A 106,548-nucleotide genomic window follows, 5' to 3' on the forward strand; every position below is an offset into this window, starting at 1 on the left:
CCGGATGTAGCGCATGTACACGCCCATCATCAGCGCGATCGGCATCGTGGCGATGACGGTGAACATGCCCCACGGGCTTTCGGCCAGCGCCTTGACCACCACCATCGCCAGTACCGCCAGGATGATGATCATGATCAGGAAGGCGCCGAACAGGGCGATGGTGCCGGGCACCTGGCCCATTTCCTCGCGCACCAGATCGCCCAGCGAGCGGCCGTTGCGGCGGCTGGACAGGAACAGCACCACGAAGTCCTGCACCGCGCCGGCAAACACCACGCCGACCACCAGCCACAGCAGGCCGGGCAGGTAGCCCATCTGTGCGGCGAGCACCGGGCCGACCAGGGGCCCGGCGCCGGCGATCGCGGCGAAATGGTGGCCGAACAGCACGTGCTTGTTGGTGGGCACGTAGTCCAGGCCGTCGTTGTTGGCCACCGCCGGCGTGGCGCGGGTCACGTCCAGCTGCATCACCTTGTCGGCGATGAACCGGCTGTAGAAGCGGTAGGCGATCAGATAGATCGACACCGCCGCCACCACGATCCATAGCGCATTGATGTGCTCGCCACGCCGCAGCGCCACGGTACCCAGACAGAACGCGGCCAGCAGCGCCAGCGCGCCCCAGGCCAGCTTCGAGAACCCTTTCATGCATGCCCCTCAGGAACGATTCGCCCAAGGGTCCCCCCGTGCCAGGCTGCGGTCAATGGCAGCGTTCCGCGGCAGGGTAAAACTTTGGTCGTAGAGTATTCGGGTACACGATGCGCTAGCGCCCGCCATAGGAGGCCGACGATTGGAACGATCGGTTGCAGCGGCCGTGGTTGGGCGTTGCAGCAGGCGCACCCATCATTGGTGCACCGACCCACTGCACAGGGACAACGCAATGAGCACCACCACCACGACAGCGGCGCATGTGCTGCGCACCATCCGCGGCATGCCGACCTCCGACGGCGCCGGGGTCAAGCTGACCCGCGTCATCGGCACCCAGCAGCTGCCGGATCTGGACCCGTTCCTGATGCTCGACGAGTTCGGCACCGAGAAGGCCGAGGACTACATCGGCGGTTTCCCAAGCCACCCGCACCGCGGCTTCGAGACGGTGACCTACATGCTGGACGGGCGCATGCGCCACAAGGACAACCACGGCAACGAAGGCCTGCTGACCCCGGGCAGCGTGCAGTGGATGACCGCCGGCCGCGGGCTGATCCATTCGGAAATGCCGGAGCAGGAATCCGGGCGCATGCGCGGCTTCCAGCTGTGGGTGAACCTGCCGGCGCGCGACAAGATGACCGACCCCAGGTATCAGGAGTACGCACCGGACAGCATCCCGGTCGCGCAGCCGGCGCCCGGTGTCACGGTCAAGGTGATCGCCGGAGCCGTGGGCCAGGTGCGCGGCCCGATCGTGCAACCGGCCACCGAGCCGGTGTACCTGGATATCGCACTGGCACCGGAGGCGTCCTGGGACTATGTGCTGCCCAGCGGCCACAACACGTTTGCCTACGCCTTTGAAGGTGCGGTGACGGTGGGCGAGGGCGATGCCGCGCGTGCGCTGCCTGCGCAGGAACTGGCGGTGCTGGGCGGCGGCGAGCGCCTGACGCTGCGGGCCGGTGCCGACGGCGCGCAGCTGATCCTGGTGGCGGGCCGCCCGCTCAACGAGCCGGTGATGCGACACGGCCCGTTCGTGATGAATACCAAGCAGGAATTGATGCAGGCCTTCGTCGACTTCCAGGAAGGCCGGTTTTAGCCGGTCGCTCGCGCCACGCGTAGGAGAGCGGCGTGAGTGCCCCCCTGCTGGAGGTGGCCGACATCTGCCCGCTCCATCGGCTGCGCACCGACGAGGTGCGCGCCGATACGGCAACTGCGGGGTGACGGCGACGCGTCGGGGGTTGCAGCAGGCATGTGCAAGCGCAGGCGCGCCCGCCGGGCCGCGCCAGGTCGGCATGACCTGGCGCTTCACTACCGGTTGCGTCAGCGCTGCAAGGCCAGGCTGGCGGGCTGCAGATCCATGTTCTGCACCAGCGATTGCATCGAGGCCAGCTCCTCGGTGCTGGCGCCGTCGATCCAGAGCTGTGCATAGCGTTTCTTGCCCAGCTCGACCACGGTGACGCGGCGCGATTCCATGCCCGGCAGCTCGCGGCCGCCCAGGTCGAGCTTGTACCAGTAAAAGTCTTCCTGCTGGATCTGGCCCTTCTCCGCGCGGCGGTCACGCGCCAGCGTCATCGCCGGGTCGCGCGTGGTCAGCATGACGCCCATCACCTGGCGACCGTCTGCAGTCAAGGCCTTGCAGAACAGATAGTCCGCACCTGAAAGCTCGCTCCACTGCAGCCCGGAGGCTGGCGGCAACGGTGGGCAGACCGGTGAGGTTTGGGCGTGAACGGTGGCGGCGGCCAACAGAAGGCTCAGGCCGACAAGGCAGGATGCGGACTTCATTCAAGTGTTCCCCGGCGTTGGATGTCTGCGCAGGGACAGCGTTGTTGACCGTGTCGCGGCATCAGCCCGTGCGCTCCCCGCCCGGCTGTGCCCGCACGCAACCTGTCCCCAACCTATGTCGACATGACTACCACAGGTTGGGCTGCAAGCTCAAGCGCAATTCGCAGGTTGGGCTGCAATCGGTCGTGCGCGCTGGCACTCCCGTTGCGAGACCTGGGTGGGCTGCGCGGCACTGCCGGGCTGCCGGCTGCGGTCAGGGGTAGTTGACCGGCTTGGGCGCCGGGGTTTCCGGCAGTGGAATGAATTCCTTGTCGTCGCCGGGAATGCGGCCGAAGCGGCCGGCCTGCCAATCGTCCTTGGCCTGCTCGATGCGCTCCTTTGAACTGGAGACGAAGTTCCACCACAGGTGGCGCGGCCCATCCAGCGGTTCGCCGCCGAGCAGCATCGCCTTGAGCGGCGTCCTGGCGCGCAGGCGCCCGCGGCTGCCGGGCGAGGGTACGATCAGGTGGCGCGCGGGCACGTCGGTGCCGTCCAGCTGCGCCTCGCCTTCCAGGATGTAGAGCGCACGTTCGGCGTGGCCGGTGTCCAGGTCGATCTCCGCCTCCGGCTGCAGATCCAGCGCGACGTTGAGCGTGCCGCTGAACACCTGCACCGGCGATTCCTCGCCGTACGCGCGGCCGGCGATCACGCGTAGCCAGACACCAGCGCGGCGTTGCTGCGGCAGGCTGGCGGCGGCGTGGTGATGGAAGGCCGGCGCGGTTTCTTCGGCCGAGCGCGGCAGTGCGATCCAGGTCTGCATGCCGTGCAGCGCATGCGTGCGGGCGCGCTCGGGGCCGGGCGTGCGCTCGGAGTGGGCGATACCGCGGCCGGCGGTCATCCAGTTGACGTCGCCGGGGCGGATCACCTGGTCCGAGCCCAAGGTGTCGCGGTGGCCGATCTCGCCGGACCACAGGAAGGTGACCGTGGCCAGGCCGATATGCGGATGCGGACGCACGTCGATGCCGTGTTCCGGCTCCAGCACCGCCGGGCCCATATGGTCGACGAACACGAACGGGCCGACGCTGCGCGCCTGCAGCGTGGGCACGGCGCGGCGCACTTCCAGCCCGCCGATGTCATGCACGCGGGGAGCGATCAAGGTGGTCATGGCGGCGGCTCTGATCAAGTCGAATGGACACCAGCTTTGCATGTGCGCGCGCGGCCTGCGAGCGCTTCACCAAGACGGATCGTCCCGGAGACAGTCGCTGCGCGGCGTGCTGGCGGCCAGAACGAACGTGCCGAGATGGGCGGTTGCAGACGACAGAGGCAGGCACGCGCACGGTTGATCGCGATTGACCGCCGCGCGCTAGAACAGCTGTCCGGAGGCGGCGCTGTGCAGGGCGATTTCGCCGCGCCGCGAGGCCAGCCGATCGGCCAGGCGCGTGGGCTCGGGCAGGCGATAGGCGCGCAACGTACGCAGCGTCCAGTCGAGCGCGCCCTGCATCGAGACGCGGTGGCCAGGCGAGACGATCAGCGGATTGCAGCGTGGCTTGCTGCGCAGCGCCCAGCCGATCTGCGTGCCCCCCAGCAGGATCGGGCTGTGGTCGCCGCGCTCGGGGCCCGGCGCGACGAAGCTGCCCGCCAGGCGTTGCTTGGCCACGCCGATGCTGGGCAGGCCGGTCACCACGCCAAAGTGCGCAGCGATGCCGAGCTTGCGCGGATGCGCGATGCCCTGGCCGTCGATGAAGACCAGATCCGGGGGGCGCGACAACAGTGCCAGCGCCTGCAGCAAGGCCGGCAGCTCACGAAAGCTGAGCAGGCCCGGCACGTACGGCATCGACGTGGGCACCCGCGCGACGTGCGTTTCCAGCGGCATCAGCGTGTCTGCATCCAGCAGCACCGCGGCCGCGCGCGTGGTCTGGCCGTCGTCTTCGAAGCCGACGTCGAAGCCGGCGAGCAGTTGCGGTGTTGCGCCGAGCTGGTCCTGCAGCACCACGCGGTGTGCCAGTTGCTGTTGCAACTGTCGCGCCTGGGTGACGCTGCCATCCCAACCGGCAAAGACGGGATCGATCGTTTGCATGGTCGCAGCATCGCGCGCTGGCCGTGGCGGTCTCGTGCACGCCTGCGATGCGCTGGCTGCCGTTACAATCGCAGGCTGATCGGCCCCAATCGGAGAACCGTAGTGACCCGCAAACTCGTACTGCTGCGCCATGGCCAGAGCCAATGGAACCTGGACAACCGTTTCACCGGCTGGGTGGATGTGGAACTCACCGAACAAGGCCGCCAGGAAGCCGCTGCGGCCGGCAAGCTGATGAAGGACGAAGGGCTGCAGTTCGATGTGGCGCACACCTCGGTGCTCAAGCGCGCCATCCATACGCTGCAGGGTGCGTTGAAGGAACTGGACCAGGACTGGTTGCCGGTTTCCAAGAGCTGGCGCCTCAACGAGCGCCACTACGGTGGCCTGCAGGGGCTGGACAAGGCCGAAACCGCGGCCAAGCACGGCGAAGAGCAGGTCAAGATCTGGCGCCGCTCCTACGACATCCCGCCGCCGGCGATGGACGTCAACGATCCGGGGCATCCGTGTCACGACCGTCGCTACGCCACGCTGGATCGCAATGCATTGCCGGGTACCGAGTCGCTGGCGACCACGCTGGTGCGCGTGCTGCCGTACTGGCACGACGCGATCGCACCGCAGTTGAAGGCTGGGCAGACCGTGCTGGTGACCGCGCACGGCAACTCGCTGCGTGCGCTGTACAAATACCTCAACGATGTCTCCAACGAGCAGATCCTGGAGCTCAACATCCCGACCGGCATCCCGTTGCTGTTCGAGCTGGACGACACCCTGCAGGTGCAAAGCTTCCGCTATCTGGGCGACCCGGAAGCGGCCAAGCGTGCCGCCGACGCGGTGGCCAATCAGGGCAAGGCGAAGTAATCGCCGCATCCGCTGGCCACGCTGCGTGCATGGCGCGCAGCGTGGCGTGGAGTTTGCGGGCGCGCGCTCGACTGACGCGTGCGGATTTGACACGCATGCGCGCCTGTTGGTGGATCGGGCAGGTGCGCATGCGCGGGTTCTTGCAGGGGAGACATGATGTCCAGCAAGCGGAAAAGGCAACAGATGAGTGCCACCTACTGCCGCGCGTATCTGGTGACGTTGGGGCTGCTGTTGGGCGGTGGCGGCGCTGCGTTCGCGTTGCTGGCCCGGGGCAGTGTGTCCGGTTCGGCGCTGGGCCTGGCGCTGCTGGTCGGCATCGTGGGTGTGGCGCTGCTGGCGTTCGGTTTCTGGGGGCCGTCGCGACGGATGGAGTCCTGGGCGGAGGCGGCGTCCGGGCATGAGGTCGCGCTGGTGCTGATGGTGCTGGCGTATCCGGTGTACCTGTTGATGGCACCGCTGTACGCGCGCAAATGACCGCAGTCGATGGCGCTGCTGCTGCGCCGGATTGCCGGGGCGGTTTCTGCGGCGGCAACAGCGGTGGCATGTGCCCAGGCCACACGTAGCGCGTTGTGGGACGTGTGCTCTTCGATAGGGCGCGGCAGCGGACGTCAGGACGTTGCGGTGCCGTTGCAATGATGACGTGGTTGGTGCGTCTGCGCTGATTGCCTACTTTTTTTGACTGCGCATGGCGCGGTCGCATGCCCTGGAGAATGGAAAGATGTTGAGCAAATTTGCGCCACTGTCGCTTGCAGTGGCCATCGCGGTGACGCTCTCGGCGTGTGGCCGCTCCGAGGACACCGCCAGGCCGGCACCGGCCGCACCGCCGGCCGCGCCGACCAGGGTCGATGTGTCCAAGCTCGATGCGCCGATCGTGGCCTTCGGCGTCAACGACCTGGATCCGGCCATCAACGCGTGCCAGGACCTCAACGGCTTCGTCAACGCCAAGTGGCTCAAGGCCAACCCGGTGCCGTCGGACCGCACCAGCTGGGGCAGTTTCGAGGTGCTGGCCGAGCGTTCGCTGACCATCCAGCACGCGTTGGTGGAGCAACTGGCGCGCGGCAACCTGTCGGCCGGCTCGGTGGACGCCAAGATCGCCGACCTGTGGCGCACCGGCTCGGACGAAGCGGCGATCGACAAGGCCGGCATCACGCCGCTGCAGCCGCAGCTCAAGGCGATCGATGCGCTGACCGATGCGCCGTCCATCGCCGCGTGGTTGCGCGACAGCTATGCCAAGGGCCAGGGCTTCCTGTTCTCGTTCGGCGCCAATGCCGACTACAAGCATTCCGAACAGATGATCGCCTACGCAGGCCAGGGCGGTCTGGGCTTGCCCGAAAAGGGTTATTACACCGATCCGGCGCAGGCCAGGATCCGTGAGCAGTACGTGGCCTACATCGCGCGCGTGCTGGAGTTGTCCGGCGTTCCCGCCGCGCAGGCGGCCACGCAGGCCAAGGCGGTGATGGCGTTCGAAACCCGCCTGGCCGCCGCCTCGCTGTCGCGCATCGAACTGCGCGACCCGGCCAAGCGCTACAACCCGGTCGATGTGGCCGGTGCCAACGCGGTGACACCGCATTTCGACTGGCAGGCGTTCTTCAGCGCACTCAAGGTGCCGGCAGGGACGTTCTCGCTGAGCCAGCCGGGTTACTTCACCGAACTCGATGCGATGCTGGCCGATACGCCGGTGGAAACCTGGAAGGCCTACCTGCGTTTCCACAGTGTGGACGAGGCGGCACCGTATCTGGCCAAGCCGTTCGAGCAGGCCAACTTCGATTTCTATGCCAAGACGCTGCGTGGCCAGCAGGACATGCTGCCGCGGTGGAAGCGCACCTTGAATGCGGTCAACGAGGCGATGGGCGAGGCACTGGGCCAGCTGTACGTGCAGTCCGCATTCCCGGCCGAGTCCAAGCAGCAGATGCAGCAGCTGGTGCAGAACCTCTCGGTGGCGCTCAAGGCACGGCTGGAACAGCTCGACTGGATGAGCGCGGAAACCAAGCAGCGCGCGCTGGAGAAGTGGGCCAGTTTCACGCCCAAGATCGGCTACCCGGATCAGTGGCGCGACTGGTCGGGCCTGGAGACCCGCGGTGACGGATTCCTGGCCAACATGCAGGCCGCGCAGGCATTCAACTATCGTTACATGCTGGACAAGATCGGCAAGCCGGTCGACAAGCGCGAGTGGCATATGACCCCGCAGACGGTCAATGCGTACTACAACGCCACCCGCAACGAGATCGTGTTCCCGGCGGCAATCCTGCAGCCGCCGTTCTTCGACCCCAAGGCCGACCCGGCATTGAATTACGGCGGGATCGGCGCGGTCATCGGGCACGAGATGATGCATGGCTACGACGACTCGGGCAGCCAGTTCGATGCCAAGGGCAACTTCGATACCTGGTGGACCGATGCGGACCGCAAGCTGTTCACCCAGCGCACCGACCAGCTGGTGGCGCAGTTCGACGGCTATGAGGCGATTCCTGGCGTCAACGTCAAAGGCAAGCTGACCCTGGGCGAGAACATCGGCGATCTCGGTGGCCTGACCGTGGCCTATGACGCGCTGCAGATGGCATTGAAGGAACAGCCCGGCGCCAACAAGGACATCGACGGTTATACGCAGGACCAGCGCTTCTTCATGAACTGGGCCACGGTGTGGCGCCGCAACTTCACCGACGGCGAATTGCGCGTGCGCCTGAACACCGACCCGCATGCGCCGGCCAATTTCCGCGCCAATGGTGCGCCGTCGAACATGCCGGCATTTGCGCAGGCGTTCCAGTGCAAGCCAGGCGATGCGATGGTGCGTGGCGACAAGGATCGCGTTGCGATCTGGTAAGCGGCATCGCATCCGGCGCGGACTGTTGCGACAGTCCGCGCCGGGAAACCCGCTGTTTTTGCGCGTTTGTCGAGCTCGCTTGTGCGCTTGCGTCTGCACATCGACATGCAGGTGCAGCATCTAGACTGCCGCGCTCTGCAACACGGGGGCGGCAGTGGCGAGGCGAAAAATCATCAAATGGGTGGGCATCGGTGCACTGGCGCTCCTGCTGGGCAGCGTGCTGTCGCTGTACGGCTACGGACGCTTTGCCGATCGTCAGCGTGGTGCGGTGAGCCACGCGCTGCCTGCCACGGCGATCGCCACGTCGATCGATCGGGTGGTCGCGCCGCTGCAGCAGGCACATGCCGGTCAGACCGGCATGGTGATCCTGCCCGACAATGTCGATGCGTTCGCGGTGCGTGCGCTCACCGCGCGTGCGGCCGGGCGCAGCCTGGATCTGCAGTACTACATCTGGCATGCCGACTTCACCGGCAACCTGCTGCACAACGAACTGCTGCATGCGGCCGATCGCGGCGTGCGCGTGCGCCTGCTGCTGGACGACATGAACATCCATGGCAGCGATTCGGTGCTGGCGGCGCTGGACAGCCACCCGATGATCGAGATCCGTTTGTTCAATCCCACCCGTGCGCGCGAAGGCACGCTGATGCGCGGGGTGGAGATGGTGCTGCGCATGTTCAGCATCAACCGGCGCATGCACAACAAGGCCTGGATTGCCGATGGTCGGATGGCGGTGGTGGGTGGCCGCAATGTGGGCGATGAATACTTCGATGCGGCGCGCGACACCAATTTCATGGACATGGACGCGGCACTGATGGGGCCAGCCGTGGGCCAGGCCGAGCAGGTCTTCGATGCGTACTGGAACAGCCCCAATGCCCTGCCGCTGGCTGCGCTGGTGACCGCCAAGCCGCAGGCGCTGGATGCCTTGCGCGGCAGCCTGGATGCGGGCCTGGAGTCGGCACGCGCGCATCCGTATGTGCAGCGGCTGCGCCAGTCGCCCAGCGTGCAGGCGTTGACGCAGGGCCAGCGCCAGGTGCAGTGGCTGGAGCAGGCGCGCATCGTTTCCGACCCGCCGGAAAAGGCCGAGGGCGCACCGCCGCAGGCAGACTGGATGACGCCGGTGTTGATCGGCGAGATGGCGCATGCGCAGCGCGAACTGAAGGTGATCTCGCCGTACTTCGTGCCGGGCGAGGACGGCATGCGCTGGATCGGCGCATTGCGTCGGCGCAACGTGCGCGTGAGCGTGTTGACCAACTCGCTGGCGGCAAACGATGTGGTTGCCGTGCACAGCGGCTATGCCGATTACCGGGTGCCCCTGCTCACGCAAGGCGTGCGCCTGCACGAGCTCAAGCCGATGGGCAAGCCGGACGGCAGCCTGTTCGGCTCCAGCGGGGCCAGCCTGCACACCAAGGCGTTCGTGGTGGACGACAGCAGCGGCTTCATCGGCTCGTTCAATCTGGATCCACGCTCGATGAACCTCAATACCGAGATGGGCCTGCTGTTCAACGACCGCGCAGTGGCCGCGCAGCTGGAGCAGGTCTACAACCGCAAGATCGGCGCGCCGGTGAGTTACCGCGTGACCCTGGAGCAGGGCGCGCTGCGCTGGCACGACGATGCGGCGCAACCGCCCGAGGTATGGTCGCAAGAGCCGGCCGCGAGCGTGTGGCGGCGTGGCGCGGCGGCGGTGATGGGCTGGTTGCCGTTGGAGTCGCAGTTGTAATTGCACCGTTTGCGCGTGCGGCGCGCTACTGCAGCTGCGTCACGATCTCGCGCGCCATCGCGCCCAGCGGCAGGATGCGGTCGGCGCCGCCGCGTTTGATCGCTTCCTTGGGCATGCCGAACACGATGCTGGTGTGTTCGTCCTGCGCCACCGTGCGCGCGCCGGCCTGGCGCATTTCCAGCAGCCCGGCGGCGCCGTCGTCGCCCATGCCGGTCATGATGATGCCCAGCGCATTGCTGCCGGCCGCGCGCGCGGCCGAGCGGAACAGCACATCCACCGACGGACGGTGCCGGTTGACCGGCGGGCCTTCCATCACTTCGACAAAATATTGCGCGCCACTGCGGCGCAGCAGCAGATGCTTGCCGCCGGGCGCGATCAGCGCGCGCCCCGGCATCACCCGGTCGTTGTTGGCGGCCTCTTTCACTGCGATCTGGCACAAGCCATTCAGGCGCGCGGCGAAGGCGGCGGTGAATTTCTCCGGCATGTGCTGCACGATCACGATGCCGGGGCAGACGCGCGGCAACGCGGTCAATACTTCTTCCAGCGCCTGGGTGCCCCCGGTGGAGGTGCCGATGGCGACGATGCGCTCGGTGGTCTGCGCCAGCGCGCGCCCGCTTTGCGCCGGCAGGATCACATCGGCGGTGTGCTTGACCTCCGCTTCCAGCGGCGCTGCGGCAACCCGCGCGGCCAGCCGTTTGACGTTGGCGCGTGCGGCGCTGCGCACGGTATTGACCAGTTCGTCGGCCGAGTCGGTGAGGAACTGCTTCAGCCCCAGGCGCGGTTTGGTCACCACGGCCACCGCACCGGCGGCCAGGGCATCCATGGTGACGCGTGCGCCTTTTTCGGTGAGCGTGGAACAGATCACCACCGGGGTGGGGCGTTCGCTCATGATCTTGCGCAGGAAGGTGATGCCGTCCATGCGCGGCATTTCCACATCCAGCACGATCACGTCCGGCCATTGCTTGCGCATCTTCTCGATCGCCAGCAGCGGGTCGGCCGCGGTGGCGATGACCTCAATGTCGGGCGCGTCGTTGAGCACGCCCACCAGCACCTGGCGCACCACCGCCGAGTCGTCGACGACCATGGCCTTGATGGCATCGGTGCGGGCAATGGGGCTGGCGGCAGGGCGGTTGAAGGCGGTCGACACGGCGGATCCTTGGCTCAGGCCTTGCGGAAGATCGAGGGTGCCACCTGGACCAGATCGATGTCGAGTTCGCTCAGGCTCTCCGAATGACCGATGCAGAAATAGCCGCCCGATTTGAGGTTGGACAGCACACGCAGGATGACCTCGCGCTTGGTCTGGCCATTGAAATAGATCATCACATTGCGCAGGAAGATCGCATCGAAGCTGCCCAGCATCGGCAAGGCCGTATTGAGGTTGGCATGCACGAACCTGACCCGGTCGCGCAGGCGGCGTTCCACCAGCAAGGTGCCCTCGTATTCGCCCTGGCCACGCAGGCAATAGCGCTTGAGATAGGGCTGCGGAATGCCGTCGATGCGCTGCAGTGCGTAATGCCCGTTGCGCGCCTTGGCCAGCACGCGGGTGCTGATGTCGCTGCCGACTACTTCGAACGGCCGTCCCTGCAAGGCGTCGTCCAGCACCATCGCCATGCTGTAGGCCTCTTCGCCGCTGGAGCTGGCCGCGCTCCAGCAGCGGAACGGCAGGCCGCCGCGATGTTCGCCGGCCAGCTTGCGCAGCAGCTCGAAGTGCTTGGGCTCGCGGAAGAAGTAGGTTTCGTTGGTGGTCAGCAGGTCGATCGCGGTCTGGATCTCGGCGCGGTCCTGGCGGCTTTCCAGCAACTGCAGGTACTGCGTGTAGGTGCTGAACTGGTGTTCGCGCAGGCGCTTGCCCAGCCTGCCGCACAACATGGCTTTCTTGCCGGTGGAAATGCTGATGCCCGCCGCTTCGAAGATGAAGCGCTGGAAGCGGCCGAACTCCTGTTCGGTGATGGCGGTGGCTGTGCTCATGGTCAGGCGACATCCGCATCGCTGGGCAGTGCGTTGCCGCACAGGCGTGCGATGCGCACGGCGTGCTCGCGCCACCATTCCGACAGCATCGGCCCGGGCATCGGCGAGCCCATCAGGTAGCCCTGTGCCAGATCGCAGCCCAGCTCGCGCAGCAGACGCCAGTCCTCCGGCGTTTCCACCCCTTCGGCCACGGCGGTGAGTTCGAGCCGGTGGGCCAGTTCCAGCGTGGATTCGAGCACGGTGCGCTGACTGCGGCTGCGATGTGCGGCATGCACGAAGCTGCGATCCAATTTGAGTTCGGTGAAGGGAATGCTGGCCAGGCGCTGCAGCGAGGAAAACCCCGTGCCGTAGTCGTCGATCGACAGGCCGAAGCCGTGCAGGCGCAGGCGCGCCAGCATGCTCAAGGCATTGGCCGGCTCCACGATGGCGCTTTCGGTGAGTTCCAGCACCAGATCGGCAGGGCTCAGGCCGTTGTCGCCCAGCTTGCCGCACAGCTGTTCGAGAAAGCCCTGCTCGCCGAGCAGGTTGGGCGACAGGTTCAGCGCCAGGCTCAGCTCCAGGCCTTCTGCGCGCCAGTCCACCAGTTGCGCGACCGCCATGTCGATCACCTGCTGGGTCAGGGCATGGATCAGGCCCTCGCGTTCGGCCAGCGGAATGAAGCGGTCCGGCCCGATCATGTCGCCTTGCGGGCGGCGCCAGCGGGCGAGCGCTTCCACGCCGCGCAGGCGACCGTCCTTGAGATCGAGCTTGGGCTGGTAGGCCACGCGGATTTCGCCGCGGCGCATGGCCCGGTCCAGCCGCGAGGCAGCCGCGCCACCGCTGGACATCAGCGGTGAGATCGCCGCCTGGGCAAACGCGGGCGCGTTCGTGGCCAGTCCCGGTTCGCACTCCAGCACGTTGGCCAGGTCCTGCAGATGCATCGGCTTTTCGATGCCGCCGAGCACGCGCACGCCGGCGCTGCGGCTGAGCTGCATCACCGCATCGATCAGGGCGCCGCCGCGCTGCGAGACCACCACCACCGGTACGCTGTACTTGCCGCGTGCCAGCGCATCCAGCAGCTGCACGCCATCCATGCCCGGCATTTCCAGGTCGATCAGCAGCAGCGATGGGGCCACTGCACTGCTCAGCCAGGCCAGCGCGGCGTGGCCATCGACTGCGCCGTCGACTGCGACGGCGCCGAGCTGGCGGCACAGCGCCATCGCGTGTTCGCGCTGGACCACGCTGTCGTCGACGACCAGTACCGGGCCGTCCAGCGCGCAGCTGCAGGAGAGAAGGGTGGGGCGCATGGGAGTCCTTGCGTGCAGGCTGGACATGTCAGGCTGCCAGGTCGGCGACAGGCAGCTGGGCGAGTGCGTCGTTGCCCAGCACCGCATCGGCGTCGAGCAGGATCACGAAGCGCTCGCCGATCCTGGCCATCGCATGGATGCATTCGCGTGCGATGCCGGCGCCAAAACTGGGCGCGTCGGCAATCGCGTCGGGCGCGATCTCCAGCACCTCGCTCACCGCATCCACCAACAGGCCGAGCACCTGATGCGTGTGGCCATGGGCGATCTCCACGATCACGATGCAGCTGCGCTTGGTGATCGTGCTGGCGTTGCGGCCGAAGCGCTGTTGCAGATCCACCACCGGCACCACCGCGCCGCGCAGGTTGATCACCCCGCGCAGGGCCGGCGGCATCATCGGCACGTCGGTCGGCATGCGGTATTCGATGATTTCCTTGATGCCGAGGATGCCCAGGCCGAACATCTCCGTGCCCAGCACAAAGGTCAGGTATTGCTGCGGCGCCGTCGATGGCGGCGCGACGGCGGTTGGCATGGTGCTGGCTGCGCTGTGCGGTTGCATCGTCGTGTCCTCAGAAGCTGGCGAACTGCGATTCGTCGATCGCATCGGCGGTGGCTGCCACCGCGCTGAACTGGCGCACGTTGCTGCGACGCGGCGGCGCGCTGATTGCGGTGCTGCTGCCGTGCGGTGCGATCCGGCGCGGGCCCGGCTTGTTGCTGGGCGATGCCGCCGCGCGCGCGCCATTGCCGAGCCGGAAGAAGCCCATCAACTGCTGCAGTTGTTCGGCCTGCGCGCTCATTTCTTCCGAGGTGGCGGCCAGTTCTTCGGCATTGGCGGCGGCCGACTGCGTGGTCTGGTTCAACTGGCCGACGGCGGTGTTGATCTGGCTGACGCCGGCGGTCTGTTCTTCGGAGGCGGCGGCGATTTCCTGCACCAGGTCGGAGGTGCGGCGGATCGAGGGCACCATCTCGCCGAGCACGCGGCCGGCGCTTTCGGCCAGGTCCACGCTGGAGCCGGCCACCTCGCCGATCTCCTGCGCGGCGATCTGGCTGCGCTCGGCCAGCTTGCGCACTTCCGCCGCCACCACCGCAAAGCCCTTGCCATGTTCGCCGGCACGCGCGGCCTCGATGGCGGCATTGAGCGCCAGCAGGTTGGTCTGGTAGGCGATGTCGTCGATGATGCCGATCTTCCTGGCGATGTCCTTCATCGCCACCACGGTGGCGCGCACGGTGTCGCCGCCATCGGCCGCCTCGCTGGCCGCCTTGGCGGCCATGCTGTCGGTGACGCGCGCGTTCTCGGTGTTCTGCGCGATGGAGGCGGTCATCTGTTCCAGCGAGGCGCTGGTCTCTTCCACCCCGGCCGCCTGTTCGCTGGCGGCCTGCGCCAGCGCCTGTGCGGTGGCGCTGACCTGTTCGGAGGCGCTGGCCAGGTTCTCGGCGTTGCGGTTGACCTCATCGACGATCTCGGTCAGCCGGCTCATGGTGGTGTTGACGTAGCGCTGCATGTCGGCGAAGGCGCCTTCGTAGCGGCCTTCCACGGTGTGGGTGAGGTCACCGTCGGCCATCGCGCCCATCACCTGGATCACCTCGGAAATGCTGCGCAGGTTGCCGCGCGCACGCTCCACGGTGTCGTTGATGAAGGCCTTCTTGCCCGGCAGCTGCGCCAGCGGTGCCTCGAAGTTGCCGCGGCCGAATTCGGCCACCACGCCCATTGCCAGCTTCTTGACCGCGATATGCGCGCCCACCATCTGGTTGATGCCGGTGGCCATGCTGCGGAAATCGCCGTCGAAACCGCTGCTGTCGATGACCACGTCGATATCGCCGGCTTCGTGTTCGGCCGACATGTGGTTGATCTCGCGGATCAGGCCGGTGAGGTTGCCGCGCACCTGTTCCAGGGTCTCGTTGATGAAGCGCTTCTTGCCCGGCAGCAACGGCAGCTGCGCGGTGAAGTTGCCGCGGCCGAACTCGGCCACGCAGGCGATGGCCTGTTTCTTGACCGTGATGTGGCTGGCCACCATTGCATTGATGCCTTCGGCCATGCGGCGGAAATCGCCGGCGAAGCGTTGCGTGTCGATGACCACGTCGATATCGCCGGCGTCGTGCTCGGCCGCCATGTGGTTGACCTCGGCGACCATGCCGGTGAGGTTGCCGCGGATCTGCTCGACGATCTCGTTGATGAGGGCCTTCTTGCCCGGCAGGCGTTCCAGCTCGGCGGAGAAGTTGCCGCGGCCGAACTCGGCCACGCAGGCCATGAGCTGCTTCTCGACCGCGATATGGTTGGTGACCAGGCGGTTGATGCCTTCGCCGGTGGTGCGGAAATCGCCATCGAAGCGTGCCACGTCGATGCGCGCGTCGATCTCGCCGGCGTCGTGTTCCTGCCAGACGCGGTTGATCTCCTGGTTGACCTGGGCGATGGTGCTCTGCACCTTGCGCAGCGCACGCAGCACCTCGCAGGCCTGCTCGTCGCGCAGCTGCGGCAGGGCGACGGCGAAGTTGCCACGCGCGAATGCATCCAGCGTGGTGGTGGCAAGCTCCAGCGAGCCGGTCGCGATGCGGATCGCATGGAGCAGCAACGCACCGCTGACGAGTGCGGCCAAGACGCTGGCGGCGAGCAGGGTGCCGTGCGACAGCGTCAGCGCAAAGCCGGCGACCACCACCACGACAGGCAAGGCAAGGGCGAGGGCGGCGGTGAACCACAACTGCGTGGCGATCGGGAGACGGTGTGACATGGCGGCAGCTTCCTGGGGTCAGGGAACAACGAACGAGGCGGTGATGTGGGGAGTGCTTGTGTGGTGACTCAGGCCGCCAGGGCGTCCTGGTTTGGATGCAATTGCTGCAGCAGGCTGGGCACGTCGAGAATCAGCGCGACATCGCCGCTGCCCAGGATGCTCGAACCGCTGATGCCCTTGACCTGTGCGAAGACCCTGGACAACGGCTTGATCACGGTCTGCCATTCGCCCAGCAAGGTGTCCACGACCAGGCCGAAGCGCTGGGTACCCTGGCGGATCACCACGATGCTCTCGCGCGCAGGCGTCTTGCCGCCGAGCGCGAACAGTGCGCGCAGGCGTACATACGGCAGCACGCTGCCACGCAGGTCGATGTAGTCGCTGCTGTAGTCGGGCGTGAATTCCACGCATTCCTCCACTACGTCCAGCGGCACCACGAACACCGATTTACCGACGCCGACCTGGAAGCCGTTGATGATGGCCAGCGTCAGCGGCAGCCGCACCGAAATGGTGGTGCCCAGGCCTGCGGTGCTGTCGATCTCCACGGTGCCGCGCAGCGCGGTGATGTTGCGCTTGACCACGTCCATGCCCACGCCGCGGCCGGACAGGTTGGTGACCTTTTCGGCGGTGGAAAACCCCGGCTCGAAGATCATCGCGAATACCTCGCGGTCGCTGAGCTGGCGGCCCGGCTCGATCAGGCCGCGTTCCAGCGCCTTGGCCAGGATGCGGTCGCGATTCAGGCCGCCACCGTCGTCGGTGATCTGGATGACGATGCTGCCGGAGTCGTGATAGGCATTCAGGCCCACGGTGCCGCGTGCGGGCTTGCCGCGTGCCACGCGCACCTCCGCCGGTTCGATGCCGTGATCCATGGCGTTGCGCACCAGATGGGTGAGCGGGTCGCCGATCTTTTCCACCACCGACTTGTCCAGTTCGGTGTCTTCGCCGGCCACGACCAGCGCGATGTCCTTGCCGAGTTCGCGCGCCACGTCGTGCACCACGCGCTGGAAGCGGCTGAAGGTGCCGCCGATCTTGACCATGCGCAGTTGCAGGGCGCTTTCGCGCACCTCTTCCACCAAGCCGGCCAGGATCGAGGCCGATTCCAGCAACTGTGCATCGCCGGTGCGCTGCGCGTTGGCATTGGTGCCGGCCACCGCGATGATGAGTTCGCCGACCAGGTCGATCATGCGATCGAGCTTGTCGGCGTCCACGCGGATCGAGCGCGCGTCGGCGTTGCGTGCGCCGGTGTCCTGCTGCGGGCGTGCCGGCGCTGTGGCCGGCACGCCCGCCAGCACGCCGCTAACCGGCGCGGCCGCAGCCATGACCGGCTCGTCTGCAAGCACGGCGCTGGCGTCCATCGGTGCCGGTACCGAGATGATCTCCAGGTCGCAGTCCTCGCGTACGAACTCGAACACGTCCTCGATCGCGGCACGGTCGGCATCGCTGCGCAGCAGGATCCGGAAGCCCAGGTAATTGGCTTCCGGATCCAGCGCTTCGAAGCTCGGCAGCCCGCTGACATCGGTATTGATCGACTCGACCGAGCCCAGCCCGCGCAGGTTGCGAATCAGCTTGAGTGGCGAGTTGCCGTAGCGCAGCGCATCGGCGAACAATTTCAGCGTGATGCGCCAGTAACCACTCTGTTTCTCCGGGGTGTTGTGCTGGACGGCCGTGGCAGTGACACCGCAGGCGCTGGCCTGCAGGTAGGTCTGCAGTTGCGCCAGCAGGGGCTCGGCCTCTGCAGTCAGGGCGTCGGCATCGGCGTGTGCCGGATCGGCCGCGGTTTCCACCAGGGCGTGGATGTGGTCGCAGCACACCAGCAGCAGCGCGATCAGTTCCGAGCTCAGCGTCAGCGCATCGTCGCGCACCAGGTCCAGCACGCTTTCCACGACGTGGGTGAAACCGACCAGCTGCGGCAGATCGAACAATCCACCCGAGCCCTTGATGGTGTGCGCCGCACGGAAGATCGCATTGACCGCATCCGGCGAGGATTCGCCACGCTCGGCTTCGAGCAGGTGACGTTCCATGTCTTCGAGCAGGTCCCGGCTTTCCGCCAGGAAGGTCTGCATCAGCTGGTTCATGTCCATGCGTGTCGCCGGTCCCTTAGTGAATGCGTTCGCCGAGACCCGCAACCGCATGCGGGTACAGCGCTTCGAGCAGGCCGAGCAGTTCGATCACATCGACCACCGCGCGGCTGGAATCGGTCAGCGAGAACGGCCGGCCATCGGCCTGGATCGCCTGCTTGGTCGCCAGCAGCAACTGCAGGCCGGTGGTGTCGATCTCGCTGACCGCCCCCAGGTCCAGATGCAGCCCGCCCGGATGCAGCAAGGCCGGCTGCAGCAGCGGCTTGAGTTCGGCAGCGCGACGGATGGTCATCTCGCCTTCCAGGGCAAGCGTCAGCGGCGCGGGTAGATCGGACAGTGGCGTGTTCATTGATGCCTCAAGCGATGCGATGGCGCACGGATGCGTGCCATGACGCGGAAGAAGGTCGCTCCGGCGTGGGCTTGCGTGGGCAGTGCTGCACACGGAGATCACGCCGGTCCATGCAGGTATCGGCGCGTGACAGGAATATTTAGGCCAAATTCAGTGCAGTGACGAATTTGAGAAAGCCATCACTGCCTGGGCATTAATTGCTCAGCTTTGTCGCAAGCAGGCTCAGGACACCAATGTCCTGGACAGTCCCGCAGGACAGATAGCCGCATTCCCGCCGACTTCTTGAGTGCCTGCGGCGTGAGCGGGTGCACGGCGGCTGCAGCAAAGACGCCCCAGACAGGTCGCCTGCCTCCTGCACCGGCAGCGCAAGGAGCATGGGCTTTAGCGGAACTGCAGCATTGGATCGGCGCCACTGTGCGCAGTGCCTGCAACGCGGTCGGCGCGTCCTGGCGTCTTCCAGGCCGGGCGCGGCGCCCATGGCAGGCGCAGCCGACCGCAGCGCGGTCTCATCTTGGCGCCAGCATCGTCAGCAGGCCGCGCGCGGCGTTGAAGCGGTCCGCGCCTTCCGGCAGCGGCAGCTTGATGCGCAGCTTGTCCGGGCCGTCCATCGTGTAGATCTTCGGCTGCTTCTGGATCATCTGGATCACCGCCATCGGGTCGATCGCCGGTTTTGCCTCGAAGACCAGCCGGCCACCGTTCTCGCCCAGGTCCAGCTTGCGCACGCCCAGCGCATTGGCCTGCAGCTTGAGCTCGGCAATGGCGAACAGGTGCTTGACCGGGTCCGGCAGCAGGCCGAAGCGGTCGATCATCTCCACCTGCAATTCGCGCAATGCATCGGCATCGCGTGCGCTGGAGATGCGCTTGTACAGCGTCAGCCGCGTATGCACGTCCGGCAGGTAATCCTCGGGAATCAGCGAGGCCACATGCAGCTCCACTTCGGCGCCGCGGACTTCCTCGCCGGCATCCAGATCCGGCAGCTTGCCCTGGCGGATGCTGCGTACCGCGCGTTCCAGCAGCTCGGTGTACAGGCTGAAGCCGACCTCGGCCATCTGCCCGCTCTGGTCCTCGCCCAGCAGCTCGCCGGCGCCGCGGATTTCCAGATCGTGCGTGGCCAGGGTGAAGCCGGCGCCGAGCTCGTCCATGGAGGCGATCGCTTCCAGGCGTTTGGCCGCATCGGAGGTCATCGAGCGCCGATCCGGCACCACCAGATACGCGTAGGCGCGGTGATGCGAGCGGCCGACGCGGCCGCGCAGCTGGTGCAGCTGGGCCAGGCCGAAGCGGTCGGCGCGGTTGATGATGATGGTGTTGGCGTTGGGAATGTCGATGCCCGACTCGATGATCGTGGTCGACAGCAACACGTTGAAGCGCTGCTTCTGGAAATCCAGCATCACCCGCTCCAGCTCGCGCTCGGGCATCTGCCCGTGGGCGATGCCGATGCGCGCTTCCGGCACCAGTTCGGACAGCTCGCGCTGCATGCGCACGATGCTTTCCACATCGTTGTGCAGGAAGTACAGCTGCCCGCCGCGACTGAGCTCGCGCTGGAAGGCCTCGCGCAGCAGCGCGTTGTCCCAGGCAGTGATGAAGGTCTGCACCGCCAGCCGGTTCGGCGGCGGGGTGGCGATGATCGACAGGTCGCGCAGCCCGGCCATGGCCATGTTGAGCGTGCGCGGGATGGGGGTTGCGGTGAGCGTGAGCAGATGCACGTTGGCGCGCATCGCCTTGAGTGCTTCCTTCTGCCGCACGCCGAAGCGTTGCTCTTCGTCGACCACGACCAGGCCCAGGTCCTTGAACTTGACGTCCGGCTGCAGCAGCCGGTGCGTGCCGATGATCACGTCGATCTCGCCGCTGGCCACCTTCTCCAGCTCGGCCTTGATTTCCTTGGTGCTCTTGAAGCGCGACAGCACTTCCACCTTCATCGGGTAGTCGGCGAAGCGGTCGCGGAAATTGCGGTAATGCTGCTCGGCCAGCAGCGTTGTCGGCACCAGCACGGCAACCTGCTTGCCGGCGCTGGCGGCGGCGAAGGCGGCGCGCACCGCGACCTCGGTCTTGCCGAAGCCGACATCGCCGCAGACCACGCGGTCCATCGGCTGGCTGCTGCCCAGGTCGCGCAGGGTCGCATCGATGGCGGCCAACTGGTCGCCGGTTTCCTCGAACGGAAAGCCGGCCGCGAACGGCTCGTACATCGCCCGGTCCACCTGCAAGGCCAGCCCGGCGCGGGCACGCCGGCGCGCCTGGATCTCCAGCAATTCGGCGGCCACGTCGCGGACCTTTTCGGCCGCCTTGCGCTTGGCCTTGGTCCATTGCTCGCCGCCCAGCGAATGCAGCGGCGCGGTCTCGGCCGAGGCGCCGGAATAGCGGCTGATCAGATGCAGCTGCGCCACCGGCACGTACAGGCGGTCGCCCTTGGCGTATTCGATCTCCAGGAACTCGCCGGGCATGCCACCGGCATCGAGCACGATCAGCCCGCGGTAGCGGCCTACACCGTGGTCTTCGTGCACGATCGGCGCGCCTTCGGACAGCTCGCCCAGGTCGCGGATGATCGCTTCCGGTTCGCGCCCGACCCTGCGGCTGCGCCGCGGCTGGTTGGCGCGCTCGGGAAACAGCTGGCGCTCGGTCAGGACCGCAATCTGCGGGGTGTCCAGCGCAAAGCCGTCTTCCAGCGGCGCCACGGTGATACCGAAGCGCAGCTTGGTGGCAGCCAGGAAGGCGGGCAGGTCGGCGACGACCTCCGGCTTCAGCTGCGCGGCGGCCAGCACTTCCATCAAGGCTTCGCGACGGCCGGCGGTATCGGCGGCCACCAGCACGCGGCCGGGATAATGGCCCAGGAACGAGGACAGCGCCTGGCCGGCCGGCGCGTCCTTTGCCGCCACCGGCAGCGGCGGCAAGGGCTGGTCGCCCAGCGCGGCGGCCTCGTCGATGCGCGGATGATCGCTGGCCCAGACTTCGATGCGCGCCAGCTTGTTGAGCCGCTCGCGCAAGGCGTCCGGCGATTGATACAGCTCGTCCGGCGTCAGCAGCGGGCGTTCCACGTCGTGGCGGCGCTGTTCGTAGCGGTCCTGTGCCTGCGCCCAGAACGTGTCGGCCGCATTGGAGACACCGGTGGCGACCAGCGGCAACACGCGCTTGTCCAGATAATCGAACAAGGTAGCGGTCTTGCTGAAGAACATCGGCAGGTAATACTCGACGCCCGAAGGCGCCAGACCCGATTTCAGGTCCTGGTACAGCGCGCTGCGCCGGGTGTCCACGTCGAAACGCTCGCGCAGGCAGGCCAGCACGCGCTCCACGCTGGCATCGTCCATCGGCACTTCGCGGCCGGGCAGCAGCTTGACGGCCTCGACCTTGTCCAGCGAGCGCTGCGATTCCGGGTCGAAGGCGCGGATGGAGTCGATATCCTCGTCCAGCAGCTCGATCCGCAATGGCGTGGCTTCGCCCATCGGAAACACGTCGAGCAAGCCGCCGCGCACCGCGAAATCGCCCGGGTCCATCACTTGCGGCACGTTACGGTAGCCGGCGCTTTCCAGCCGGCGTTTTTCCGCATCCAGATCCAGCCGCTGGCCGACCTTCAGATCGAAACTGCCGCCGACGATATAGCTCAGCGGTGCCAGCTGCTGCATCAGCGTCTGCACCGGCACGATCACCACCCCACGGGTCAGCGCGGGCAGCCGATGCAGCGCCGCCAGGCGCTGGCTGATGATTTCCGGGTGCGGGCTGAACTGGTCGTAGGGCAGGGTCTCCCAATCGGGAAACGGCACCACCGGCAACGCGGCGTGCTCGCCGAGCAAGGCATGCAGATCCGCCTCGATCTGATGCGCGCTCTGGTTGTCGCGTGCGATCACCAGCAGCGGGCCGGCATGCGCCTCGGCGGCGCGTGCGATCGACCAGGCCAGCGCAGTCGGCGAAGACGGAGCGCGCCAATAGGCGCGGAGCTGGCCGGACTTGGGCAGCGGCGGAGAGGGGAAGGTGGTTGGCGACGGCATCAGCCGGCAATTTTATCAGGTCACCCACCGCGCCCGGTCCATCCGGCGTGAAAGCCGGCCTCGGCCCGCCTGCGCAGAAGCGCGCTGCACGGTCCTGCCTTAGCTATCGACTTGCTCGTACCGGGCACCGCCTGGGCCAGCACGCCGGTGGACCAGTTGCAGTCGTAAGCGCAGTCAAAAGCCCAATCAAAAACCCAGTCGGTCGAGGGTGCGGTGCCCTCACCGCTTGCGGGACACGCCGTGAACCCATCCCTGGGGGCTCGGTGGCGGCATCCATGCCGCCACACGGTCCCGCAATCGGTGAGGGCACCGCACCAGACAGTTGGTCGGTTGTTTGAAAAGCTGGTCCGCTGCCCTGGCTTTCTTGCGGAACGAGCGGACACGTCCTTGCCCGAGCAGGGCACCGTGCCTGCTCGCAATGGGCACACCGACCATCCCGACAGGTCCTTGCCCGCTCACCGTCGCGGGACCTTACGCGGCATGGATGCCGCGTAAGAGCCTACAAGGACGTACTTGCGGCGTGTCCCGCGAGGGTGGGCGGGCAAGGGCCCTGCAACCAAGTGACAGATCAACAATCAAAGCCAGGTGAGTCGAGGGTGCGGCGTCCTCACCGCTTGCGGGACACGCCGTGAATCCGTCCATGGAGGCTCGGTGGCGGCATCCATGCCGCCACACGGTCCCGCAACCGGCGAGGGCACCGCACCAGACAGTTGGCTGGTTGGTTGCTTAAAAGGCGTATCCGTTGATCGGTCAGCGTTAGGGGGTCGCTTCCTTGTCGGAACAGCAGACCACGGTGCCTGCTCTTACCAAACACACCGGCCATCTCGACTGGTCCTTGCCCGCTCACCGTCGCGGGACCTTACGCGGCATGGATGCCGCGTAAGAGCTTACAAGGACGTACTTGCAGCGTGTCCCGCGATGGTGGGCGGGCAAGGGCCCTGCAACCAAGTCGCAGACCAACCGCCCAAGCCGCTTCACGAATCCCCAATCCCGAATCCCGAATCCCGAATCCCAGCCCCTCAGGCATCCAGCTCCAGCACCATGCGCACCAACTCCGGCGAATCCGGATGCGGCTGCGGCTTGAAGCCCAGCGATTCGGCCAACTGCAGCATCGGCACATTGCTTTGCAGCACGTCGCCGAACAGGCAATCCAGGTATTTGCGCCGCGCCCACTTGACCAGCTTGCGCATCAGCTGCCGTCCCAGTCCCTGGCCGGCGACGAAGCTGCTGACCAGGATGGTGTACTCGGCCTGGCGGGTGCCCGGCACCAGCGCCGCACGCGCCACCGCGCCCACCAGGGCTTCACCCGGCGGCAGCTGCTCGGCGGCCACCAGCACGATTTCGCTCTTGGGGTTGGGATGGGTCAGGCGCTGCACCATCTCCGGGGTGATTTCGGCGGAGGAACGCACGAACCGTGCGCGGATTTCCTCCGGTCCCAACAGGCTGAAAGCGCCCTGCAGCGGCGGGCCGTCCTCTGGACGGATCGGGCGGAGCAGAAGCGTGCGGCCATTGGGCAGACTGAAGTTTTCATGCCAGGGAGGCATGCGATTGCGAATGGCCATGACCGGTGTTCCTTAAAGATCGGAAGATTCTGGCACCCGCCCAGCGCACAACCGTGAATGAATCCGGTGCGCCGCTGGGGGCCGTCAGGGGGTGGCAGTGCTTCCCTCATCACTGTACCGAGCGATACCGTGATCCAGTCGTGAGTATGCAGCCGCGTTTGCCAGCGCCAGCAGGCGTCCGGGATCGGTGACTCAGGCGTCCTGGCGCAGCCACTCCAGCCGGGTCGAAGCACCGGCCTCGCCGAGATGCTGCTTCAGCACCGGCAGCGCGGGCGCCAGCATCTGGTCGAACTGCCACGGCGCATTGACGATCAACAGCCCGCTGCCGGTCAGGCGCAGCGGCGAGTCGTCCGGGCGCACCTGCAGCTCGGCTACCAGCACCGACTTGGCCGGCAGCGTGGCAGCCTTGCGCATGAAGGGCTGCAGGCTGCGGCGCAGCTTGATCGGGTACCACACCATGCAGATCGCCTGCGGCCAGCGCGCCAGGGTCTCGCGCACGCTGTGGATGACCTGCGGGTACTCGGCGTCCTGCGATTCGTACGGCGGGTCGATCAGCACCAGCCCGCGGCCGATCCTGGTCTCGCCCGCGCGTGGCGGCACGAAGGCGCGAATCGCCTCGTAGCCATCGCCGGCATGCACGCGCACGCGGCTGTCCCTGGCGAACAGGCGCTTGAGCGCCTCGGCCTCTTCCGGCTGCAATTCGCAGAACGCCATGCGGTCCTGCTCGCGCAGTGCCTGCGCCGCCAGCAGCGGCGAGCCGGGGTAGTGGTTGATCTGGATGCCGGCGGTGGCGCGCGCCGGCTTCTGGCCGGGCGTGGCCGGGCGGGCGATGGTCTGGTTGTCGGCCTGCACCGCGCGCAGATAGCGTTCCACCACCTCGGGCAGGGTCGACTCGGCCATCAGCCGCATCACCCCGGCATCGGCCTCGTTGGTCTTGCGGCTCTCTTCGCCGCCGAGCTGGTAGCGCCCGCGTCCGGCATGGGTATCGAGCACGAAGAACGGGGTGTCCTTGCGCTTGAGGGTGTCGATCAGCGCCAGCAAGGCGATGTGCTTGAGCACGTCGGCATGGTTGCCGGCATGGAAGGCGTGGCGATAGTTCATCGCGGCAGTGTACGGGCCGCGCCAGCATGCGGCTATGCTGCGCGCCATGTCCGAGTCCCCCGCCCGCGTGCTCGTCGTCGAAGACGAAGCCGCCATTGCCGATACCGTGCTGTACGCGCTGCGCAGCGAAGGCTATGCGCCCGAGCATTGCCTGCTGGGCCGCGACGCGTTGGCGCGGCTGCGTGCCGACCCGGCCGATGTGGTGGTGCTGGACGTGGGCCTGCCGGACATCAACGGCTTCGAGGTGTGCCGCACGCTGCGCGGTTTCAGCGATGTGCCGGTGATCTTCCTGACCGCGCGCAATGACGAGATCGACCGCGTGCTCGGCCTGGAACTGGGCGCCGACGACTACATGGCCAAGCCGTTCTCCCCGCGCGAGCTGGTGGCGCGGGTGCGCGCACGGCTGCGTCGTCGCAACCAGGCCGCCGTGGCGGAGCCGGGCTGGCAGCCGCATGGCGCGTTTGCGATCGATCGCGAGGGCAGCCGCATCCGCTACGGCGATGCGCTGCTGCCGCTGACCCGCTACGAGTACGCGCTGCTGTCGGCGCTGTTGCAGCGCCCCGGCGCGATCCTGAGCCGCGCGCAGCTGATGGATCGCGGCTGGGACGCCAGCGCCGACAGCGCCGACCGCACCGTCGATACCCACATCAAGACGCTGCGCGGCAAGCTGCGCCAGGCCGGCGTGCCGGCCGACCCGATCCGCACCCATCGTGGCCTCGGCTACGCGCTGGAGCTGTAGCCATGGGCGAGTGCAGGCGTGCTGTTATGCAGGCCGGGGCCTGAGATGCGGCTTGGTCTCAAGCTGTTCCTGGGCTTCTTTCTGATCGTCGGGCTGGCCGCGTTCTTCGTGATGCGGGTGTTCGTCAACGAGGTCAAGCCGGGCGTGCGCCAGGCGATGGAATCCACGCTGGTGGACGCGGCCAACGTACTGGCGGAAATGGCCAGCGGCGAGCTGGCTGCCGGCAGCATCGCCAGCGGCAGCTTTGCGCGCAACGTGGCGCAGGCGCAGCGGCGCGACCCCAAGGCCTGGGTGTGGCGGTTCCGCAAGAACGATGTGGCCTACCGCGTCACCGTGACCGACGCGCGCGGGGTGGTGGTATTCGACTCGCTGGGCCGTGACGTGGGCCGCGACAACTCGCGCTGGAACGATGTCTATCGCACCTTGCGCGGCGAGTACGGCGCGCGTTCCAGCCCCGAGGTCGATGGCGACCCGACCGCCACGGTGATGCATGTGGCCGCACCGATCTATGCGCCGAATGACCCGGGCACGTTGATCGGCGTGCTGACGCTGGCGCAGCCCAATCGCAGCATCGACCCGTTCATCGAGGCCAGCCAGCGCAACATCCTGCAGCGCGGGGCCTGGCTGATCGGCATTTCTGCGCTGATCGGCATCGGGATGACCTGGTGGCTGATGCGCGGGATCGGCCGGCTCAATCGCTACGCACAGGCGGTGAGCGCGGGCCTTCCGGTGCCGCCGCCAAAACCGCGCGGCGATGAAATCGGCGACCTGGGCCAGGCGCTGGAACGCATGCGGCGCAAGCTCGAAGGCAAGGCCTACGTGGAGCAGTACGTGCAGTCGCTGACACACGAGATGAAGAGCCCGCTGGCGGCGATCCGCGGTGCGTCCGAACTGTTGAGCGAGCCACTGCCGGAAGCCGATCGCCAGCACTTCGTCGCCAGCATCCGCGCCCAGGAGCTGCGCCTGACCGAAACCATCGACAAGCTGCTGGCGCTGGCCGAGGTGGAGCAGCACGGCTGGTTGCAGACGCGCGAGCGCGTCGCGGTGGCCGGCCTGCTGCAGGCGGCAATGGACGCCGTGCTGCCGCGCGCGGCAGCGGCCGGCGTGCGGCTGGACAGCGATGCCGGCTCCGACACGGCGCACGGGCAGTATGTGCTGGGCGATGGGTTCCTGCTGCGCCAGGCGCTGATCAACCTGCTGGAAAACGCCATCGCGTTTTCACCGCAGGGCAGCATCATCCAGTTGCGTGCGCAGGTGCTGAAGGGGCAGGTGCAGCTGGTGGTGCAGGACCGCGGCAGCGGCGTGCCGGACTACGCACTGGAACGGGTGTTCGAGCGGTTCTATTCGCTGGCCCGCCCGCAGACCGGACAACGCAGCTCCGGCCTCGGCCTGCCGTTCGTGCGCGAAGTCGCGCGCCTGCACGGCGGCGAGGCGACACTGGACAATCGGGACGGTGGCGGTGCGATCGCGACGCTGCGCCTGCCCATCGGCTAGGCGCGGCTGACAAACCGTAGCGAGCAGTCGTCAGGTGGGTGCGGACGGCGCGGAGCAACCGGAGTGGACCAGTGGTACGCGAAGATTCCGCGCGCCGTCCGCGCCCGCCTGGCGGCTGCGCAGTAGGCAGCTCTGGACCGCATTGCATGCCAGATGTGCACAGGCCGGAGCCGATGGCGCCCGCATCGCGATGCACTGAAGCGCGGCATGCGCCAGCGCACATGCCGCCTCCGTGTCGGCCGCGCATCACGGTGCGCAGCCGCTGTGTGCTAGTGCACCACGTCGGCCACCATGACGTCCTTGGCGACCACCGACCAGGACAGCTTGCCAAAGCCCTTGTTGCCCCATTCGGTGCCCCAGCTGTTTTCGACGATCAGCCCGTCGCTGTCGTACCCCAGCGCGACCACCGCGTGCCCGCCCAGGACCGGCGTCTTGATGTCGTAGTCGACCTGGTTCTTCGGCGTGAGGTCTTCAAACCCCTGGCGGACATAGAAGCCGATGACCACCGGCGTGGACGAGGCCAGCGCGAGTTTGATCTGTTCGATCAGGGCCCGCCCGCCATTGCCGTCGCCCGAGTACAGCACGGTGTACTTGCGGTACGGCGTGGGGTTCTTGGCAGCGTTGGCGCGGTCGGCTGCGGTGGGCGGATTCTTCCAGTTGTAGTTGCCCCACGAGTAATGCTGCTCGGTATCGATGCCCTGCGCCAGCGCGACGTCCAGCGGCGCTTCCAGCGTGGAGCCCTCATCGACGCCGTTGTTGACCTGGCTGTAGAGATACATCGGGGCGAAGCGGGTTTGCGCCTGCTTGCTGGCGTTGGCGTACCAACCGGTCAGGGTGTGGGCGGTTGCCCATGACGCACATGATCCCACCTGGCCCTGGTCGCCTGGCGCGATGGCCCAGGCAGTCAGGTCCACCGTGGCGGGCAGGGGTCTGGCGGCGCTGGCAATGCCGAACAAGGGCGTGACCGGCTGCATCAATGACGAGGGTTTCAGACCCATCCCGTGCATTGCCGCCTGTGCGGCGGCGGAGGACAGGCTCAGGGCAGCAAGCAGGCAGAGGCTGAGTGAACGTTGCTTGTTCATGGAAGGCAAACTCCAGGCGAAAGAGGAATGCAGTGGTGCGCACTTCTGGAACCACGGCCGGCAGGCGGGCATACGCGTGCGACACCGCCGATACGGCGTGCAAGTTGAAGGAGGACGCGACGAAACGACGGCACTGGAACGCCGTGATCAATACAGACTCGAAAAAAGCGATGGCCCCGTGATGCGCAACTGCACGCGCATCGTTGCGCCTGGCGGCCAGGCGCGCGCCGGTGATGCGAAACCTTGGCGATGCAACGGAAGCACGTCCTGGGCCTTGGTTGCAGTTTTGCAGGGCGAACACTGCATTTCCTAACTGGGTCACAGTGCCGGTCGCCGATCCTGCCGATCGCCCACTTCACATTCGCTTCAAATTCGCCTCAAACCCCCGACACCGGCGCATCGCACCCTGGCCACCTCCCCGAATGAGGATGGTCGATGAAATCCCTGAAACTGTTGTTGCGCTTCGCCACCATTGGCGGATTGATCCTGTTGCTGCTGATTCCGTTGCTGTTGATCCGCGGCACCGTGCAGGACCGTGCGCGTTACCGCGACGAGGCGGTGGAGCGGGTGGCGCAGAGCAAGGCCGGCGAGCAGCAGTTCATCGCGCCGGTGCGGGTGCTGCCGTTTACCGAGGATGTGCAGGTCACCGAGCCCGACGAGCAGGGCAATCCGCGCAAGGTCTGGCGCAAGCGCGACGGCCAGTTGCTGCAGACCCCGCGCACGCTCAGCCTGAGCGGCGAGTTGACCCCGTCCGAGCGGAGGATCGGCCTGTTCCGCGTGCAGGTGTATGCGTGGAAGGCCAGGCTCAAGGCCGAGTTCGAGCCTTTCGCCTATCCGGCCGTGGACGGTCGTCGCTATGGCCAGCCGCATCTGGCGGTGGGTATTTCCGATGTGCGTGGCCTGGTCGGCACGCCGAGCCTGCGCGTGGACGGGCGCACACTGCCGCTGGAGAGCGGGGCAGGCGGCCTGGCGGCGCGCTCGGCCGGTATCCACGCCGATCTGCAGCCGCTGGGCGATGCGCTGGCCGGCACACTGGGCGAGGGCAATCTGGTGGAGATGTCCTTCGTGCTGGACGGCACCCGCAGCCTGGCGATCGCGCCGATTGCCGACAACAACGACATCGCGCTGCGCTCGGCCTGGCCGCATCCGCTGTTCGGCGGGCGCTTCCTGCCCAATGCGCCGACCATCGGCGCGCGTGGTTTCGATGCGAGCTGGTCGTTGTCCTCGCTGGCCACCGGTGCGCAGACCCAGCTGCAGTCCAGCCAGTCGTCGCTGGATACGCTGCAAGTGCAGCTGGTCGACCCGGTGGACGTGTACACCCAGGCCGACCGGGCCAGCAAGTACGGCATCCTGTTCGTGGTGCTGACCTTCGTGGCGTTCGTGTTGTTCGAGCTGATCAAGCGTCTGCCGATCCATCCCCTGCAGTACCTGCTGGTGGGGCTGGCGCTGGCGATCTTCTTCCTGCTGCTGCTGAGCCTTTCCGAGCACATCGCGTTCTGGCAGGCGTACCTGGTGTCGGCCGCGGCATGTATCGGCCTGCAGTTCTTCTACCTGTCCGGGGTGTTGCGCAGCTGGGCGCGCGCAGCCGGGTTCTCGGTGATGCTCACTGCGTTGTACGGGGTGCTCTACAGCCTGTTGATCTCCGAAGACAACGCGCTGCTGATGGGATCGCTGCTGCTGTTCGGCATCCTGGCCAGCATCATGTGGGTGACGCGCAAGCTCGATTGGTACGAGCTTGGCAACAGCCTGCGCTGAGGCCGGCATGTTCGCTCACGCACGGCTGTACCGGCGGGCGCAGCGCTTGCTGCCCGCCGGGATCGACACGGTGGCGCTGCTTCCCGCAGCGCTGCCGCAGGCCTGGGAAGCTTCGCCGTTGTCGGCCTTGCCCTTGCACCGCGACGGACGCCGCGGGGTGATCGGCCTGCGCCTGCATCCAGGCACCGCGCAGGCACTGCGCCTGGATGGCAGCCGATTCCTGCAGGCGGCACAGCGGCAGGACGTGCCGGCAGACAGCGCGCTTCAGCGTTGCTACGGGCCATGGCAGCGGTTGAACAACGGCAGCTACTGGGCGCGCAGCACCGATGCACTGCGCGGCGTGCTGCTGGCCAGCGAGGAGGCGGCGGTGTGGTTGTTGTGGCAGCAGTCGGTGGCTCCGGCCGCGGTCAACGGCCGCTGGCTGCGCTGACCCACGGCAGCGCCGCGGCGCCAGGCTGGCTTACCATGGCCGGCATGAGCGGCTCCTCCCTGATCGTCGAAACGGTGCGCGGCACGCAGGTGCTGCCGCATTTGGCTGCGGTGGCGCAACTGCGCATCGCGGTGTTCCGCGCCTGGCCGTACCTGTATGACGGCGATGCCGATTACGAGCGCGGCTACCTGGCCGCGTATGCGGCCTCGCCGGACAGCGTGTTCGTGCTGGCACGCGATGGCGATGCGGTGATCGGCGCCTCCACCGGGCTGCCGCTGCTCGACGACAGCGACGCCTTCCATGCGCCGTTCCGCGCGGCCGGCATCGATCCGGCCAGCGTGTTCTATTTCGGCGAATCGGTGCTGCTGCCGGCGTATCGCGGCCAGGGGATCGGCCACGCCTTCTTCGACCGGCGCGAGGCGCATGCGCGTGCACTGGGGCGCTTCGCGCTCACTGCGTTCTGCTCGGTGGAACGTGCGCAAGACGATCCGCGCAAGCCTGCCGACTACCGACCCAACGATGTGTTCTGGCGCAAACGTGGCTATGCACCGCAAGCGGACATGCGCGTGCAGCTGGCGTGGGCGGAGTTGCAACACGGCGAGATCGACCACAGTCTGCGGGTGTGGACGCGGGCATTGCCGCCGTGACCGATTCGCTTCCTACGTCATCGATCCATCGCAACCAGGCCGCCAGATGAAAATTGCCGTCGCCAAATATCCGATCGGCAAACCCGCCGACTTCGCCGCCTTTGCCGCACGCCAGTCCGCGCTGGTGGGCGAGGCGGCCGCCGCCGGCGCGCGCCTGCTGGTGCTGCCGGAATACCTGTCGCTGGAGCTGGGCGCGACCTTCGATACGCAGATTTCTGCCGGCTTGCCCGAGTCGCTGGCGGCGATCCAGGCGCTGCGTGCGCCGTGGCTGGAGCTGTTTGCCGGCCTGGCGCGCCGGCATCAGCTGCATCTGGTTGCCGGCAGCTTCCTGCTGGATCTGGGCCAGGGCCGTTACCGCAACCGCAGCGACTGGTTCACGCCCGACGGCCGGCACGGCTGGCAGGACAAGCTGCAGCTGACCGGCTTCGAAAAGGCCACCGGGCTGATCGAGCCGGGCGATACGGTGAAGGTGTTCGAGCTGGATGGCGTGCGTGCAGCGATCGCGATCTGCTACGACAGCGAGTTCCCGCTGCCGGTGCGCGCGCAGTACGAGGCTGGCGCGCGACTGCTGATCGTGCCCAGCTGCACCGACACCGCCGCCGGCGCGATGCGGGTGCGCGTCGGCTGCCTGGCGCGCGCGCTGGAAAACCGCATATTCGTCGCGCAATCGGTCACGGCCGGGCAAGCGCCGTGGAGCCCGGCGCTAGACGTCAATACCGGCGAAGCGGCGGTGTTCGCCCCGATGGATGTCGGCTTCCCGGCCGATGGCGTGCTGGCGCAGACCCAGGGCAGTACCGTGTGGGCGTATGCGGAGCTGGATTTCGCCGCCTTCGAGGCCAGCCGCGCGCAGGCCCAGGTCGCCAACGACCGCGATTGGGTCGGTCAATCGGGCGCTCACCTCGCGCGTGCCACGCTGGCCTCCTTCGACTGACGCGCGCGGCCATCCAGCCACTGCGGCGTGCATCGCCGCGCGAGCGCCGCCGTTGCCCGTGACCGGCACGCGTACGCTTCGAGCGTTCTGCGCTGTTCCCTGATTCGTCACCCGCACCGCCCACCAGGTTCCCATGGCCAAGAAAACCCTGATTCCACACAGCGTCCGTCTCGAGTTCGCGCCCGGCGCGCTGGTGCACAGCAATCTGTCCGGCGCGGCGTTTACCGACGACTGGCTGTGGGTGGCCGGCGACGAAGCTTGCGCGGTGGATCGCCTGCGCAGGCTCGAGCCGGTGCAGCGCGAGACGCTGCGCTTCGGCCAGGGGCAGAGTTTTGCGCTGGCCGAGCTGCTGGACCTGCCGGGCGAGGCGGCCGAGGAGGCGGACCTGGAAGGCATGGCGCTGTCGGACGGCTACCTGTGGGTGGTCGGCTCGCATGGGCTCAAGCGCAAGAACGCCAAGCGCAGTCGCGACGATGCCGACAACGCCAAACGCCTGACCAAGCTCAAGCTCGACGCCAACCGCCGCCTGCTGGCCTGCCTGCCGATCGAGCGCGATGCCGACGGCACCCCGCGCCTGGTGCGCCAAGCCGCCGACGGTCGCCGCGCGCTGCGGCTCAAGGGCGATGCCAAACACAACCAACTCACCGAGCTGCTCGCCGACGATCCGCATTTTGGCCCGTTCATGAAGATTCCCGGCAAGGACAACGGCTTCGACATCGAAGGCATCGTGGTGGACGGCGAGCGCCTGCTGCTGGGCCTGCGCGGGCCGGTGCTGCGCGGCTGGTCGGCGCTGCTGGAGATCCGCGTCCAGGCGCATGGCGACCACCTGCGGCTGGCGCCGCTGGACGAGGACGGCACGCTGCTGCGCAAGCACTTCCTGCAATTGGGCGGGCTGGGCATCCGCGACCTGCACTATTCCGGCGACGACCTGTACCTGCTGGCCGGCCCGACCATGGTGTTGAATGGCGAAATCCGCCTGTTCAAATGGCCGGACGCACGTACCGTGCTGGCCGCCAACCAGGCACCGGTGCGCTTTCAGCACGAGTTGCTGGAATCGGCGGTGTTGCCGCACGGCACCGACAGCGACCGCGCCGAGGCGATCTGCAATCTTCCCGGGCACCTGGCCGGCGACACGCCCAGCTGGCTGGTGCTGTACGACGCGCCCGGCCCGGCGCGCAGCGGCGGCGATGACGTGGTCTACGGCGATCTGTTGCGCAACCGCTGAGCCGCGCGCGGGCAGGTCCGTGCTGGTCAAGGTAAAATCGGCCGATCCCCGTTTCGCCGAGCGCTCCATGACCTGCCGCACCCGCTTTGCCCCCAGCCCCACCGGTTACCTGCACATCGGCGGCGCCCGCACCGCGCTGTATTGCTGGCTGGAGGCGCGCCGTCGCGGCGGGCAGTTCGTGCTGCGCATCGAGGACACCGACCGTGAGCGCAGCACCCAGGCCGCGATCGACGCCATCCTGGAGGCGATGGACTGGCTGGGCCTGGACTATGACGAAGGCCCGATCTACCAGACCCAGCGCGTGGCCCGCTACCAGGAGGTGGCCGAGCAACTGCTGGCGCAGGGCAAGGCCTATTACGCCTACGAAACCCGCGAAGAACTCGACGCCATGCGCGAGGCCGCCATGGCCCGGCAGGAAAAGCCGCGCTACAACGGCGCCGCCCGCGAGCAGAACCTGCCGTACCGCGACGACCCCAACCGGGTCATCCGCTTCAAGAACCCGGTCGGCGGCACGGTGGTGTTCGACGACCTGATCAAGGGCGTCATCGAGATCGCCAACAGCGAGCTCGACGACATGGTGATCTTCCGCCCGGACGGCTTCCCCACCTACAACTTCGCGGTGGTGGTGGACGATTGGGACATGGGCATCACCGAGGTGATCCGCGGCGATGACCACATCAACAACACCCCGCGCCAGATCAACATCTATGAGGCGCTGGGTGCACCGGTGCCGAAGTTCGCGCACATGCCGATGATCCTGGACGAGCAGGGCGCCAAGCTGTCCAAGCGCACCGGCGCGGCCGACGTGATGCAGTACAAGGACGCCGGCTACCTGCCGCATGCGCTGATCAACTACCTGGCACGTCTGGGCTGGTCGCACGGCGACCAGGAGTTGTTCAGCCGGCAGGAATTGCTCGACCTGTTCGACGTCAAGGACGTCAATTCCAAGGCCGCGCGCCTGGACATGGCCAAGCTGGGCTGGGTCAACCAGCATTACCTCAAGACCGACGACCCGGCCAGCATCGCCCCGCAGCTGGAATACCAGCTCGCCCGGCTCGGCATCGATGTGGCCGCCGGCCCGGCCGCCGCCGACGTGGTGGTGGCACTGCGCGAGCGCGTGCAGACCTTGAAGGACATGGCCGAAAAAGCCGTGGTCTGGTACCAGCCGCTGGAAACCTACGACGAGGCGGCGGTGATGAAGCACCTCAAGCTGGGCGCAGAAGTGCCGCTGGGCAAGGCGCGCGAACTGCTGGCGGCACAGAGCGAATGGAGCGTGGAGACCGTCTCGGCCGCGCTGCACGACGCGGCCGCCGCGCTGGAGCTGGGCATGGGCAAGGTGGCCCAGCCGCTGCGCGTGGCCATCACCGGCACCCAGGTCAGCCCGGACATTTCGCAGACCGTGTACCTGGCCGGACGCGAGGGCGCCTTGAAACGCATCGATGCCGCACTCATCAAGATAGGGGCGGGCTGACCGCCGGAGCCTGTATGACCAAGCATACGCACACCCAAACGCACGATCAGGAACATGCCTGCACAGCCCCGCATCACCATGTGGACGATGCCAATGGCTTCGTGCGCGCGGTGGAGCGTGCCTGCAGCGAGCGCGGCCTGCGGCTGACGCCGATCCGCGCCAATGTGCTGCGGCTGATTGCCGACGCCGGCAAGCCGGTCAAGGCCTACGAACTGTTGGACTGGGTGCGCGAAGGCAAGGGCGTCGGCGCCGACGCCCCGCCCACGGTGTACCGCGCGCTGGACTTCCTGATGGCCAACGGCTTCGTGCACAAGCTCGAATCGGTCAATGCCTTCGTCGCCTGCCACCACCCCAACAGCGCCCAGCACTCGGTGCCGTTCCTGATCTGCGACCGCTGCCACAGCGCGGTGGAGCTGGAAGACCGCGAGGTGGTGGCGCAACTGGAGGCGCGCGCCAAGGCGCTGGGTTTCCAGCCGCAGGCGCAGACCCTGGAAGTGCACGGCCTGTGCGCCAAGTGCGCGGTGGCCGAGTAAGGATCGCCAGCCAAAACGCAGGGCGGTTCACTTAGAGCGGCTGACAAAACCCAACGTGCGAGTGCCATGCACGCGCATCAGTGAGGTCGCTAGCGACGCATCGCTTAACTCAGGTATCAGACACCACCGCGCATCACGCCGCGGCGTCGGTCTTGCCGCCATAGCCCGCCAGAAACAGGGCGACCGCGCGCTGCGTCGCCTCGCGCAGATACGCGGGCGAGGGGTTCTTGAGTGCGCCGAACAGGCAGGGCATCAGGGTTTCCGCCTCCAGTAGCCCACCGAACTGCCTGGCCGCGATCAGGACATCGGCGCAGCGGATCACGCCGCGATCCATCTGCGTCTGCAGATAGTCGGCCATGCGCTGCACACCTTCTTCCGGGCCGGAATTGAAGAACAACGCGCCCACGTCCGACCGCCCCGACACGCCGATGATGGTCTGCCAGATGGTGATCGAGCTGGGCGCGCACAGGAAGCTGAGGATGTCCTCGCCGAAGCGCTGCAGGGTCTCGGCGACCGGGCCGTTGCTCTGCGAAAGCGCGTCCAGCAGCGGGTCGATGTAGCGGTCGGACATGTCCTTGGCAAACGCCACAAACAGCTCATCCTTGGACGGGAAATAGCCGTAGAGCGTGCGCTTGGAGCCGCCGACGCGGGCGGCGATCTGCGACATCGAGGCGCCTTCGAAGCCCAGTTCGAGGAACACCTCGCTGGCCGCCTGCACGATGGCGTCGCGTTTTCCTTCGGTTCTGACCCGCATCAACTGACTCCCTTGGGCAGTTAAGTATACCGACTGGGCAGTAATGCTTGACGTCCACGGATGCGCTCATTAGGATACCGAACCGTACCGTTTAGATTTAACCATCCTGCGTTCCGTCGGAGACCTCCCGTGCGTCCTCATGCTGCGTTTCGCCTGCCCCTGCTTGCTGCTGCCGTTGCAGCCACCCTCCTGCTCAGTGCCTGCGGCAGCCCGCCGGGTGGACCGCCGCCGGCGGAGGGCATGCCCGAAATGGGCGTGCTGACCGTCAGGCCGCAGCCGGTGACCCTGACCACCGAGCTCCCCGGGCGCACGGTTCCCTACCTGATCGCCGAAGTTCGCCCGCAGGTGGGCGGCATCGTGCAGTCGCGCCAGTTCACCGAGGGCGGCGACGTCAAGGCCGGGCAGACGCTGTACCAGATCGATCCGGCGACCTACCGTGCCAGCTATGCCAGCGCCCAGGCCACCCTGGCCAAGGCGCAGGCCAACCTGCGCACCGCCAGGCTCAAGGCCGAGCGCTACACCGAACTGGTGCAGATCAAGGCGATCAGCCAACAGGACGGCGACGACACCGCCGCTGCACTGGGCCAGGCCGAGGCCGACGTGGCGGCCGGCAAGGCCAGCGTGGAAACCGCGCGCATCAACCTGGCCTTCGCGCGCCTGGACGCGCCGATCTCCGGCCGCATCGGCCGCTCCAGCGTCACCCCGGGTGCCTTGGTGACCGCCAACCAGGCCACCGCGCTGACCACCATCCAGCAGCTGGACCCGATCTACATCGACGTCACCCAGCCCAGCGCGGCCTTGCTACGCCTGAAGCAGGCGATGGCGCGCGGCGAGCTGGAGAAGGCCGGCGACGATGCGGCCAAGGTGTCGCTGTTGCTGGAAGACGGCAGCACCTATCCGCTGCAGGGCCACCTGGCGTTTTCCGATGTCACCGTCGACCAGAACACCGGCTCGATCACCCTGCGCGCGGTGTTCCCGAACCCGAAGGCGGAGTTGTTGCCGGGCATGTATGTGCGCGCGGTGCTGCAGGAGGGCATCAAGGAGCAGGGCGTGCTGGTGCCGCAGCAGGCGGTCTCGCGCAATGGCGCCGGCAAGCCGACCGCGTTCGTGGTCGGTGCCGATCACAAGCTGCAACTGCGCGTACTGGAAACCGACCGCGAAGTCGGCGACCAGTGGCTGGTGCGCAGCGGCCTGAAGGCCGGCGAGCAACTGGTGGTCGAGGGCGTCTCGCGCGCCCGCGACGGCATCGAGGTCAAGACCGTGCCGTGGCAGCCCAAGGGCAAGCCTGCCGCCGGTGCTGGCAATGCTGTCGGCACGCCTTCCGCCCCGACCGCACCGCGTGCGGCCAACTGAGGCGGGATCACACGTCATGGCACGCTTCTTCATCGATCGTCCGATCTTCGCCTGGGTGCTGGCCATCATCGTGATGCTGGCCGGCATCCTGTCCATCGCCACCTTGCCGATTGCGCAATACCCCAGCATCGCGCCGCCCGCCGTCGCCATCACCGCCAACTATCCGGGCGCCTCGGCGCAGACCCTGGAAGACACCGTCACCCAGGTCATCGAGCAGAAGATGAAGGGGCTGGACCACCTCAGCTACATGGCCTCCACCAGCGAATCCAGCGGTGCGGTGACCATCACGCTGACCTTCGACAACGGCACCGACCCGGACACCGCGCAGGTGCAGGTGCAGAACAAGTTGTCGCTGGCCACGCCGTTGTTGCCGCAGGAAGTGCAGCAGCAGGGCGTGACGGTGACCAAGTCGGCCACCAACTTCCTCAACGTGCTGGCCTTCACTTCCGAAGACGGCAGCATGAGCGATTCGGACCTGTCCGATTACGTGGCTGCCAACGTGCAGGAAACCATCAGCCGCGTCGAAGGCGTGGGCGACACCACCTTGTTCGGCTCGCAGTACGCGATGCGGGTATGGATGGACCCGAACAAGTTGAACAACTTCAGCCTGACCCCGGTGGATGTGCGCACCGCGATCCAGGCGCAGAACGCGCAGGTGTCGGCCGGCCAGCTGGGCGCGTTGCCGGCGGTGCCCAACCAGCAGCTCAATGCCACCATCACCGCGCAGACCCGGCTGAAGACCGCCGGGGAGTTCGAGAACATCCTGCTGCGCACGCAGTCCGATGGCTCGCAGGTGCGCCTGCGCGATGTGGCGCGCATCGAACTGGGCAGCGAGAGCTACAACACGGTGGGCCGCTACAACGGCAAGCCGGCCGCCGGTCTGGCGATCAAGCTGGCCACCGGCGCCAATGCGCTGGATACGGTGCGCGCGATCGACAAGAGCCTGGAGGAGCAGGAGAAATTCTTCCCGCCCGGCATGAAGGTGCAAAAGCCGTACGACACCACGCCGTTCGTGCGCATCTCCATCGAGCAGGTGGTGCATACGCTGATCGAAGCGGTGGTGCTGGTGTTTCTGGTGATGTACCTGTTCCTGCAGAATTTCCGCGCGACCCTGATACCGACCATCGCGGTGCCGGTGGTGTTGCTCGGCACCTTCGGCGTGCTGGCGGCGTTCGGTTTCACCATCAACACGCTGACCATGTTCGCGATGGTGCTGGCGATCGGCCTGCTGGTGGACGATGCCATCGTGGTGGTGGAAAACGTCGAACGCGTGATGGGCGAGGAGCAGTTGTCGCCCAGGGACGCCACGCGCAAGTCGATGGACCAGATCTCCGGCGCGCTGGTCGGCGTGGCTCTGGTACTGGCTGCGGTGTTCGTGCCGATGGCGTTCTTCGGCGGTTCCACCGGTGTGATCTACCGGCAGTTCTCGATCACGATTGTTTCTGCCATGACCTTGTCGGTGCTGGTGGCGATGATCCTGACCCCGGCCCTGTGCGCCACCTTGCTCAAGCCGGTGGAGAAGGGCCATGGTCTGGCGACCACCGGGTTCTTCGGCTGGTTCAACCGCCTGTTCGATCGCGGCAACACCGGCTACCAGGGCGTGGTGCGGCACATGCTGGGCAAGGGCTGGCGCTACATGCTGGCCTATGCGGTGTTGCTGGCGCTGGTGGTGTTCGGCTTCATGAAGCTGCCGGTGGGCTTCCTGCCGGACGAGGACCAGGGCACGCTGTTCGTGCTGGTGCAGTTGCCGCCCGGTGCCACCGATGCGCGCACCGGCGAGGTGCTCAAGCAGGTGGAGCATCACTTCCTGGTCGATCAGAAGGACTCGGTCGCCGGCATCTTTGCGGTCTCCGGTTTCAGCTTTGCCGGTACCGGCCAGAACGTGGGCTTTGCCTTCGTCAAGTTGCGGCCGTGGGACGAGCGCACCGGCAAGGGCCAGAGCGTCACCGACGTGGCGGGCAAGGCAGGTGCGTTCTTCAGCACCATTCGCGATGCCAAGGTGTTTGCGTTCGCACCGCCGGCGGTGTCGGAGCTGGGCAATGCGACCGGCTTCGACCTGATGCTGCAGGACCGCGCCAACCTCGGCCACGCCGCCTTGATGCAGGCACGCGATCAACTGCTGGCCGAGCTGTCGCAGGACAAGCGGCTGGTGGCGGTGCGCCCGAACGGGCAGGAAGACACGCCCGAGTTCAAGCTGGAGATCGATTCGCACAAGGCGCAGGCCATGGGCGTGTCGATCGCCGATATCAACAACACCTTCTCCAGCGCATGGGGCAGTACCTACGTCAACGACTTCATCGACAAGGGCCGCGTCAAGAAGGTGATGCTGCAGGCCGATGCGGCGTACCGCATGAATCCGCAGGACATCGACCGCTGGTTCGTGCGCAACAGCGCCGGCACGATGGTGCCGTTCAACGCCTTCGCCACCGCCAGCTGGCAATCGGGCTCGCCGCGGTTGGAGCGTTACAACAGCGTGCCGTCGGTGGAGATCCTGGGCATGGCGATGCCCGGTACGGCCTCCAGCGGCGAGGCGATGCAGATCGTGGAAGCGGCGGCGGCCAAGTTGCCGCCGGGCATCGGCTACGAGTGGACCGGGTTGTCGCGGCAGGAAAAATCCTCGACCGGCCAGACCGGGCTGTTGTACGGGCTGTCCATCCTGATCGTGTTCCTGTGTCTGGCCGCGTTGTACGAAAGCTGGGCAATTCCGTTCTCGGTGATCCTGGTGGTGCCGCTGGGCGTATTCGGCACGCTGCTGGGCGCACTGCTGACCTGGAAAATGAACGATGTGTACTTCCAGGTAGGCCTGCTCACCACGATTGGCCTGGCATCGAAAAACGCGATCCTGATCGTGGAATTTGCCAAGGAACTGCACGAAAGCGGCAAGAGCCTGGTCGCAGCGGCACTGGAAGCGGCGCGCATGCGCCTGCGGCCGATCCTGATGACATCGCTGGCCTTCATCCTGGGCGTGGTGCCGCTGGTGCTCGGCAGTGGTGCCGGTGCAGGCGCACAGCACGCCTTGGGCACCGCCGTGATCGGCGGCATGTTGTCCGGCACGATCCTGGCGATCTTCTTCGTGCCGCTGTTCTTCGTGCTGATCAGCGGCTTGTTCAAGCGCCGCGCACAGCCCACTTCGCCCGCACCGCAACCGGCAGGACACTGAGATGACACCGATCCGCATGACATTGACCGCGATCGCGGTGGCCGGCGTGCTGTCCGGATGCACCCTGATGCCGCGCTATGCACGGCCCGACGTACCGGTGCCCGCGCGTTTTGCCGGCACCGAGCTCTCGACGGCATCCAATACCACCGCTGCCGCCAGCCCCGAGCCGGCGGTCGATATCGCCAGCATCGGCTGGCGGCAGGTGTTCACCGACCCGGCGCTACAGCAGGTGATCGCGCTGGCATTGGAGAACAATCGCGACCTGCGCGTGGCCGCGCTCAACATCGAGGTGGCACGTGCGCAGTACCGGGTGGAGCGCGCTGCGCTGCTGCCCGCCGTGCAGGGCACCGGCACCGCCAATAACGCGCGCACGCCGGCGGAGCTGGCCATTCCAGGCCAGCCGCAGGTGTTCCGGACCTACAGCGCCAACATCGGCGTCAGTGCGTACGAGCTGGATCTGTTCGGGCGTGTGCGCAGCCTCAAGGAACAGGCGCTGCAACAGTTCCTGTCCACCGCCGAGGCACGCCGCAGCGCCCATATCAGCCTGGTGGCCGAAGTGGCCACCGCCTATCTGACGCTGGCGGCCGATCAGCAGTTGCTGCAGCTGGCGCAGTCCACCTTGAGCAGCCAGGGCGACAGTTATCGCCTGCAGCAACGCAGTTTCGAGCTGGGTGTGGCTTCGCAGCTCACCTTGCGCCAGGCGCAGACCACGGTGGAAACCGCACGCGTGGACGTGGAGCGCTACACCGCGCAGGTGGCGCAGGACCGCAACGCCCTGGTGCTGCTGGTCGGCACGCAGCTGCCGGCGGAGCTGTTGCCGCGGGCCTTGCCCGATGGCGCCAGCGTGGACGGCAACGTGCTGGCCAGCGTGCCGGCCGGCTTGCCGTCGCAGTTGCTGCAGCGTCGCCCGGATATCCTCGAGGCCGAGCGCAACCTGCGTGCGGCCAATGCCAACATCGGTGCGGCGCGCGCGGCGTTCTTCCCCAGCATCAGCCTGACCGCATCGACCGGCTCGTCCAGCAGTAGCCTGTCCAACCTGTTCGATTCCGGCACCCGCGCCTGGAGCTTCGTGCCCACGCTGACGCTGCCGATCTTCAACGCCGGGCGTAACCGCGCCAACCTGGACATGGCCAAGGCCAACCGCGACATCGAGGTGGCGCAATACGAAAAGGCGATCCAGAGCGCATTCCGCGAGGTTTCCGATGCGCTCGCGCAACGCGAGACCCTGGGCCGGCAATTGCAGGCGCAACAGGCCCTGGTCGACGCCACCGCTGACAGCTACCGGCTGTCGCAGGCGCGCTTCGAACGCGGCGTGGACAGCTACCTGCAGGCGCTGGATGCGCAGCGCTCGCTGTACAGCGCGCAGCAGAGCTTGATCACCACGCAGCTGTCGCGCTTCACCAATCTGGCGACGTTCTACAAGGCGATGGGCGGTGGTTGGCTGCAATCGGCCGAGCCGGCGGTGGCAACGACTGCGACGGGGCAGCCACGTGGATGACGCCGCTGCCGAACCGCCAGCACCCAGGCATGCACCGCACGACAAACGTGGTGCGATTCTGCGCGCGGCAGGCGAGCTGTTTCCACGCCAGGGCTTCGACAGGACCAGCATGGACAGCATCGCCGAGCGCGCGATGGTGTCCAAGGCCACGGTGTATGCGCATTTCGCCTCCAAGGAGGTGCTGTTCCGCACCACCCTGGAGGCGCTGGCGCACCAATCGCCCAATCCCTGGGAGGCGCTGTTGAACATGCGCGGGCCATTGCCCGTGCGTCTGCTCGCCATCGCCGATGCGGTGGTGCGCATGGCGGCCAGCAATGCACTGGGCGATGCCGCGTATGGACTGGTGCGGCCGCCGGCACTGCCCGGCCAGATGCGCGAGGAGATGTGGACGCTGGGCTTCGAACGCTACGACACCACGATGCGTGCGGTGCTGGCGCGCGAAGTGGAGCAGGGCAGCCTGGTCATCGACAATCTGCCGGATGCCTCGGTGCATTTCTTCGGATTGATGACCGGGATGCCGGCCAATGCGGCGCTGCGTGGCGACCCATTGCAGGCACCGGCCGCCACGCCGCACGCGTATGTCGCCAGTGCGGTGGCGCTGTTCCTGCGCGCGTATCGGCCGCAATCGCCAGCGGTGACGACGGCAGGCAAGCGCGAGGTGCCGAGCGGGTTCTAGCGGCGGCAGGCAGCGTGATGGATGGGAGGGCGGTGGTGTCCGCGCTGGGCCTGGGCTGCATGGGCCTGAGCTATGGTTAGGGCCGGCGACCGCGCGCAAGGTGTTCGCTCTGCACTTTCCCGGCACCACCAAGCGGCATCGCCTGGAAGAAAATCTGGGCGGCGCCGCATTGACCTTGAACAGCGAGGATCTTGCGCGCATCCAGCAGGCACTGGATGCGGTGGCGATTGTCGGCGAGCGTTACCGCCCGGAGCGGCAGAAGCTGGTCGGTAAATAACCCCGGCGATCCTGACCGCCAACCGACGTAGTTGTAGCAGCGTGCCCGCGCGCGATGGGGCTTTATCGAGAAAGCCCCCGTCGCGCGCAGGCACGCTCCTACACACGCATGTCAGCGCACCAGAGCTTGCCGCAGTACGTCGGTCACCAGCCTCAAACCTGCCGCCAACCGACGCTGTTGTAGGAGCGTGCCCGCGCGCGACGGGGCCTTACCGATAAAGCCCCGTCGCGCGCAGGCACGCTCCTACACAGACGCGTCAGCGCGCCGGATCGTGCCGCAATGCGTCGATCACGACCTTGAGTGCGCTGGAGGATTGGCGGCGGCTGGGGTAATAGGCGTAATAGCCGTCGAATGGGGCGCACCAGTCCTCCAGCACGCGGCGTAGCCGGCCGGCGGCGAGGTGCTCCAGCACCATGGTTTCCGGCAAGAACGCGAGTCCGCCGCCGGCCAGTGCGGCACGCAGCACCGCGCTGCTGCCGTTGAAGGTCCATTGCCCGTCCACGCGGACCTTGACCTCGTGCCCGTCCTTTTCGAAGTCCCAGACCAGCAAGCCGCCGTGGGTGGGCAGGCGCAGGCCGATGCAGTTGTGCCTGGCCAGGTCGGCCGGGGCAGCAGGGATGGTGTGGTGCACGAAGTAGCCCGGCACCGCCACCACCGCCATGCGCTGCATCGGGCTGATCGGCACCGCGATCATGTCCTTGGCGACCTGATCGCCCAGCCGGATGCCGATGTCGTAGCGCTGGGCAACGATATCGGCCAGCCCGTAATCGACGGTGATCTCGATCCTGAGGTCAGGATAGTCGGGCAGCACCTGCGACAACGCTGGCCAGATGTAGGCGTCGGCGGCGTGGCCGGTAGTGGTGATACGGATGGTGCCGGCCGGCGTGTCGCGGAATTCGGTGAGCGCGGACAGTTCGTGGTCGATCTCCTGCAGCCGCGGAGCCAGGGTGTCGAACAGGCGTGCGCCGGCTTCGGTCATCGACACGCTGCGCGTGGTGCGGGTCAACAGGCGGATGCCCAGACGTGCTTCCAGTGCGCGCACGGTATGGCTCAGCGCCGATTGCGAGACGCCAAGCTGCGCGGCGGCGCGGGTGAAGCTGCCTTCGCGCGCCACGGCGACGAAGGCCTGCAGATCGTTGAGGTTTTCCCGCGCCATTGGTTGCGAATGCCGACTCCACCGCATGCCATTCATGCGGCTGCATCATGCGCGATGGTGCGTGATGGCTCCACACCCGGCGGGTCATGGCCGCATTAATGCACTGTGTTTCTAGGTGCATGCGCTGCTGCCTGGGTAATGCCGGTGCGCCTGCACGCTACAGTGCAAGGCTATTGGATCGAGGAGCACGGCCATGAATCTGTTTGCAACTGCGATGTCGCTGTCGATGATGGCTGCCGTCACGCCCGCAGGTGAAGAGCGACACGCGATCAGGGTGAGCAAGGCCGGCGGCGCCGCATCTGCAGCCGGCCAGGCCGACTATTTCACCGGCACCGTGCGCATCGATGCGCCTTTCCAGGCCGATGCGCCGGCGCGGGTGGGCGGTGCCACCGTCACCTTCGAGCCGGGCGCGCGCACCGCCTGGCACACCCATCCGTTGGGGCAGACGCTGATCGTCACCGCCGGCGCCGGGCGTGTGCAGGAATGGGGCAAGCCGGCGCAGCAGATCCGCCCGGGCGACATCGTGTGGATTCCGCCGGGCGTCAAGCACTGGCACGGCGCTAACGCGACCGTGGCGATGTCGCACATCGCCATCGCCGAAGCGCAGGATGGCTCGCCGGTGACCTGGCTGGAGCAGGTCAGCGAGGCGCAGTACGCGGCCGAGTGAACGGTGCTCCACGATGACCTGGTGCGGTCTGCCGCGTCATCGTCGATGATACATGTCGCTTAGTGCGGGCGCGTGACTGCGCTCCACTACGCGCGGACAGGCTTACGCCGCTTGTATCGCAGCCTGTGCCCCTGCACGCAACCGTTGTGCGTCACGTGCGGGCGGCGCGCCGAGAATGCGCGCGTAGTCGCGACTGAATTGCGAGGCGCTCTCGTAGCCGACGCGGAAGCCGGCATCAGCGGCATTCAGCGCTTCGGCCAGCATCAGCCGGCGCGCTTCGTGCACGCGCAGATGCGAGCGATATTCCAGCGGCGTCATCGAGGTGACCGCCTTGAAATGCGCATGAAAGGTGGAGCGGCTCATTGCCGACAGATCGGCAATCTGCTCGATGCGGAAGCGCTGTGCGTAATGCTCGCGCAGCCAGACAATGGCTTTGGAAATCTGGTTGAGTCGGCTGTCGGCGATGGCCATCTGGCGCACCACCGCATTGGCCGGATCGGCCATCAGGCGATAGAGCACTTCGCGCAGCACCAGCGGTGCCAGCGCGGCGATCTCCTGGGGTTGATCGAGCAGACGCGCCAGCCGCACCGCAGCGTCCTGCAATGGCGGCGTGCTGTGGTTGAGCAACAAGCCGGCCTGCGCCGCATCGCGCTGCGGCTCGACCAGCTCCGGGTGGCTGACGGCCAGGTCGCTCAGCACGGCAGTGTCCAGATCCAGGCAGAAACACAGATACGGCTGCGCGGCGCTGGCCTCGATCACTGAACCGACGATCGGCAGATCCACCGACGCCACCAGATACATCTGCGGGTGATAGAGATACGCCGCCGCACCCAGCATCGCCTGCTTGCGGCCTTGCGCCACCAGGCACAGCATCGGCGTATAGACCGTGGGCACCGACACCGTCGGCGAGGCGCTGCGCATGATCTGCAGCCCGGCAATCCGGGTGGCGTGCATGCCATCGCCAGGGGCGTGGCGCAGCAGGATGTCGGTCATCTCGGTCAAGGCGGACATGCAGGACTCGGCAGTGGCACCAGGCGGCCTGGCCGCGATGCCGTCGATCGTACAAGACCGGATGTCATGGAGCCGGCAGGTCCGCAGCAGCGGCAGGCCACGACAGCGCCGGTTGGCGCCGACACGTGCGTTCAGGCGCTTGCGCGCCCAGCGCCTCAACACGACAGGCCTGCCATGATCTGATAGGGCGCTCACGCGCGCGCCGTATCATGGGCGTCTGTTTCCGTGATCGCCTCGCCCATGCCCGCAGACCGTTCGACCATCCCCACGCCGACGAGCCCCGCCGACTGGAAGGCGCTCGAGGTCGCCGCCACGGCCGAACTTGCGCGTCGCACAGCGCAAGCGCATCAGCAGATCCTGGGATTGTTGAACACGCATGGGCATCTGCTCAGCGAGGCGCAGCGGCGCGGCTTGCACAAGCGCTTGGTGCGTGCGGGGGGCTAGGAGCGGCGACAAAACTCTATATCGGCAGCGGCGACGTGTTGGTCACGCGCGCCTTGTTGAGCGGTGAGTCGAATGCGCGGTGCCCTCGCCACCTGCGGGACACGCCGTGAATCCGTCCCTGGAGGCTCCTCGGCGGCATCCATGCCGCCGAGGGTCCCGCAAGCGGCGAGGGCACCGCACCAGAAAGTTGGTCGGTTATCGCATCAAAGGCCGCTTGTCGTCGGATGTGCAGCAAATGTTGCGATGCTGAGCCGGCGCATCAGTATCGGACAACCTGATTTTCGAACAACGCGCATCGTGCATTGCTTGCACATGCACACCGACCATCCCGACAGGTCCTTGCCCGCCTACCGTCGCGGGACCTTGAGCGGCATGGATGCCGCGCCAGAACCTATACGGACGTACTTGCGGCGTGTCCTGCGATGGTGGGCGGGCGAGGGGCATGCAGTAAAGCCGCAGATCACCCGCTCTACAGCTGATCCATCCGCAAAGCCGTAGATTGGCTGCTCTCCAAGACGTCACGTCGCAGCCACGCATCGCTCCGCGTCCAGCCAGCACTGGCCGACGCAAGCACCAAACTTGCGTTCAACCGACACGCTCCCAGGGCGGCACTTCGCCCAGGCGTTCCAGCAGAAACTCCACGAATGCGCGCACGCGCGGTGGCTGCAGCTGGCGCGCCGGCATCACCGCGTTGATCTGCGTGGTCGGTGGCGGGTAGTCGGGGAGGACCTCGACCAACCGGCCGTCGCGCAGTTCCTCGGCAATGTGCCAGTACGAATGCAACGCGATGCCCTGGCCGGCGACGGCCGCGTCGCGGATCAACTCACCGAAATTGCTTTCGAAGCGGCTTTGCATGCGCACGCGTACCAGGCCGCCCTCCGGCGTTTGCAACCGCCACACGTCCTGGCGGCCGTCGCGGCCCATCAGCAGCACGCCGGCGTGCCCGGCCAGATCGTCCGGCGTGCGTGGGGTGCCGTGGCGCTGCAGATACTCGGGCGAGGCGGCGAGGGTGCGGCGGTTGTCGGCGATGCGCCGCGCCACCAGCCCGGAGTCGTCCAGCGGGCCGATGCGGATCGCCAGATCGAAGCCTTGCCTGACCAGGTCCACCAGGTCGTCGCTCAGATGCGCGCTGATGTGCACGCGCGGATGCCGGGCTTGGAATTCCGGCAGCAGCGGCGACACGTATTGCCGCCCGAACGAGGCCGACAGGGTCATGCGCAGGATGCCGCCGACCGCGTGTGCGCTCTCGCGCAGGTCGTCGGCCAGCGCGTCCAGATCCTGCACCAGCACGCGGCCGCGCTCGGCCAGGCGCTGGCCCTCGGGTGTGGGGTGCAGCCGGCGCGTGGTCCGGTGCAGCAGGCGCACGCCCAGGTCGCGTTCCAGCCGCTTCAGGCGCTGGCTGGCGACCGCCAGCGACAGGTCCAGGCTGCGCGCACCGGCGGTGATCGAGCCGGAATCGAGCACGCGCAGGAACAGCGCGATGTCGCCGAGGCGGTCCATGTGATTCTCAATGATTGGTTGATAGTGAATCAGGATAGCAGGGGTTTTTGCTTAGGACGCCGGAGCGCAGGCTGTGGGTCGTCTTCCCTGGTCCCTGCCCATGTCCGCTTCCACGCGTTCTTCCCGCTTTCCGCCAGCGCTGCTGGCGCTGACCATCGGTGCCTTCGGCATCGGCACCACCGAGTTCGTGATCATGGGCCTGCTGCAGCAGGTGGCCACCGACCTGGGCGTGTCGCTCAGCGCCGCCGGCCTGCTGATCAGCGGCTATGCGCTGGGTGTGTTCGTCGGGGCGCCGGTGCTGACGCTGGCCAGTGCGCGCTTGCCGCGCAAGGCGGTGCTGGTCGGGTTGATGGCGATCTTCACCCTGGGCAACGTGGCCTGCGCGCTGGCGCCGGACTACACCAGCCTGATGGTTGCGCGCGTGCTGACCTCGCTGGCGCACGGCACCTTCTTCGGCGTGGGCGCGGTGGTGGCGACCTCGCTGGTCCCGGCCGAGCGCCGCGCCTCGGCAATCTCGCTGATGTTTGCCGGGCTGACCGTGGCCACCCTGCTGGGGGTGCCGGCGGGCGCCTGGCTGGGCCTGCAGCTGGGCTGGCGGGCGACGTTCTGGGCGGTTGCGAGCGTCGGCGTGCTGGCCACGGCCGCGGTGGCGCTGTGGGTACCGGCGAACGCAGGCGCGGCCGCAGCGGTGTCATGGCGGCAGGAAGTGGCCGTGCTGGGGCGCGGGCAGGTGGTGCTGGCGCTGGCGATGACGGTGGTGGGCTATGCCGGCGTGTTCGCGGTGTTCACCTATATCCAGCCGTTGCTGGTGGAGGTGACCGGTTTTGCGCAGACCGCGGTGTCGCCGGTGTTGCTGGTCTTCGGCGTCGGCATGATCGTGGGCAATCTGCTCGGCGGGCGTCTGGCCGACCGGCGTCCCACCGCCGCCTTGCTGGGCAGCCTGGGGGCATTGGTGGTGGTGCTCGCTGCGATGGGCCTGGTCCTGCACAACAAGACCGCGATGGTGGTGTTCGTCGGGCTGCTGGGCGTGGCCGCCTTCGCCACCGTGGCGCCGCTGCAACTGCGCGTGCTCGAGCATGCGCGTGGTGCCGGCCAGAACCTGGCCTCCAGTCTCAATATCGCCGCGTTCAATCTGGGCAATGCCGTGGGCGCCTGGCTGGGCGGTGTGGTGATCGCCACCCATGCCGGCCTGGTTGCCACGCCGTGGGTCGCCGCGTTGTTGAGCGCGATGGGCCTGGGGATCGCGTTGTGGAGCGTGCAGCTGCAACGCCGGCGTGCCGCTGCGCCGGGCGTCTGCGTGCAGGCGGGTTGATTCGGTCCTGCGGGCGCAGCGCGCAGTACTTGCGCAACCGGCAGACCTGCGATCGGCGCCATCGGCGTAGGTCGCCGGCGAGCGGACCGTCGCGGCTGGCGTCGCGCAGTGGCCGATCCTCCGGCACTGCGCGTGGATTTTCTTTCGATTTCAGGGAGTAGTGCGATGGACACACGTTTTCTCGGCCGGTCCGGTTTCAAGGTGCCGGTGCTCGGCCTGGGTGCCGGTACCTTTGGCGGCAAGGGGCCGCTGTTTTCTGCCTGGGGCGATACCGATGTGGCGCAGGCGCAGCGCATGATCGATCTGTGCCTGGAGGCGGGCCTGAACTTGTTCGACACCGCCGATGTGTATTCGGACGGTGCCTCCGAAGAGATTCTCGGCCAGGCGCTGCAGGGGCGCCGCGATCAGGTGATCCTGTCGACCAAGACCGGCCTGCGCCTGGGCGATGGGCCCAACGATGCTGGTGCCTCGCGCTTCCGCCTGTTGCGTGCGGTGGATGCCTCGTTGCGGCGCCTGCGCACCGACCATATCGATCTGCTGCAGCTGCATGCCTTCGATGCGATGACGCCGATGGAGGAAACCCTGTCCACGCTGGATGAGCTGGTGCGTGCAGGAAAGGTGCGCTATCTGGGCGCGTCGAACTACGCCGGCTGGCAGTTGATGAAGTCGTTATCTGTGGCGGACGCGCATGGCTGGAGCCGCTTCGTGGCCAACCAGACCTACTATTCGCTGGCCGGGCGCGACTACGAATGGGAGCTGATGCCGCTGGGCATCGACCAGGGCGTGGGCGCAGTGGTGTGGAGTCCGCTGGGGTGGGGCCGCCTGACCGGCAAGCTGCGCCGCGGCCAACCGCTGCCGGACACCAGCCGCCTGCATACGACGGCCGCTGCGGGCCCTGCGATCAGCGATGAGCGCCTGTTCGACATTGTCGATGTGCTGGACGCCATTGCCGAGGAGACCGGGCGCAGCGTGCCGCAGATCGCCATCAACTGGCTGCTGCAGCGGCCCACCGTCAGCACGGTGCTGATCGGCGCGCGCGACGAAACCCAGCTGCGCCAGAACCTGGGTGCGGTGGGCTGGTCGCTGACGGCCGAGCAGCGCACGCGCCTGGAGGCGGTGAGCGCAGTGGAGCCGCCGTATCCGTACTACCCGTATTGGCGCGGGCATTTTGCAGAGCGCAGCCCGCTGCCGGTATAGGCATGGTGGCCGCCCGCGTGCCACCGGCAGACGCCAGCACCACGCGCGGGCTGGTGGGCGCACGCTGCGGCGTGGGCAGCGACAGGTGCATGCCTTCTGCGCGGATCACCAGCGATACGCCACCGACATCTGGTATTGCCGCCCGGCGATCGGCCGGCCCATGAACACGCCGCCGGTGGCCGCACCGGGCACGCGCACATTGCCTTCGGTCAGCCCCAGCGTATCGGTGACGTTGCTGCCGCTGGCGGTCACTTCCCAATGCTCGCCCACATGCAGGTTGGCGCCGATATCCACCATGTCGTAGGACGGCAGGCGCTGGCTGTTGGCCAGGTCGGCGAAGCGATCGCCGATGTAGGAGTAGGTGGCGAACAGCTTGAGGTCGCCGAACGGCAGCATCCAGTAGTAGCTGGGCGTCACGCGGAACTGCCGCTTGGGCTGGCGCATCACCTGGTTGCCGGTGAACTCGCGGTAGTTGCGGTATTTCGCATCCAGCCACACGCCGGTGCCGGCCAGCTCGAAGCCGCCGAACGGGCGGATGGCGCCTTCCACCTCCAGGCCGCGCGCGCGCGAATCCCCAACGGTGGTGAAGTTCTCGCCATTGGCCAGAAACGCCTGGAATGGCGAGTTCTTGAAGGTGTTGTAGAACGCAGTGAGATACAGGTCGTAGCTGCTGGCGCCGGATTTGAGCCCGAGTTCGTACTGATCCACGTCCTGCACGCGATTCTGGCCATCGCGCAGATTGTCGAAGCCGGGAAACTTCACCCCCGAGTTGACGCGGGCGAACAGGCTGTTGCTGTCGTTGAGCTTGAAGTTCAGGCCCGCCGTCCACGAGAACGCCTCGTCGTCCTGGTCGATGCGGCGCGTGCTGGCCAGCGCCAGCGAGGTGGCGTTGTCGTACAGCGTGGCCGGGTTGCCGTCCAGGTCCACCGTGGCGGTGTCGTGCACGTCACCGGTGACGCTCTGGCGCTCGTAGCGTGCGCCCAGGTCCAGACGCAGCTGGTCGTTGATTTCCCATTCGTCGGCGACGAAGGCGGCGATGTTCTCGCCGTCGTAGTTGGCGCGCAGGTTGAAGAACGCAGTGCTGGTGAAGCCCTGCCGCGTGGCCTGGCGCCCGTCAGCCAGATCCACGTCGATGCGGCGCGCGTTGTTCTGCGCTGTGAGCAACATGGTGTTGCCCAGGTACCAGGTATCTGCGGAGGAATACCTGGCGTAGTACGTGCCTACGGTGAGCGTATTGCCGGCAAACAGTTCGCGGCTCAGGCGCAGGTCGTTGGTGACCGAGTTCAGGCGCTTGTCCACCGACCACCAGCCGGCTTCCAGCACCTGCTGGTTCGGATCCACCGCGCCGCCGCCGTTGGTGAAGCGGCCGCTGCCAGCGCTGCCATAGCCGGCGATGAAGTCGCCCAGCCGCTGCGGTGCATCCCCGGTGAACAGGGCATAGGTCGGCGCGCTGCCGCTCATCACGTTGAAGCGGTCGGCGATGGTCCAGTCGCCGCGCTCCCAGTTCAATTCGCCGCCGAACACATCGATGTTGACGCCGCGCCCATCGGCCAGATCGCGCTGGATGGTCTGCCCGTTCGGCCCGACCAGCAGATCGACATTGCGGAAATCGCGGCCGAGCAGGGTGCCGGTCTGCGCATTCAAGCCGGGGAAACTGGACAGGTCGTTGCCGTTGTTGCGCGACAGCAGCGGAATGGCGGTGTAGAAGGCGTTGTTGTCGTCGGTATGCCGCGCGTAGAACGACACCTCGCCGCTGTCCCAGCGCTTGCTCAGCGTGGCGCTGAACTGGCCGCCCTTGTCGGCGGCGAACTGCGGGTCGCGCACCCCATCGGTTTCGCGGAAGAACCCTCCCACGCTGTAGTACCAGCCATTGCCCATCGGCCCGCTGTTGAACACATCGATGCGGCGCAGGGCGTTGTTGCCGCCGGTCAGGCGCACGCTGCCTTCCGGTTCGTCCTGGCCTTTTTTCTGGATGAAATTGACCGTCAGCCCCGGCTGCCCGTTGGAGAAGATCGGGCTGGAACCGCCACGCAACACCTCCATGCGCTCGACCGTGTCGTCGACACGGAACAGCGTGGAATTTTCCAGAAACGACAGGCTTGGCGGCGGAAACAGCGGCGAGCCGTCCAGTTGCATGGTCACGAACGGCGCATCGCCTTCGGACGGCATGCCGCGCACGAAGATGTTGGCACCGGTGCCGCCACCGCTGGGCTCGGCCCATACGCCCGGCACGATCTTCAACAGGTCCGCGGTGCTCTGCGGGACGGCCTGCTGAATCTGCTCCGGGCTGGCGGTGGTGATCGAAAAGCTGGCATCGCGCTTGGCCAGGCCCTTGAAGCGCGCGGTGCCGCTGACGATCACCGCATCCAGCGTGGTGGCGTCCTGTTGCGGCGGTGCCGCAGGGGCGGTTTGCGCGTAGGCGACAGGGCTGAGCAGGGCGATGATGGTCAATGACAGGGCGTGGCGGGACAGGGACGAGGTCATGCGTGCTCTCCTTCAATCGCAGCGATCGACGCAAGCCCCGCAAAACACGGGCGGGCGCCGGAAAGGTGATGTGCCGCACAGGAGCGCGCCGGAACGGCAACGCGCGCATGCAGTGCGTGTTGCCGTTCTAATGGAAGCCGTGGCAAAAGCTGTTGTGCGCCGCATCAGCGGCAGACCGCGATGGCGGGCTGGTCGGCAGCCAGGCAACGCAGGTGCCGGCCCTCCGCAGCGGTGCACGGACCAGGAACGAAGGCGTCCTGCCCGATCGCAACCGGTGCCAAGCGCATCACGTACCGTCTGCACATGCAGCTGTTTTCTGCCGTGCGACCACCAGCCGGCTGCGCAAGCTGACACATGACGAGGCCGCCCGAAGGCGGCCTCGCTTATGACGGCGGGAGAGAGGTACCGTCAGAAGAACATGCGCACGCCGAACGAGGCGCTGCGGCCGGGAAGCATCACATCGTCCTTGAGGAAGGAGGTGTGCACGCGTGCGTCCTGGTTGGTCAGGTTGTTGCCGTCCAGGAACACTTCCCACGCATTGCTGCCGCGGTCCACGTGGTAGGCCAGATGCGCATCGACGAACGTGTAGCCGTCGGTCGGGGTTTCGTTCACTGCCACCTTGTCCTGCTTCATGGTGCGGGTGGCACCGAGCGAGGCGCGCCATGCATCGGCATTCCAGCGCATCTGCGCGCCGACACGGCCCGGGGCGATGCGCGGCAGGTTGCCGCCATCCTTCAGGCGCGCACGCACGGTGTCGCCGAACACGCGCAGGTCCCACGCGCCAGTGTCGTTGTCGGCCAGATGGAAGGTGGCCTCGCCCTCGAAACCGTGGAAGACCGCATCGTTCTGCGTCCACTGGCGGATCGGCAGGAAGTCGTTGTCCTCTTCGTTGAACCACTGGCCGCCGGTATCGACGATGTAGACGAAGTCGTTGTAGCGGTTGTAGTACGCAGCGATCTTGGCATCGACCCAGGTGTTCTGGAAGTTCAGCCCCAGCTCGGCCTGGTTGGCCTTCTCGGTCTTCAGGTCCGCATCGCCGATCTCGTAGGCGAGGGTGGCGATATGCGGGCCGTTGGCGAACAGCTCCTCCTCGGCCGGCGCGCGCTCGGCATGGTCGAGGTTGGCGGTCAGGCGCCACTGTTCGTTGAAGCGGAAACCGCCGCTAGCCGAGAAGCTGGTCGGGGTGAAGTCGCGGTCCACGCCGATGTCGGTGGTGTACTTGACCTTGTCCACGCGCGCGCCGATTTCGGCGGTGACGCGGTCCCAGCTGTTGCGCGCAACGCCGAACACGCCCAGCGAGCGGGTGTCGGTCTTGGGGACGAAGGATTCTTCGCCCACTGCCTGGAAGGTGGTGTCGCTGCCCTGCAGGCCGAATGCGGTCTGCCAGCCGCCGCCGAAGGTGAAGGAGGCCTCCACGCGGCCTTCGTTGGCGCGCTTGGTGAACACGGTGCCCACTTCTTCGCCTTCGAATTCGGTATGCGCGTAATCGGTGTGGCCGAAGCTGTAGCGCAATGCACTGCCTTCGCCCCAGGGATCGGTCAGCCCGCCCTTGAGGTCGTAGCGGTCCTGCTGCAGCTTCAACGACACCCCGCGCTCGCCGATCGACAGATCGCCCGGCTCGCCGGGGTTGCCGTAGTTGTCGCGGAAGCGCGAGGCCGACAGGCCGACGAAGCCCCAGTCGCCGGACAGCGAGGCGCCGACCGAGCCGACCTTGGAGTCGATCCAGGAATTGGCCTGGCGTCCTTGCGGGGTGTCGTAATCGTTCTGGTTGCGGTACACGCCGTCGGCATGGATCGACAGGCCGCTGCCGTTGCCGGCATCGACGCGGAACATGTCGGTGTTGCCGTCCTTGTCGCCGCCGTCGAAGCGCACTTCGGCGCGGCCGCTGAAGCCGTCCACCGGGGTTTCGGCAATGCGTCCGTCGACCACGTTGACCACGCCGCCGATCGCGCCGGAGCCGTACAGCAGCGTGGACGGACCCTTGAGCACTTCGATCTGGTTGGCCAGGAACGGCTCGATCGCCGGCGAGTGATCCTGGCTGACCGTGGACACGTCCTGGGTGGACAGGCCGTCGCGCAGCACCGCCACGCGCGGGCCGTCCAGGCCACGGATGATCGGCCGGCCGACGCCGGGGCCGAAGTTGGAACTCTGCACGCCGGGCAGGCTGGCCACGGTTTCGCCCAGGCTGGAACTGCGCACTTCGTCCAGGCGTTCGCCGGCCAGCACTTCGACCGGGCGGCTCAGCTCGCCGGCCGCATCGCGCAGCGGGCTGGCGGTGACGACGACCTTGTCCAGGTCCTTGATGTGGCGGCCACTGGAAGCGGTGGCGTCGTGGCGCGTGTCCGAGCTGGGCGGGGTCTGCGGGTCAGCAACCGCCGGTGCGTCCGCGGCCATGGCCAGGGCGGGCGTCAGCAGGCTGGTCAGGGCCAGCGAAAGGGTGGAGCGACGAAACGAGAAAACGGGGCGAGGGTGCATGGCGGGCCGGACTCTGTGGTTGTTACTTTATATCAACGATAAGGCGCAGCTTGGCCACTGCGCCGACGGCGGGACCCGCTCAGCTGCGCGATGCAGTGATGCGGGCCTGGAACAAGGAAGATGTTATATTATTCCACATCGCCGCGAGCCCCTGCTGGAAGTCATGCCTCTACCGTCTCTTCGCCATGTGCTCGACCGCTTCGGTGCGACCGGTTCGCTGCTGTGCGCCGTGCATTGCGCGGTGCTGCCGCTGGTGCTGGCCCTGGCCCCGTCCCTGGGCCTGTCGTTCTGGCTGGGCGACGGGGTCGAACGGGTCATCGTGGTGTTCGTGACGCTGCTGGGCCTGTTCAGCCTGGTGCTGGGCTATCGCCGGCACAAGGCGCTGCATGCGCTGGCGCTGCTGCTGCCGGGCCTGTTGTTGCTGTGGGCCGGCCTGCTGTACGACCCGCTGCATCACGCGGTGCTGCCGCATGCCGTGGTGATGACGCTCGGCGGCGCGCTGGTCGGCATCGCCCACCTGGTCAACCTGCGTCTGAATCACGGGCACGCCCACGTCCACGACGCCAGCTGCGTCCACTAGCCCGGGCTGCGCGGGCAGGGGCCTACGTGGTAGGCTTGCCGGCCTTGCGCGAGGGCGCCGCCGGCGTAAACCTCGCCAGACCCGTGTTCAGCGCGGGGATTTTGTATTCAGTATTCACATTCAGGAGTCGACGAACATGGGTAAGGGTGACCGCAAGACCGCCAAGGGCAAGCGCTACAATTCCAGCTACGGCAATTCGCGTTCGCACGCGGTGAGCAAGGTCGTCGTGGGTGCAGCTGCCCCGGTTGCCAAGAAGGGCGTGGTCAAGGCTCCGGCCAAGAAGGCTGTCGCCAAGAAGACCGTTGCCAAGGCCGGCTGATCCCTAGCCCGCTTCGCGACACCAGAACGCGGCGCTTGCGCCGCGTTTTTTATGTCCCGCATCGACGCCGCTGGTTTAGTGCGGCGCTGCCGCAGCCTGCGGTGGGCGTGTCGGCGTCGGTGCCAGCAGCTGTTCGGCCAGGCCGCGATAGATCGGCGTCCTGCACACCAGCGCGGACATGGCACGCGCAATCAGCACGGTGGCCAGGATCGGCAGCAGCATCTGGCTGGTGTCGGTCAGTTCCAGCGAGATCACCGCCGAGGTCAGTGGCGCCTGGGTCACGCCGGTCAGATACGCGCACATGCCCAGCAGCACGAAGGTGCGCGGGTCCACGCCCGGCATCAGCACCGACAGGTTGTGGCCGATGCCGGCACCCACCGCCAGCGCCGGCGAGAACAGCCCGCCCGGAATGCCGGCCAGGTACGAGACCAGGTTGGCCAGCAGCTTCATCAGCCCGAATTCGTGGCCGACCACTGCGTGGCCCTGCACCAGGCTGCGCGCCTGCTCGTAGCCGGTGCCGAACGCGCCCTGCCCGAACACCAGCGCCAGGCCAACCAGGGCCACGCCGCACAGCGCGGCCAGCAGCACCGGATGGCGCTGACGCAGCGTTGCCAGCCAGCGTGGCTTGCCGCCGACGCTGGCCAGCACCAGGCGCGCGAAGATGCCGCCGAGCAGGCCGGCCACGCAGCCGCAGAGCGCGATCGCCAGCCAGGCCTGGCCCAGCGGCAAGGCCACCGCCACCTTGCCGAAATAGGTGTAGTTGCCCAACAGGCCCAGCGACACCACGCCGCCGACGATCACCGCGGTCAGCAGGGTGCCTGAGAAGCGGTGTTCGAAGCGCCCGCTCAATTCCTCGATCGCAAACACCACCCCGGCCAGCGGCGTGTTGAACGCCGCGGCGATACCGGCAGCGCCGCCCGCCAGCAGGAAATGCGAGAGCTCGCGCGGATCATGGAACCCGAACCAGCGCCCGAACACATGCATCAGGCTGGCGCCGACATGCACGGTGGGGCCTTCGCGGCCGACCGAGGCGCCACCGAGCAGCGACAAGGTGGTCAGGGCAAGCTTGCCGATCGACACGCGCAGCGACAGATTGCTCTGGCGGAATGCCGCGTCGTCATGTTCCAGCGCCGCGATGACCTGCGGAATGCCGCTGCCACGCGTGGGCCGCATCGCGCCGGAGGTGAGCCAGGCCAGCAGGGCGAAGATGCCCGGCGTCAGCAGCAGCGCCCACCAGATCGAATGCGCGGTGATGCGCTGGAACACCTGGAAGGCGGCGTCGCTGGCCTTGGCGAACACGATCGCCACCAGTGCTACTGCAATTGCGCCACCCCACAGTGCAGCGCGGCGACGCCAGCCTTGGCTGGACAACAACGGCCGCAGCCGAAGCCGGCGCGGCGAGGGATCAGGAGCAGACATGGCGCCATTGTCGCATCCGCGCAGCGCGGCCGCGACGCGTCACTCAGCGCGTATCGGCCGGCGGCACGCGCAAGGCCGGCAGCAGCGTGGCGGGATTGCCATCGTTGGGCGCGGCAGGAATGCCCAGCAATCGTGTCATCAGCGCATACACATCGACGTTGTCGAAGCCCGGCAAGGTCTTGCCCTGCGCCAGATCCGGGCCCTGCGCCAGGAACACCGCGCGCATCGACGGCAGCGCCGGATCGAAGCCGTGCGAACCGCGCATCTGATCGCGCGGGCGCCTGGCCAGCTTGTCCGGGAACAGTGCATCCCAGCCTTCGTGCATCTGGCACACGATCGGCGGAATGCGCGGATGGGTGCCGTAGTGCCAGCGTGCGGGCAGCGCCGTCTTGCGCCAGCAGTCGTACTGCGCATGCGCGCCGAGCAGGCCGGCTTCGGCGCGGGCCTGCTGTCCCGGCAATGGCGCAAAGCCGATCACCTGCCCCTCGGTCACGGCGGTGGCGATATCTGGCCGCACCATGTCCTGCACGCTGATCGCCTGCCCGGGCGGCACCTCGGCCATGCCGTGGTCGGACACCACGACGATGTTGGTGCGCTCGCGCGTGCCGTCGCGCTGCATGCCGGCCAGCAGCCGGCCGATCGCGCCATCCACCGCACGCACGCTGTCGGCGTATTGGCGTGATTCCGGGCCGTGGTCGTGGCCGGCTTCGTCCACGTGTTCGAAGTACAGCGTGACCAGGCGGTTGCGGTCGGCGCCGGACGCGGCCAGCCACCCCAGCACCTCGTCCACGCGCGCGTCCAGGCTGGTGCCTTCTTCGTAGTGGCGCCACCGCGTGGGGCGCACACCGCCAATCGCCGCCTCGCTGCCGGGCCACGACCAGGTCGCGGCATGCAGGCCGTGCGTTTCGGCGCCGACCCACAGCGGCTCGCCGCCCCACCAGCGCGCATCGCCGACCGCGTCCTGCTTGCTCAACCAGAAGCCCCCCAGCGTCGCATCGCGCATGCTGTTGTGCACGATGCCGTGGTGGTCCGGTCGCAGGCCGGTGACCAGCGTGTAGTGATTGGGAAAGGTCAGCGACGGGTACGACGGCGTCATCCAGCGCGCACGCACGCCGTCGTGCGCCAGCTGCGACAGATGCGGTGTGATGCCGCGATCGAGCATGTCCGCGCGCAGGCCGTCGATGGAGATCAGCAGCACGCTGTGCGGCGCATCGTTGCGCGGTGCGTGCGCCGGGGCGGGCACCGCCGCGACGGGCGCTGGCGCGTGACGCGAAGGGGAGAGGGAGGTACAGGCCGCGAGCAGCGCAAGCGCGGCAAACACAGGACGTCGATCGATCATCGCCCCAGTTTACGGCGTCGCAATGACGTCGCGAAGTCAGCGCGTGCCAGCGATGGAGGTTGCGGCGAACAGATCGTCGGCCGCCGCGCCCTGGCGCGGTGACCAGCCCTCCAGCTGCAACAGCGCCTGCTTGGTCGGCAGGCCGCCGCCGAAGCCGGTCAGCGCACCATTGGCGCCGATCACGCGATGGCAGGGCAGCACGATCGGGAGTGGATTGCGTCCATTGGCGGCGCCGACCGCGCGGCTGGCGGCCGGGCGTCCCACCGCGTGCGCGAGTTGCGCATAGCTCCAGGTCTGCCCGAACGGAATCTGCGCCAGCGTGTGCCAGACCTGCAGCTGAAACGGCGTGCCGGTCGGTGCCAATGGCAGGTCGAAGCTGCGCCGCCCGCCATGCAGGTAATCGAGCAATTGTTCGCGCGCCTCGCGCACCAGCGGCGCATCCGGGGCATGCTGCCAGCGCGCGCGGCCGATCGCGTCGTAGCGGTTCTGCGCGAACAGGATGTGGTGCACGCCGGCAGCATCGGCGGCCACGCTGAGTGCCCCGATCGGCGAGGGAAAGGTGTCGTACTGCAGTGTGCTCATGAACGGGTGTCCTTGCGATCGACAGCGAGATGCCAAAGGTGCAACACGGCGTAGGCGCGCCAGGGTCGCCAGGCCTGCGAGCGCGCTTCGGTGGCACGCTCGCTCAGGCGCTCGGGGGTGCCGAGCACCTGCTGCAGGATCAGGTCGCCGGCCGGAAACGCATCCGGATGCGAGAGCGCACGCATGGCGATGTAGTGCGCAGTCCACGGCCCGATGCCGGGCAAGGCCGTGCAGGCGGCGACGAATTCGGGCAGGCGCTGGCCGGCGCCGAAATGCAGCCGCCCTTGCGCACACGCCGAGGCCAGCGCACGCAACGTGGCGGCGCGTGCACGCGGCAGGCCGAGCTGTTCCAGCGGCGCTTCGGCCAGCTGTGCCGGAGTCGGAAAGATGCGGTCCAGGCCGGGCGGCATCTCCACATGATGGCCGCCATGCCGATCGACCAGCCGCGCCGCCAGCGTCGCCGCGCCGGCCACGCTGATCTGCTGGCCCAGCACGGCGCGCACGGCCACTTCGAAGCCGTCCCAGCCACCCGGTACGCGCAGGCCGGGGCGGCGCGCGATCGCCTCGGCCAGCAGCGGCTCGGCCGCCAGCGTGGCGTGCACCGCCTGCAGGTCTGCATCCAGATCGAACAGCCGGCGCACCCGCCGTACGATCTGCGGGATCTGGCGTGGGTCGGTCGCGCCGATCCGCAGCAGCAACTCCGCACGCTGCGGCGCCGCGCTGACCTCGATCAGCGTCGCGTTGCCCGGGGTGCCGATCACGCGCCGGTAGCCGCTGGCGTCGACCTGCTCGATACCGGGAATCGCGCGGCGCTGCAGAAACGCCAGCATCGCCGGCAGGTCCAGCGGCGGGCGATAGCCCAGGCGCAGGGTCAACGCGCCACCCGGAACCTCGGCACGCTGCTTGCGCAGCGCCGATGGCGGCATCCCGCAGCCTTCCAGGAAGGCTGCATTGAAGCGACGCAGGCTGTTGAAGCCGGCCGCCAGTGCGACCTCGGTCACCGGCAATGCGGTCTCGGTCAGCAGCTGCTTGGCCAGCAGCAGCCGGCGCGTGCCGTGCACCTGGATCGGGGTGGCACCGAGCTGCTGCACGAACTGCCGCTGCAGCTGGCGCGCGCTCAGGCCCACCGCATCGGCCAGGGTCTGCACCGGCTGCTCCTGCAGGGCGCCGTCGGCAATCATCGCCAATGCGCGTTGCACACTCTCTTCGCCCAGGTGCTGCTGCGCCTGCGGCGACAGCTCGGGGCGGCAGCGCAGGCACGGCCGGTAGCCGGCGGCACTGGCTGCCGCCGCGCTGGGGTAATAGCTGATGTTGCCCGGCTTGGGCGGCGGTGCCGGGCACACCGGGCGGCAGTAGATGCCGGTGCTGCGCACCGCGGTGAAGAACAGCCCGTCGAAGCGCGCATCGCGCGCCAGGCGGGCGCGGTCGCATTGGAGTCGGTCGGGCGTGGCGGTCTGCATGGCGCCAGTCTATGCGCTCACTCCAGTTGCGGCTGGCCGTTTTCGGACAGGGTTGCACCGCGCCTGTGTGTTCATGGCAGGGTCAAACGGTGGGCTCGTTCAGCCATAGACTGAGGGTGATCTCCGTCGCGGTCCGTTGCCTGACATCATGCTGAAACTGCTCTGCCTGTCCCTTTCCTGCGTGCTGGCGCTGGTGGCCTGCGACCGCACCGGTACCTCGGCCGATGCCGCCGCCACGCAACAGGGCGGCGCGGGGCAGGGCGATGGCGACCACATGGTGTCGGTGGACACGCCCGAGCCGGCAGCGCCGCCGCCGCGGCCACGCGCGCAGGCGGGCGAGGCCGGCTGGCCGCAGGCGGAGCTGGACGCGGGCAAGGCCTGGATCAGTTGCGCCACCGATTACAGCAGCGACGCCGGCGACGGCACGCTGCTGCCGGCGCTGGACCGCGCCAGCGTGGAGGCGGCGCTGGCGCCATGTCGCGATACCGGCCTGCTGCGGGTGCGCTATGCCGGCAAGATCAACGCCGGCTTCGCAGCCTTGGTGTGGCGGCTGGCCACGGTGGCCGGGCAATTGCAGTTGCCGCATCGCATCCTGGACCTGGATTCCAGCGGCGGGCAGGTGGAAGCGGCGATCCGCGCCGGCGATGTGATCGGCGAATCCAACTGGACCATCTGGGTGCGCGAAGGCTCGATCTGCCACAGCGCCTGCGTGTTCGTGCTGGCCGCCGGCGACAACCGGCTGGTGGCCGGCAAGGTCGGCATCCACCGCATGATGCGGATCAGTTCCAAGGCCACCTCGCGCGCGGAACTCAATCGCGAGTTGCGCGAGGTCTACGGCAACGTCAAGGATTATCTGGAGCGCAACGGCGTGGCGGTGGCGGTGGCCGACCTGATGATGACCGTGCCCAATCGCAGCCTGCGCCTGCTGACGATGGACGAGCTGCGCGAGTACGGGCTGGATGGCACCAACGCGGTGCAGGACGACCTGGAGCGCATCCGCCAGATGCGCAAGTGCGGCGACGCCTTCGTGCGCCGCAAGGACGCGTTCCTGGTTGCCTTCGATCACAAGTGCAAGGGCGAGGGCGCCGATCTGGAGGCGGTCAACGCCTGCGGCCTGGCCTTGAAGCAGCGCTTCGGGTTTCCCGATGCGGCCTGCCCGGAAGAAAGCCCGCTGGCCGAAACCGATGCCGCCGCGCTGCCGGCAACCGCCGCACCGGAGGCCGCGGCGGCGGCCGACACAGCGCCGGCCGCGCCAACCGCCGCGCCAACCGAGGTACCGGACGCGGCGGCCGCCGCCGAGCCTGCGCCGGGCCCGGCCCAGGGCGACGGCTGAGCTTCACGCGCACCGCACTGCCGGCTGCCTATGGTCGCGGCATATCACGGAGCCGGGGGCGCCATGCTCGGAAAGACAAAAGGTGTTGCGCTGGCGTATCTGCCATCGGCGTTGCTGGTGCTGGCCGGATTCGGCGTGGCCGAGCTCCTGCAGGTGATTGCTGCGGCCAGCCGGGTGCAGTGGCCGGCCACGCTGGCAGTGTGGCTGAGCCTGGTGGCGCTGATCGCGGCCATCGCCCGCGCGCTGTGGATCAGCTGGCGGCTATGGCGGCCGCGCGGCGTCGCGGCGGTTCCGCCCGGCGGCGAAGTCTGATGTTGCCAGGGCTGGCGCGGATTGCCCGCACCCGGCTCCTGCGATCGTCGCGCACTCACCGCGGCAGGCAGCGCAGGTCTTAAACTGCCGCACCCGCCACGCACCCGTGTTGGCTCCCATTCGTTCGCTCCGTACAAGGTCAATCTGCCCCATGTTCCATCCTCGTCTGCTTGCCGCACTGCTGTTGGCTCCCTCGCTGGTCCTGGCCCAACAGCCGCAGACTGCTGCACGTCCGGCCGCCGCTCCCCAGGCGGCGCCCGCGGTCAACCCGGCGCAGCAGGCGCAGCTGGTCAAACAGAACACCGAGATGACCCAGGCGGCATTGCGGGTGGCGCAGATGGTCGATGCCAACCAGGTGGCCTCGCTGTGGGATGGCGCCTCCAGCGTCGCCAAGACCGCGGTCAAGCGCGATGCCTTCGTGAGCCAGATCGGTGCCGAACGTGCGCGCCTGGGGGCGGTGGTCGGACGCGGGCAGGGCTCGGTGACGCGGGTCAAATACGCCGCCGGCGCGCAGGTGCCCGAAGGCCTGTACGTCAACGTCAGCTTCCCGACCCGCTTTGCCAAGGCCCAGCAGCCGGTGCGCGAGCTGGTGTCGTTCCGCCTGGACGAGGACAAGACCTGGCGGCTCGCCGGTTACAGCCTGCGCGCGTCGATCAAGTGATCTTGCAGCGCATCGGGAGACCCGCGTGGAACTGACTATCGAACTACAGATGCTGGGCTGGGCCATGGTGCTAGGCCTGGTGCAACTGCTGGCCGCCTCGGCCAGCATGACCGCCCAGCGCGGGACCAAGTGGAATGCCAGCGCACGCGATGGCGACGCCAAGCCGTTGACCGGCATTGCGGCGCGGCTGGATCGTGCATTCCGCAACTATCTGGAGACCTTCCCGATCTTCGCGGCCGCCGTCCTGGCGGTGAGCGTTGCCGGCCGTACCAGTGCAGACACCGCGCTGGGCGTGCAGCTGTACCTGTGGGCGCGCGTGGCGTACGTGCCGGCGTATGCGGCGGGGATTCCCTACCTGCGCAGCGCAATCTGGGTGGTGTCGTTCTGGGGCATCGTCAAACTGGTGCGGGCGTTGCTGGGCTGGTGACGCAGGCCAGGTGGTGTGCGCGCAGCCGGTGGCACAGTGACCGAGAAAACGCAGCAATAAGTCGCGCGCCCGCGACTGTTCGGTTGCTGCTTGATCCTGATCAAGTCCGGCCAGCACCACTACCGTAAACTGAGAGCCGCTACCAAGACGGCTGCGCCCACCGCCAGGCGTGCGTGCTCAATGCTGCATGTGCCGCGCGTACATGCCGATTGCGCTGCACTGACCGCATCCACCTGACCACGGCACGCAAGGTTTTGTTAGCTCCTCTGGGTCTCGGTGGTAAAGGAGCGCGGCATGCAATCGGTGGATATCGCAGTCATTGGTGCCGGGCCGGTTGGCCTGAGTTTTGCGCGGTCGTTGGCCGGCAGTGGCCTGTCGGTGCTGGTAGTCGATCAGCAGCCACGCGCGCAGCTGGCCGAGCCGGCCTTCGACGGACGCGAGATCGCGCTGACCCATGCCTCGCGTGCACTGCTGGAGCAACTGGGCATCTGGCAGCAATTTCCCGCCGATGCGATCTCGCCGCTGCGCGACGCCCGCGTCATGGATGGACATTCGCACTTCGCACTGAGCTTCGCCGCCTCCGCGCTGGGTGCCGGCGATCTGGGCTGGCTGGTGCCCAATCATCTGATCCGTCGCGCGGCCTGGCAGGCGGTGCAGGCGCAAGCCGCGTTGGAGATGCGCTGCGCCTGCACGCTGCAGGCCGTGCAGCAGGAGCGCGACCGCGTGGTGCTGCAGTTGTCCGATGGGGAAACGGTGTCGGCGCGCCTGCTGGTGGCGGCCGACAGCCGATTTTCCAGTACCCGGCGCCTGCTCGGCATCGGCGCGCAGCTGCGTGATTTCGGCAAGACCATGCTGGTGTGCCGGATGCGCCATGCGCTGCCGCACCGGCATGCCGCCTGGGAGTGGTTTGGCTACGGCAAGACGCTGGCGTTGCTGCCGCTGCAGGGCAACCGCGCTGGCGCGGTGCTGACCCTGCCGCCGCGACAGGTGGAGGCCTTGCTGGCGATGGAGGCGGCGGACTTCAGTGCGGCAGTGACCGAGGCGTTCGAGCATCGGCTCGGGCCGATGCAGCAAGACGGCAGCCGGCATGCCTATCCACTGGTGGCCGCCTATGCACAACGCTTTATCGCCGAGCGTGCCGCGTTGATCGGCGACGCGGCGGTGGGCATGCACCCGGTCACCGCGCACGGCTTCAATTTTGGATTGCAGAGCCAGGCGCGCCTGGCCGAGCGTGTGCGTGCCGCTGCTGCAGCCGGGCGCGACATCGGGGCTGCGGCCTTGCTGCAGGGGTACGAGCGGGCGCACCGGCTGGCGACGCGGCCGCTGTATGAAGCGACCAATGCGCTGGCCGCGCTGTACACCGACGACCGTGCGCCGGCCCGCCTGCTGCGACGTGGTGCCTTGCGTGCGGCGCATGCGGTGGCGCCGTTCAAGCAGGCGATTGCGGCGCATCTGACCCAGCGCAGCGTCTGAGGTATCGACGTGGGAGCAGGCAGGCGCAGTGCGTGCAGCGCTGCGCTGTGGTCCTCATGCGCAGTGGCTTGTAATGGTGTTCGACATGCGGCGGGCAATGCGGTCAGCGGCCCGTTCGCGGATGCTGGTGCGGCAATCGTGCGGGCTCGGTCAGCTCGGCTGTCATCAGGGCTGTCATCAGGCGCGCCGCAGTCAGGACGCGGCCATCAGGACGCAGCCATCAGGCCGGCGCATGACCCGCGCAAGAATCGCATCGATCGCGGTGCGCGCATCGCCGCTGCGCAAGGCCTGTTCCAGCAGTGGAATCACCCAGGCGCAGCCGGCCTTGGTCACGTCTGCGCGCCAGCCGCCGGGCCAGGCTTCAAGCTCGTGCAAGGCCAGCATGCTGCAACCGCCGCGCTCGGCGTGACCGCCGCGGATCGACTGCTCGAACCAGAACGGCGTGGGTGAATCGACGTCGATCGAGAAAATATAGACATCGTGGTCCGGATCGTCCGCCGAGGGCGCGTTGTTGCGCCAGCTGACCTGCACCACGCTCATTCTGCAGGCTCCGCATCGGGGTCCAGCGCCAGCACGCGGATCTCCACATCGTCCAGTTGCACGCACTGGCCGGGGCGGATCTTGGCGGTCTTGCGCAGTTCCTGCACGCCATCGACGCTGACCGCGCCGCTGGCGACGATCGCCTTGCCCTGCCCACCGCTGTCGGCAATACCGGCCAGCTTGAGCAACTGGTTGAGTTCGATGTACTCGCCGTCCAGGTCGAATTCCAGAAATTGCATGGTGCGCTCGGTGACAGGAAGACGGCGATTATCCGCCTGTCGCAGCCGGCAACACCACCGTGCCGAATGCAGCGCCGGCAGGTGGAGTCGTGATGGCAGCGCGACGCCGGCACGCCAGCGGCGTGCACGGTGCAGCGTCGCGGTGCGGCGTCGGCAAGCTTATTCGCGTCGAAAGCGTGCAATCTCGTCCAGCATGCTTTCGGCGCGCACGATGCCGGGCCCGGCATGCGCGTTGTCGATGCGCTCCAGCCACGGATGGCGTTTGCGCTGCAGCCGTCGATAGCCGAGCCAGGTGCCGATGCCGCCGAGCATGCCCACCAGCAGATTGAGCAGCAGCCAGTCGTGCGGCAGGGTCAGGCCGGTCAGTGCGCGCCAGCCGGCGTCCGCCACGGCCACCCACAGCACCCAGAACGCCGCGCCCAGCCACGGGGCCACCCGCGTGCGCCAGCGCCGCAACTGCGCGAGCGCGCGCTGCGTCGGCAGCAGCGGTCCGGCAAAGTCCAGTTGCGCCAGCAGCTGCAGCTGCCGTAGTGCGGAGATCGCCAGTGCAATGCTCCACAGCTGCAGCAGCACGCCGCCGATGATCGCCGCAACCTGATCGGTATGGGCAAGCCAGCTGCGCGCGATCACGATGTGCAGCGCCACGGCGCACAGCAATTGCGCCGATTGGCTCAGCCACAGCGGGCGCAGGCTGGTGCGCGCCGCATGGCCACGCACCTGGCCGAGGATGTGGCTGATCTGCGTGCCGTGCTGGCCCAGGCGGTGTTCCATTGCGTGCCAGGCGCGTTGCATGTCGTCGAGTTCCATCGAATGTTCCTTGGGCGAAGTGGGTGGTCAGAGTTCGGCGCGGATGCGCGCCTTGAGGCGGCTGAGTTTCGTGGCGACATTGGTCTCGCTGATGCCGAGCACCTCGCCGATCTCGCGGTAGCTGTGCGCGTCCAGGTACAGCAGCATCAAGGCGCGTTCCAGCGGCGGCAGGTGGGCGATGAAGCCGTGGAGCGCGGCGACCTGCTGCGCGTGTGCCGGGTCGCGCGCCAGCGGGTCGGCGATGCTGTCGGCCACCGCCTCCAGCGGGAGCGGGTCCTGCGGCGCGCGGCTGCGACCGCGCAGATCGCTGATCGCCACGTTTAAGGCAATGCGGTACATCCAGGTGGAAAAGCGCCTGCCGGCGTCATAGCCGGGGAACGCGCGCCATAACTGCACGGTGATGTCTTGCGCCAGCTCGGCGCGGTCGTCCGGGTTCCAGCAATAGCTGGCCGCGACCTTCAGGACGATGCCGCGGTGCTGCTGCAGCAAGGCGTTGAAGCGGGTGTGCAGGTCTGTTTCCAGGGACATGGCTCCGGCCGGGTGGGGGAATGACAAGGGTCGAGGAGATGATTCGCCGCAGCGGGCAAATCCTCACAAGCTGAACGGACTGTCACGGAAATTTCGACAGCGGGGGGCCTGAGGGCGCACACTATGCTGCTTTGCGCCTGCCGGCTCCGTGCGGCGCCTCCGGAGTTACCCAATGACCCAAGAATCTCCCGCGCCGCTGCTGTTTGCAGACCTCGGCCTCTCAGACGCTGTGATGAAGGCGGTTGCCGCCGTCGGCTACGAGTCGCCGTCGCCGATCCAGGCCGCCACCATTCCCGCGCTGCTGGCCGGCCGCGACGTGCTTGGCCAGGCGCAGACCGGCACCGGCAAGACCGCCGCGTTCGCGCTGCCGGTGCTGTCCAACGCCGACCTCAACCAGCTCAAGCCGCAGGCGCTGGTGCTGGCCCCGACCCGCGAGCTTGCCATCCAGGTCGCCGAGGCGTTCCAGAAATATGCCGAAGCCATTCCCGGCTTCCGCGTGCTGCCGGTCTACGGTGGCCAGCCCTATGCGCAGCAGCTGAGCGCGCTCAAGCGCGGCGTGCATGTGGTGGTCGGCACTCCAGGCCGGGTGATCGATCACCTGGATCGCGGCACGCTGGACCTGTCCCAGCTCAAGACGCTGGTGCTGGACGAAGCCGACGAAATGCTGCGCATGGGCTTCATCGACGACGTCGAAGCGGTGCTGAAGAAGTTGCCGGAGAAGCGCCAGGTGGCGCTGTTCTCGGCGACCATGCCGCCGGCGATCCGCCGCATCGCGCAGACCTATCTGAAGGACCCGGCCGAAGTCACCATCGCGGCCAAGACCACCACCTCGGCCAATATCCGCCAGCGCTACTGGTGGGTGAGCGGCCTGCACAAGCTGGACGCGCTGACCCGCATCCTGGAGGTCGAGCCGTTCGACGGCATGATCATCTTCGCCCGCACCAAGGCCGCCACCGAAGAGCTGGCGCAGAAGCTGCAGGCACGTGGCATGGCCGCGGCGGCCATCAACGGCGACATGCAGCAGGCCGCCCGCGAGAAGACCATCGCCCAGCTCAAGGACGGCAAGCTCGACATCCTGGTCGCCACCGACGTGGCCGCGCGCGGCCTGGACGTGGAGCGCGTCAGCCATGTGCTGAACTACGACATCCCGTACGACACCGAAAGCTACGTGCACCGCATCGGCCGTACCGGCCGTGCCGGCCGCAACGGCGACGCGATCCTGTTCGTCACCCCGCGCGAGAAGGGCATGCTGCGTTCGATCGAGCGCGCCACCCGTCAGCCGATCGAAGAGATGCAGCTGCCGAGCGTGGATGCGGTCAACGACACCCGCGTGGCACGGTTCATGACCCGCATCACCGAGACCCTGGCCGGCGGCCAGATCGAGATGTATCGCGATCTGCTGCAGCGCTACGAGAGCGAGAACAACGTGCCGGCGATCGATATCGCCGCGGCGATGGCCAAGCTGCTGCAGGGCGATGCGCCGTTCCTGCTGACCCCGCCGGTGCGTGGCGCACGCGAGGAGTTCGCCCCGCGCGAGCGCAATGATCGCGGTGATCGCGGCGAGCGTCCGCGCTTCGAGCCGAAGTTCGAGCGTGGCCCGCGTGCCGATGGTGAGCGCGCGGCACGCCCGCCGCGTGCGGAACGTCCGGCCTTCGCCGATGATGGCGCCGGTGCCGAGCGTCCGCGTCGCGACCCGGTTGCCCCGCGTGGCGAGCCGGAGTTCGGCATGGAGAGCTACCGCATCGAAGTGGGCCACACCCACGGCGTGAAGCCGGCCAATATCGTCGGCGCGATCGCCAACGAAGCCGGCCTGGAAAGCCGCTACATCGGCCGTATCGACATCCAGGACGACTATTCGATCCTGGACCTGCCGGCCGACATGCCGCGCGAGCTGCTGACGCACCTGAAGAAGGTCTGGGTGTCCGGCCAGCAGCTCAACATGCGCAAGCTGGAAGACGGCGAGGCTGCTGCAGCGCCGTCCAGGCCGCGCTTCCCGCGCGGGGGCAAGCCGTCCGGCCGCCCGAATGGCCCGAACCGTCCGATGGACCGTGCCGGCGCGCCGCATCGCAAGGGCCCGCCCAAGCCCCGCGGCGAGTAAGCGCCGCTGAGGACCCGGCAGCGTGCGGCGGTCCTGCCGTCGCTGCGGGGCGCCGTGGTCGTTATGTTGGTTGATGCATATCGGACTGCAGGCGTCACGCGCTGACGTCTCGGGGATTGCCGGCAGCGTCCTGCCGGCCAGGCGAAGTGCCTGCGTCGACCGTGGTCAAGCAGGCGCTGCCATACAGACTGCGCCATTGCGGCCGCTACTGCCTTCAGGCGCCCACTGGGCGCCTGAATCGCATGGGGCGGCGGCAGGGTTCGAGGGTGACAATGGCGCAGATGGCGGGCGGTACCGGCGGTAGGCAGACCATGCATCTGATGCGCGGCTGGCTGACGCTTCCCTTGGCCTTGTTGATCGGCATGGCCATCAGCATGGCGGTGCTCTCTGCGCTGATGATCGAGATCCAGTCCGGAGCGACGGCCTGGATCGTCGGCCAGAGCCACTGGTCCAATGCCCAGCAGGAGTCGGTGTACTGGCTGGAGCGCTACCTGGGGAGCGGCGATCCGGCCGACCTGCAGGCCGCCTGCCGCGCGCTGGAAGTGCCGCTCGGCGACCGCGCGGCCCGCGAGGCAGTCGAGCAACCGGTGATCGACTGGAGCGCGGTCCATGCCGGGCTGGCGGCCGGCCGCAATGCCCCTGAGGACATGCCGCAAATGGTGCGGCTGTATCGCTACGGCCATGTCTTTCCGTATCTGGGCGACGCCATCGCGATGTGGAAACACACCGATGCCGACCTGTTGCAGCTGAGCGCGCTGGCCGACCGGGCCGCCTCGGTGCAGGCCGCCAGCCGCCCGGATCCGCGCGCGCTGCAGGCCCTGCGCGATGAGCTGCATCTGCTCGATGGCCGCATGCGCAGCGATACGGCGCAGTTCCAGGCGCTGCTGATCCGCTGCGCGCGGCTGCTGCACGACATGATGGTGATCTGCAGCTTGGCGACCTTGCTGCTGGTGCTGACCACCTGCGTGCTGGCGATGCGCCGCATCGGCGATTACCTGCTCTCGCACGAAGGCCGCTTTCGCACCGCGTTCCAACAGGCGGCGCTGGGCATGGTCAAGTTCGACCTGCGTGGCCGCGTGCTCGATGCCAATGCCTCGATGGCCAACATCCTGCGCTACCGGCCCGAAGAGCTGCAGGCCTGCACGCTGGCCGAGGTGATGCATCCGGACGACATCGCGCTGGACAGCCGCGGCATGGTCGACTGGCCGACCCTGCTGCAGTCCGGCGAGCGACGCTTCCTGCGCGCCGATGGCGGGGTGATGTGGGGGCGCTGGAGTGCCTCGCTGGTGGAACCCGGCCCGGAAGAGCCGACCCTGGTGCTGGCGGTGATCGAGGATGTCTCGCACGCGCACGAGCTTGCCGACGAAGTCGCCTTCCATGCGCGCCACGATGCCCTGACCGGCCTGATCAACCGCCGCGAGATCGAACGCCGGCTGCTGCGCCTGATCGAGCCGCCGCAATCGCCGCAGCTCCGCCATGCGCTGTGCTTCGTCGACCTGGATCACTTCAAGCTGGTCAACGACACCTTCGGGCATGCGGTGGGCGACAAGTTCCTGTGCCACTTCGCCGATGTGATCACCATGCAGCTGCGCCCCGGCGACTGGCTGGGGCGGCTGGGTGGCGACGAGTTCGCGATCCTGCTGGCCAATACCGACCTGGCGCAGGCGCAAACCGTGCTCGAGCGCATGCACGCGGTGCTGGGTCAGCCATGGAGCCACCAGGGCGGGCGGCCGCTGACGCCCGGTTGCAGCTTCGGTGTGGTGGAAATCCGCCAGGGCGCCAGCGACGTCAATGCCTTGATGACCGCCGCCGACCTGGCCTGTTACGCAGCCAAGGAAGAGGGGCGCAACCGGATTCGCTGTTTCGGCGAAAACGATCTGGCGCTGGCGCGGCGCCGCCACGACGGCGGCTGGATCAGCGCGGTGCAGCAGGCCATCGCCGAGGACCGCCTGCTGCTGTATGCGCAGAAGATCCAGGTGTTGCGCGATCCGGGACGCCTGCAGTACGAAGTGCTGGTGCGCATGCGCGCGGGTGACGGGCGGGTGCTGAGTCCGGGCGAATTCCTGCCTGCGGTGGAACGCTACGGCCTGGGGCGCATGGTCGACGTGCATGTGCTGGAAACGCTGTGCGCGCAGCTGGCGGCCAATCCGCTGCACCTGGCTAATCTGGATCTGTGCCACGTCAACCTATCTGCGCAGTCGATCGCGCAAGCGGATTTTCTCGATTTCGTGTGCGCCCTGTTCGAGCGCTATCCGAGCCTGGTGCCCAAGCTGTGCATGGAGATCACCGAGACCGCCGTCATTGGCGATCTGGAGCACGCGCGGCGCTTCGTGCAGAGCGTGCGTGCGCGCGGCTGCCATGTGGCGCTGGACGATTTCGGCAGCGGCCTGGCCTCGTTCGGCTATCTCAAGCAGTTCACCGTGGATGTCCTCAAGATCGATTGCGGCTTCGTACGCAACTACGCACACGACGCGGTGGACCGTGCGGCGGTGCATTCGATCGCGCAGGTGGGCCTGGCGCTGGGCATCGAAGTGGTGGCCGAGGGCGTGGAGTCGGAGGCGGACATTCCCGGCCTGCACGAGGCCGGAGTGGGCCAGGTGCAGGGTTTCAGCCTGCATCGTCCATGCCCGCTCGACGAGTTGCTGCACGCCGGGCAGCCGCTGCTGGCGTTGTCCTGATCGCACATGGGTGCACGCGTGGCGCTGCAAATCGCCGATAATCGGCCGATGACGACCCGACTCAACAAATACATCGCCGAAACCGGCTTCTGCTCCCGCCGCGAGGCCGATCGCCTGATCGGCGAACGCCGGGTCACCGTCAATGGCGTGGCCGCCGGCACCGGTGCGGTGGTGGGCGAGGACGACACCGTGCTGGTGGACGGCCAGCCACTGCGCACGCGCGCCGCCAGCAAGCCCGGTGGGCGCAAGCATGTCTACATCGCGCTCAACAAGCCGGTGGGCATCACCTGCACCACCGAAAGTTCGGTCAAGGGCAACATCGTCGAATTCGTCGGCCACGAGCAGCGCATCTTTCCGGTCGGCCGGCTCGACAAGGAGTCCGAGGGGCTGATCCTGATGACCAGCAACGGCAACATCGTCAACGAGATCCTGCGCGCGGAAAATCGCCACCAGAAGGAATATCTGGTGGCGGTCAACAAGCCGGTCACCGACGAATTCCTGCGTGGCATGGCGCGCGGCGTGCGCATCCACAACGAGACCACGTTGCCGTGCCGCACCGCGCGCATCGCCAAGTTCGGCTTCCGCATCGTGCTGGAGCAGGGCTTGAACCGGCAGATCCGCCTGATGTCTGCCGAATTCGGCTACCGCGTGACCCAGCTGCGCCGTGTGCGCATCGACAACATCAAGCTGGCCGCGCTCAAGCCCGGGCAGTGGCGCAACCTCAGTGATGCGGAATTGCGCGGATTGCTGCCGCAACGCACCGATTGGTGATGGGGCCCGGCGCGATCGGCCGCACATAGCGGCACGGTGCGCCGGCTGCGCATGTGCAGCCCGATGGCCGCGCATGACCGGCTCGGTCATACTTGCGCCGCTGACAGCCAGCTGGGGGAGCAGGCAGCGTGATCAAACCGACATTGCCGGACAACGAAGCCGAACGACTGGCCGCGCTGCGTCAGTACGAGGTGCTGGATTCGCCGCCCGAGCGTGCCTTCGACGACCTCACCATGATCGCGTCCACGTTGTGCCAGACGCAGATGGCGGCGGTGGTGCTGGTGGACGAGCAGCGGCAATGGTTCAAGTCCGCACATGGTGCGCCGCGTAGCGAAGCGTCGCGCGATATCTCGTTCTGCGCGCATGCGATCCTGCGCCCGGACGAAGTGATGATGGTCGACGACACCTTGCTCGACCCGCGCTTCCACGACAATCCGATGGTGACCGGCAGCTCTGCGGTGCGCTTCTATGCCGGCGCGCCGTTGGTGACCAGCGGCGGCATGGCGCTGGGCTCGCTGTGCGTGTTCGACCAGACCCCGGCGCATCTGCGCGAAGAGCAGCGGCAGGCGCTGCAGGCATTGTCGCGGCAGGCCGCGCATCTGCTGGAACTGCGCCTGGCCGGCAAGCGCCTGCGCCAGCAACTGCATGAGCGCCAATGGTACGAACAGCAGCTGGCCGGTTACTACGCGCAAATGGATGCCTTGAATGCCGATCTGGTCGAGCAGACCCGCACCGATCCGCTGACCGGCCTGCCCAATCGACGTGCGTTTGCGGCGGCCCTGGGCGTGGCCATGGAACAGACGCGTGCGGCGGGCCAGCCGTTATCGGTGGCGTTGCTGGACGTGGACCACTTCAAGACCGTCAACGACGTGCACGGGCACGATCAGGGCGATGTGGTGCTGCGCGAGCTGTCGGCGTTGCTGCGCGCGCATGTGGCCGGTGCCGGCACCATTGCGCGTTACGGCGGCGAGGAATTCGTGCTGCTGCTGCCCGATGTGGATCTGCGGCAGGCACGCGTGCAGTGCGAATACCTGCGCCAGAGCGTGGCGGTGATGACGATCGCGCTGCCGGTGACGGTGAGTATCGGCGTGGCCACGCTGCATCCGCAGGAAAGCGCGGACGCGGTGATCAAGCGCGCCGACCAGGCCCTGTATGCGGCCAAGCGGGGCGGGCGCGACCAGGTGGTAGCGTTGGGGTAGGTGTGGTTGTGATCGTGGTGATGTGCGGGCGTTGCTGCGTTATCGACAAGGCCGGTCGCGGCCTGGGCCGCTCCTACGACGACGGTTGTTGCTTGTGCGGTGCAGTCAGTCGACGATGTTCTTCGCTTCGGCGGTGCCGAGCAGTTCCGGATGCACGATCGTGCGTCGGCGTTCCAGCACCGGATGCAGGAACACCGCGCCGAGAATGATCGCCACGCCGAGATAGAACTGCACGGTCAACTCGCGTTGCTCGCCGAGCAGGGCGATCGCCAGCACGATGGCGTAGACCGGTTCGAGATTGGTCACCAGCTGCACCGAGTAGGCGCTGAGATGGCGCAGCGCCACCAGCGCCAGCGCAAACGGCAGCAGGGTGCAGGCCAGCGACAGCACCAGCAGCAGGATGCCGTCGTGCAGGCCGGGAACGATCAGCAGATCGCCATGCAGCGACGGCAGCACCAACGGCATGGCCGGTGCCAGCACGGTCAAGGTCAGCGTGCCGGCACCGAGTTCCAGTGCGGTGACGGTGAGCGGGTCGGCATGCGCGACCATGCGCTTGTTGAGCGAGCCGAACAGGCCCACGAACACCGCAGAAATCGCGCCGACCACCACCCCGGCACGCATGCCATCGGGTACCCCGCCGACCACCAGGGCCACCCCGGGCAGTACCGCCAGGCCGAACAGCAATTCGCGCGGGCGGAAGGGGCGCTGCGTCACCCATGGCTCGATCACTGCAGTGAACACCGGCGCCAGCGCGATGCAGGTCGCCGCCACCGAGGCATTGGCCAGCTTGATCGCGCCGTAGAAGGTCAGCCAGTGCAGGGCCACCAACGCGCCGATGCCGCAGTAGCCCAGCACCACGCGCGCGGACAGGCCGCGCAGCCCGCGCCATACCCGCGGCAACAGCGCCAGTGCCACCACCACGAGCAACATGCGCCACCACACCAACGGCAACGCCGGCAGCGTGATCAGCTTGCCCAGGATCGCGGTGATGCCCCAGAGCAGGACGCAGAAATGGATTTGCAGTTGCGCCTTGCGCAGGTCGGTCATGGCCATGCGCCATTGTCGCGCAAGACGCGCCGCAACGCCGCTGCCTAGCGCGTCCCCAACGCCTGCAGCAATGCCATTGCCGCCGCCGGATTGCGCTCCTTGGCGGCGCTGATGAAAAACACGAACACCTCGCGCGGGGCGGCGTCGACCTGCGTCGCCGCCGCGACATGCGGCAGGTCCTCCGGATCGTCGCCGCGCCGCCAGGCCTGGATGCGCTCGGCCCAGCGCGCCAGTGCCGGCGCCGGGTAGCCCGCATGCAGGCGCGCCTGGCTGCGCATCAGCCGCGCATAGACAAAGTCGGTGGACAGATCGGCAAAGGACGGATGCGCGTCCGAATCGGTGAACACCGTGGCCACCCCATGCCGGCGCACCAATGCCAGCAGCGCGGCATCCACTGCGTCGTGGTCGCGGATTTCCAGCACATGGCGCAGCACGCGCTTGCCGGCACGTTTGGGCAGCAACGACAGGAAGGCGTCCAGGTCGTCGGCCTGCAGCCGGTGCCCCTGTTCAAACTGCCACACCAGCGGACCCAGCGTGTCGCCGAGCTCGACAATGCCGCCGATGAAGTCGTCCACCTGCGCCTGGGTGCCGGCCAGTTTGCGCGACTGGGTGATGCGGCGCGGTGCCTTGGCCGAGAACACGAACCCGGGCGGCACCTGCTCGCGCCACTTCGCGTAGGTCGCCGGCTTCTGTGCCCCGTAGTAGGTGCCGTTGATCTCGATGGCGGTGAGGTGGCGGCTTGCGTATTCCAGCTCGCGGCGTTGTACCAGCCCTTCTGGATAGAACATCCCCGCCCGCCACGGCGCATACACCCAGCCGCCGATACCGACGTGGATGCCATCGAGCGCGGGCGGGGTGGCGGCGAACAGATCGGTCATGAGGGATTCCACGTTGGCGTGAGCGCGTGCCTGGCATGTCGGGTGCACGCACCTGTTGCAGGCCGCTCCGATGATAGCCCCGCTGGCTTCGCCGTGACGCCCCGCGGTTACCGCAGCGTCCGCGCGCACGCCCAGGCAGGCGCGGCCGTTGCCCGGGACCATCTGCAGGCAAGGGATGTACAGCGATCCAGGCGCAGCCCGGCCAAGCGGCGCGGCGATCGGCGGCCTCCTCGGCGGCTTACGCGGACGCGGCCATGCCGCTACCATCGCAGCTCGCCACTTCCGGACCGCAGCGATGACCTGGACCACGCCGGATCTGTGTGACCGCTTTCCCGAGGTGAGCATCGCCGAACCGGTGTTCCGCTCCTATGGCGCACGTGCGGCATTCTCCGGGCCGATCGTCACCGTGCGCTGTTTCGAGGACAACTCGCGCGTGCGCGAACTGGCCGCCACGCCCGGCGACGGACGGGTGCTGGTGGTGGACGGACAGGGCTCGTTGAAGCACGCACTGCTGGGCGACCAGATCGCCGCACAGGCGCTCGCCAATAGCTGGGCCGGCGTGTTGATCCACGGCTGCGTGCGCGATGTGGAGATCCTGGCCACGCTGCCGCTGGGCGTGCTGGCGCTGGGCGCCTGCCCGCGCCGCACCGAGCGGCGCGATCTGGGCGATGTGGATGTGCCGGTGAATTTTGCCGGCGTGGCCTTCGTGCCCGGCCATTGGCTGTATGCCGATGGCAACGGCGTGTTGGTGGCACCGCTGCCGCTGTCGCTGGACAGTGCGGGCGGATCGATCTGAGCGACATGCGAGGACCTGGGATAGTGACCGTGAACCGATGGCTGAGTGGAGGCGTGCTGATGCTGGCAAGCGTGGTGGCGACGACGCAGGCGGCCGAGCTTCCCGCCGGCATGCAGCAGTTCGACGCGCAGATGGAGCGCGTGCGCGAGCAGTTCGATGTGCCCGGCATTGCGGTGGCCATCGTCAAGGATGGGCAGGTGGTGCTGGAGCGCGGCTACGGCGTGCGCGAGATCGGCAAGCCTGCGCCGGTGCAGGCCGATACGCTGTTCGCAATCGCCTCCAACACCAAGGCCTTCACTGCCGCGTCGCTGTCGATCCTGGCCGACGAGGGCAAGCTCTCGCTCGATGACAAGGTCATCGATCACCTGCCGTGGTTCCGCATGTCCGACCCGTACGTCAGCGGCGAGATGCGCCTGCGCGATCTGCTCGCGCACCGCAGCGGCTTGAGCCTGGGCGCGGGCGACCTGCTGTTCTGGCCGACCACCAGCTACAGCACCGACGAGGTGGTGCAGCGCCTGGCCAAGGTGCCGTTGAAGGGCGGTTTCCGCGATCGCTACGCCTACGACAACATCTTGTACGCGGTGGCGCAGAAGGTGATCGAGCAGGTCTCCGGGCAGAGCTATGCGGCGTTCCTGCAGCAAGGCATCTTCGCCCCGGTCGGCATGCGCGGCACGCGCTTCAATGCCGACCATCTGCAGCCGGGCGACAATGCGGCGGTGGGCCATGCCAAGTACGACTTCACCGAGCTGCGCACCGTCGCGCCGCTGACCTGGTCCAACAATTCCGGTGCCGGCGGCATCTATGCCAGCGCGCACGACATGGCGCTGTGGATGAAGGTGCAACTGGCCGGCGGCGTGCTGCCGGATGGCAGCCGGCTGTTCAGTGCCAGGCGGCAGCAGGAGATGTGGTCGATGATCACGCCGATTGCGATTGCCGAACCGGCCGTGCCGGAGCTGGCGGCAGCACGGCCCAATTTTTCCGGCTACGGCGAAGGCTGGAGCCTGAGCGATTACCGCGGCCATCGGCTGGTCTGGCACACCGGCGGCTGGCCGGGCATGGTGTCGCGGCTGACGCTGGTGCCCGACCAGCAACTGGGTGTGGTGGTGTTGACCAACCAGGAAGTCGGCGCGGCCTTCAATGCGGTGACCCTGCAGGTGCTGGATGCGTTCCTGCAGGTGCCGGCCACCGATTGGACCGCCGCCTATGCCAAGGCCGTGGCCAAGGCCGATGGCGATGCGGACACCAGCTGGAAGAAGCATCTGGACGCACGTGCAGCGCGCTCCACGCCGTCGCTGCCGTTGCGCAGCTATGCGGCGACCTATCGCGACCCGTGGTACGGCGATGTGGTGATCCGTCAGGACGGCAAGCGCCTGCGTCTGCAGTTTTCCAAGACCGCGCAATTGATCGGCACGCTGGAGCATTGGCAGCACGACAGCTTCATCGTGCGCTGGGACGACCGCTCATTGAATGCCGATGCCTTCGTCAATTTCGCGCTGACCCCGGATGGCGCGGTGCGCGAGATGCGGATGGAGGCGGTGTCGCCGCTGACCGATTTCAGCTTCGATTTCCAGGATCTGCTGTTGACGCCGGTGGCGGCAGCGCAGCCGACGCAGAAGTGATGCCTCGCTGATCCTTGCGGCGGCCATCGCCACTGCCCCGTGCGTGCGGCGGCCGGCCGCCTGTGCTGCAGCGTCGGCGCCGTGCGCACCGATGGCCTGGCGGTGTGGGGCGCCATCGGCGCCGCAGCCGCCCACACCGCGCATGGGCCGATCAGTGCGGACTTGCGCAACCGGGCTCGGCGCGTCGGCCACGTCGTCCGGGCCAACCGTGACGATGACTCCAGCCTCGCTCCGCCAAGGCCTGCGTGCCAGCTGCACGATGGCTATCGCCCACCGACACGGCTCGTTATGATCCGCGCACTTCTCAGGGATGTCGCCGAACGCATGACCACTCCGCAGATGTCGGTGTACTTCTTCCTGCAGGCCGCCGCGATCCTGCTGGCCTGTCGTCTGGTGGGGCTGCTGGCCAGGCGGATCGGCCAGCCGCAGGTGGTGGGCGAGATGATCGCCGGGGTGATGCTGGGGCCGTCGCTGTTCGGCGTGCTGGCACCTGCGACGCAGGCAGCCCTGTTTCCCAGGCAGACCATGGATGTGCTGTACGTGTTCGCGCAGTTCGGCGTGGGTCTGTACATGTTCCTGGTCGGTACCGACTTCCGCGGGGACCATTTCCGCGCGCGCTATCGCAGTGCGATGAGCGTGTCGATGGCCGGCATCGCGGTGCCGTTCGCGTTGGCCTTTGCCCTGTGCCCGTGGTTGATCAACGTCGGCGGCCTGTTTTCGGAAAAGGCCAAGTTGATGGAGGCCTCGCTGTTCCTGGGGGCGGCCATCGCGATCACCGCGTTCCCGATGCTGGCGCGCATCATCCACGAGCGCGGTCTGACCAATAGCCCGTTGGGCACGCTGGCACTGACTGCAGGTGCGTTCGACGATGCGGCGGCGTGGTGCATTCTTGCCGTGGTCCTGGCCAGCTTCGGCGGCAGTTGGGGTAGTGCCTATCTGGCCATCGGCGGCGGGGTGGCCTATGCATTGTTCATGATCTTTGTCGGCCGGCATCTGCTGCGCCGCCTGGACGCCTACGTGGTGCCGAACCAGCCGCTCGGCAACGGTGTGCTCGCGGTGGTGTTGATGCTGTTCTGCCTCAGCGCGTGGGCAATGGATGCGATCGGCATCCACGCCGTGTTTGGCGGCTTCCTGCTGGGCGTCTGCCTGCCCAGGGGGGCGTTGACCGAAAAACTGCGCGAGATGTTGCAGCCGTTCGTGGTGGTATTGCTGCTGCCGCTGTTCTTCACCTATTCCGGCCTCAAGACCCAGCTCAGCGTGCTGCTGCAGCCGCAGATCATGCTGGCAGGCGTGGCGATCCTGGCCGCATCGTTCATCGGCAAGGGCGTGGCCTGCTGGGCCGCGGCGCGTGCCACCGGCGAGAACAACCGCGATGCGATGGCGATCGGCTCGCTGATGAATGCACGTGGCCTGATGGAGCTGATCATCATCAATATCGGCCTGCAGGCCGGGGTGATCGAACAGGGCCTGTTCTCGGTGCTGGTGCTGATGGCGATCCTCTCGACCCTGATGGCCACGCCGCTGTTCAACTGGATCATGCGGCGCCATCGCAACGTGACCGATGCGGTGCCGAGCCTGCAGCAGCGCTGAGGCGCTGCCATCGATTCCACCGATGCGGGCACGCGCTGCTGTCGCCTGACGCCTGCGCTTCGATGGTGGTCGCATCCAGGCGCCCCGATGCCTGCTGCGATACACGGCGCCCCGCGCGCTGGCGTCGCGCGGCTTGCGGGCATCCGTGCAGCATCCCGGCACCGTGCGGCGGCGGAGTCACCATCCCGGCGTATGTGGCCGGTCCGTTGCAGGTGCGTGCGCGCGCCTGCAGGACCGATAGCGGCAGGGTGCAGCTTGCGGCACCAGCGGCGCAGCGATGCAGCCAGTGGCGTGGCGCTGCATACTTGCAGCGCAAACAGGTAGCCAAGACACGATGAGCAAGGCCAAGAAGAAAGCTGCACAGCAGGCGGTGCCCGCACCTGCGCCGGTGTATCAGCTGCATGTTTCGCTGGTGGAGAGCGCGCCGTTGATCTGGCGCCGCGTGCTGGTGGCGGGGGCGCTGCGCCTTGCCACGCTGCATCGCGTGCTGCAACCGGTGATGGGCTGGCACGGCGCGCATCCGTACGAATTCGACCTGGGCGGCGGCCGCTATGGCGAGTCCGGGCTGGACGTGCCGGACCGCTCGCGGCTCAAGCACGCCGCGCGCGTCACCATCGAAAGCGCGGTGGGCGAGCTGGAGCGCTTCGACTATTTCTACGGTGCCGGCGCCGGCTGGCAGCACCGCGTCCAGGTCGAGGCGATCCTGCCGCCGGATGCGGGCTTGCGTGTGGCCCGTTGCGTGGACGGCGCCAACGCCTGCCCGCCGGAAAACAGCGAAGGGATCGACCACTACCAGGCATTGCTGCAGATCATCGCCGACCCGGATCATGCCCAGCATGTGCAGGAACTGGCCACCTTGGGCGGGCGCCTGGAGCCGGGCCATTTCGATCCGGCCGAGGTCAACCGCCTGCTTGCGCGTGTTCGTGAGTGAGCGTCACTGCGCAGGACGTTGGCCAGCGTGATCTTGACGCGCGCTGGTCAGCACGGTGCGGCCACTGGCTGACGCCCCATGACCTGTGGTGGTCACCAGGCCCTGCCTGGCACAGGCAGCCGCAAGCGATGCAAGGGAGCCGGTTGTCCGGCGCATGCAGCCCATGCCTGGCTTGCGTTTGTGGATGCAGGCGCCGGCACCGGCGCCACTGCAGCTTGACGCGCGATCAGCTAGCCTGAGCCTCCGGTTTTTCCCGAAAGTGTCTGCGATGTTTCGCTGGTTCGAATCCCTGATCGATGTCTTCCCGCCCATCGAGCGGGACATGCCGCCACGTAGCGTGTGGCGGTTCTACCTGCATTACCTGCGTCCGTTGTGGCCGATCCTGCTGGCCACGCTGATCGCCGGATTGCTGCTGGCCTTGGTGGAAGTGGCGATGTTCGACTTCCTCGGGCGCATCGTCGACATGCTGGCCGAGCGACCGGGAGCGGACTTCTTCCGCCGGCATGCCGGCGAGTTGACCTGGATGGCGGCGATCACGCTGGTGGCGCGGCCATTGTTCACCGGCCTGCACAACCTGTTGGTCAACCAGGCGATCGTGCCGGGGCTGAGCAACCGCTCGCGCTGGCTGATGCACAACTACGTGGTGCGGCAGAGCCTGGGCTTCTTCAACAACGATTTCGCCGGCCGGATCGCCAACCGGGTGATGCAGACCGGGGCCTCGCTGCGCGAATCGGCGGTGCAGATGGTCGATGCGCTCTGGTACATCGTGGTCTACACCGGCAGCGCGCTGTGGTTGTTTGCGCAGGCCGACCCGTGGCTGATGCTGCCGCTGCTGATCTGGCTGGTGGTGTACGTCGCGTTGATGGCGTTCTTCGTGCCGCGCATGAAGGCGCGCGCGTGGATCGCATCGGATGCGCGCTCCAAGGCCACCGGGCGCATCGTCGACGGCTACACCAATATCTCCACGTTGAAGCTGTTTGCTCACGCCGGCCGCGAACAGGCCTATGTGCGTGATGCGATCGACGAGCTGGCGGTGAAACATCGCGGGCAGACCCGCGTGACCACCACCATGGATACCGCCATTGCGGTGGCCAACGGCTTTCTGATCGTCGGTACGTGCGGGCTGGCGTTGTGGCTGTGGAGCCGCGGCCAGATCAGCGTGGGCGCGATCACGCTGGCGACCGGCCTGGTGATCCGCATCCACAACATGTCCGGCTGGATCATGTGGACGGTCAACGGCATCTTCGAAGACATCGGCAGCGTGCAGGACGGCATGCAGACCATCTCGCAGCCGGTGCTGGTGCAGGACGCGCCCGACGCAGTGCCGCTGCAGGTGACCCAGGGCCAGGTGCAGTTCGAGCACATCCATTTCCATTATGGCAAGCGCGGCGGGGTGATCGCCGGGCTGGATCTGCAGGTGCGTGCCGGCGAGAAGATCGGCCTGGTCGGCCCATCGGGCGCGGGCAAGTCGACCCTGGTCAACGTGTTGCTGCGTCTGTACGACCTGGAGCAGGGACGCATCCTCATCGATGGGCAGGACATCGCCCAGGTCACTCAGGAAAGCCTGCGCGGGCAGATCGGCCTGGTGACCCAGGACACCTCGCTATTGCACCGTTCGATCCGCGACAACCTGCTGTATGGCCGGCCGCAGGCCAGCGACGCGCAGATGCTGGAAGCGGTGCGCAAGGCGCGCGCGGAGAGCTTCATCGACACGCTGGTCGATGGCGAAGGCCGGCGCGGATACGATGCGTACGTGGGCGAGCGCGGGGTCAAGCTGTCGGGCGGTCAACGGCAGCGCATCGCCATCGCGCGGGTGCTGCTGAAGGATGCGCCGATCCTGATCCTGGACGAGGCCACCTCGGCGCTGGATTCGGAAGTGGAAGCGGCGATCCAGGACAGCCTGGACGCATTGATGGGCAACAAGACCGTCATCGCGATCGCGCACCGCCTGTCCACCATCGCGCGCATGGACCGGCTGGTGGTGATGGACGCCGGACGCATCGTCGAGACCGGCACGCATGCGCAACTGATCGCGCAGGGCGGGCTGTACGCACGCCTGTGGGCGCGGCAGACCGGCGGGTTCGTTGCGGCCGATGGGTGATGTGGTTGTCGAGTGGGTGGCGGAAATGTGCAGCCACGGCAGCAACGGCACTGGCAAACCCCTCTCCTGCGGGGCGCGGAGCGGGCGTTGGGGTGAGGGAACGGGCGAAGCCACTTGCCAGTTGGGCTGCACGAGGCTTCGCGCGCGCCCTCATCCGCCCCTGCGGGGCACCTTCTCCCGCGTGCGGGAGAAGGGACATGCATGAGCGCCGCAGTAACCGCTCTTCCTTGTGCGGGAGAAGCATCGGTCACTCGATCGGCTGATCCAGCATCAGCTCGCGTGCAAAGCGCACCGGCGGGGCGCCGTAGGACAGCATCTGGTCGTGGTATGCCTTCAGGTTGAACTTGTCGCCCAGCTTGTCCTGCACCGCCTTGCGCGTGTCCAGATGTTCCTGCACGCCGACGAAGTAAGTCGGCAGCTGCGCCGACGACAGCTGCGCGCGCACCCACTTGCCCGAGGCTTCGCTCTCCTGCTGGAAGGTGTCGTGGGTCATCAGGTGCATCGCCTTGTCGCGCTCCCAGCCGTCCACATGCACGCCCTGGTCGAGGATGGCGTTGGCGATGGTGCGCAGGTAGAACTTGAGCTGCACCAGGTGGAACAGTGGGTCGTTATCCAGATAGCCCTGTTCCTGCATCATGCGCTCGGTGTACACCGCCCAGCCTTCGGCGAACATGCCCGAGCGCAGCACCGCGCGCAGCGTGGAGGGGAACTTGGCCGAATGCCAGCCTTCCAGGTAATGGCCCGGGGTGCCTTCGTGGATGCTGAGCAGATGGATCATGCGGCTGTTGTATTCGCGCAGGAACGAATCGACCTGCTGGTCGTTCCAGTCGTCGGGAATCGGCGAGACCGCATAGAAGGTCTTGAGATTCTTGTCGAGCGGGCCGGGCGAATCGCAGTACGCCACCGCCACGCCGCGCTGGAATTCCGGCATCAGGATGATGTCCACCGGCGAATCGGGCAGCGTCATCAGATCCTTCTGGCGCACGAACTCGGTGGACTGCGCCAGTGCGGCCTTGGCCTCGTCCACCACCTTGTCGCGTGCCGGCTTGTCGGCATAGGCCAGTTCCAGCGCCGCTTCGATCGCTGCCTGCTGCTGGTCGTCGTTGGGCGTTTCGGGCAGTGCCGGTGCGCCGGGCTTGTCCTTGAGCACCGTGCGGGCGATGCCGTACATCTCGCTGCGCACGCGCTTGAGCTCGGACTCGGCGCGCTGCTTGATCTCGCCGCGCGACAGCGACGACAGCAGCGCGAATTTCAGCTTCTGATCGTAGAGTTGCGCACCGACGCGGAAATCGCCCTTGGCATTGGGCACCAGCACGGTCTCCAGCCAGGTCTGCTGCTCGGCCACGGCCTTGCGCAGAGCGTCGATGGCGGCCTGCGCGCGGGCCGCTTCGATCGGGCCGAGCTGGCCGATGTTGGGCGCGATGAAGGTGTCGACGATGCTCAGGATGCCCTTGTTCTGCTTGGCCACCGTTTCGGCATGGATCTTCGGCACGCGGGCCGGGTCCAGGTTTTCGCGCGCCTGCGCAAAGATGCCGGGAATCTTCTCCATGCGCTGCGTGGCCGAGGTCAGGCGCTCGGACAGCGGCGCGAAGTCGCGTGCCATCAGGCCATACAGCGCGCTGCCGGCCAGGCCGTTGTAGACCTGCGGGTCCCAGGCCCAGCTCTGCAGCACCTCGGTGTTCCAGATTTCCGATTGCAGCTGGTTGCGCAAGATGGCTGCATCGACCTGGTTCTCGCGCGACAGCTTGGCCACTTCGATGGCATCCAGGTCCGACAGCAATGCCTTGCCGGCATCCAGGCTGCGCTGGCGGCCGGCGCTGCTCAGATCGTCGATCTGCGTGTCGAAGCGGTGATCGCCGGTCTGGGTGGCGGTGACCGGCGACAGCTGCATCCAGGTGTCGAGCGCGCGCTTGGACAGCGCCGCAAAGCGGGCATCCGGCGTCTGCGCATCCTGGGCGCTGGCATCAGGGGTGCCGGCGCGCGGCGATTGGGGCTGTTGCTGGCAGGCGCCGAGGCCGGCGAGCAGGGCGAGGACGAGCAGACGTTGACGCATGGTGGATCCCGATGGAAGCAATCGGCCAGCATAGGCATGTGCGCGCTTGTCCGCATCCGCCATTGGTTTAGAGTGGCCGCTTCCAAGGAGGATCACCATGCACCACGCCGGTAGCTGTCATTGCGGACGCAGCGCGTTCGAGCTGGAAACCGATGCGCCGATCACCGGGGCGTACCACGGCAATGGCCCGTTGGGCCGTGGCCATGGCGGCCTGCCGTTGTCCGGCGCGCGCAGACAACCACGCCTGCAGGGCGGGTCCCAGGCGCTGTGGGCCTGGCGCATCGACCGGCAGCAAATCGAGCATCCCCACTGCCGGCAGTGCGGTAGTGCGCCCATCAGCGCGGGGATGCGTTCCGGTGCCGGCGAGCCCGCCCGGGTGGTCAAGCTGCGCTGCGTGTTGGAGCTGGCCGCGCCGAGCATGCATGCGGTCGCCGGAGCCGGCCGATGAGGCGCGCGATGCAGCGGTATGCGGCCGGGCTGCTGCTGGGCTGGGCGCTGAGCGGATGTTCCAGGCAGCCGGCAGAGCTGACGGAAGACGGCGGCGCTGCGGCACCGGCACCGCCGGCCGCGCAAGGCAACGCGCTGGCGTATGAGCACGATGTGCGGATCGAGTTGCCGGCCGATCAGATCGGCCAACGCATCGTGGCGGTTCGCACTGCCTGCCAGTCGGCGCAATTCGGCGACTGCGCGCTGCTGGCGGTCGAGCAGAGCGGTGGCCGCGACCCCAGTGGCAGCGTCAGCGTGCGTGTGGTGCCCGACGGCATCGAGCCGCTGGTGCAGCTGGCCGGCCAGCATGGCGATGTCGCCGCGCGCAGCACGCGTGCCGAGGATCTGGCGCAGCAGATCGCCGACACCGGTCTGGCGCAGGCGCGCCTGCAGAAAGAACACGCACGCCTGCTCGAACTGCAGCAACGCCGCGACCTGGCCGTGACCGATCTGCTGGCCCTGTCCAAGCGGCTGGCCGAGATCGAAGCCGAGGCGCAACAGGCCCAGCAGGACGCCGCGCAGCAGCAACGACGCGTGCGCACCCAGCTGCTGACGCTCAATTTCCGCGGGACCGGGGGCGAGCAGGGCAGGGGCGAGATTGCCGAGGCGGCCGCCGGGTTCGGCCAGGTCTTCGCGTCCAGCGTGGCGTTCGTGATCCGCGCAGTGGCGGCGTTGCTGCCGGTGGCGGTGGTGGGGCTGATCGTCGGCTGGCTGCTGCTGCAGGCGTGGCGCTGGCGCGCGCGGCGGCGCCGGATGTCCTGATCGGCCGCGCGGCTGGCCGGCGATGCCGCACCAGCCGCGCATGTGTTGGAGACGCGCTTGTTTCAAACAGTGACGCGAGGCGTTGCGCGCTCGCAGGTCACGCGCGGTGACGCCGTTCGTCTGCGATGGCTGCGCAGCGCCTCGGTGCACCATCGCCACACGCCGACTGCGCGCAAGGGCGGCGCAGTCGGTACGACGCCCGCTCAGCCTTCGTCGAATTCGTATTCGACAAACACATCCAGCCGCAGTGCCAGTTCCTGCACGGCGTCGCGCACCTTCTGCGCGGTGGCTTCGTTGCCGGCTTCCACTTCGAATTCGTGGCTGCCCGGACCTTCGTCGTCGGACAGGCCGGCCGAGCTGGAATCGTCGTCGTCCAGGTGCGGCATCAGATCATCGACTTCTTCCACGTGCTCGATGCCTTCGATGCTCTGCAGCAGGTTGGCGATGGCACGCGCGTCGTCGTCGGTGCCGGTGATACGCATGCGAAGAGTGGGCATGGGAACGTCCTAGGGATTGGGGAGCTAAAGCCTAGGCACCGGCAGGACAAAACGAGGTGATGGTGTACGGCACTCGCGGCTTGCGCTCATTCACATCGGGTGGGTCGGCCGTCCAGCGTCGGGCCGCTGCCCGACATGCAGCAAAGGCTGGACTGCCGCGCGCAACATCGCCGGCAGGATGTAGTGACGATGCACGCGATGGATCGCAGCCATGTGCAGGTGGCCGAACCGGTTGCAGCAGCAGACCTGCGTGGCCATCGTCAGCGCGATCGCGTGCGCGTCCACGCGGCGCAGCGCGGAAGCTGACGCATGCGCCCGCTCCAGTCACTCGTGCGCCGAGGCCTTGCGCGATCGCCGACGCACACGCGGCGCGCTCGCCGTCTCGCGCGCCGGCAACGCCACTAGCTCCGCCGGCAGCGCCGGCATCGGGGTGCGCTCGTCCAGGGCCTCGCGCTTGAGCCAGTCGATAAACGCCATTGCCGCAGGCCCAGGCACGCGATGGCTGGGATGCACGATGTAGTAGGCGTAACGCGCCTTGAGGGTGGGGCCGGGCAGGCGCACCAGCTCGTAGCGCTGCAGATACGGTTGGGCGATGTGCTTGCGTGCCAGGACCGCGCCCAGGCCATAGACCGCCGCGCGCATGGCGTCGGTGCTGTCGTTGAAGGTGTGCATCGGCGGCAGCGTGGTGCCGCGCACCTGCGCGGCACGGAACCAGTCGCGCCATCCCTGTGGCGACATGTCGCTCAGCAGCGGCAATTGCGCGATCTGCGCCGGCGTGCGCAGCGCGGCGACCTCCGGCAGCGACGGCGACGCCACCGGAAACAGTTCGTCGTCCATCAGATGATGCGAGGTCAATCCGGGCCAGGCGCCCTGGCCATAGCGGATGCCCAGGTCGGGGCCGCCTTCCTCGAAGCGCGAAAATGCCGCGTCCGACTGCAGGTCCATGCGGATATGCGGGTGCGCGCGACAGAAGCGCGGCAGCCGCGGCAACAGCCAGCAGTACGACAGCGAGCGCAGGGTGGTCACGCGCAACGGGATGGCGTCTTCGCGCGGATGCAGGTTGCCGGCCACCGAGGCGATGTCGGCCAGCGCAGCGGTGGCCGCATCGGCCAATTGGCGCCCCTCCGCGGTGAGCTTGACCCCGCGCGGCAAGCGCTGGAACAGGGTCACGCCCAGCAGCGCTTCGAGCTTGCGCACGTGATGGCTGACCGCGCTGGCGGTCAGATGCAGTTCTTCGGCGGCATGCGCGAAGTTCTGGTGGCGCGCGGCGGCGGCGAACACGCCCAGCGCGGGCAACAGGGTGGGGCGCAGGTTCATCGAGGCATGAGTGAGATTTGTGGCTCGCCTCGATACTACGCGCTTGTCGCGCCTGCGGCTGCAACCGATGCTGCAGTACCCCATCGCGATGATCGTGCCATGTCCGTCTGTCTGCCTGATGTTGTCCCCTGTGGTTCCAGCACATCACGGCAGCCTGCGCAGGTGGGGCGATGAGCGCGCAACCGGCGCCGCAGCCGGGCGTTGCCACACGCGAATGGCGCACCCCGCTGGAGCTGGGGTTTCTCGGCATCGTCTGGGGCTGCTCGTTCCTGTTCATGCGCGTGGCCGCACCCAAGTTCGGCACCGTGGCGCTGGTGGAAATCCGCCTGGCGCTCGGGGCGTTGGTGCTGCTGCCGTTCCTGTGGCTGGCGCGGGCGCGGTTCCCGCTGCATCGCTGGCCGATGCTGGCGGCGATCGGCGTGCTCAATTCCGCGTTGCCGTTCCTGCTGTTCGCCTGGGGCGCGCAACACGCGCCGGCCGCGATCGGTGCGATCTGCAATGCGATGACGGTATTGTTCACCGCCTTGATCGCCTTCCTGTTCTTCGGCGAGAAGATCGGCACGCGGCGTGCGCTGGCCCTGCTGGTCGGCTTCATCGGCGTGCTGGTGCTGGCCACCGGCAAGTCGGCCGGGTTGAGCGTGGGCCCGGCGGCCCTGGCGGGTGCCACCGCGTCGCTGCTGTATGGCATCGGCTACAACCTGGTGAAGCGCCACATGGGCGACTTGCCGCCGGCCGCATCGGCCGCGTCCACGCTGGGCTGCAGTGCGCTGCTGCTGGCGCCGCTGGCCTGGTTGCAGTGGCCGACCACGCCGGTGCCAGCCGTGGCCTGGGCCTGCGCCACCGCGCTGGGCGTGGTGTGCACCGGGTTGGCGTTCCTGATGTATTACCGCCTGATCCAGCGCATCGGCCCGGCACGCGCCTCCACGGTGACCTACCTGGTACCGGTGTTCGGCGCATTGCTGGCTTGGTCGCTGCTGGGCGAGCCGTTGACCTGGACCATGCTGGTGGCCGCGGTGCTGATCCTGGGCAGTGTCGCCTTCAGCCAGCGCGCCCGCTGAAACAAGCGCGCCCGCTTTTACGAATCCCCGATCCCGAATCCCCGATCCCGAACTAGCCAGCAGGCGGCCCCCGCACCGGCAACGGCACATTGCACAGATCGATATGCCCGGCCGGGCGCTTGTAGAAATCGTCCCTGCGATTGCGGCGTGCTTCGACCACATCGCGGAAGGTCTGGCTGTCGGTGCGCAGCAACTGCAGTGGCGTGCGTTCGGGCATGGGCACCTCGCTGGCCAGGCGAATGGCACGGATCGGCGAGCGTTGCGCGGGATCTTCGTAGAAACCCATCGGGTCCGGCCCGCGCGGGATCACGCTGAGCAACTCCATGCCCTTGACCACGCGGCCGACCACGGTGATGTTGCGGTCCAGCTGGCGCGGCGACTGCCCGGTGACCACATACAGCTCGGCGCCGATGCTGCTGTCTTCGTCGTTGTTGCGGCCGGCGCCCAGGGTGCCGTAGCAGTGCGCCAGCCAGGTCTTGCCGCTGGCGCTGTCGCGCCCGACCGGGAAGCCGTCGACAAAGCCCACCTGCGCCGCCCAGCCGTCGCTGTCGGGCAGGCGCTGGAAGTCCAGGCCTTGCGAGGTGCGTTCGAATTCGGCCGGCAGGTGCGTCTTGGCCGAGCCCAGCGACCTGGCCTTGGCCGGCGTCTCGCCATCCGGGTCGCCGAACTGCACCACGAAGTTGTCCTGCGAGCGATAGATGCTGAGCCCGTCCCAGAAGCGTTCGTGCGCCAGCGTGCGGATGTTGCCCACGTGCGCGGGCGCGAACTGCGGCGCCAGCTCGATGATCACCCGTCCGCCATCCAGTTCCAGGTATAGCGTGCGCTCGGGGTCGAGCACGCGCCATGCGCTGGCCGGCGAGGCGTCCAGGATCTGTTGCGGGCTGCGATAGGCCGCGTTGGCGGCAGCGGGTAACACCAGGGCAAGCAGGCAGGCGGAAGCAACAGTGCGCAGCAGCATGAAGGCAGCCAGTCGGGAAGAAGCCTGATTCTTGACCAATGCGCGCAGGGGCGCAAAGTGCGGGTTCGCAACGCGCGCCATCGACGACGTATGCGCCGTGAATGCCGGCCGACCCATGCCTGCCCAAAGGAGTCGGTCGGTGCCCAGCATGCGCCCGCGCTGCAATCGCGCGCCGGTCTGCCGGTCAGCGCGCCGGCTTGCGTTTGACGTAGAGCTGCTTGCGCACGCGTGCCACCACCTCGCCATCGCGGTTGTGCACGCTGTTTTCGAACCAACGCAGGTACTTCTCACCGGTGGCGGTGGCATCGCGCAACTCGCCCAGCACACTATCGTCGATGACGAAATCCGCGCTCACCGTGCCGCGCCCGGGTTTGACGAACTCGATGCTGCCGGCCTTGTCCCACACGTAGTAGTCGCGCCCCAGGTTCTGCATGGTCAGCAGCATCCAGAACGGGTCGGTCATCGCGAACAGGCTGCCGCCGAAATGGGTGCCGACGTAATTGCGGTTCCACGGCCGCTGGCGCAACTCGACGCGGGCATGGCGATAGTCGGCCGACAACGCGGTGACGTGGATCCCGGCAAACAGGTACGGCGGCCACAGGTTGATACCGAGCTTGAACAGGGAAGCACGCATGCGGCCAGGGTCCATGGCGGGGGCGGACCCGCAGCATACCATTCGCATGCGTATGGAGCTTGTGTCGGTGATGGCAGCGCCCGGCCGGCCTGCAGACCGGGCGCCGTGGTGCCGGCGGCGCCTAGAACACCAGCGACGACATCTTGCGGCGGTAGCGGCCGACCAGGTCTTCGTCTTCGATCACCCGGAACGCATCGATCAGGCTACGCCGCGGCAGGTTGTCGTCGAAGCCGCGGTCCTGCCGCAGCATGTCCAGGAACTGCTCCAGCGCGGCTTCGTCATTGCCGTCGAGCAGGTGGCGCACGCCAAGCAGATGGCGCGCGCGCAGGTCGGCGCCGTTGGCGGCGACGGCGGCCTGCAGGGTGTCGGCGTCCGGCGCGTCCTTGAGCACATTGGCAAAGCCCAGCCGTGCCTTGGCGCGCACCGCACGGTCGTCGGTGGCCAGGTTGGCGGGCAGGGCGTCGATCAACTGCTCGGCCTCGGCGGTGTCGCCGGTCTTCAGCAGCGCCAGCGCCAGATCCAGCTTGAGCTCGTCCTTGTCCGGCTCGGCGGCGATCGCCTCGCGCAGCGCGGCAACCTGGTCCTGCGGCTCGAGCGGGGCCGGCGGCAGGTCTTCCACCACCTGCGCCTCGGCCGGCAGCACGCCGTGCTGGGTGAGGAAGTCGCGCACCTGGCCTTCCGGCATCGCACCCGGGAAGCCGTCGACCAGCTCGCCGCCCTTGACCAGGAACACCGTCGGCACCGAGCGGATCTGGAACGCGGCGGCGATCTGCTGCTCCTTGTCCACATCGACCTTGGCCAGTTCGAAGGCGCCGTTGTAGTCGGCGGCGAGCTTTTCCAGGATCGGCGTCAACGACTTGCAGGGGCCGCACCAGGTGGCCCAGAAGTCCACCAGTACCGGTGTCGTCAACGATTTCTGCAGGACCTCGGTCTCGAAGGTGTCGGTGGTGGCATCGAATACGTGCGGCTTGTCGGACATGGGCTTCCAGAAGTGATTGCGGCAACAGTGGGAGGTAATGGTGGCAAACCGGGCCGACACAAGGCTGGCGGTGGCCAGGCGTGCCGGCGCGCGGTCGGCCGCCATGCTGCCGGCCGTCATGCCGGCAGGGGTTCACGCCAGGCGCGCCCGGCACGACAATGCCGCGTCCTGGCGGCGCAGCCTGCGCCCGGCGTTGGAGCAAGGCAATGACACGCATCGATGGCACCCAGCGCTACCTGGGCCTGGTCGCGGCAAGCGTATTCGTGCTGGCGGTGGCCGGCTTTGGCGTGGCGCTGCCCGGTTACCTGCAGGCCAGCCATCCGGTGGCCTTACTCGGTGCCAATGGGGTGCCGCATGCGTTGGGCTTCAACCTGCTGGCGTTCGTGCTGGTCGGCGCGCTCGGCATGGCCACCGGGGTCAGCCTGCTGGCGCGCATGCCGGCCAGGTCCAGTTGGAGCCTGCGGGTGGGCGGGCAGTTGATCGTGCTGGCCGGGCTGGCCTTTGTCGGCATGGGTGCGCTGCCGCTGGATCCCGCCGATCTGGACGGGCGCGCCAGCCAGGCCCATGCCACGGCCTGGCTGCTGTGGGCGGTGGCATTCGTGCCCGGCATGCTGTTGCTCGCCGCCGCGCTGCTCAACCAATCCAATACCCGCCTCCTGGCGTGGCTGAGCCTGGCGGCGGGGCTGCTGGTGGCGGTGCTGGCGTTCGGCCCGCCGGGCCTGCTGCGGCAGGCGATCGCCCAGCGCCTGGCGTTCCTGGCCTGGGTCGGCTGGCTGGCTGTGGCGGCCTGGCGCTGGCCGGCCAGAGCCGCCGGCTGAGGCGAGCGTTTGGAGCACCTGCTGCACTGCGGTACCCTGTGCCGCTTTGCACCGCCCGAGCATCCGCTCCCAATGTCCACCGTCGAACCGAACGCCTACGACCCGCAGCAGGTCGAAACCTCCGCCCAGCAGTTCTGGGATGCCACCCGCGCCTTCCAGGTCGACGAAACTTCGGACAAACCGAAGTTCTATTGCCTGTCGATGCTGCCGTACCCGTCCGGTGCGCTGCACATGGGCCATGTGCGCAACTACACCATCTCCGATGTGGTCAGCCGCTACAAGCGCATGACCGGCCACAACGTGCTGCAGCCGATGGGCTGGGATGCGTTCGGCTTGCCGGCGGAAAACGCGGCGATCAAGAACAAGACCGCGCCGGCCAAGTGGACCTACGCCAACATCGACCACATGCGCGGCCAGCTCAAGTCGCTGGGCTATGCGATCGACTGGTCGCGCGAGTTCGCCACCTGCACGCCCGAGTACTACGTGCACGAGCAGCGCATGTTCACCCGGCTGATGCGCAAGGGCCTGGCCTACCGCCGCAACGCGGTGGTGAACTGGGACCCGATCGACCAGACCGTGCTGGCCAACGAGCAGGTCATCGACGGCCGCGGCTGGCGCTCCGGCGCGCTGGTGGAAAAACGCGAGATTCCGCAGTGGTTCCTGCGCATCACCGATTACGCGCAGGAGCTGCTCGACGGCTTGGACCAGCTGGAGGGCTGGCCGGACTCGGTCAAGACCATGCAGCGCAACTGGATCGGTCGCTCGGAAGGGCTGGAGATCCAGTTCGACGTGCGCGACACCGACGGCACCGCGCTGGATCCGCTGCGCGTGTTCACCACCCGCCCGGACACGCTGATGGGCGTGACCTTCGTGTCGATCGCCGCCGAGCATCCGCTGGCGTTGCATGCGGCCAGGTCCAATCCGGAGCTGGCGGCGCTGCTGGAAACGCTCAAGCACGGCGGCGTCTCCGAAGCCGAGCTGGAAACCCAGGAAAAACGCGGCATGGCCACGGGCCTGACCGCGGTGCATCCGATCAGCGGCGAGCAGGTGCCGGTGTGGGTGGCCAACTTCGTGCTGATGGGCTACGGCACCGGCGCGGTGATGGCGGTACCGGGCCACGACCAGCGCGATTTCGAGTTCGCCAACAAGTACGCGCTGCCGATCGTGCAGGTGGTCAAGCTGCGCGAGCCGCGCAACGAAGAAGAGCAAACCTGGGATGCCACCCAGTGGCGCGACTGGTACACCGACAAGAGCCGCCCGCTGGAGCTGATCAATTCGGCCGAGTTCGACGGCCTGGATTTCGGCGGCGCCTTCGAGGCATTGGCCGAGCGCTTCGAGCGCAAGGGCCAGGGCCAGCGTCGGGTCAACTACCGCCTGCGCGACTGGGGCGTGAGCCGCCAGCGTTACTGGGGCTGCCCGATTCCGGTGATCTATTGCGCCAAGTGCGGCGCGGTGCCGGTGCCGGAAGACCAGCTGCCGGTGGTGCTGCCGGAGAACGTGGAATTTTCCGGCACCGGGTCGCCGATCAAGACCGACCCGACCTGGCGCCAGACCACCTGCCCGGACTGCGGCGGCCCGGCCGAGCGCGAGACCGACACCTTCGACACCTTCATGGAGTCGAGCTGGTACGTGGCGCGCTACACCAGCCCCAACGCGCGCGACATGGTCGATCGCCGTGCCAACTACTGGATGCCGGCCGACCTGTACGTGGGCGGCATCGAGCACGCGATCCTGCACCTGATGTACTTCCGCTTCTATCACAAGCTCATGCGCGACGCGCGGCTGGTGGACAGCGACGAGCCGGTGACCAACCTGCTCACCCAGGGCATGGTCATCGCCGACACCTTCTACCGCGATGCCGACAACGGCGGCAAGGACTGGATCAATCCGGCCGACGTGGAGATCCAGCGCGACGAGCGCGGCCGCGTCACCGGCGCGGTACTGATCGCCGATGGCCAGCCGGTGCACATCGGCGGCACCGAGAAGATGTCCAAGTCCAAGAATAACGGCGTGGACCCGCAGTCGATGGTGGCCAAGTACGGCGCCGACACCGTGCGGCTGTTCTCGATGTTCGCCGCACCGCCGGAGCAGTCGCTGGAATGGAACGAGGCCGGCGTCGATGGCATGGCGCGCTTCATGCGCCGGCTGTGGGTGCAGGTGCACAAGCACGTGGGCGAGGGCGCCGCCGCTGCGCTGGATGCCGCCGCGCTGAGCGCCGAGCAGAAGGCGATCCGCCGCAAGACCCACGAAACCATCGGCAAGGTGGACGACGACTACGGCCGTCGCCACAGCTTCAACACCGCCATTGCCGCGGTGATGGAACTGTCCAACGCGCTGGCCAAGTTCGACGATGCCAGCGCGCAGGGGCGTGCAGTGCGCCAGGAAGCCCTGGAAGCGATGGTGCTGCTGCTCAACCCGATCACGCCGCACGCCAGCCACGCCCTGTGGCAGGTGCTGGGCCGCGACGAGACGCTGCTGGAAGATGTCGCGTTTCCGCAGGTCGATGCCGCCGCGCTGGTGCGCGACGCGCTGACCCTGGCGGTGCAGATCAACGGCAAGCTGCGCGGCACCATCGAGGTCGCTGCCGATGCCGGACGCGAGCAGATCGAAGCGCTGGCCCAGGCCGAGCCGAACGCGGCCAAGTTCCTGGAAGGGCTGAGCGTGCGCAAGATCATCATCGTGCCGGGCAAGATCGTGAATATCGTGGCGGGTTGATCGTCGCTGATCGGCTAGGTCGCCATTGCCGGTTCGGGCAGTGTCCCGGAGCGGCGTGGCGACGCGGTGCGAGGTCGCTGCGGCGTTGTTGGCAACGTGTTGCACTGGCGCGTGCTGTTGCGCGGGTCGGGGTACTGCAGGGGGTCTCTGCGATTGACTGCACTGGTGCGTTGCGACGCATGGGTGATGTTTCCGCGATGGTTCCTGGTCCTTCATTTCAGTCGCGCTTGGCGACGTGCAGGCGAGATTGCCGGGGTGGCTTCTGGTCATTCACTGCACCGGCGCGTGGCAACGCGTTTTTCATTCCTGGGCGCGGCGTTTTTTCGCCGCGCCCTCTCAAGCCCCGTTCACGCGGTGTCGGGCAGGCTAGCCGCCTGTTGCCGCCGCCGGGGCGCTCATCCAGACTGTGCCCATGATTCGATTCCCTACTGCCTTCGCTGCGTCCCTCGTGCTCGTCTCGAGCCTCACCGCCTGCGGCTTCCATCTGCGCAACTCGCTGGCGCTGCCGCCGGATACGCCCGCAGTGAAGGTGCAGTCCGCAGTGCAGTACAGCGAGCTGGCCAAGCTGCTGCGGCGTGGCCTCAAGGCTGCCGGCGCCACCCTGGCCGACGAAGATGCCAAGACCGGCTTCGCGCAGGTGCAGGTGTTGTCCGAGCGTTGGGGCGATCTGCCGATCGCCATCGACAGCCAGGGCCGTGCGCAGGAATACAGCCTGCGCTACGCCGCCATCTTCACCGTCACCACCGCCAACGGCTCGGTGCTGGTGCCGCAGCAGGTGATCGAGCTGTCGCGCGACTACGTGTCGCCACCGGTGGACGCCACCGGTACCGCGACCGAGCGCGAGATCCTCGCCGACGAATTGCGCAAGGACATGTCGGCCTCGATCCTGCGCCGTATCGACAGCGTGGTGCGCGCCCGCGTGCAGCGTGGCGAGAGCCTGGAAAGCACGCCGAGCGCGCCGCTGCCGCCGGCCGCCACGCCGCCCGTGCAGCCGTCCACGCCGGAATCGAGCGTGCCGGCGTCGCTGCCGCCGGCGTCCTCGTCCAATAACTGAGCAGCCGGTGATCAGCCCGTCCGCGCATCTGCCGGGCAGCCGCGCCCGGTGTCCGGAACTGGCGTGCGCCAGGCGCATGTCGCGCTTGCCGCGCGCTGACCATGCCGCGACGGCCGCCGCCGACGCGGTCTTGTCGGTAACGGTCCAGTCGCGCGTGTTCTCGTAGTCATGGAACTTCCGTAGTCATGGAACTTCGTCCAGAACAGCTGGCCGGCCAGTCCAACCAACCGTTGCAGCCGGTGTACCTGATCGCCGGCCCGGAAACCTTGCGGGTGCTGGAAGCGGCCGATGCGGTGCGCGCACGGGCGCGTGCCGAAGGCATCAGCGAACGCGAGGTCTTCGATGCCGACGGGCGGGAGTTCGACTGGAACCAGCTGGATGCGACCTTCAACGCGCCCAGCCTGTTCAGTCCGCGCCGGCTGGTGGAAGTGCGCCTGCCCAGCGGCAAGCCGGGCAAGGACGGCGCCGAGGTCATCACCCGCTTCTGCGCCAACCCGCCGCCGGATGTGGTGCTGTTGATCACCGCCAACGACTGGAGCAAGGCGCACCAGGGCAAGTGGGCCGATGCGGTCGGCCGCATCGGCACCATTGCGGTGGCCTGGGCGATCAAGCCGCACGAGCTCTCCGACTGGATCGAGCGCCGCCTGCGCAGCCACGGCCTGCGTGCGGACGCTGCCGCCGTGCAGCGCCTGAGCGAGCGGGTGGAAGGCAACCTGCTGGCCGCTGCACAGGAAATCGACAAGCTGGTGCTGCTGGCCGATGGCAAGGTGCTGGACCTGGAGGCGATGGAATCGCTGGTCGCCGATGCCGCGCGCTACGACGTGTTCCGCCTGGCCGAAACCACGTTTTCCGGGCAACCGGCCGCAGTGATCCGCATGCTGGCCGGCCTGCGCGCCGAAGGCGAGGCGGTGGCCGCACTGATGCCGATCCTGATCAAGGAATTGCTGCGTACCGCGGCCCTGGCCAAAGTGCAGGCCAACGGCGGCAACCTCGCTGCCGAAATGAAGGCGCAGGGCCTGTGGGAATCGCGCCAGGCGCCGTTCAAGCGCGCGCTGCAGCGGCACCCCGAGCCACGTCGCTGGGAGCGCTTCGTCGCCGAAGCCTCGCGGGTCGACCGCATGGCCAAGGGCCGCGCCGACGGCGACCCCTGGGTCGGCCTGGAACGCCTGCTGGTGGCCGTGGCCGAAGCCCGCGCGGTGAGATTGCTGGTGTGAACGCCGGCGATGCCGCCCCCGGAGACCGCGCCTGCGTCGAGGATGCGCGACCCGTCTGCCCACGCAGCGCACCCCCCGGCCAGGCCACAGCTGCGGCCAACCCCGGCAGCGCGGCCCACACCTCGCCGCCTACCAACGCCCACCCGGCAGCGCCGAACCCGCGCTCTTCCGATTCCCCAATCCCGATTCCCGATTCCCGGCCTCACCCCGATTCCCCAATCCCGACTCCCGACTCCCGGCTCCACCTCTACTACGGCGGCACCTTCGATCCGATCCACCTGGGCCACCTCGCCATCGCCTGCGCCGCGCGCGACGAGCTGGGCGCGCGGGTGCATCTGGTACCGGCCGCCGACCCACCGCACCGCCCCGCGCCCGGCGCCACCGCTGCGCAGCGCGCCCGCATGCTGGAGCTGGCGCTGGCCGACACACCCGGGCTGGTGCTGGACACCCGCGAACTGCGCCGCGCCGGCCAGGGGGGCGCGCCGTCCTACACCGTCGATACCTTGCGCGAACTACGCGCCGAACTCGGCCCCACCACTCCGATCGCCTGGCTGCTCGGTGCCGATGCCTTCGTCGGGCTGAGCAGCTGGCATCACTGGCAGGCCTTGTTCGAACTGGCGCATTTCGTCGTTGCCGAGCGTCCAGGCGCACCGCTGGATCTGGGCCAGGCCCCGCAGCTTGCCCAGGCGGTGCAGGGCAGGTGGACTGCCAGCGCCAGCGAACTGGGCACTGCCCCGGCCGGCCGCCTGTGGCGGTTGCATCAGCCGTTGCGCGGCGAATCGGCCAGCGCCGTGCGCGCGCGCATCGCCGGCGGCAGCGACTGGCAGGCGCTGGTGCCGGCGTCGGTGGCGGCCTTCATCGTGCACGAAGGCCTGTACGGCGATGCGCTGCCGACTCGCTGAACACGCAGCCGGCCGGACCGGCCTATAATTCACGCCAATTCCATCGAGTTACCCGCTTTGACCACCCAAGCCCAAGTCATCAAGACCTCCATCCCGAATCCGCCGCCGTCCGTGCCGGCCCTGCTGGCCACCGTGCGCGAGGCCGTGGAGGAGCTGAAAGCCAAGGACGTGGTCGAGATCGATGTGCGCGGCAAGTCCAGCGTCTGCGATTACATGGTGGTCGCCTCGGGTACCTCGACCCGCCACGTGAAGTCGATCGCCGAAGAAGTGGTCAAGTTCGCCAAGCGTCTTGATGTCATGCCGCTGGGCGTGGAAGGCGAGCGCGAGGCCGAGTGGGTGCTGGTGGACCTGGGCGATGTGGTGGTGCATGTGATGCTGCCGCGCGTGCGTGAGTTCTATGCACTGGAGCGCCTGTGGACAGTGGGCGACCAGCGTCCGGACGACGCGGACGCCGACCCCGAAGAGTGAGTGGGCCGGGCATGCCGCGCAATGCCCGACCCCCGACCGATGCGCCTGCCGCGCAGGCGCTGCAACAGCTGCGCAGCCAGGCCGGGCAACCGTCCGGCGCGCCGCTGTCGCCGGCACGCAAGCGCTTCGACCGCCTGCTGCGCGACTTGGAACGGCATCGCGCCGACCTGCAGGCCTGGCACCTCGCGCGTTCGCAATGGCGCGAGCGTTACCACACCCAATTGCAGCCCTTGCTCGACCAGCGCCGCGCGGCCGACATTGCGCTGGTCGAAGCGCTCGACCGCGCGCATGCCACGGTCAAGCTGGGCAAGGCCGATCGCGCCTTCCTGTCCGAGTTGCTGTGCGACATCGCCGCCCCGCTGATCGAGGCCGGCCACGAGGCACTACGCCCGATCTACGATCGCCACAGCGCCGTCGGCTACGACCGGGAAGTGGCCGAATCCGATGCGCTGATGAAGCAGATCCTCGGCCAGGCCTACGGACTGGATGCCGACGAGCTGGATGGTATCGAGTCGCCCGAGGAGCTCTACGAGCGCGTCAGCGAGCGTCTGCAGCAGCAGCGCGCGCAACACCAGCAACGCGGTACGCAGCGGCGCAAGCGTGCCGAGAAGCAGGCGGTGGGGGAGAGTGCCGAGCCGCCGCCGGTGCGCGAGCTGTATCGCAAGCTGGCCGGCAATCTGCATCCGGACCGCGCCAGGGACGCCGACGACCACGCCGCGCGCACCATCCTGATGCAGCGGCTCAACGCCGCCTACAAGGCCGGCGATCTGCTGGGCCTGCTCGAACTGCAGGCCGAGATCGGCCTGATGGACGCACGAGGCGTGGACGCGATGAGCGCCGCGCGCCTGCAGGACTACAACCGCGAACTGGACCGGCAGTGCAGGCAGTTGCAGCAGCAGCTGCAGCAGCAATCGGACGAGTTTTGCGCCGAATACGGGCTGGAGCTGGCAGCGCGACCCAGGCCCGAGCGACTGGGCCGGTTGATGGCCCAGCTCAAGCGCGAGCTCGAGGACGAGCTGATGGAGGCGCGCAGGGGCTTGCGCGAGCTGGAAGACTCGCAATCGCTCAAGCGCTGGTTGAAGCTGCAGCGCGCCATGTCCGACGCGCCCGACGCGCCCTGGTTCTGACCACGGTTCCGGGTGTCGTGGTCCGGCTGCACACGCGCCACTGCGGGTGCGTGCGCGTGCTGTGCGCAGCCTCGGTTGGACATGCTGCCAGTCATGCAGGCCAGGCGCCTGCATGCACGGGGTTCGGCCAGTGACAGGGGCGCTGCCGAACGGCTGATCCGTTCGGCAGCAGGGGCGGGCCGGCGTGCGGGCACGGGCTTACAACGGCCCGCGCTCCCACGGCCCGGTGATCGCCAGCGTGATGCCCGGCGTCTGGATGTTGACGAACAAGGTGCGCGCCAGCGGGTCCCAGCAGGCGCCGCAGAACTCGGTATCGCGGTAATCGCCTTCGGCGATGGTCTTGCCGGCATTGGCGATCTGCTGCGAGGTGAGCTGCACGTTGTTCTTGGCCAGGTAGAACGATTCGCCGCCGCGGGTCAGCCCGAGCAGCCGCGCGCCGGGGCCGTAGTCGTCCGGGCTCTCGCCGCCGTCTTCGCACAGCACCACGCCGCCGCGCGCGCTGACGGTGACGTTGTCCGGGTTGTGCGCGGCCAGCTGATTGCCGCTGACGAACAGTGCACTCAGGCGCTGGGTGAACAGGTCCAGCACCCACACCGCACCATTGCCGTAACCGCGCCGGCCCTGCGCATCCACGCCGGTGCTGGTGTCGACGATGAAGAGTTTGCCGTAGCTGTACCAGATGCCTTCGCCGCGGCTCATGCGCAGCCCCCCGTCTGCCCAGGCCTGCGCAAACGGTCCGCTCAGGGTGTCGTTGGCGCCGATGTCGGCAAAGCCGGCCGGCGCGGCGATGCTGTCCAGATCCGGCTCTTCGATGTCCACCCATTCCAGCTGGAACTGCTGGCCAATGCTGGCGACGGTGAGGTCGGCATTGCGCCGCCCGCGCACGCGTGCGGCCTGCAGGCGTCCGCCATTTTCCAGCGAGCCGTTGCGGCCACGGCGGTCGTTGGGAATGAAGCGATACAGGCCGGCCTTGTTGCGATCGTCCTCGGTGAGATAGACGATGCCGGTACGCGGATCGATCGCCACCGCCTCATGGCTGAAGCGGCCCAGCCCCACCAGCGGCCGGCCGGTGGTGCGCTGGCTGTCCGGATCCACCTCGAACACGTAGCCGTGCTTGCGGCCGGTGCTGGACACCGCATTGGTCTTGATCTCTTCGCAGCTCAGCCAGGTGCCCCATGGCGTCGGGCCGCCGGCGCAGTTGACCAGCGTGCCGCCCAGGCTCGGCTCCAGGCTGCCCCAGCCGCGGCGGCCGTAACTCAGGGTGGTGGTGCCGCCGCCGGCCAGCTGGGTGCCGCTGACCAGGCCGGTGTCGTACATCGCCGGTGCGCGGAACGGCGTGGTTGCACCGCGTTCGTGGTTGCGGATCAGCACGTATTCCAGGCCGCGCAGCGGATCGCTGCCCGGTCGCCAGTCGGGCCGACGCAGGCCGACCACGGCCATGCCGTCATGGCGGTCGGGGCAGGGCTGCCCATCGTCCATGCGATCGCCGCTCCAGCCGAACGAGCGGTAGCTGAAACCGCGCGGCAACTGCAGCAACGGCAAGCCGGTGCTCTGGTCGGCGACCGGCGCGAGCGGGCCATAGCGGCTGGGCACCGGGGCAAGTTGCAGCGGCGGCGAGGCGCTGTTGGCGGCCTGGGCCTGGCGCGATTGCAGCGCGCTCAAACTGCCAAGCGCACCGGCGGCCATCACGGCAGCGCTGCCCTTGAGCACCTGGCGGCGGGCGGGATCGAAAATCGGCATCGAACGACTCCTGCGGGCTGGGTAGTGCGCCGACGCTAGAAGCCCGCTGTAACCGCACCATGACACCGCTGTGATCGCCCCGGTTCCGATGCCCAAGCTGTGACGCGGATATCATGTGGCCATGAAATGCCGACTTATCGCTACCGGCGAGCGTGCACCGGCCTGGGTGGCGCAGGGCTTTGCCGAATACCAGAAACGTCTCTCGCACTGGATGCCGCTGGAGCTGGTGGAGATCGAACCCGGCCTGCGCGGCAAGGGCCGCGATGCGCAACGCGCGATCGACGACGAAGGCCGCCGCGTGCTTGCCGCGCTGCCGAAGAACGCCTACGTGGTTGCGCTCGACATCCCGGGCCGCCCGCTCAGTTCGGAGCAGCTGGCCCAGCGCATGGAGCACTGGCGCGGGCAGGGCCGGGATCTGGCGTTCCTGATCGGCGGCCCCGAAGGTCACGCTGCCGAGGTGCTGAAAACCGCCAGCGAAAGCTGGTCGATCGGCCCGCTGACCCTGCCGCACATGCTGGTGCGCCTGATCGTCGCCGAGCAGCTGTACCGCGCTGCGGCGATGCTGGCCAATCATCCGTATCACCGCGCGTAAGCGGCATGCGCGATGGCGGTAATCCGCGCGTATCCGCTGCGCTTTCGAGATGGGTGTGCGGGCAAGTAGCCGGGCGCACCCTGAACCCGATCCGCGAGACCGCACGTCGTCGTGTGCACGCAAGGCGCAGTGCAACGATGCGCATGCAATAGCTGAAACCGTGGCCTTGCAGCAGCCGGCTGCGCAACGCCAGACCGTGCGGCGACCGGGCATCCGAGTCGCCGCAGGTAATGACGCATCAGTTCAACGAAAAGCTCACCGGCACCAGGCCATACGCCTGCACGGCCTGGCCGTTCTGCATCGCCGGCTGGAAGCGCCAGCTGCGCAGCACCTGGCTGCGTGCGGCCAGGTCCAGTGCACGATGACCGCTGCTGGTCTGCACGCTCACCTCGGCCGGGCGGCCATCGGTGCCGACCAACACGCGCAGCAGCACCGTGCCCTGCTGACCGGCACGCAAGGCCGCCACCGGGTAACTGGGCGCCGGCGAGCTCAGGTAGTGCAGCTGGCCTGCCTCGACCGGGCCGCTGGGTGCGGCAATCGCCGGCGCGCTGTCGGTGACCGCGTCCGTGACTGCGGGTAAGGCGACCGCTGCGTCTTCGACCACGGCCGGCTGACTGATCACCGGGGTCGGCACCGGCACCGGGACCGTGGTCGGCAGTGTGTGCGGCACCTTCGGCGTGAACTCCCGCTTGACCTTGATCACCGGCGGTGGTGGCGTCGCGATGGTGACGGGCATGACCCAGCGTTCCTTCGGTGCGGGCGGCTGCGGAACCGCCCGGTACGAGAGCGGAATCAACAACAGCCCGCCGGCCAGCAGATGCAGGGCCACCGCCGTGCTCATCGCCAGGACGCGCGAGCTGTCGATGCCTGTGGATCGGGAAGAAACCTGGGATTGCGTGCGAACCATCATCCACCTCCTCAACGGAACTGCGGAAAGGACCAGCGCGACCCGGACGCACGACACCATCCGGTAGCGTAGGTTTACCGCGCCCTTTGCATGGGCACAAGTGGTTTCGAAGCGCTGGAGGTCGGTTGGCTGATTCGTCCGGTTGCCGCGATCCGCACAGATGAGTCGGCGCCGCAGGCTCGTGCGGTTCGAAGGACCGGTGGCATCGCAAGGCCAGGTACCGGAACTTGCGGCGTGCCCCAAAAAAAACTGCCCTCGAGGAGGGCAGTCTTGAATCACACCGAACGCGATCGCGGCTGGATCAACGACCCAGCTCGAAGGTCACGTCCAGGTTGATCGACAAGGTGCTCTCGCCCGGGGCGACCTGGGTGTCCATCTCGGCCTTGGCCGAGCGCATCGAGGCGGCCATCATCATCGGGCGCACGCCGCCGCCGCTGCGGCCTTCGGAGATGCTGACGATGCGGCGCACCTTCAGGCCCAGCGACTTGGCATAGGTGTCGGCGCGGGCCTGGGCCTTCTTCAGGGCGGCCACGCGCGCCTCGTCATAGGCGGGCTCGGGCTGGTCGACCGAGAAGCTGGGGCCGTTGATGTCGTTGGCGCCCTGGGCGACCAGTGCGTCCAGGACCTTGCCCAGCCGCGAGATGTCGCGGACCTTGAGGCTGACGGTGTTGCTGGCCTGGTAGCCGTTGATCCTGGGCGCCTCGTTCTCCTTGTAGGTGTACTGCGGGCTGAGGTTGATGCCGGTGGTCTGCACGTCCTTGTCGGCGATGCCGGCGGCCTTGATCGCGGCCATGACCTTGCTCATCTGCTCGGCGTTCTGGCGCATGGCGGCGTTGCCGTCGGCGGCCTGGGTGACCACGCCGGCCGACAGCGTGGCGATGTCCGGGATGCGCTTGGCCTCCGCCTCGGCCGACACGTTGAGCAGGGTGCCATCGTTGGGAATGGTGTAGCTCGGAGTGGTCTGGGCGTGGGCGGTCATGGCGGTTCCGGCAGCGATGGACAGGGCCAGCAACAACGGTTTGAGGGTGGTACGCATGAGATCTCCTGGTCTGTAAGGGAAGCGTGTTGCGGGTTCGATGAACATGTTGTGAGTCGAACGCGACCACTGCCGCCCGGATCGGCAAGCGGGCGAGGAGGAGCAACAGGTATGCTGGACGGATGCTCTATCTCGCCTCCCGGTCGCCGCGCCGACAAGAACTGCTGCAACGCTTGGATGTGCCTTTCCAGACCCTGCAACTGGACGTGCCCGAACTGCGCGCCGCCGACGAATCGCCTGCGCAGTACGTGCAGCGCGTCGCGCTGGACAAGGCGCGTGCCGGCCTGGCGCAGGTGCAGGCAGCCGACCCCGCCGCGATCGTGCTCGGCTCCGATACCGAAGTGGTGCTGGGCGAGCGGGTGTTCGGCAAGCCGGCCGATGCGGCCGATGCGATCGCCATGCTGAGCCTGCTGTCCGGGCGTACCCACCAGGTACTCACGGCCGTGGTTCTAGTCTGCGCACAACGCGCGCCGGTGCAGGCCCTGGTGGTGTCAGACGTGACCTTCGCCACGCTCGATGCCTCACAGATCGCCGCCTATGTGGCGTGCGGCGAGCCGATGGGCAAGGCCGGCGCGTATGCGATCCAGGGCCGCGCCGAACGTTTCATCAGCCATCTGTCCGGCAGCTATTCCGGCGTGATGGGATTGCCGCTGTTTCACACCTCGCAGTTGCTCACAGCCCTCGGAGCGCATTGATGTCGGAAGAGATCCTGGTCAACGTCACCCCGCGCGAAACCCGCGTCGCGGTGATCGAGAACGGCATGCTGCAGGAGCTGCATATCGAGCGCGGCTGGCGCCGGGGCGTGGTCGGCAACATCTACAAGGGCAAGGTGCAGCGGGTGATGCCGGGCATGCAGGCGGCCTTTGTCGAGCTGGGGCTGGAGCGCGCCGCGTTCCTGCATGCCAACGACGTGGTGCGTCCGGCGCCGGCGCCGGCCAGCGTGGTCGATACCGAGGAGACGCCGATCCCGCCACCGCCGGCGGCATCGGTGCCGATCGTGGAACTGCTGCGCGACGGCCAGGACATCGTGGTGCAGGTGGTCAAGGACCCGATCGGCACCAAGGGCGCGCGGCTGACCACCCAGATCAGCATCCCCTCGCGCTACCTGGTGCTGCTGCCGCAGTCCAAGATCGTCGGGGTGTCGGCGCGGATCGAGGACGAGGCCGAGCGGCTGCGCCTGAAGACCATCGTCAGCGAGGTTTCGGCCCAGCACGGCGGCTTCGGCTACATCATCCGCACCAATGCCGAAGGCCAGCCGGCCGAGGCGCTGGCCGAGGACATCGCCTACCTGTCGCGGGTCTGGAACGTGGTCGAGCGGCGCGGCCGCGAAGCACCGCCGTGCAGCATCATCTACGAAGACCTGAGCCTGCCCTTGCGTGCGGTGCGCGACCTGATCCGCCGCGACGTGGAAAAGGTCAAGGTCGACTCCAACGAGACCTTCGTGCAGCTGCAGGCCTTCGTGGCCAAGTACATGCCGGTGCTGGCCGAGCGGCTGGAGCTGTACACCGGCGACCGGCCGATCTTCGACCTGTACGGGGTCGAGGACGAGATCGGGCGCGCGTTGAACAAGCAGGTACCGCTCAAATCCGGCGGTTATCTGGTGATCGACCAGACCGAGGCGATGACCACCATCGACGTCAACACCGGTTCGTTCGTCGGCCAGCGCAATCTCGAGGAAACCGTGTTCCGCACCAACCTGGAAGCCGCGCAGGCGGTGGCGCGGCAGCTGCGGCTGCGCAACCTGGGCGGGATCATCATCATCGACTTCATCGACATGGACGATGCCGAGCATCGCCGCCAGGTGCTGCGCACGCTGGAAAAGGCGCTGGCGCGCGATCATGCCAAGACCACCGTGTACGAATTCTCGCCGCTGGGCCTGGTCGAGATGACCCGCAAGCGCACCGTCGAGAGCCTGGAACGGCAGCTGTCGGAAACCTGCGGCCAGTGCAGCGGGCGCGGCACCATCAAGACCGCCGAGACGGTGACCTACGAGATCTTTCGCGAGATCACCCGCGCGGTACGCCAGTTCGATGCCGCGCGGCTGCTGGTGATCGCCTCCTCGAAAGTCGTCGCCCGCATCACAGACGAAGAGTCGGCCGCGGTGGCCGAGCTGGAGGAATTCCTCGGCAAGAGCATCCGCTTCCAGTCCGACGACCAGTATCTGCAGGAGCAGTTCGATGTGGTGCTGCTGTGAGGCCGGGAATGGGGAGTCGGGAATCGGGATTGGTCAAAGCCGGCTCTGGTAGCGTGGCTTGCTCCGATAATGGCGCTTGACGGCACCGTGCGCGGCTTTGCTTTAACCAATCCCCAATCTCCAATACCCAATCCCCGCCC

The 106,548-nt window shown here is 67.6% G+C and carries 93 protein-coding genes, 2 other RNA genes and 3 pseudogenes (1 of these 98 running past the window's edge); 55 read left to right on the top strand and 43 right to left on the bottom strand.

The genetic code is table 11. The annotated features are described in order from the left end of the window. Positions 1-639, bottom strand: partial view of a carbon starvation CstA family protein gene (locus tag EO174_RS14250; protein WP_126945171.1) — the beginning only. The gene continues 1,434 nt to the left of window position 1, outside the view; 639 of the gene's 2,073 nt are visible here — the first part of the coding sequence; its start codon is at positions 637-639; the stop codon falls past the left edge of the window. 232 nt (positions 640-871) lie between these two features. Between EO174_RS14250 and EO174_RS14255 the strand changes: the two genes are divergently transcribed. Beyond that, on the top strand, positions 872-1,729 hold the full coding sequence (locus EO174_RS14255; RefSeq protein ID WP_104583116.1) for a pirin family protein: 858 nt from the start codon (positions 872-874) through the stop codon (positions 1,727-1,729). 224 nt (positions 1,730-1,953) lie between these two features. On the opposite strand, the gene EO174_RS14260 is transcribed toward EO174_RS14255, so the two are convergent. The 3 genes from EO174_RS14260 to nfi all read right to left on the bottom strand — a co-directional run bounded on the left by EO174_RS14260 (position 1,954) and on the right by nfi (position 4,471). Continuing rightward, positions 1,954-2,415, bottom strand: coding sequence for a hypothetical protein (locus EO174_RS14260; protein WP_104583117.1), 462 nt, complete (start codon positions 2,413-2,415; stop codon positions 1,954-1,956). A gap of 253 nt (positions 2,416-2,668) precedes the next feature. Next, the gene (locus tag EO174_RS14265; RefSeq protein WP_126945174.1) at positions 2,669-3,559 is read right to left on the bottom strand and encodes a pirin family protein; all 891 of its coding nucleotides are present in this window, start codon (positions 3,557-3,559) and stop codon (positions 2,669-2,671) included. Between the two features lie 198 nt (positions 3,560-3,757). Then, positions 3,758-4,471, bottom strand: coding sequence for a deoxyribonuclease V (gene nfi, locus EO174_RS14270; protein WP_126945177.1), 714 nt, complete (start codon positions 4,469-4,471; stop codon positions 3,758-3,760). A gap of 102 nt (positions 4,472-4,573) precedes the next feature. Here nfi and gpmA point away from each other — a divergent pair, with 102 nt between their 5' ends. The 4 genes from gpmA to EO174_RS14290 all read left to right on the top strand — a co-directional run bounded on the left by gpmA (position 4,574) and on the right by EO174_RS14290 (position 9,858). After that, the gene (gene gpmA, locus EO174_RS14275) at positions 4,574-5,323 is read left to right on the top strand and encodes a 2,3-diphosphoglycerate-dependent phosphoglycerate mutase (RefSeq protein ID WP_126945180.1); all 750 of its coding nucleotides are present in this window, start codon (positions 4,574-4,576) and stop codon (positions 5,321-5,323) included. Positions 5,324-5,479: 156 nt separating this feature from the next. After that, positions 5,480-5,797, top strand: a complete 318-nt coding sequence (locus EO174_RS14280; RefSeq protein WP_104583146.1) for a hypothetical protein — start codon at positions 5,480-5,482, stop codon at positions 5,795-5,797. Between the two features lie 244 nt (positions 5,798-6,041). Next, positions 6,042-8,141, top strand: a complete 2,100-nt coding sequence (locus EO174_RS14285) for a M13-type metalloendopeptidase (protein ID WP_126945183.1) — start codon at positions 6,042-6,044, stop codon at positions 8,139-8,141. A 154-nt stretch (positions 8,142-8,295) separates the two neighbouring features. Beyond that, positions 8,296-9,858, top strand: coding sequence for a phospholipase D family protein (locus tag EO174_RS14290; RefSeq protein ID WP_126945186.1), 1,563 nt, complete (start codon positions 8,296-8,298; stop codon positions 9,856-9,858). A gap of 25 nt (positions 9,859-9,883) precedes the next feature. On the opposite strand, the gene EO174_RS14295 is transcribed toward EO174_RS14290, so the two are convergent. From EO174_RS14295 to rlmJ, 10 genes are all read right to left on the bottom strand, one after another. Continuing rightward, the gene (locus tag EO174_RS14295; protein WP_164739168.1) at positions 9,884-11,023 is read right to left on the bottom strand and encodes a chemotaxis response regulator protein-glutamate methylesterase; all 1,140 of its coding nucleotides are present in this window, start codon (positions 11,021-11,023) and stop codon (positions 9,884-9,886) included. Next, the gene (locus EO174_RS14300) at positions 11,020-11,826 is read right to left on the bottom strand and encodes a protein-glutamate O-methyltransferase CheR (RefSeq protein WP_126945189.1); all 807 of its coding nucleotides are present in this window, start codon (positions 11,824-11,826) and stop codon (positions 11,020-11,022) included. The genes EO174_RS14295 and EO174_RS14300 overlap by 4 nt, the downstream gene beginning before the upstream one ends. 2 nt (positions 11,827-11,828) lie before the next feature. Then, positions 11,829-13,112, bottom strand: coding sequence for an EAL domain-containing response regulator (locus EO174_RS14305; RefSeq protein ID WP_104648097.1), 1,284 nt, complete (start codon positions 13,110-13,112; stop codon positions 11,829-11,831). Positions 13,113-13,140: 28 nt separating this feature from the next. Further along, positions 13,141-13,641 carry a chemotaxis protein CheW gene (locus EO174_RS14310; RefSeq protein ID WP_104648274.1) on the bottom strand — a complete coding sequence of 167 codons (501 nt, stop codon included), beginning with the start codon at positions 13,639-13,641 and terminating at the stop codon, positions 13,141-13,143. A 37-nt stretch (positions 13,642-13,678) separates the two neighbouring features. Continuing rightward, positions 13,679-15,835: a methyl-accepting chemotaxis protein gene (locus EO174_RS14315; protein WP_164740212.1), complete on the bottom strand. Its 2,157-nt coding sequence runs from the start codon at positions 15,833-15,835 to the stop codon at positions 13,679-13,681. A 68-nt stretch (positions 15,836-15,903) separates the two neighbouring features. Then, on the bottom strand, positions 15,904-17,913 hold the full coding sequence (locus EO174_RS14325) for a chemotaxis protein CheA (protein ID WP_126945195.1): 2,010 nt from the start codon (positions 17,911-17,913) through the stop codon (positions 15,904-15,906). A 16-nt stretch (positions 17,914-17,929) separates the two neighbouring features. Then, positions 17,930-18,259 carry an STAS domain-containing protein gene (locus EO174_RS14330; RefSeq protein WP_104583126.1) on the bottom strand — a complete coding sequence of 110 codons (330 nt, stop codon included), beginning with the start codon at positions 18,257-18,259 and terminating at the stop codon, positions 17,930-17,932. Between the two features lie 506 nt (positions 18,260-18,765). Then, complete coding sequence (gene mfd, locus EO174_RS14335; protein ID WP_126945198.1) at positions 18,766-22,236, bottom strand: transcription-repair coupling factor; 3,471 nt, start codon at positions 22,234-22,236, stop codon at positions 18,766-18,768. 1,019 nt (positions 22,237-23,255) lie between these two features. Further along, the gene (locus EO174_RS14350; protein ID WP_024939889.1) at positions 23,256-23,798 is read right to left on the bottom strand and encodes a GNAT family N-acetyltransferase; all 543 of its coding nucleotides are present in this window, start codon (positions 23,796-23,798) and stop codon (positions 23,256-23,258) included. A 192-nt stretch (positions 23,799-23,990) separates the two neighbouring features. Next, positions 23,991-24,899, bottom strand: coding sequence for a 23S rRNA (adenine(2030)-N(6))-methyltransferase RlmJ (gene rlmJ / locus EO174_RS14355; RefSeq protein ID WP_119128033.1), 909 nt, complete (start codon positions 24,897-24,899; stop codon positions 23,991-23,993). A gap of 34 nt (positions 24,900-24,933) precedes the next feature. Between rlmJ and creB the strand changes: the two genes are divergently transcribed. Then, positions 24,934-25,638 carry a two-component system response regulator CreB gene (creB, locus tag EO174_RS14360; protein ID WP_180496692.1) on the top strand — a complete coding sequence of 235 codons (705 nt, stop codon included), beginning with the start codon at positions 24,934-24,936 and terminating at the stop codon, positions 25,636-25,638. A 45-nt stretch (positions 25,639-25,683) separates the two neighbouring features. Then, complete coding sequence (gene creC / locus EO174_RS14365) at positions 25,684-27,132, top strand: two-component system sensor histidine kinase CreC (protein WP_126945201.1); 1,449 nt, start codon at positions 25,684-25,686, stop codon at positions 27,130-27,132. Positions 27,133-27,136: 4 nt separating this feature from the next. Here creC and EO174_RS14370 read toward each other — a convergent pair. Both EO174_RS14370 and EO174_RS14375 read right to left on the bottom strand, forming a co-directional pair. Further along, positions 27,137-27,212, bottom strand: a non-coding RNA gene (locus tag EO174_RS14370) — sX9 sRNA. A 189-nt stretch (positions 27,213-27,401) separates the two neighbouring features. Further along, a complete protein-coding gene (locus EO174_RS14375) occupies positions 27,402-28,214 on the bottom strand; it encodes a C1 family peptidase (RefSeq protein ID WP_126945204.1) in 813 nt (270 codons plus the stop codon). Here EO174_RS14375 and EO174_RS14380 point away from each other — a divergent pair. The 8 genes from EO174_RS14380 to EO174_RS14415 all read left to right on the top strand — a co-directional run bounded on the left by EO174_RS14380 (position 28,213) and on the right by EO174_RS14415 (position 35,206). Further along, on the top strand, positions 28,213-28,527 hold the full coding sequence (locus EO174_RS14380) for a hypothetical protein (RefSeq protein ID WP_126945207.1): 315 nt from the start codon (positions 28,213-28,215) through the stop codon (positions 28,525-28,527). The genes EO174_RS14375 and EO174_RS14380 overlap by 2 nt on opposite strands. Before the next feature lie 122 nt (positions 28,528-28,649). Then, positions 28,650-29,969 carry a cell envelope integrity protein CreD gene (gene creD, locus EO174_RS14385; RefSeq protein ID WP_126945210.1) on the top strand — a complete coding sequence of 440 codons (1,320 nt, stop codon included), beginning with the start codon at positions 28,650-28,652 and terminating at the stop codon, positions 29,967-29,969. A 7-nt stretch (positions 29,970-29,976) separates the two neighbouring features. Further along, entirely contained in the window at positions 29,977-30,399 is a 423-nt protein-coding gene (locus tag EO174_RS14390) for a hypothetical protein (RefSeq protein WP_126945213.1), read from the top strand. Next, positions 30,396-31,046, top strand: a complete 651-nt coding sequence (locus tag EO174_RS14395; protein ID WP_180497027.1) for a GNAT family N-acetyltransferase — start codon at positions 30,396-30,398, stop codon at positions 31,044-31,046. The genes EO174_RS14390 and EO174_RS14395 overlap by 4 nt, the downstream gene beginning before the upstream one ends. A 46-nt stretch (positions 31,047-31,092) precedes the next feature. After that, positions 31,093-31,977 carry a carbon-nitrogen hydrolase family protein gene (locus EO174_RS14400; protein WP_126945216.1) on the top strand — a complete coding sequence of 295 codons (885 nt, stop codon included), beginning with the start codon at positions 31,093-31,095 and terminating at the stop codon, positions 31,975-31,977. 133 nt (positions 31,978-32,110) lie between these two features. After that, a complete protein-coding gene (locus EO174_RS14405) occupies positions 32,111-33,202 on the top strand; it encodes a DUF3616 domain-containing protein (RefSeq protein WP_126945219.1) in 1,092 nt (363 codons plus the stop codon). Positions 33,203-33,269: 67 nt separating this feature from the next. Beyond that, entirely contained in the window at positions 33,270-34,673 is a 1,404-nt protein-coding gene (gltX, locus tag EO174_RS14410) for a glutamate--tRNA ligase (protein WP_026064278.1), read from the top strand. A gap of 14 nt (positions 34,674-34,687) precedes the next feature. Continuing rightward, positions 34,688-35,206, top strand: coding sequence for a transcriptional repressor (locus EO174_RS14415; RefSeq protein ID WP_016902320.1), 519 nt, complete (start codon positions 34,688-34,690; stop codon positions 35,204-35,206). 133 nt (positions 35,207-35,339) lie between these two features. Here the strand turns inward: EO174_RS14415 and EO174_RS14420 are convergent, their stop codons facing one another. Further along, positions 35,340-35,960 carry a TetR/AcrR family transcriptional regulator gene (locus EO174_RS14420; RefSeq protein ID WP_126945222.1) on the bottom strand — a complete coding sequence of 207 codons (621 nt, stop codon included), beginning with the start codon at positions 35,958-35,960 and terminating at the stop codon, positions 35,340-35,342. A 129-nt stretch (positions 35,961-36,089) separates the two neighbouring features. On the opposite strand from EO174_RS14420, the gene EO174_RS14425 reads away from it, so the two are divergent. The 5 genes and pseudogenes from EO174_RS14425 to EO174_RS14445 all read left to right on the top strand — a co-directional run. Further along, a complete protein-coding gene (locus tag EO174_RS14425) occupies positions 36,090-37,313 on the top strand; it encodes an efflux RND transporter periplasmic adaptor subunit (protein WP_126945225.1) in 1,224 nt (407 codons plus the stop codon). Positions 37,314-37,329: 16 nt separating this feature from the next. After that, a complete protein-coding gene (locus EO174_RS14430) occupies positions 37,330-40,473 on the top strand; it encodes an efflux RND transporter permease subunit (RefSeq protein ID WP_126945228.1) in 3,144 nt (1,047 codons plus the stop codon). Between the two features lies 1 nt (position 40,474). Further along, complete coding sequence (locus EO174_RS14435; RefSeq protein WP_126945231.1) at positions 40,475-41,971, top strand: efflux transporter outer membrane subunit; 1,497 nt, start codon at positions 40,475-40,477, stop codon at positions 41,969-41,971. Next, positions 41,964-42,647: a TetR/AcrR family transcriptional regulator gene (locus EO174_RS14440; protein ID WP_104581865.1), complete on the top strand. Its 684-nt coding sequence runs from the start codon at positions 41,964-41,966 to the stop codon at positions 42,645-42,647. Before EO174_RS14435 ends, EO174_RS14440 begins: the two co-directional genes overlap by 8 nt. A 118-nt stretch (positions 42,648-42,765) precedes the next feature. After that, positions 42,766-42,924, top strand: a pseudogene (locus EO174_RS14445) (aldo/keto reductase); the annotation flags it as partial. Positions 42,925-43,180: 256 nt separating this feature from the next. Here EO174_RS14445 and EO174_RS14450 read toward each other — a convergent pair. Next, the gene (locus EO174_RS14450) at positions 43,181-44,080 is read right to left on the bottom strand and encodes a LysR family transcriptional regulator (protein WP_126945234.1); all 900 of its coding nucleotides are present in this window, start codon (positions 44,078-44,080) and stop codon (positions 43,181-43,183) included. Positions 44,081-44,273: 193 nt separating this feature from the next. On the opposite strand from EO174_RS14450, the gene EO174_RS14455 reads away from it, so the two are divergent. Continuing rightward, positions 44,274-44,747 carry a cupin domain-containing protein gene (locus EO174_RS14455; protein ID WP_164740213.1) on the top strand — a complete coding sequence of 158 codons (474 nt, stop codon included), beginning with the start codon at positions 44,274-44,276 and terminating at the stop codon, positions 44,745-44,747. Positions 44,748-44,849: 102 nt separating this feature from the next. Here EO174_RS14455 and EO174_RS14460 read toward each other — a convergent pair whose 3' ends face one another. Continuing rightward, positions 44,850-45,758, bottom strand: coding sequence for an AraC family transcriptional regulator (locus EO174_RS14460; protein WP_126945237.1), 909 nt, complete (start codon positions 45,756-45,758; stop codon positions 44,850-44,852). 240 nt (positions 45,759-45,998) lie between these two features. Here EO174_RS14460 and EO174_RS14465 point away from each other — a divergent pair, with 240 nt between their 5' ends. Then, entirely contained in the window at positions 45,999-46,202 is a 204-nt protein-coding gene (locus EO174_RS14465; RefSeq protein ID WP_126945240.1) for a hypothetical protein, read from the top strand. Between the two features lie 16 nt (positions 46,203-46,218). Here EO174_RS14465 and EO174_RS23235 read toward each other — a convergent pair. After that, a pseudogene (locus EO174_RS23235) lies at positions 46,219-46,402 on the bottom strand (hypothetical protein); the annotation flags it as partial. A 385-nt stretch (positions 46,403-46,787) separates the two neighbouring features. Beyond that, on the bottom strand, positions 46,788-47,702 hold the full coding sequence (locus EO174_RS14475; RefSeq protein WP_126945243.1) for a LysR family transcriptional regulator: 915 nt from the start codon (positions 47,700-47,702) through the stop codon (positions 46,788-46,790). A gap of 100 nt (positions 47,703-47,802) precedes the next feature. Between EO174_RS14475 and EO174_RS14480 the strand changes: the two genes are divergently transcribed. Both EO174_RS14480 and EO174_RS14485 read left to right on the top strand, forming a co-directional pair. Further along, complete coding sequence (locus EO174_RS14480; RefSeq protein WP_126945246.1) at positions 47,803-49,014, top strand: MFS transporter; 1,212 nt, start codon at positions 47,803-47,805, stop codon at positions 49,012-49,014. 165 nt (positions 49,015-49,179) lie between these two features. Then, positions 49,180-50,211, top strand: coding sequence for an aldo/keto reductase (locus tag EO174_RS14485; protein WP_126945249.1), 1,032 nt, complete (start codon positions 49,180-49,182; stop codon positions 50,209-50,211). Positions 50,212-50,316: 105 nt separating this feature from the next. On the opposite strand, the gene EO174_RS14490 is transcribed toward EO174_RS14485, so the two are convergent. Beyond that, positions 50,317-52,695: a TonB-dependent receptor gene (locus EO174_RS14490; protein ID WP_126945252.1), complete on the bottom strand. Its 2,379-nt coding sequence runs from the start codon at positions 52,693-52,695 to the stop codon at positions 50,317-50,319. Positions 52,696-53,103: 408 nt separating this feature from the next. Continuing rightward, entirely contained in the window at positions 53,104-55,170 is a 2,067-nt protein-coding gene (locus tag EO174_RS14495) for a TonB-dependent receptor (protein WP_126945254.1), read from the bottom strand. 163 nt (positions 55,171-55,333) lie between these two features. Between EO174_RS14495 and EO174_RS14500 the strand changes: the two genes are divergently transcribed. Together EO174_RS14500 and EO174_RS14505 are read left to right on the top strand one after the other, a co-directional pair. Further along, positions 55,334-55,750, top strand: a complete 417-nt coding sequence (locus EO174_RS14500) for a MerC domain-containing protein (protein WP_115047424.1) — start codon at positions 55,334-55,336, stop codon at positions 55,748-55,750. Between the two features lie 136 nt (positions 55,751-55,886). Then, on the top strand, positions 55,887-56,069 hold the full coding sequence (locus EO174_RS14505; RefSeq protein ID WP_016904806.1) for a 30S ribosomal protein THX: 183 nt from the start codon (positions 55,887-55,889) through the stop codon (positions 56,067-56,069). 123 nt (positions 56,070-56,192) lie between these two features. On the opposite strand, the pseudogene EO174_RS14510 reads toward EO174_RS14505, so the two are convergent. From EO174_RS14510 to EO174_RS14525, 4 genes and pseudogenes are all read right to left on the bottom strand, one after another. Continuing rightward, positions 56,193-57,488, bottom strand: a pseudogene (locus EO174_RS14510) (chloride channel protein); the annotation flags it as partial. Positions 57,489-57,531: 43 nt separating this feature from the next. Continuing rightward, the gene (locus EO174_RS14515; RefSeq protein WP_126945258.1) at positions 57,532-58,827 is read right to left on the bottom strand and encodes an ectonucleotide pyrophosphatase/phosphodiesterase; all 1,296 of its coding nucleotides are present in this window, start codon (positions 58,825-58,827) and stop codon (positions 57,532-57,534) included. Between the two features lie 36 nt (positions 58,828-58,863). Then, a complete protein-coding gene (locus tag EO174_RS14520) occupies positions 58,864-59,409 on the bottom strand; it encodes a methylated-DNA--[protein]-cysteine S-methyltransferase (protein ID WP_126945260.1) in 546 nt (181 codons plus the stop codon). Then, entirely contained in the window at positions 59,406-60,869 is a 1,464-nt protein-coding gene (locus EO174_RS14525; protein ID WP_104648077.1) for an AlkA N-terminal domain-containing protein, read from the bottom strand. Before EO174_RS14525 ends, EO174_RS14520 begins: the two co-directional genes overlap by 4 nt. Positions 60,870-61,017: 148 nt before the next feature. Here EO174_RS14525 and EO174_RS14530 point away from each other — a divergent pair, with 148 nt between their 5' ends. The 6 genes from EO174_RS14530 to ubiM all read left to right on the top strand — a co-directional run bounded on the left by EO174_RS14530 (position 61,018) and on the right by ubiM (position 65,075). Continuing rightward, positions 61,018-62,202 (top strand): hypothetical protein, encoded by a 1,185-nt coding sequence (locus EO174_RS14530; protein WP_126945262.1) that lies wholly within the window; start codon positions 61,018-61,020, stop codon positions 62,200-62,202. Positions 62,203-62,265: 63 nt separating this feature from the next. Next, positions 62,266-62,514, top strand: coding sequence for a hypothetical protein (locus EO174_RS14535; RefSeq protein WP_104581880.1), 249 nt, complete (start codon positions 62,266-62,268; stop codon positions 62,512-62,514). Positions 62,515-62,665: 151 nt separating this feature from the next. Then, positions 62,666-63,175 carry a DUF4019 domain-containing protein gene (locus EO174_RS14540; RefSeq protein ID WP_126945264.1) on the top strand — a complete coding sequence of 170 codons (510 nt, stop codon included), beginning with the start codon at positions 62,666-62,668 and terminating at the stop codon, positions 63,173-63,175. A gap of 25 nt (positions 63,176-63,200) precedes the next feature. Next, the gene (locus tag EO174_RS14545) at positions 63,201-63,602 is read left to right on the top strand and encodes an MAPEG family protein (protein WP_104581882.1); all 402 of its coding nucleotides are present in this window, start codon (positions 63,201-63,203) and stop codon (positions 63,600-63,602) included. Positions 63,603-63,789: 187 nt separating this feature from the next. After that, positions 63,790-63,865, top strand: a non-coding RNA gene (locus EO174_RS14550) — sX9 sRNA. 31 nt (positions 63,866-63,896) lie between these two features. Next, positions 63,897-65,075 carry a 5-demethoxyubiquinol-8 5-hydroxylase UbiM gene (ubiM, locus tag EO174_RS14555; protein WP_126945266.1) on the top strand — a complete coding sequence of 393 codons (1,179 nt, stop codon included), beginning with the start codon at positions 63,897-63,899 and terminating at the stop codon, positions 65,073-65,075. 192 nt (positions 65,076-65,267) lie between these two features. On the opposite strand, the gene EO174_RS14560 is transcribed toward ubiM, so the two are convergent. From EO174_RS14560 to EO174_RS14575, 4 genes are all read right to left on the bottom strand, one after another. Continuing rightward, a complete protein-coding gene (locus EO174_RS14560; RefSeq protein ID WP_164740214.1) occupies positions 65,268-65,615 on the bottom strand; it encodes a hypothetical protein in 348 nt (115 codons plus the stop codon). Further along, on the bottom strand, positions 65,612-65,854 hold the full coding sequence (locus EO174_RS14565) for an RNA-binding S4 domain-containing protein (RefSeq protein ID WP_024939760.1): 243 nt from the start codon (positions 65,852-65,854) through the stop codon (positions 65,612-65,614). Before EO174_RS14565 ends, EO174_RS14560 begins: the two co-directional genes overlap by 4 nt. Positions 65,855-66,013: 159 nt before the next feature. Further along, positions 66,014-66,661: a hypothetical protein gene (locus tag EO174_RS14570; protein WP_126945268.1), complete on the bottom strand. Its 648-nt coding sequence runs from the start codon at positions 66,659-66,661 to the stop codon at positions 66,014-66,016. Between the two features lie 27 nt (positions 66,662-66,688). Beyond that, a complete protein-coding gene (locus EO174_RS14575; RefSeq protein ID WP_047129002.1) occupies positions 66,689-67,189 on the bottom strand; it encodes a sigma-70 family RNA polymerase sigma factor in 501 nt (166 codons plus the stop codon). Between the two features lie 172 nt (positions 67,190-67,361). Between EO174_RS14575 and EO174_RS14580 the strand changes: the two genes are divergently transcribed. From EO174_RS14580 to EO174_RS14595, 4 genes are all read left to right on the top strand, one after another. Continuing rightward, on the top strand, positions 67,362-69,287 hold the full coding sequence (locus tag EO174_RS14580; protein ID WP_115677590.1) for a DEAD/DEAH box helicase: 1,926 nt from the start codon (positions 67,362-67,364) through the stop codon (positions 69,285-69,287). Positions 69,288-69,559: 272 nt separating this feature from the next. After that, a complete protein-coding gene (locus EO174_RS14585) occupies positions 69,560-71,965 on the top strand; it encodes an EAL domain-containing protein (RefSeq protein ID WP_016903963.1) in 2,406 nt (801 codons plus the stop codon). Positions 71,966-72,013: 48 nt separating this feature from the next. Then, positions 72,014-72,736 carry a pseudouridine synthase gene (locus tag EO174_RS14590; protein WP_016903964.1) on the top strand — a complete coding sequence of 241 codons (723 nt, stop codon included), beginning with the start codon at positions 72,014-72,016 and terminating at the stop codon, positions 72,734-72,736. A 128-nt stretch (positions 72,737-72,864) separates the two neighbouring features. After that, positions 72,865-73,935: a sensor domain-containing diguanylate cyclase gene (locus EO174_RS14595; protein ID WP_126945271.1), complete on the top strand. Its 1,071-nt coding sequence runs from the start codon at positions 72,865-72,867 to the stop codon at positions 73,933-73,935. A 105-nt stretch (positions 73,936-74,040) separates the two neighbouring features. Here EO174_RS14595 and EO174_RS14600 read toward each other — a convergent pair whose 3' ends face one another. Both EO174_RS14600 and EO174_RS14605 read right to left on the bottom strand, forming a co-directional pair. Further along, positions 74,041-74,988, bottom strand: coding sequence for a DMT family transporter (locus tag EO174_RS14600; protein WP_126945275.1), 948 nt, complete (start codon positions 74,986-74,988; stop codon positions 74,041-74,043). Between the two features lie 38 nt (positions 74,989-75,026). Beyond that, positions 75,027-75,860, bottom strand: a complete 834-nt coding sequence (locus EO174_RS14605; protein WP_126945278.1) for a DUF72 domain-containing protein — start codon at positions 75,858-75,860, stop codon at positions 75,027-75,029. A 295-nt stretch (positions 75,861-76,155) separates the two neighbouring features. Between EO174_RS14605 and rraA the strand changes: the two genes are divergently transcribed. From rraA to EO174_RS14630, 5 genes are all read left to right on the top strand, one after another. Beyond that, entirely contained in the window at positions 76,156-76,656 is a 501-nt protein-coding gene (rraA, locus tag EO174_RS14610) for a ribonuclease E activity regulator RraA (RefSeq protein WP_126945281.1), read from the top strand. 23 nt (positions 76,657-76,679) lie between these two features. After that, positions 76,680-78,275 (top strand): serine hydrolase, encoded by a 1,596-nt coding sequence (locus tag EO174_RS14615; RefSeq protein ID WP_126945284.1) that lies wholly within the window; start codon positions 76,680-76,682, stop codon positions 78,273-78,275. A gap of 324 nt (positions 78,276-78,599) precedes the next feature. Then, positions 78,600-79,865, top strand: coding sequence for a cation:proton antiporter (locus EO174_RS14620; RefSeq protein ID WP_126945287.1), 1,266 nt, complete (start codon positions 78,600-78,602; stop codon positions 79,863-79,865). A gap of 334 nt (positions 79,866-80,199) precedes the next feature. Continuing rightward, a complete protein-coding gene (locus EO174_RS14625; protein WP_126945290.1) occupies positions 80,200-80,796 on the top strand; it encodes a plasmid pRiA4b ORF-3 family protein in 597 nt (198 codons plus the stop codon). A gap of 268 nt (positions 80,797-81,064) precedes the next feature. After that, positions 81,065-82,897, top strand: coding sequence for an ABC transporter ATP-binding protein (locus EO174_RS14630; protein ID WP_126945293.1), 1,833 nt, complete (start codon positions 81,065-81,067; stop codon positions 82,895-82,897). 247 nt (positions 82,898-83,144) lie between these two features. Here the strand turns inward: EO174_RS14630 and EO174_RS14635 are convergent, their stop codons facing one another. Beyond that, on the bottom strand, positions 83,145-84,950 hold the full coding sequence (locus tag EO174_RS14635; RefSeq protein ID WP_126945296.1) for a DUF885 domain-containing protein: 1,806 nt from the start codon (positions 84,948-84,950) through the stop codon (positions 83,145-83,147). Positions 84,951-85,047: 97 nt separating this feature from the next. On the opposite strand from EO174_RS14635, the gene EO174_RS14640 reads away from it, so the two are divergent. Next, positions 85,048-85,398 (top strand): aldehyde-activating protein, encoded by a 351-nt coding sequence (locus EO174_RS14640; protein ID WP_164740215.1) that lies wholly within the window; start codon positions 85,048-85,050, stop codon positions 85,396-85,398. Next, on the top strand, positions 85,395-86,198 hold the full coding sequence (locus tag EO174_RS14645; protein WP_126945299.1) for a DUF4349 domain-containing protein: 804 nt from the start codon (positions 85,395-85,397) through the stop codon (positions 86,196-86,198). Before EO174_RS14640 ends, EO174_RS14645 begins: the two co-directional genes overlap by 4 nt. 203 nt (positions 86,199-86,401) lie before the next feature. Here EO174_RS14645 and EO174_RS14650 read toward each other — a convergent pair whose 3' ends face one another. From EO174_RS14650 to EO174_RS14660, 3 genes are all read right to left on the bottom strand, one after another. Then, entirely contained in the window at positions 86,402-86,695 is a 294-nt protein-coding gene (locus tag EO174_RS14650) for a hypothetical protein (RefSeq protein WP_104581898.1), read from the bottom strand. A gap of 90 nt (positions 86,696-86,785) precedes the next feature. Further along, positions 86,786-87,019 carry a hypothetical protein gene (locus EO174_RS14655; RefSeq protein WP_126945303.1) on the bottom strand — a complete coding sequence of 78 codons (234 nt, stop codon included), beginning with the start codon at positions 87,017-87,019 and terminating at the stop codon, positions 86,786-86,788. Further along, positions 87,020-88,012 (bottom strand): LysR substrate-binding domain-containing protein, encoded by a 993-nt coding sequence (locus EO174_RS14660; RefSeq protein WP_104581900.1) that lies wholly within the window; start codon positions 88,010-88,012, stop codon positions 87,020-87,022. It lies immediately after the preceding gene. Between the two features lie 170 nt (positions 88,013-88,182). Here EO174_RS14660 and EO174_RS14665 point away from each other — a divergent pair, with 170 nt between their 5' ends. Then, positions 88,183-89,070, top strand: coding sequence for a DMT family transporter (locus tag EO174_RS14665; protein WP_104581901.1), 888 nt, complete (start codon positions 88,183-88,185; stop codon positions 89,068-89,070). Positions 89,071-89,122: 52 nt separating this feature from the next. Here EO174_RS14665 and EO174_RS14670 read toward each other — a convergent pair whose 3' ends face one another. The 3 genes from EO174_RS14670 to trxA form a co-directional block, all read right to left on the bottom strand. Then, positions 89,123-90,028, bottom strand: a complete 906-nt coding sequence (locus EO174_RS14670; protein ID WP_126945305.1) for a peptidylprolyl isomerase — start codon at positions 90,026-90,028, stop codon at positions 89,123-89,125. Between the two features lie 184 nt (positions 90,029-90,212). Further along, positions 90,213-90,662 carry a DUF4442 domain-containing protein gene (locus EO174_RS14675; protein WP_104582204.1) on the bottom strand — a complete coding sequence of 150 codons (450 nt, stop codon included), beginning with the start codon at positions 90,660-90,662 and terminating at the stop codon, positions 90,213-90,215. A 121-nt stretch (positions 90,663-90,783) separates the two neighbouring features. Beyond that, the gene (gene trxA, locus EO174_RS14680) at positions 90,784-91,641 is read right to left on the bottom strand and encodes a thioredoxin (protein ID WP_119128837.1); all 858 of its coding nucleotides are present in this window, start codon (positions 91,639-91,641) and stop codon (positions 90,784-90,786) included. 206 nt (positions 91,642-91,847) lie between these two features. On the opposite strand from trxA, the gene EO174_RS14685 reads away from it, so the two are divergent. From EO174_RS14685 to EO174_RS14720, 7 genes are all read left to right on the top strand, one after another. After that, positions 91,848-92,459 carry a DUF998 domain-containing protein gene (locus tag EO174_RS14685; RefSeq protein ID WP_126945308.1) on the top strand — a complete coding sequence of 204 codons (612 nt, stop codon included), beginning with the start codon at positions 91,848-91,850 and terminating at the stop codon, positions 92,457-92,459. A gap of 72 nt (positions 92,460-92,531) precedes the next feature. Next, complete coding sequence (gene leuS / locus EO174_RS14690) at positions 92,532-95,174, top strand: leucine--tRNA ligase (protein WP_126945311.1); 2,643 nt, start codon at positions 92,532-92,534, stop codon at positions 95,172-95,174. Positions 95,175-95,586: 412 nt separating this feature from the next. Continuing rightward, a complete protein-coding gene (gene lptE, locus EO174_RS14700) occupies positions 95,587-96,228 on the top strand; it encodes an LPS assembly lipoprotein LptE (protein WP_104648057.1) in 642 nt (213 codons plus the stop codon). 185 nt (positions 96,229-96,413) lie between these two features. Next, positions 96,414-97,442, top strand: a complete 1,029-nt coding sequence (gene holA, locus EO174_RS14705) for a DNA polymerase III subunit delta (protein WP_104581906.1) — start codon at positions 96,414-96,416, stop codon at positions 97,440-97,442. 179 nt (positions 97,443-97,621) lie between these two features. After that, complete coding sequence (nadD, locus tag EO174_RS14710; RefSeq protein ID WP_164740217.1) at positions 97,622-98,344, top strand: nicotinate-nucleotide adenylyltransferase; 723 nt, start codon at positions 97,622-97,624, stop codon at positions 98,342-98,344. Between the two features lie 57 nt (positions 98,345-98,401). Continuing rightward, on the top strand, positions 98,402-98,812 hold the full coding sequence (rsfS, locus tag EO174_RS14715) for a ribosome silencing factor (RefSeq protein WP_024939731.1): 411 nt from the start codon (positions 98,402-98,404) through the stop codon (positions 98,810-98,812). Between the two features lie 11 nt (positions 98,813-98,823). After that, entirely contained in the window at positions 98,824-99,939 is a 1,116-nt protein-coding gene (locus tag EO174_RS14720) for a J domain-containing protein (RefSeq protein ID WP_126945317.1), read from the top strand. Positions 99,940-100,137: 198 nt separating this feature from the next. Here the strand turns inward: EO174_RS14720 and EO174_RS14725 are convergent, their stop codons facing one another. Further along, on the bottom strand, positions 100,138-101,679 hold the full coding sequence (locus EO174_RS14725; RefSeq protein WP_126945320.1) for an alkaline phosphatase PhoX: 1,542 nt from the start codon (positions 101,677-101,679) through the stop codon (positions 100,138-100,140). Positions 101,680-101,800: 121 nt separating this feature from the next. Here EO174_RS14725 and rlmH point away from each other — a divergent pair, with 121 nt between their 5' ends. After that, positions 101,801-102,271 carry a 23S rRNA (pseudouridine(1915)-N(3))-methyltransferase RlmH gene (gene rlmH, locus EO174_RS14730; RefSeq protein ID WP_016903756.1) on the top strand — a complete coding sequence of 157 codons (471 nt, stop codon included), beginning with the start codon at positions 101,801-101,803 and terminating at the stop codon, positions 102,269-102,271. Positions 102,272-102,509: 238 nt separating this feature from the next. On the opposite strand, the gene EO174_RS14735 is transcribed toward rlmH, so the two are convergent. Then, positions 102,510-103,112 (bottom strand): energy transducer TonB, encoded by a 603-nt coding sequence (locus EO174_RS14735; RefSeq protein WP_241240015.1) that lies wholly within the window; start codon positions 103,110-103,112, stop codon positions 102,510-102,512. On the opposite strand from EO174_RS14735, the gene EO174_RS23240 reads away from it, so the two are divergent. Continuing rightward, positions 103,006-103,245 carry a hypothetical protein gene (locus tag EO174_RS23240; protein ID WP_241240016.1) on the top strand — a complete coding sequence of 80 codons (240 nt, stop codon included), beginning with the start codon at positions 103,006-103,008 and terminating at the stop codon, positions 103,243-103,245. The two genes, EO174_RS14735 and EO174_RS23240, sit on opposite strands and share 107 nt — an antisense overlap. Before the next feature lie 234 nt (positions 103,246-103,479). On the opposite strand, the gene EO174_RS14740 is transcribed toward EO174_RS23240, so the two are convergent. After that, complete coding sequence (locus tag EO174_RS14740) at positions 103,480-104,214, bottom strand: SIMPL domain-containing protein (protein ID WP_104581909.1); 735 nt, start codon at positions 104,212-104,214, stop codon at positions 103,480-103,482. A 122-nt stretch (positions 104,215-104,336) separates the two neighbouring features. On the opposite strand from EO174_RS14740, the gene EO174_RS14745 reads away from it, so the two are divergent. Together EO174_RS14745 and rng are read left to right on the top strand one after the other, a co-directional pair. Next, complete coding sequence (locus EO174_RS14745; RefSeq protein ID WP_126945323.1) at positions 104,337-104,909, top strand: Maf-like protein; 573 nt, start codon at positions 104,337-104,339, stop codon at positions 104,907-104,909. Continuing rightward, positions 104,909-106,408 carry a ribonuclease G gene (rng, locus tag EO174_RS14750; RefSeq protein ID WP_104534149.1) on the top strand — a complete coding sequence of 500 codons (1,500 nt, stop codon included), beginning with the start codon at positions 104,909-104,911 and terminating at the stop codon, positions 106,406-106,408. The genes EO174_RS14745 and rng overlap by 1 nt, the downstream gene beginning before the upstream one ends. Positions 106,409-106,548: the final 140 nt, after the last annotated feature.

It is taken from the genome of Xanthomonas sp. BRIP62418 (assembly GCF_003993495.1).
Taxonomy (GTDB): Bacteria; Pseudomonadota; Gammaproteobacteria; order Xanthomonadales; family Xanthomonadaceae; genus Xanthomonas; species Xanthomonas euroxanthea.

Bases quoted from the DNA above. Each gene is read 5' to 3' on its own strand.
- EO174_RS14255 (WP_104583116.1), top strand. From the start codon at position 872: ATGAGCACCACCACCACGACAGCGGCGCATGTGCTGCGCACCATCCGC.
- EO174_RS14260 (WP_104583117.1), bottom strand. From the start codon at position 2,415: ATGAAGTCCGCATCCTGCCTTGTCGGCCTGAGCCTTCTGTTGGCCGCC.
- EO174_RS14265 (WP_126945174.1), bottom strand. From the start codon at position 3,559: ATGACCACCTTGATCGCTCCCCGCGTGCATGACATCGGCGGGCTGGAA.
- nfi (WP_126945177.1), bottom strand. From the start codon at position 4,471: ATGCAAACGATCGATCCCGTCTTTGCCGGTTGGGATGGCAGCGTCACC.
- EO174_RS14280 (WP_104583146.1), top strand. From the start codon at position 5,480: ATGTCCAGCAAGCGGAAAAGGCAACAGATGAGTGCCACCTACTGCCGC.
- EO174_RS14285 (WP_126945183.1), top strand. From the start codon at position 6,042: ATGTTGAGCAAATTTGCGCCACTGTCGCTTGCAGTGGCCATCGCGGTG.
- EO174_RS14300 (WP_126945189.1), bottom strand. From the start codon at position 11,826: ATGAGCACAGCCACCGCCATCACCGAACAGGAGTTCGGCCGCTTCCAG.
- EO174_RS14305 (WP_104648097.1), bottom strand. From the start codon at position 13,112: ATGCGCCCCACCCTTCTCTCCTGCAGCTGCGCGCTGGACGGCCCGGTA.
- EO174_RS14310 (WP_104648274.1), bottom strand. From the start codon at position 13,641: ATGCCAACCGCCGTCGCGCCGCCATCGACGGCGCCGCAGCAATACCTG.
- EO174_RS14315 (WP_164740212.1), bottom strand. From the start codon at position 15,835: ATGTCACACCGTCTCCCGATCGCCACGCAGTTGTGGTTCACCGCCGCC.
- EO174_RS14325 (WP_126945195.1), bottom strand. From the start codon at position 17,913: ATGGACATGAACCAGCTGATGCAGACCTTCCTGGCGGAAAGCCGGGAC.
- EO174_RS14330 (WP_104583126.1), bottom strand. From the start codon at position 18,259: ATGAACACGCCACTGTCCGATCTACCCGCGCCGCTGACGCTTGCCCTG.
- mfd (WP_126945198.1), bottom strand. From the start codon at position 22,236: ATGCCGTCGCCAACCACCTTCCCCTCTCCGCCGCTGCCCAAGTCCGGC.
- EO174_RS14350 (WP_024939889.1), bottom strand. From the start codon at position 23,798: ATGGCCATTCGCAATCGCATGCCTCCCTGGCATGAAAACTTCAGTCTG.
- rlmJ (WP_119128033.1), bottom strand. From the start codon at position 24,899: ATGAACTATCGCCACGCCTTCCATGCCGGCAACCATGCCGACGTGCTC.
- creB (WP_180496692.1), top strand. From the start codon at position 24,934: ATGCTGCGCGCCATGTCCGAGTCCCCCGCCCGCGTGCTCGTCGTCGAA.
- creC (WP_126945201.1), top strand. From the start codon at position 25,684: ATGCGGCTTGGTCTCAAGCTGTTCCTGGGCTTCTTTCTGATCGTCGGG.
- EO174_RS14380 (WP_126945207.1), top strand. From the start codon at position 28,213: ATGGAAGGCAAACTCCAGGCGAAAGAGGAATGCAGTGGTGCGCACTTC.
- EO174_RS14375 (WP_126945204.1), bottom strand. From the start codon at position 28,214: ATGAACAAGCAACGTTCACTCAGCCTCTGCCTGCTTGCTGCCCTGAGC.
- creD (WP_126945210.1), top strand. From the start codon at position 28,650: ATGAAATCCCTGAAACTGTTGTTGCGCTTCGCCACCATTGGCGGATTG.
- EO174_RS14390 (WP_126945213.1), top strand. From the start codon at position 29,977: ATGTTCGCTCACGCACGGCTGTACCGGCGGGCGCAGCGCTTGCTGCCC.
- EO174_RS14400 (WP_126945216.1), top strand. From the start codon at position 31,093: ATGAAAATTGCCGTCGCCAAATATCCGATCGGCAAACCCGCCGACTTC.
- EO174_RS14405 (WP_126945219.1), top strand. From the start codon at position 32,111: ATGGCCAAGAAAACCCTGATTCCACACAGCGTCCGTCTCGAGTTCGCG.
- gltX (WP_026064278.1), top strand. From the start codon at position 33,270: ATGACCTGCCGCACCCGCTTTGCCCCCAGCCCCACCGGTTACCTGCAC.
- EO174_RS14415 (WP_016902320.1), top strand. From the start codon at position 34,688: ATGACCAAGCATACGCACACCCAAACGCACGATCAGGAACATGCCTGC.
- EO174_RS14420 (WP_126945222.1), bottom strand. From the start codon at position 35,960: ATGCGGGTCAGAACCGAAGGAAAACGCGACGCCATCGTGCAGGCGGCC.
- EO174_RS14430 (WP_126945228.1), top strand. From the start codon at position 37,330: ATGGCACGCTTCTTCATCGATCGTCCGATCTTCGCCTGGGTGCTGGCC.
- EO174_RS14435 (WP_126945231.1), top strand. From the start codon at position 40,475: ATGACACCGATCCGCATGACATTGACCGCGATCGCGGTGGCCGGCGTG.
- EO174_RS14450 (WP_126945234.1), bottom strand. From the start codon at position 44,080: ATGGCGCGGGAAAACCTCAACGATCTGCAGGCCTTCGTCGCCGTGGCG.
- EO174_RS14455 (WP_164740213.1), top strand. From the start codon at position 44,274: ATGAATCTGTTTGCAACTGCGATGTCGCTGTCGATGATGGCTGCCGTC.
- EO174_RS14460 (WP_126945237.1), bottom strand. From the start codon at position 45,758: ATGTCCGCCTTGACCGAGATGACCGACATCCTGCTGCGCCACGCCCCT.
- EO174_RS14465 (WP_126945240.1), top strand. From the start codon at position 45,999: ATGCCCGCAGACCGTTCGACCATCCCCACGCCGACGAGCCCCGCCGAC.
- EO174_RS14475 (WP_126945243.1), bottom strand. From the start codon at position 47,702: ATGGACCGCCTCGGCGACATCGCGCTGTTCCTGCGCGTGCTCGATTCC.
- EO174_RS14480 (WP_126945246.1), top strand. From the start codon at position 47,803: ATGTCCGCTTCCACGCGTTCTTCCCGCTTTCCGCCAGCGCTGCTGGCG.
- EO174_RS14485 (WP_126945249.1), top strand. From the start codon at position 49,180: ATGGACACACGTTTTCTCGGCCGGTCCGGTTTCAAGGTGCCGGTGCTC.
- EO174_RS14490 (WP_126945252.1), bottom strand. From the start codon at position 52,695: ATGACCTCGTCCCTGTCCCGCCACGCCCTGTCATTGACCATCATCGCC.
- EO174_RS14495 (WP_126945254.1), bottom strand. From the start codon at position 55,170: ATGCACCCTCGCCCCGTTTTCTCGTTTCGTCGCTCCACCCTTTCGCTG.
- EO174_RS14500 (WP_115047424.1), top strand. From the start codon at position 55,334: ATGCCTCTACCGTCTCTTCGCCATGTGCTCGACCGCTTCGGTGCGACC.
- EO174_RS14505 (WP_016904806.1), top strand. From the start codon at position 55,887: ATGGGTAAGGGTGACCGCAAGACCGCCAAGGGCAAGCGCTACAATTCC.
- EO174_RS14515 (WP_126945258.1), bottom strand. From the start codon at position 58,827: ATGATCGATCGACGTCCTGTGTTTGCCGCGCTTGCGCTGCTCGCGGCC.
- EO174_RS14520 (WP_126945260.1), bottom strand. From the start codon at position 59,409: ATGAGCACACTGCAGTACGACACCTTTCCCTCGCCGATCGGGGCACTC.
- EO174_RS14525 (WP_104648077.1), bottom strand. From the start codon at position 60,869: ATGCAGACCGCCACGCCCGACCGACTCCAATGCGACCGCGCCCGCCTG.
- EO174_RS14530 (WP_126945262.1), top strand. From the start codon at position 61,018: ATGCTGAAACTGCTCTGCCTGTCCCTTTCCTGCGTGCTGGCGCTGGTG.
- EO174_RS14535 (WP_104581880.1), top strand. From the start codon at position 62,266: ATGCTCGGAAAGACAAAAGGTGTTGCGCTGGCGTATCTGCCATCGGCG.
- EO174_RS14540 (WP_126945264.1), top strand. From the start codon at position 62,666: ATGTTCCATCCTCGTCTGCTTGCCGCACTGCTGTTGGCTCCCTCGCTG.
- ubiM (WP_126945266.1), top strand. From the start codon at position 63,897: ATGCAATCGGTGGATATCGCAGTCATTGGTGCCGGGCCGGTTGGCCTG.
- EO174_RS14560 (WP_164740214.1), bottom strand. From the start codon at position 65,615: ATGAGCGTGGTGCAGGTCAGCTGGCGCAACAACGCGCCCTCGGCGGAC.
- EO174_RS14565 (WP_024939760.1), bottom strand. From the start codon at position 65,854: ATGCAATTTCTGGAATTCGACCTGGACGGCGAGTACATCGAACTCAAC.
- EO174_RS14570 (WP_126945268.1), bottom strand. From the start codon at position 66,661: ATGGAACTCGACGACATGCAACGCGCCTGGCACGCAATGGAACACCGC.
- EO174_RS14575 (WP_047129002.1), bottom strand. From the start codon at position 67,189: ATGTCCCTGGAAACAGACCTGCACACCCGCTTCAACGCCTTGCTGCAG.
- EO174_RS14580 (WP_115677590.1), top strand. From the start codon at position 67,362: ATGACCCAAGAATCTCCCGCGCCGCTGCTGTTTGCAGACCTCGGCCTC.
- EO174_RS14585 (WP_016903963.1), top strand. From the start codon at position 69,560: ATGGCGCAGATGGCGGGCGGTACCGGCGGTAGGCAGACCATGCATCTG.
- EO174_RS14590 (WP_016903964.1), top strand. From the start codon at position 72,014: ATGACGACCCGACTCAACAAATACATCGCCGAAACCGGCTTCTGCTCC.
- EO174_RS14600 (WP_126945275.1), bottom strand. From the start codon at position 74,988: ATGGCCATGACCGACCTGCGCAAGGCGCAACTGCAAATCCATTTCTGC.
- EO174_RS14605 (WP_126945278.1), bottom strand. From the start codon at position 75,860: ATGACCGATCTGTTCGCCGCCACCCCGCCCGCGCTCGATGGCATCCAC.
- rraA (WP_126945281.1), top strand. From the start codon at position 76,156: ATGACCTGGACCACGCCGGATCTGTGTGACCGCTTTCCCGAGGTGAGC.
- EO174_RS14620 (WP_126945287.1), top strand. From the start codon at position 78,600: ATGACCACTCCGCAGATGTCGGTGTACTTCTTCCTGCAGGCCGCCGCG.
- EO174_RS14625 (WP_126945290.1), top strand. From the start codon at position 80,200: ATGAGCAAGGCCAAGAAGAAAGCTGCACAGCAGGCGGTGCCCGCACCT.
- EO174_RS14630 (WP_126945293.1), top strand. From the start codon at position 81,065: ATGTTTCGCTGGTTCGAATCCCTGATCGATGTCTTCCCGCCCATCGAG.
- EO174_RS14635 (WP_126945296.1), bottom strand. From the start codon at position 84,950: ATGCGTCAACGTCTGCTCGTCCTCGCCCTGCTCGCCGGCCTCGGCGCC.
- EO174_RS14640 (WP_164740215.1), top strand. From the start codon at position 85,048: ATGCACCACGCCGGTAGCTGTCATTGCGGACGCAGCGCGTTCGAGCTG.
- EO174_RS14645 (WP_126945299.1), top strand. From the start codon at position 85,395: ATGAGGCGCGCGATGCAGCGGTATGCGGCCGGGCTGCTGCTGGGCTGG.
- EO174_RS14650 (WP_104581898.1), bottom strand. From the start codon at position 86,695: ATGCCCACTCTTCGCATGCGTATCACCGGCACCGACGACGACGCGCGT.
- EO174_RS14660 (WP_104581900.1), bottom strand. From the start codon at position 88,012: ATGAACCTGCGCCCCACCCTGTTGCCCGCGCTGGGCGTGTTCGCCGCC.
- EO174_RS14665 (WP_104581901.1), top strand. From the start codon at position 88,183: ATGAGCGCGCAACCGGCGCCGCAGCCGGGCGTTGCCACACGCGAATGG.
- EO174_RS14670 (WP_126945305.1), bottom strand. From the start codon at position 90,028: ATGCTGCTGCGCACTGTTGCTTCCGCCTGCCTGCTTGCCCTGGTGTTA.
- EO174_RS14675 (WP_104582204.1), bottom strand. From the start codon at position 90,662: ATGCGTGCTTCCCTGTTCAAGCTCGGTATCAACCTGTGGCCGCCGTAC.
- trxA (WP_119128837.1), bottom strand. From the start codon at position 91,641: ATGTCCGACAAGCCGCACGTATTCGATGCCACCACCGACACCTTCGAG.
- EO174_RS14685 (WP_126945308.1), top strand. From the start codon at position 91,848: ATGACACGCATCGATGGCACCCAGCGCTACCTGGGCCTGGTCGCGGCA.
- leuS (WP_126945311.1), top strand. From the start codon at position 92,532: ATGTCCACCGTCGAACCGAACGCCTACGACCCGCAGCAGGTCGAAACC.
- lptE (WP_104648057.1), top strand. From the start codon at position 95,587: ATGATTCGATTCCCTACTGCCTTCGCTGCGTCCCTCGTGCTCGTCTCG.
- holA (WP_104581906.1), top strand. From the start codon at position 96,414: ATGGAACTTCGTCCAGAACAGCTGGCCGGCCAGTCCAACCAACCGTTG.
- EO174_RS14720 (WP_126945317.1), top strand. From the start codon at position 98,824: ATGCCGCGCAATGCCCGACCCCCGACCGATGCGCCTGCCGCGCAGGCG.
- EO174_RS14725 (WP_126945320.1), bottom strand. From the start codon at position 101,679: ATGCCGATTTTCGATCCCGCCCGCCGCCAGGTGCTCAAGGGCAGCGCT.
- rlmH (WP_016903756.1), top strand. From the start codon at position 101,801: ATGAAATGCCGACTTATCGCTACCGGCGAGCGTGCACCGGCCTGGGTG.
- EO174_RS23240 (WP_241240016.1), top strand. From the start codon at position 103,006: ATGACCCAGCGTTCCTTCGGTGCGGGCGGCTGCGGAACCGCCCGGTAC.
- EO174_RS14735 (WP_241240015.1), bottom strand. From the start codon at position 103,112: ATGAGCACGGCGGTGGCCCTGCATCTGCTGGCCGGCGGGCTGTTGTTG.
- EO174_RS14740 (WP_104581909.1), bottom strand. From the start codon at position 104,214: ATGCGTACCACCCTCAAACCGTTGTTGCTGGCCCTGTCCATCGCTGCC.
- EO174_RS14745 (WP_126945323.1), top strand. From the start codon at position 104,337: ATGCTCTATCTCGCCTCCCGGTCGCCGCGCCGACAAGAACTGCTGCAA.
- rng (WP_104534149.1), top strand. From the start codon at position 104,909: ATGTCGGAAGAGATCCTGGTCAACGTCACCCCGCGCGAAACCCGCGTC.